The sequence below is a fragment of the Dyadobacter sp. OTU695 genome (assembly GCF_038440355.1).
GTDB lineage: Bacteria > Bacteroidota > Bacteroidia > Cytophagales > Spirosomataceae > Dyadobacter.
In genome coordinates this window covers 346,030-461,372 of record NZ_JASATN010000003.1, presented here as the reverse complement: position 1 = coordinate 461,372, position 115,343 = coordinate 346,030, and the positions used below count along the sequence as shown (strand labels likewise).

Here is a 115,343-nt window from a genome sequence, read left to right as displayed (position 1 = left end):
GTCAGATAACTAGAAATTTCAGTTATGTAAATTTTTGGTAGAAGGTCGTGCGCGGTTACTTCTAAATGTTCGGCAATAGAATAAAGCTGATGGATGGATGGATTTTGCCTGCCTTTCTCAATATTAACTACAGACGCCCTGCTCAAGCCAATCGCGTTAGCCAACTGTTCCTGCGTCAAGTTGGCATCATTACGAGCGTTTCGGATATTCTCCCCCACTCGCTGATATAGAAATTGCTGTTCTTGATCAGTCATAAGTTAGTCATTTTGATGTTAAAAGTAAGCTATTTTCAAAACTTATGACAATAAGAGCTATCTAAATGACCACCATCAAATAAATTTTTTCGAACAATGGCGAAAACGTTTGAAATTTATTACATTTGAATGTCTCATGTGTAAAGTATTTCAAACGTAGTATAAATTTGGAGTCTTGATGTGACCTTCTACTACTAGATTAGGCACATCTTAATGAATTTAAAATTAGAAAGGAGGTGTAAAAATGGCAGTTAATAAACCAACCGGAGATGGGCGCAGAATCGGTGCTGTGCGTCAAAGATCACAATTTGAGCATAATGGCATGTATTTCAAGCGTGACACTGAAACGGGTCGTATAATGGACGGCAAACAGGACGGAACCCCGTTTAAAGGCGTCCGCCGTGAGAAGTGATTTTTGTTAAGAGGCATCGCTTCAAACTAAGCGGTGCCCTTTTTAACAAAATGAGAATGTGGTGTTTGTGAAAAAAATATACGTGAGATTTCAAAATTCCATTCAATAAGATTTTATTTTTTGTTCATATGTCAAGATGTACAGCACCAGTTCATGGTCATCGCAGTGCAAGTGCGGCAGCAGCCTGCCCTGCATGCAGTAGTCGTTACAGTCGATATGGCGGCTACAGTAATTACGAGTCTCGTTCTTACTCTTATTCTTCTTATCCGTCTTCGGAAAGCAGCCGCGGGAACAGCGGTGGGTCGAGCGGCAGCGCGAGGCCACGCTGGTCGCAAGTAGGTTCATCCATTGTGTACACACCTGCAGAAGTGCGCACACTTACGCCGGTTCGCGAAAGCTTCGAGAAGAAAGCATCCCTGCCTGACCTTAGAGACGTCTTTCTTTGTCATGCTTGGGACGACCGGAGAGGGGCCGCCAAAGACCTACATGATTTGCTCGAGTCTCGTGGGGTCTCAGTTTGGTTTAGCGAAAAGGACGTTTTGCTTGGCACATCATTGCTCCGCGAAATCGACAAGGGTTTAGTGAAATCGCGAGTCGGGATAGTACTGGTGACCCCCGCATTTTTGCGCCGCGTCCAAGGAGAGGGCATTGCTGATAAGGAGCTTTCGGCGCTTTTAGCACGTGACCTGCTCGTTCCCATAGTTCACGATACGACTTACGAAGCTCTCCGCGAAGTCAGTCCTCTACTGGGCTCCAGAAGTGGCTTGACTACTAAGGAAGATACTATGGCAAATATAGCAGCCAAGCTCGCAGAACTAGTTACACCCGAAAGCGAATCAGTATGCGTCGCAGCCAAGTTGTAGAGACTGTGACAAAGGCAAGGCCAAGGAATTTACCGTTCTTTTACATGGCCGTATAATCGAAGAGTGGGGTAAAAGTACATATGATGCTTAATTATGCTAATAAAACTTTATCCAACGCGGGAGACAGATAACCGAATAAAGAAAATGAGCATTCTTGCTAAAATCCTTCATGAACGGCATTTTATGTCGCTACTGAAATCTAAACGGAAATTGCTGTTAGGCCAATTAAGTAAAGATAGTAATGTAAATGTCGTGACTCCGTCACGACATTTACATTACTCACCGCAGAGAGCCGGAGCTAACCTTCACATCCCCTTCAACCGCTCCCTCAACCCTTTCATATCCTCACTTATCTTCACATCAAGAATCTTCGCATAAATCATAGTCTGCTTCAAAGACCGATGCCCCAGCATCTTAGAAACCGTCTCAATCGGTACCTTATTACTCAGCGTCACAGTAGTAGCAAACGTATGCCGCGCAATATGAAAAGTCAGCGTCTTGGAAATCCCGCACAGGTTAGCAATCTCCTTCAAATAAGCATTCATCTTCTGATTACTGAGAACTGGCAGCACAACGCCAGCAGCACAGCATTGAGGATGATCCTTATACTTCTCAATAATTTCCAGTGCTGTATCCAGTAGCGGAATGCGTGTAGGCGCATCCGTTTTCTGACGAGTCGTATCAATCCATGGCTCACCGTCCATGCCGACAACAATATCAGTCGTTTTCAATTGCTTTACATCCACATAAGCAAGTCCGGTGTAGCAGCAGAATAGAAAGATGTCCCGCACCTGGCCGATCCTTTCAACCTCGAATACCTTTGCAGTGAGTCTTTTTAGTTCGTCCCTTGATAAAGGATTTTTGACGACCTCTTTCTTCGTTAGCTTGAATCCTTGGAACGGATCCTTTTTTAGCCACTTGTTATTGACACAGATCAGCACAACCTTCTTCAGATTGCTCATGTACTTGATTGCCGAGTTATGGTTGCAGCCTCTCGCACTACGAAGCCAAAAGTTGAATTCAGTAATGAATTCATAGTTCAGATCTTTGATCGCCATGTCATCCTTCTTGTATTTCCATTTGATAAAGGAAGCAGTATGCTCCTTAGCAGTCTTGTAGCGCTTCAAAGTGAGCGGGGCGAACTCCTGGCCGACGAGTGCTTCCATCTGTTCATTATGGCGCTGAAATACTTCGAGAATTGTGCGAGTCTCGTTGCTCTTACCAAGCAAAACATTCTTCAATGCTTCGGCTGACAATTCCTTATCATCCTCAATCAGCATCTTCTTTGCCTGAAAAACTTTTGAGCTCAGCATATCGAGGTAGGCATTGAGCGTGCGGGTGTCTTCTTTTTGGCCGATAGCTCGGCCTGCGTCCACATTCCATCTGGCAGGGCTCCAAAGTTGTTTTGTGGACATTTCAACGGGCTTGCCGTCGACGGTAATTCTGAGGTAAACGTAACGTAAACCGTCCTTCTGATTCTTGGCTTGTTTTAGATAGAAAAACAGGCCGAAAGTTTTTTCCAACATGACGCTAGCATTTAAGTGGTTAAATATCGCGTTACCGGCCTTTCCAAACAAGATGTTTACGGCGTAAACAGGTTGTCAATCAGAAACTTACGGGCATTTTCCAGCGTCTTTTTTCGCAAAACGTCGAACTACACGAATGACGCTGGAAAACATGGGAATTTTTGCATTTTTTGATACTATCTGAAAAACAAAAATGCCCGCAAATCATTGATTTACAGGCATTTTGTTTGACTTTGAACTTATTTCAAGGGAGGGAGACGGGTCTCGAACCCGCGACCTCTAGAACCACAATCTAGCGCTCTAACCGACTGAGCTACAACCTCCGTTTAAGCTTCTCCCCGCAGGGAAACCCCGTTTCGAGAGCACAAAATTAGGAAAAGGTTTGCAGCTTGCAAGCATTTTTATAAAATTTTTACAAACCACAAACCCTTTTGCAAGCCGAAGCCTGATTATTTAGCCGCAGTGTACAGTGCGTCAGCAGCTTTCCAGTCTACAACGTTCCAGTAGGCGTCGATGTAGTCGGGGCGCTTGTTTTGGTATTTCAGGTAGTATGCGTGTTCCCACACGTCGAGGCCTATTACTGGTGTTCCCTTTACTTCGGCGATGTCCATCAATGGGTTGTCCTGGTTTGGTGTAGAAGTGATAGCGATTTCGCCGCCTTCTTTCACGATCAGCCATGCCCAGCCTGATCCGAAACGGCCAGTGGCTGCTTTTTTGAATTCGTCTTTGAATGCTGCGAATGAGCCGAATTTCGCCGTGATCGCTTTGCCTAGTTCGCCGGTTGGTTCGCCGCCGCCGCTAGCCGACAGTGATTTCCAGAAAAATGAGTGGTTCCAGTGACCGCCGCCGTTGTTGCGTACGGGTGCCGGTGCTTTGCTGATGCCAGCCAAAAGTTCTTCTATGGTTTTGCCTTCCAGCTCAGTTCCTGCAACGGCAGCGTTGAGGTTGGTAACATATGCCTGGTGGTGACGGTCGTGATGTATCTCCATGGTCAATGCATCGAAGTGCGGTTCCAGTGCATTGTTTGCGTAAGGTAAGGGATCAAGTGTAAATGCCATTTTCAGTGTAGTTTAATGATTAAAAAATTTGTTTTACCAGTTAGGGTAACAGCAGATTACCGCTTTATGTTCTTAATCCCCTGAAAAATTTGAGTAGTAACTCCTGGGATTCTATCGCCATAATGCCCGTTACAAGCTTGGTTTTGGGGTGTAAAAGCGGTTGTCCGATCTTCGAAAATCCACGCTTTTCGTCCATTGCACCCACGACCACCCGTTTCACCTGCGTCCAGTAGAGCGCGCCCGCGCACATCACGCAAGGTTCGAGTGTCACGTAGAGCGTGCAATCGGTGAGGTATTTGGATCCGAGATGGTCGGCCGCGGCGGTGATGGCGATCATCTCGGCATGGGCGGTTACGTCGTTGAGGCGCTCGGTCTGGTTGTAACCTCTCCCAATAATCCTGTCTTTGGCGACGACAAGCGCGCCAACAGGGATTTCACCTTCCTCGTATGCCTTATGGGCGAGCGCGAGGGCTTCTTCCATAAAGTAATGGTCCATAATGTCTGCCTGTATATCCATGATGCCGGTAAAAGAAACGGGACATTCATTGCATTGCAACAAATGTCCCGTTTTATTTTAGAATGAATGATCAGGGTTTCATGACACGTTGAACAGTACTCAGGTTGCCGTTCTGAATCCTCAATAAGTAAAGTCCGGAAGGATAATTGGCAAAATCCACCTCTGTTTTTTGCTGTTTGATTGCCTGGGTCGACCGTGTACGACCGTTCAGGTCCACCACTTCGATGCTCGCCTGTTTCGGCGAAATGGTACCCGTCACTTCAACTGTGCATTTGCCATTGATGACGGTCGGGTAAACCTTGGCCCAATCTGTCGGAGCCGGTGGCTCAACACCCAGGATAGGGTCTACCTGTACTCTTGCGGTACCCACGCCCGTACCGATTCCACAGCTGTTGGTCACCTTGGTGATAGCATAGGTAGTGGTGGTTTTGGGAGCCAGCTTGAAATTGTAAGGAGTTGAGCTCGCGGTGATCAGCGTGTCTTTTACACCATTGTTCAATGTAAATGTCCAGGGCGATTTTCCCGTGATCTCGGCTTTCAGGTTGGCGGTTTCGCCTACGAGAATCGTTTGCGTTCCTGTCAGTGTCGCAACCGGTAGCGGGCTTGCATTGATCGTGATCGAGCTTACGCTTCCTTTCACCGTGAAATCCGGGTTAGCGCCCGAGCTGACCACGCGCAGATAATAGGTGCCTCCTTTGGTGGTATCAGGGAAGGTGGCGGTAATGGAGTTCGCGGAGGCCGTCGATGAAATGGTATAGAACTTGGCGTCCGCATTTTCGGTCGCTACCTGCAATTTGAAGGTATTACCCGGAGGGAACTCGCCCGATTGCTGGAAAGGAACGGTAAACGGCTTGCTGGCGCAAATTTCCGAAACAGAAGCATTTCCTGTGTTGATGGTGGGAACTTTCACCGTAACCACTGCTTTGCCGTTAATGGTACCTTTACCGCAGACGTTAGACACTTCGGTGAGAAGGTAGCTGGTGGTGGTGCTTGGCTTAACCTGTACCTGATGATCGGCCTGGTCGGTAGTGTCGGTTAATCCGTCCGACAATATGTAAATCCATGGCCCATCGCCGGTAAATTTGATATTGATCGTTGCAGTCTGTCCAAGGTCGATCGTAGGGGTACCTGAGATCGTCGCGGAAGGCAGTGATTTGATATGGATCTTGATCTCTTCTTTCGGGCTTTCGCAGCCGTTAGAGCCGGTTTGTGTTACATAGAACGAGTAATCCTGAACCTTCTCCGTAAAAGGAACAAACGGAACACCCTGGAAATCAGTGTCGTTTGCACCGCGGTACCATTTCAGAACTGTTCCGGTTGCATCGAGTACCGGCGCCGTTGCATTCTGGCAGTATTCGAGGTATGTTTTGGTCACTGGCTTCGGCGTGGTATTTACTTTAACGTCGATCTTGGCACGATCACCGAGGCAACCCGCCAAAGTTTGTGCTACATAGTAGGACGTCGTTCCGCCTTCGGCTGTGGAAGGTGTCGGTGCATTAGGACTTGAAGTCCCGCCGGTCGCCTCGGTACCGAACCAGTTCAACGTTGCATTTGCAACCGGTGTAGCTTCGAGGGGCTTCGCTGCGATAAACTGGCAATATTCTATCAGGGATTGTGAAATGCCTGGGAGGCCTGGGAGCGGTTTGATCGTAACTTTTTGAGCAACGCGGGTAGTACTTTCACAGCCTTTGTTTGACAATTGCGTTACGTAATAAGTTGTTTCCTTCGCCTCTTTCATATTAATCGAAGGGGTGGCTGTGCTGGGGGTTCCGCCGGTTGCGGCTGTGTACCAGTTCAGGGTATTGCCTGCCGATGCTTGCGTCGGGAATGTGTAGTTCTTATCGGTACGTTCCTGGCAGAAAGCTTCCGATAATGTGCTGACGACTCCTGGGGTTGCGTTAACAGTCACATCTAGCTTCGCACGCACACTCTCGCATGTGAGGCTTCCATAGGTGTTGGATTGAGTAACATAGTAGGAAGTTGTACCAACGGTCGTTGCGGTCGGAGTTGGAGGAGTAGTCTTTCCGGTACCACCGGTTGGTCCGTCATACCATTTGTAAGCCGCTCCTGAGGGAGTGAGTGCTAGGGGTTTCGCGCCAACGCAGTAGTCGAGCGGCGTAACTGCCGGAGCAGCAGGCGTATCCTTAATAACCACGTCGATTTTCGCTCTCGGGCCTTCGCATAATCCCGCCGAAGTTTGACTCACATAATAACTTGTGGTGCCCACTGTAGAGGTAGCCGGTACAGGTGCGCCGCTCAAAGCGTTGCCGCCGTTGGCCGAAGTGTACCATTTGAGGCCCGTTCCGGTTGCAGTCAGTGCTGATGCCGAAGAGTTTTGACAAAGGTTTACAGTCGCAGTAACGGTAGGAGCAGTTGAAGGATTTTTAACGATAACAGCAACTTCTTTTCTTTGCTGGCTTTCACATCCGTTTACCGTTTGGGAAACGTAGTACCGGGTTGTGCCGGCGGCATTGGTAGCAGGGGTCGGCGCGGAGGCCAATGCGGTACCGCCAGTGGACGACATGTACCATTTCAAACCGATACCGGTAGCGGTAAGTGGTGACGCGGCTTCATTTAAGCAGTATTCAATCGGTGAAGTAGCGGAAGGAGCCGGGGTTTCGTTGATTGTTACCTTAATTTCCGCTCTCGCACTCTCGCAGGCTCCTACGGTTTGGGATACATAATAACTCGTAACGCCCGCGTTCGCGCTGGAAGGCTTGGGAGCTGTTGGTGAGCTCGAACCGCCGGACGCCTGAGAATACCATTTCAGATTGGTGCCTGTGGCGGTAAGGGAGGACGTTGCTGCGCCGAGGCAATATGAAACGTTGGCTACGCCCGGAGCAGACGGAGGGGTGCATGCATTAACGGTTACGACCAATTCGGCCTTTGGACTTTCACAACCGCCTACTGTTTGCGTTACAAAATAGCTTTTGGTTCCTGGTGCGGCGGTAGAAGGCGTAGGTGCGGATGCTAGTGGCGTTGTGCTGGCTTGTGAGTCGTACCATTTAAGATTTGTACCTCCCGCCGTCAATGGACCTGACGGATCACCGACCGTATAGGACTTATTTGCCACTGTGGGCGCAGCAGGAGGCGTACAGGCGCTCACAGTTACCACCAGTTCCGCTTTCGCACTTTCACAACCGCCTACCGTTTGTGTTACAAAATAGCTTTTGGTTCCCGGTGCGGCGGTAGAAGGCGTAGGTGCGGATGCTAGTGGCGTTGTGCTGGCTTGTGAGTCGTACCATTTAAGATTTGTACCTCCCGCCGTTAATGGGCCCGACGGATCACCGACTGTGTAGGACTTATTCGCTACTGTGGGTGCCGCAGGAGGCGTACAGGCGGTAACAGTTACCACCAGTTCGGCTTTTGGACTTTCACATCCACCTACTGTTTGTGTTACAAAATAGCTTTTGGTTCCCGGTGCGGCGGTAGAAGGTGTTGGCGCAGATGCTAATGGCGTTGTGCTGGCTTGTGAGTCGTACCATTTAAGATTTGTACCTCCCGCCGTTAATGGGCCCGACGGATCACCGACTGTGTAGGACTTATTGGCCACTGTGGGTGCCGCAGGAGGCGTACAGGCGCTCACAGTTACGACCAGCTCGGCTTTTGGACTTTCACATCCACCGACTGTTTGTGTTACGAAATAGCTTTTGGTTCCTGGTGCGGCGGTAGAAGGTGTTGGTGCGGACGCTAGTGGCGTTGTGCTGGCTTGTGAATCGTACCACTTAAGATTTGTACCTCCCGCCGTTAATGGACCTGAGGGATCACCGACCGTATAGGATTTATTGGCTACTGTGGGTGCAGCAGGAGGCGTACAGGCAGCCACAATCACGTCAATTTTGGCCCTTTCGCTTTCGCATCCCGCAGGCTTTTGAGATACATAATAGCTAGTAGTTCCGGCAGCGGCGGTGGATGGTACCGGCGCAGTGGCAGAGCCGACTCCCCCGGTAGGATCTGTATACCAAAGCAAACCCGTCGCAGGAGTGGCTGCCAACGCAGTAGCAACAGCCCCCTGGATATAGTTAACAGGCGTGACAACAGTGGGTGTGGCAGGAAGGGCATTAATCGCCAATGGAACGCTTTCAGAGCCCGTGATCAGGATAACTGCGGCAAGTTTCGAAACCACACGAAGTTTATAGCCAGCCCCCGCAGCGGTACCTGCGGGGATAGTTGCAGCAATGGGTGATGTAGCGGACGTGCCGATTTCGGCAGGCGTCGCACTGAATGCACCAGCGGCATCTGACAGCTGGGCGACGAAAACGACTGCCGGTGCTACGGTCCCTGTGGTTGTGAAAGGGACGGAAACGTCGCCTCCCACACAAGCTGGTGATGGGGTGATCGTCCCCGTGGTAATCGTAGTCTGTCCGAATGAAGCTGCCAGGCAGAATAGCGTGGCGAAAATGGTAAGAAAACTCTCTTTAATAAATGTTCTTTTCATGTATCTGTCTAAATATCTTTCCGCTAACCTTTTGACTGGTAAAGTTAGAGATATTTTTCAAATACGCTGAAGGTGATTTAAGGAAGCTGGCTTTTCCGTTGGATCAATGAACTGTACACTACGTCCTGGATTTTGCGGCGTGTACGCTGGGTGGTAATCGCCGTGTTTTCCGCATCGGGATTGACCCGGTTGGAAAGAAATACAAATACCAGATCCTCCTCAGGGTCCACCCAGACCATTGTCCCCGTGAAACCCGTGTGCCCGAATGAGTTGACAGAAGCCAGCGGCGACACATAGGAACTATTACCATCAGCCGGCGCTTTGTCCCAGCCCAGCCCGCGGTGATGCGACTCGTCGTACATGCGCGAGAAGAGCGGCACCGTGGCCTGTTCGTAGTATCGCTTTCCGGCATAATTACCTTTCCAAAGGTTCATTTGCAGTAAAACGGCCAGGTCGCGTGCCGTGCCAAACAAGCCCGCATGTCCCGAAACGCCTCCAACGATGGCGGCCATCTGATCATGCACAGTCCCTTGCAACAACTGCCCGCGGAAACGGTAATCCTGTTCGGTAGGCGCGATCTGTTTCTCGGGAAAACGGCGCAGCGGGTTGAAACCAAGGTAGGCCAGGCCCAAAGGCTCATAGATATTGGCGGCCACAAAAATGTCCAATGGCTGGCCGGTTATTCTTTCTACAATTTTTTGTAAGGTCAAAAAGCCGAGGTCGCTATACAAATAACCGTAAGTGCCAGCCCGGTCGCGGCGGTTGTTCATCGGAGATTCTACCACCCATTTCCAGACGGAATCTCGCAATGCGCCTTTGGCAAAAAGTTTGGGTGCGACCTGCAAATAATACGCGGTGTCCTGTTTCGAGCTGTAATATTCAGGCAGCAGGCCGCCGGCGCTGGTTTTGGTCCTGTCCCAAAGCGAAGGGTAGAACGAAATCAGGCCCGAGCGGTGCATGAGCAGATCGCGGACGGTAAAGTTCTGTTTGGTTGTTCCCACCAGTTCAGGCAGGTATTTCGATGCCTTTTCGTCCAGACTGATCTGTTTCCGGTCGTAAAGCAGCATTACAGCCTGCAATGTGGCCGAAACCTTAGTGAGCGAAGCAAGGTCGTAGATCGTTTCGGGCGTCACGCGGTCGTTGGTCCGGTAGCTCAGCCCGCCGAATTGTTTTTCGTAAATGATCTTGCCCTGTCTGGCCACGAGCACTTCGCAGCCCGGGAAAACACGGTCATTTACCGCCGCAGTGGCGATTTCATCAATTTTTTTAAGCGAAATACCGTCCATCCCAACGCTTTCCGGCGTGCCGAATGCAATGCGGTTAATGGAAGTCGTGCTCACGCCGGTGCCCGTGTTGTAGGCCAAAACCGAAACCGGCAGACGGCCTTTGGAGCTGAGCGCGCCAAAAATGATCTGCGGCACAATCTCCTGCTGGTCCTTCCCGTCCTGATTTGCGCAAATCAGCGCATCGGTTACAGGAAAATACTGAATGCTGTACGGCGTGCCGAAAATGCAAAGGATCACTTTTTTATGCTGCTGTTTGAGCTGGCCCACAAAATCCGCCATGCCTGTGGTAACGCCGTAATTCCTGCCAGGCTTGGAACTGATGCCGTGAATGTCGACGATGATCGTGTTATAAGGTTCCAGGTAGCCCAGCATTTCGGTGATCTGCTCCTGCGATGAAGGCCCGTCGTAAAACGAATAGCTGCGCATGGGTTTGTAGGTCGAAAGCATTTTCTGGAATGCCAAGCTGCTGCCTTCGCCGATGCTTACCGATGCAATGTCATTGTCCGCTACCGAACCGATGGGAAGCAGGTTATTATCATTTTTTACAACGGTTACGGAAGCCTCACACAGCTCGTGGTAAAGCTCCTTGCTCTTCTCGCTGTTCAGATCGGCGTACAGATTATTAATGTCAACCGGTTGGTATTTGCTCAGTCCGGCCCAGTATTTAGCCTGTAAAATGCGCTTAACCTTATCGTCGATGATCTTCTCGCTGATCAGTTTCTGGTTAATCGCGTCTTTAATGCGGGCTACGGTTTCCGGAATGCTCTCCGGGTAGAGCAGCACGTCGTTACCTGCTACCAGTGCTTTAAGGTTGACGTCGGCCGCCTTGCCGTTTTTGAGCACGCCGCGCATGTTCATCGCGTCGGTAAATACCAGTCCGCGGAAACCGAGGTCCTTCCGGAGCAGGCCGTTCACTACTTTATCCGAAAGCGAGCTGGCCTGGTTGGGCGTATTATCCAATGCAGGAATGTACAAATGGGCATTCAGAACGCCCATCAGGCTGTCCGCAATCATCTCGCGGTAAGGGTACAGGTCGGTATTATTGAGTTGTTCCAATGAATGCGTCAGCACCGGCAATGTGAAATGCGAGTCTGCATCCGTATCGCCATGTCCGGGAAAATGCTTGGCGGTGGCGATAACGCGATTATGTTGGAGGCCCTTCATGTAGGCAATCGACTTCCGGGCCACATTTTCTTTATCCTCGCCGAACGAACGTATACCGATCACCGGGTTCGCCGCATTGCTGTTAACATCCGAAACGGGCGCGAAGTTGATATGAATGCCAAGGCGTTTGCACTGGCGGGCAATGTCGTCGCCCATGCGGTAAATCAGCTGATCATCCTGGATTGACCCGAGTACCATTTGTTTTGGGAAAGAAATGGTACTGTCCAGGCGCATGCCGAGGCCCCATTCGCCGTCGATACCGACAAAAAGCGGAATGTTGGAATGCGACTGGTAGCGGTTGGTAAGCTGCGCTTGCCCCACCGGGCCACCCTGGAAGAATATGAGTCCGCCGATCTGGTAATCGTTGATCAGCTTATCTATGTATTTATAATGGGATTCGTCGCGGTTCGAGTAAGTAGCCACCATGAAAAGCTGGCCGATTTTCTGCTCGATGCTCAGAGATTTGAGGGTACTGTCCACCCACTCGTTTTCGGGGAGGACGAGCACGGGATCGTGGCGTTTTTTAGGGGCCTTGTGTTTGGTTTTAACAACAGCCAACTCGGTTTTGACCGGTACTGTCTTCACCGCCATCATTTTCCAGGCAACAGATGCCATGGAGGTAAGCACCACCAGCGCCACTACAATCACTACAACACGAAACCGGCTGAACCACCAATTTTTCATACCTGAAAACACTGACTTAACGAGGGAATGTTAGGTTTATAACTGACATTGGATTTTATCAAAAGCTACAATAGTAACAAATTTTCAAGGCTTTAAATCCTGAAAAATACTGTTTTAATGCAATTCTAATATTTGCTTAACTGAATATGGTCACCGTAATTACTGTCGGAACATCAAGCCTGCTGCGTGAGCCTCTTGAAAATGTCTTCCAATGACTCGCCCGTTTCACGCAGCTCCTGCAATGAGCTGTCGCTCACCACTTTTCCTTTATTGATGATAATCACCCGGTCGCACAACGCTTCTACTTCCTGCATAATGTGCGTAGAAAAGAGTACTGTTTTGTCTTTCCCGGCCGTACGGATCACGTCGCGGATTTCCTGGATCTGGTTAGGATCGAGGCCGGTCGTCGGTTCATCGAGGATCAGCACATCCGGATTGTGCAAAAATGATTGCGCTAACCCTACGCGCTGCCGGTAACCTTTGGAAAGCTGCCCGATTTTCTTCCGGCGCTCCGGTTCCAGCCCGCACATCGCGATCACTTCATCCACCCGCGTTTTCAGAACGCTACCATTCATCCCGTACAACTTCCCGGAAAATAGCAGGAACTCGGCCACGTACATATCCAGGTAAAGCGGGTTATGCTCGGGCAGGTAACCAATGGCCTTGCGCGCAGGCATAGGCTGCTGTATCACATCGAAATCCGAAACTTTGGCCAAGCCTTCGGTAGGTTTGAGATAACCAGTCAGGATTTTCATCGTCGTCGATTTCCCTGCTCCGTTTGGACCCAGGAAACCTACGATTTCACCCTTTTTGAGGGTAAATGAAATCCCATCGACCGCGCGCTGCGTTCCGTAAACCTTCGTCAGATTGGAGACTTCGATCATGTATTAATTTTGAATGAGTGAATGAATGAATGAATGACCGAATTTTGAACTATATTCTGACCACGTGACTATTCCTGACCACTCCTGACCCAATGACCATTCTTAACCCTTTCTACACTTTCAGGAACAATTTATTCCTGTAAAGTAAATACATAAACGCCCATTGCACCACGATAAATGCAATTACTTCGCCCACTGCTTCTACGCCGTGCGGGAAGTAGCTTAGTAATCCGCCGAACAATGCGCGGGCCGTGTAACCGAAATCGATGAAGCGGCCTACCATATAAATGACGATCGAATTCATGCCTATTACTACAAAAAAGAGCGTCCATTTGCGGTAATTGAGCACATCCACGAGCCAGTAGAACAATGCGAGCAGCAACGTACTGAACCCGCCTGCGCAGAGTACGAACGAGCTGGTCCAGAGGTTTTTATTGATCGGGAAAAAGTAATCCCATACAAGGCAAACGAGCAGACTGACTATCCCAGCAAAAACGAGGTAAACGACTTTGTTTCTTTGGGAAATAATCTCGTGACTGGTTCGCAGCAGCTCGCCGGCGAATATGCCCATCAGTCCGGTTGCTATGGCCGGGATCGTGGAAACCAGTCCCTCAGGGTCATGGATCTTCAAATGCAGACGGCCCGGGATGATCATTTTGTCGATATAGCTGGCAGGATTGCAGTCGATGGTGAGCATACCGGCCCCGCAGCCGGGTACGGGATAGAACATCATAAAAAGGTAGTAGCCAATCAGCAACCCGCCAAACCAAATCCACCGTGCCCGGAAACCGAAGTAGAGGTAAATGATCTGCGCGAACATCCCTGCGAGCCCGATCCGCGCGAGCACGCTCGGGTAGCGCATCTGCGACCATTCCGTTTCGAAAAGTCCGTTATTATAAATGATGCCCAAAATGACGAGGATGATGCCCCGCTGGATCACCTTTCGGATCAGCTGCGAAGGCGGTACTCCTTTTTCGAGGCGGCTGCCCAATGAAAAGGGCGTCGAAACGCCGGCCATGAAAAGGAAAGTGGGAAAAATGAGGTCGTATGCCCGGAAACCGTTCCAATCGGGATGGGTAAACTGGTGGGCCAGGACGATCGCCCACGACCAGCCGGTCACTTTGGCGAGCACATGGAAAATCTCTTCGCCACCCGAAATCCAGAACATATCAAAACCACGCAACGTATCCAGGGACAATAACCTTTGTGAAGGAGCACTATCTTTCATCTGATAAAACAGGGTGTAGGGAAATAAAATTTGGAAAATTGAATGGAGTTTGAAATAAAACCAATAGCAACTACTGTAAAGATTGCAAAAAATACCATTCGAGCTTCTGCGTAAAACTATATTTATTTGAATAAGTCTAAAAGTCACGAGGATAGTGAAAAAGTAAGGCGATATACATGGGTCGGCCGAAACGCCGTTATAAGCTTCGAATTTTTAACCCATTATCACCCCATGAAAAAAATCCTGACGCTATTCTTCGCCCTCGGCCTGCTGCTGGGAGGTCTGGCTACTTCCGATTCATTCGGGCAATCGCGTCGTAGCGACGGCCGCCGTAGCGACGGTCGCCGTGACGAGGTGTACCAAAACGACGATCCTGCGAATAGCAAGCTCAACAACCGGCGGCTCGAAAAGAACATAGACAAGTACGCCGACCAGCTTCAACTCAGTAAGCGGCAGCAGAAACAGCTCAAAAAAATCGACCGGCGTTATGCAAGAATAGAAAGAAAAATGAAGCGCCGCGGCGATAATAAAAGAAGCGACCGCAAACGCCTGGCCGAAGAAAAGCGGCTGGAAGTAATCGAAGTGCTAACACCAGACCAACAACAGACGCTGGAAGCATTGTCGAAGAAGGGGAGGTTTAGCTTTGATCAGTTGTTTGGAAGATAACCTTTCGACATTGCCTGATCATAATTATTCAGGATTTAAATCCAAAATAATCATAATATTTTTGGATTTGAATCCGTGAATGTCATGAATGCCGGTTACTTACTGGACCTTACTTGACAACCCTAACCATTCCTGACAATACCCGTCCCATTACTTCAACCGCTCCAACCAACCCTCAATCGCCGGCCCCGAAAGGTCGAACAGCAGGCCTGGCAGAATACCGATGAGGATGGTGAGAATTACCAGCGGCACGAGCATAAGCTTTTCGCGACGGGTGAGATCTGTAAGAATCTGCGTGGTGGCGTTTTTATACCAGAATGAACTGAAAAACATGCGCTGGTAGGTCCATAGGAGGTAACCTGCGGCCAGGACGATACCGAGCGTGGATATTGCCGGGATCCAGACGGGCAACGCGTCGGACTGAAATGCACCCATAAGCGTGAACAACTCCCCGACGAAACCCGAAAAGCCTGGGAGGCCCAGCGAGGCGAAGAATGCGATGCCTGTGATAATGGTGTATTGCGGCATAACGGTGATCAGGCCGCGGTAATGGTCGATGCGGCGGTCGTGCGTACGGTCGTACAACACGCCGGTGAGCAGGAACAGCATTGCCGATAATATCCCGTGGCTGACCATTTGGTAAATGGCACCATTAAAACCTTCCGGTGTGAATGCGGCGATACCGAGTAGCACGAAGCCCATATGCGAGACTGACGAGTAGGCGATCATTTTTTTCAGATCGCTTTGACCTAATGCATTGAAACCACCGTAGACAATCGAAATCATCCCCAGAATAGCCAATGGAATAGCGCTGTACAATGCTTCGGATGGGAAGAAGCCGTCGACGATCCGGATGAATCCGTACCCCCCGATTTTTAGCAAAATACCTGCCAATACGACTGAAATGGGCGTAGGCGCTTCCACGTGTGCGTCGGGCAGCCACGTATGCAGGGGTACGACAGGAAGTTTGACTGCGAAACCGATGAACACAAACCAGAATGCCAGCAGACGCACCGGTATGTTGCCAATGAAAAATTCGGAAGCAGCACTGAGGATAGAGCCTGGAATGTAATTGCCTGGATCGGTAAGGTAGGTGAAACGGAATGTGTGGATGAGTTGCTCGGGGGCAATTTTACCGTCGAAAAGCCATTGCTGGATCTGCGGGATCATATCGGGATGGATCACATCGTCGGGACCGATAAGGCCGACCATACGGGCAGTTTCCACGGGGTCGATTACAGAAAGGTACAGGCCGATCATCACGATCAGGATCAGCAATGAGCCGAGGAATGTGTAAATAAAGAATTTCAATGCTGCATATTCACGCCTCGGGCCGCCCCACAGGCCGATGAGGAAATACATCGGCAAGAGCATGAATTCGAAGAACAGGTAAAAAAGGAAGAAATCCTGCGCCAGGAAGCATCCCATGACGCTGCTGCTCAGCAGCAGGTACAATGCAAAATAGGCCCTCGATTTATGATTGATATTCCATGAACTCAACACGCCGACAAAAAGGACGACTGCCGCCAACAGCACGAGCGGCAAACTAATGCCATCCACAGCCAAGGCATAATCAACGGAAATGACACCCAGCGAGCCGATGGGCAATGTGATCCAGTCGCGAACCTCGGAAAGTTGCAGCGCAGCGTCCTGGCTGTTGAAGGAAAAGTAAGTGACCGCTGTCACAAGCACTTCCAGCAGCAATGCCACCAGGGCGATGAGACGGAAGTTGTCCAGGCGGTCGACCGGCCAGAATGCGACGGCCGCAGCGCCCAGTAATGGTATGGCAATTAAGAAGGTAAGTATATGATCAATCATCAAAGCATTAATTTAACCTGCCAGGCCACGTCAGATCGCAACCAGCCAGAATATCAATAAAAAGACGCCCATTACCGCCACGATATAGTACGACTGTATCCGGCCGCTCTGCATGTTCCGCGCACCCCGGCCGGCGGAGCGGATCGAGAAAACGGTGAGGTGTACAGCGCCGTCGACAAACATCCTGTCGAACCAGGCAATGAAGTGCCCGAACACGAGGCTGCCTTTTGCAATCAGATCGACGAGGGCATCGACAATATTTTTTTCGAACAGTTTGAGATATTTCGTGATAAAATCGAATGGAATGATGAAGTAATGCTCGGTGGAATAGCCGCGCAGCCAGTTCCATGGGCTTTGAACGGGCTCGCTTGTCGAAATAGGTTCGTTGACGCGGAATGGGTTCATGGCCCCGGTTTCACGGTAAGCCAGGAAAATCGAGATGAATGTGACGGCGCTCGCCGCAAACGGCACCCACGCCAGATGCGCTCCGTGCTCTTTGCCAATCCAATGCAGAAACCAGCCTTCGGCATTGAACGGATTGACCGAGAACCAAAAGAACAGTGACAATCCAGAAAGTAGTACCATCGGCAGCCACATGGCAACCGGCGATTCATGCGCGTGCACGGCGGCCGGGAAGCGTTTTTCTCCAAAAAACACCAACCATACCTGGCGTGTCATATAAAAGGCAGTTAACCCGGCCGACAAAATGACCAGCACAGGGAATAAGTAGCCCAATGCGCCAAATTCCGCAGCCCACAGGAAACCTTCAGTAATGATCGCGTCTTTGGAAAGGAAGCCGGAAAAGAACGGTAACCCTGCCAAAGCGGCCGCGCAGACGGAGAAACAAATGAATGTGATCGGTAGTGCCTTACGTAAACCGCCCATCGTGCGCATATCCTGCGGATCAAAACCGGGTAATTCATTGTCCGGCGTAACCGCGTGGATTACCGAACCTGCCGAAAGAAAAAGACCGGCTTTGAAGAATGCGTGCGTGGCCAGGTGGAATAATGCAGTCTGCCAGCTTCCGAAGCCTACAGCCATTACCATCAGTCCGAGCTGCGACATGGTCGAATACGCCAGCACTTTTTTGATATCCCAGCCTTTTAATGCCTTTACAGCCCCGGTAACCATGGTAATGGCCCCGATCACCAGAATCACCATTCGTGCATCGACCGTGAGTAAAAAGGATATTCTGGCCAAAAGAAAAATGCCCGCAGCCACCATCGTAGCCGCGTGGATCAATGCTGAAACCGGTGTGGGACCTTCCATAGCATCGGGCAACCAACCCGAAAGCGGAAATTGCGCCGATTTGCCGACACATCCGCCGAAAAGGCAAATGCCTATCGCAGTAAGAATGCCTGGGGGAATGGTGTGGATCTGCAGCGAAAGCAATTCTAAGTCCGTAGAGCCGATATAGTAAAAGAGCATCAAAATACCCGTCAGGAAGGCTGCGTCACCGATGCGGTTGAGTACAAATGCCTTCTGTGCTGCCCATACAGGTCTTTTTTTAGTATACCAAAAACCAATCAGCAGATAAGATGACAGCCCGACAAGCTCCCAGAAAACGTACATCACGAGCAGGTTGCCCGCCAGCACGATGCCGAGCATTGAAAAAAGGAAGAGCTGAATGAATGCAAAATAGCGGTTCAGTTTGCGGTCGTCGTGCATGTAGGCGGTAGAGTACAGCTGCACGAGCAACGCCACGAAGTGCACGATGATGAGCATCAGGGCCGCAAGCTTATCGAAGCGGAGCGAAAGATCAATGAAAGTATCCCCGATGTGAACCCATTGAATGGGGATCATCACCCATTTAAAGTCAATAAAATAGGCTGATCCGGGCGTAACGAAGCTTAAACTGCCTAACAAGCCTGCCGCCGTTACAAGCGCCCCGAGCCATCCTGCAAATTTATTTAGACTTTTTCCACCCAGCCACAGCAATAAAAAACACGAAAACGGCAAGCCCAACAGCAGATAAGCAGGTAAGTCGAATGCAGTATCGGGCATAAGGTGGGAATTCGATTAATTTCGGCAAATATCCTGAATTCGCAGTCGAATTCAAACAATGCTAGATGTCTTTCTCAATATCGTCGATCTTCCCCGAACCGTGAACCACTTCCAGCAGTTCGCGGAGGTCGTACGTCGAGCGGTTATACGTATTGCCAAGGACGATGATCACTGCGTCGTCCTCCGGGCAGACCCATAGCATGGTGTTGTAGCCTTTCCACCAGCCGCCGTGGTAGATAAACCGGGGCGTATGGTCCTCCTTGATGTGCATCCGGAAGCCGTAGCCGTAATTGCGGATCCCGTCGCGCTCGAAACTGCGGGGTTTGAATGCCTCGTTGAGCATTTTCTTTTCCAGGATCAGCCCTTTGGTAAGGCCATTGTAGAATCGGTAAATGTCCATTGTGGTCGAATAGAGGCCTTTATCGCCTACCACCTCATCATAATAATCCTTTTCCAGCTTTCGTCCGTATTGGTGGCCGTCGGTCCGGTTTTTGGTGGCTGCGATGGTGGTATCCGTTAGCAGATAGGTGTTCTGCATGCCCAGCGGCGTGAAAATCTGGCTGTTGAGATAGTTGCCGAACGAATCGCCGGTTACCTTTTCGACGATGGCCGCCAGGACGCAGTAATTGGTATTACAATAATTAAATGACCTGCCCGGGCGGTTGTATGGCTGTGGGGTAGGAACGACTTTGGCATACCAGTCGAGGATATCGAGGTTGTCAGGATATTTCCTGCCGTGGCGGACGCTGTCGTTGAACGAGTAAATGTAGTTAGGAAGCCCACTACGGTGACTGAGCAGCATATCTACCTTCACGCCGTGGTACGGAAAATCAGGGAAAAAGCGCTGTACTGAGTCATCTAGCGCTACCCGGCCTTCCTGGATGAGTTTCAAAACTGCAACGGCGGTAAATGGCTTCGACAGTGACGCCAGTTGAAAACGGGAGTCGGCCGTGAGTGTGTCCTTCGCCCGCATATGCGCGAAGCCGAAAGAATTCTGGTAAAGTATTTTGCCTTTCTGGACCACCAGCACATTGCCGTTGAAGCCAGCCCTGCGCTTGCGGTTAAATATCTCTTCGATCCTGGCCATTTTCTCCGCCATTTTGGCATCAGGATTCGTCACCGGGACGGGATCGAGGTTCTTATTCGATTTGCCGGTCACGGCCACATCCGGGGAATCAATCTTGCTTTTTCTAACTAACCCCCAGGAAATCAACAAAATAAGCAGGACAGCAGCTGCCGTCCACCACACTTTCGGCTGCACTTTTTTCAACATAGGCTTTTGGCCTTTAATAATAGGAACGTTGCTATGCTAACGACGCGTCGTTAGCATTTTTTATACTTTACCATTACAAATTAAGCTCAGAATGGCTTATGGAACTAGTACTTTCAGATGTTCTTTTCGAGCATTCTTTACGTATACTACAAAATAAATGCCAGGGGACAGGAGGTGCAAAGGAAATAGTCGGATGTGCCCATCGGGTTCGTCTTCGCGCCGGAACGCGATGGAAGTACCCGACGAATTGTGCAATGCCAGGAGCATATCGCTGGTACCGGCAGCCATTATCGTGATGCTTTGTGGGGACGCAGGATTGGGAGCGATGTGAACTTCGGAGGGCTCGGTATCGTTCAAAACGGCGATCGGCCTGCAGATGGTGAAGCTTTCATCTTGATCGACCATTTTTAGCCTGTAATAATTGATTCCGGCCGGTGGATCATTGTCAATGAAAGAATAGGAGGTCCGGCCGGTAGTTTCTCCCGAAGCTGCAACGGTACCGACGCTCGTAAATGCCATCATATCGCCGCTCCGCTCGATGACGAACTCCCGGGAGTTCTTTTCCCAGCCCGTTTCCCAATGCAGGACAGTCTGCCCGTTTTCGGAATGGCCTTTCAAGTTCACAATATCGACAGGCAGTATAATGGCAAGCACGTCGCCATTCACCGATATTTCATCAAACCATAATGTGCCGTAAATATCCACGGCATTATAACCGTAGATCCTGATCGTGAATGTGTTGCTGGAAAGCGCATTGTAGCTCACAGGAATATTGTAGCTGTTGAACACGCCATTATTACTCACCACAAATGCATTCAGATCGGCCGTGAAACCGTCCATACTGGTTCGTACTTTGATATTGTTCGGGCCGTTGGGCGAACGGCGGAGGCGGAAGGAAATGGAGGTAATGTTGTATTTAAATGAATTGGCTGTAAAAGTGAACTCCATGTAGCGTGAGGCCGAAAAAGCCACCGGCCACGGCCTGATAATGTAGCCCACCACCACGGCGCCGCCGGCCAGAAAGGCGTCGGAAGGCGTGAAATTGGCATGGTCCGAAGCGCCCGCCTGGGTATAATCCATCGTCCATTTGACGTGGAATGGCTCCTGCGCTTGGGCATTAAAAACAAAAAGCAGTACTGCGGCCGTGGCCACAATACTGCCTTGGAAAAATGGACTGTTCCTTTTCATGTGCGTGTTGTTTAAGGTAAAACTTACACTATCTGCTTTACTCTTTACGTAAAGCCATGAAAAAGGTAACAGCTTGTAGAATTAAAATTCTGCGCTTTTTGGGTAACGCGGGAACGGGATCACGTCGCGGATGTTGCCCATGCCGGTAACGAACTGCACGAGGCGCTCGAAGCCGAGCCCGAAGCCTGAATGCGGCGCGGTACCGAACTTACGGGTTTCGAGGTACCACCACAGGTTTTCAGGGTCGATACCGATTTCTTTCACGCGGCCGAGCAGTTTTTCGTAGTTCTCCTCACGCTGGCTGCCGCCGATGATTTCGCCGATACCGGGGAATAACACGTCCATCGCGCGCACCGTTTTGCCGTCCTCGTCGAGTTTCATGTAGAATGACTTGATCTCGCGGGGATAATTGGTCAGGATCACCGGTTTTTTGAAATGCTTTTCTACCAGGTAACGCTCGTGCTCGCTCGACAAATCGATGCCCCAGCCCGTCACCGGGAACTGGAATTTGCCTTCTTTCTGCGGCTTCGATTTCAAAAGAATTTCGATCGCTTCGGTGTATGTCAAACGTTCGAACGGATTATCGACGACAAATGCCAGTTTTTCCAGCAATGGCAGCGAGCGCTCGTTCTGCGGTTTGTTCTTTTCCTCTTCCGTCAGGCGGTTTTGAAGGAAATTAAGGTCGTCCTTGCAGTTGGTCAATGCATAAGTGATCACTTTTTTGACAAAATCCTCTGCCAGGTCCATATTGTCTTTCAGCTCGAAAAACGCCATTTCCGGCTCGATCATCCAGAATTCCGCGAGGTGGCGGGTGGTGTTGGAGTTTTCGGCACGGAACGTCGGCCCGAAAGTATAGATCTTCGAGAGCGCCATCGCGCCAAGCTCGCCTTCCAGCTGGCCCGAAACGGTGAGGTTAGCCTCACGACCGAAAAAATCTTCTTTGAAATTGATCGCACCTTCCTCGGTACGCGGCAGGTTGTTCAGGTCTAACGTCGTGACGCGGAACATTTCGCCTGCACCTTCGGCGTCGGAAGCTGTGATAACCGGCGTGTGCAGGTAGAAAAAGCCATTATCATTGAAATACTGATGCACAGCGAACGCCAATGCGTGGCGGATACGCAGGATCGCGCTGAACGTATTCGTACGTGGGCGCAGGTGAGCGATCTCGCGCAGGAATTCGAGCGAATGCTTTTTCGGTTGCAATGGATATTCCTCAGGATCAGCCGTTCCGTACACTTCGATGTCGGTGATTTTCACCTCTACCGTTTGCCCCGAACCCAGCGACGGGACCAGCAGACCGGTTACTTTAAGGCACGACCCGGTGGTTATTGTCAACAGCAATTCGGCAGAAAACTGACCGGGTTCAGCCACTGCCTGGATATTATGTATGGTAGATCCGTCATTCAACGCAATGAAAATCGCGTTTTTGCTTTCTCTTTTTGTTCTTACCCAGCCCTTTACGACAACCGATTGGTTTTCAGGCGCAGTTTGTAAAATTTCTTTGATTTGCAACGGTCCCATTTTTTCAATTCAATCTTTAAAATGTCAGCCGGGAAATGCCCGGTTTTTTACGAATGAGGCGCAAAATTACAAATTCAGGCTCGAAAACCTATTGTGGGCACGCAACTTACTTTTCTGTGGAACCCAATCATTGTACAGTCTGGTTTTCAGGTTAATTTTGCCCGCATCATCTGATTAAAGACCTGTTGTTTTGAATAATCGAATTGCCATCATATTATCGGTCGTTTTCCACCCGCTGATACTCACGACATACCTGTTTGCATTGCTATTTATGCTCTCGCCCGACCTCGTGGGCGTCAGCGCATTCGAACTGCCCGCGTTGGGAAGCCTGCTGCTGCTGCTTTGGCTGAATACCTTCATCGCGCCGGCGATCATGATGTTCTATTTCAAAAAGATGGGCATGATCACTTCATTGTATGTGGAAAACGCCGCCGAGCGCCGCATTCCCTACCTGGCCTGCGTGATCATTTACGGCCTTGCTACCTATCTTTTCGGCTGGCAGCTGCAACCGATCGGCGAGCTGGCGCCCCAGATCTCCGTCATCCTAGCCAGCGTGACGCTATCGCTCGCGCTGATCGCGATGATCAGTAATTTCTGGAAAATCAGCGCGCATGCGACGGGCATCGGCGGGACGATCGGAATGCTTTCCGGCCTGATGATCCGTTTTGACGAAAGCGCCTTGCTATTGCCGCTCTTGCTGACGATCCTCATCGGCGGCTGGCTCATGAGCGCACGCCTGCAACTGAACGCGCACACGCCCTCGCAAATCCTCGCAGGTGTATTTTGTGGACTTTTCGTCAGTAGTGCCACCGTCTATTTCTTCTTTTGATACAAAACACTTCACGGCATGTATCAAAACCTGATCTTCGAAAACCGCGATGGGGTCGCCCGCATCACGCTCAACCGCCCCGATGTCTTTCACGCATTAAGCCCCGCGCTCATCGCCGAGATCACAAAAGCCATCCAAACGGCGGCAAACGACGATTCTGTTCGCGTCGTGTTGCTCACCGCCACGGGGGAAAAGGCATTCTGTTCCGGCGCCGACCTGAAAGAAGCAACAACTTCGGGCATGAGTGCCGGGGAAATACTCAGGGACTATTACGAACCTATGATTACGGCGATCCGGGACATTCCGAAGCCGGTAATATGCCGCATGAATGGCTTGGCCGTTGGCGCCGGTTGCTCGCTGGCGCTGGCGTGTGACATGGTAATCGCCGCCGAAGACACTTATCTGAGCCTCGCATTTGTCCAGATCGGTCTGATGCCGGACGCCGGTGCAACGTTTTTCCTGCCCCGACTAATCGGTCTTGCCCGCAGTTTCGACCTCGCCACAAACGCTCAGCGCATTTATGCGAGCCACGCTATCGATATCGGGCTGATCAGCCGCTGTGTGGAGAGAGAGGCGTTGGATGCGGTAGTTGAAAGGCAAATTGAACATTACCGCCACGCCCCGACACTGGCCATCGGTGCTATGAAGCATGCATTCAACCAATCGATGCATTCGAACCTACCGCAGATGCTGGAAAACGAGCGGGAAAGTCAGGAAATGCTGTTTGGCACCCGGGATGCGCAGGAAGGGATTTCGGCATTTTCGGAAAAAAGAAAGCCTGATTTTCAGGGGGAATAGCTGTTTTTGGTATTTTTTTGCTAAATTTCTTTGCCAGAATTTGCGACTGCGAAATTCAGTCCCTACATTTGCAGTCCAATTCGGAAACGGTTGCGTAGCTCAATTGGATAGAGCACCTGACTACGGATCAGGAGGTTTGGGGTTCGAATCCCTACGTGACCACAAAAAATGACAAAAAGCCCCATTACTTCTTGTATTGGGGCTTTTTTATGGTCACAATAATGCTTGCAGGTGCCCTCATCCATTTTCTTTGAGCTGGACTGAACGATAAAGATCGAATCAGCGTTATTTTTTGTTCATTTGCAGTAGATTGACTCGCGTGAAATGCTTAATAGACCATGTTGCTTTGGGAGCCAACTTAACTTCTTAAATATCAGCTGATCATGGAAGATAAAGCCCTTAAAATTCTCGCTTTTGAATATCTCATAGACGGATTCGTCAAATGGCACCAGCAGGTGAGACCCAAGGTATCTGTCGAATCAACTTTCACGAAATTGAAGTTGATTAAATTGCTGTTTTTTGTTTCAGCAGTTGACAGCGAGAGGCCTTCAAAAGGGCTTTTGGATATTTTTCATAAATTTTCTGCTTTACCGTTCGGTCACGTAGAAAGTGATGTTTACGATTTTCTCAGACTTTGCAGCAAGTATTCCGTTAGTAAAGAAGGATTAAGCTATAATGTTGTCAACGACAACTATTTCGATGCGATAAATCCCTACAAGGAAAGGCTCAATGAGGCAATTGAAGCGTTAAAGAACAAGAACTTAGAGCTCGTAGCGTATTCTGCGTCCTCACTGGTAGAGCTGAGTCATCAATGGTATTCCTGGAAAAGCACATTTGCATTAGCGCGTAGCATGAATAAATATTCATTGCCCATAAAAACGGACACAATCCGAAACGAGAGCAAGATATTTAGACTTAACGACGCATTGTAAATTATGTACTTAGAGGCTCTTATAAACACGCTTGATACTTCCTTTCAAAGTAGCGAATTTCAAGACCTACAACATGATGAAGCGAATTTAGACGACTCACTGCTCGCTCTTTCCCAGCTTCTTGGTGACTTTTCCAATGGATTTTACCGTAGTTTAAATCTATCTGTGATTTCTGGCGAATATGTAAGCCACCCCTCATTTGTTCAAAATCTCGATTCGTTAACGAGTAAGCTGTCAGAAAGCTATTTGGTAGATCAAGATTCCGTAGAAGATCTAGGTGCCAATCGGCTGAATGACTTAATTATTAGTTGCTTTAGAATATACAAATCATCGATTGACCAGTACCGATATCTTTACGCTCAAGTTCATAGGGAATTTACTGCTTCCGATGGGATTCACTCTTTCGATGCTATTAAGAATGAATCGTTCTCGGGCTTACATCCATCATTACATGCAGTTTTAGGTTTGGCGAGCGACTTCCGATCCACAAATATTGCACTTGCCATTAATGATCACTATCCAGTTGTTGGCCCTGACAAGCTCCGACAGTTAATTCTTATTCGAGAAGAGCTCAGGGATAGATCATACGGGAGTGATCAAGTGTTCCGGATTTTGCTGGACAAGTGTACATTTTTGCTTCGAAAACTTCAGTTTAGATATGACTTAAATAAGATGAAATACCAGTATATGGTCGATTTTGTCGAACGAGAACTGGGGACGGAAGATTTGGTTCAAGATTATTTCGGAGAATTTGATAGGATCACGGAGCTTCACTACGATATTGATTCGCGGAACCGTATTCAAGAATTCTCGCATTATTATCACATCAGTAATGGTAAATATGCGAGGCGTGAGTCGCTTACATACTCAGATTTTCATTGCATTGTAAAATATCAAAAGCATGCAAATCCCAATTGGAATAAGCTTATTGAGATATGTGATAGATTTAAAGAGGAGGCTGCTGAAATTGCTGAATCGGCATTTAATAAACGAGCTAGGGAGATAACATCAAATTATTTTGCTAACAACAAACTTTCAGCAAAAATAGGTATTCCGGGTACGGGTATCGACACAGTTTTAAATGAAATATCTGAAATCGAATTTTTGCAAAAGGAAACAAAGGTTCATAATTACTTTCCTTTTTTGAAAGTTTGTAATTATATCATCAAAGAATTGGATATACTTTTCTCTTCTGGTAAGAAAAGTGAGTACGCAGATAATTTTGAAACTATAAAAAAACTCCTAGATCATTTAAGGGAATATGAATCTTTACTTCGAGAAAAATTCAAGTGGTGTAAAGAGCATCGATTTTTAGCCTTTCAACTTCCATATGAAGAATGCGTACAAGAAATTACAGTAAATGAGGAGCGTATAAAAGTCTTTCTAGCTTCTTCATTTGTTTTACCAATCAATTATCCAATAGTTGAGAAAGAAATTTCTGATATTTCCACGCAATTGAGCGCTTATGAAACAATATCCAAATTTCAAAGCAGCATATCTGACGACTTGAGTCAAATAAAAAACATTAAAGAAACTATTGACAAAACAGATAAAAGGCATATTGAAATACTTAGCGTGTTTGCGGCCATAGTATTATTCGTTTCGTCTAATATTCAAATTTTTACACGGACGGAGACGGTAGCTCAAGCTTTGAGGTTTATGCTAGTGTTCGGGTACGTATTGGTATTGTTCGTTGTGTTAATTTGGCTAATAACCAGAGAAACGGTGTTTTCACTAAGGAAAATTCCTTGGATACATCGGATAATTTTGATACTACTTTTTGCTGCCACTATCGCTTCGTTTCATCTTTCGTCGGATATTTTTACAGACGACAAAAGTAGGAGTGCCATTAAAAAGGATTCTATTAGCAGGGTATACATAGATTCATTGATTCAAGTGCGTGTTAATAAAGCATTAAAGGGGAAAAAGTAGATACTGCTCCCCTCCAATGGTTGGTGCTTTAAGCCGCTTTTGCAAAAATCAGTTATTTTCTCGGACTATATACGCCGCAGCTCCAAAGAGCAAAATCGGCAAAAGCTTCATCCGGGTCAATTCCGCCTGATAACGCTGGCGCATACTTTCTAGCATCTTGACGTCGGCGCCGAGATTAACCGCTTCGTGATAAAGTTCATTCAATCTTTTGTCATCTCTTTTCTTCTTGAAAATGTTGATAACAACGCCTGCAGCTATCAACGCAGCCCCGGCGATCGCAGAATATTTCGAGAAATCCTCGCCGAATCCTCCATTACTCCCGGTGCCTGTCGATCCTTTCGACGCCTCGGAAAGACCGGAAACCCCAAGATTAAGAGCCAAGACGCCTACCTGCTGCATCCACATCGCAGCATCACTCTTCCCATCGAGTTGCGCAGCTTGATTTGAAAGCTCTAAAAGTCCACCTTGATATTTGAAAATCGCGAATTCGATGTTTATGAGCTGTCTTTCTAACCATACCTTCCGATTCATCGTGTCGGGATTGAATTCGCGATCCTGTTTTATGAACAGGGCGGGAGTGTAAGGAGTCGGTGAGATTTTTGCAGTAATGTAGCTCATTTGGTCTTTTGTTTTAATGATGGAAATATATATTAAATTTAATCATAAATAATTGAATATCAAATAGTTAAATAATTTATTTTTGAAATTTTATGTGTATTATGCGTCACACCAAATCGTATTTTGTCGCCTCGTAAAAGTTGTATTACAACGCAAAAAAAATGCCAAGCTAGTGAGGTTGACGTTTGTATATGCGTGCAGATAGGATCTCAGATTTAGACACTGGATCAGTGCAAAAATCGCGGAGAAATCGGTAGTAAAATCACTCTTAAATCGCTCAAATATCACTCCCTAATCGGTCTAAAACTTGGCCTCAATCGCTCAAAATCGGCGATTATCGCTGACATTGCAGAAGGTATTCGTTAAAATCTTTACTATCGGGATATAATTGAGCCGAGTGATTATGCACGGTGAAACCTGATTGCTCTAATTTTTGCGCGGCCCTGACCCCTGTCGAGTCATTATCGAGAAAGCAGTTGACAATAGAGCCGTAAGGTATCAGCGAGATTGCTTTGCTTAGGTTGCTGGTTGTATTGAGCACGATGGTTGTAAGGCTAGGCTCGGATTTCCCATAAAAAGCTAATGCCGACAAAAAGTCAAAAAAACCCTCAAACAAAGCCACGTTTCTCGTACGTTTATGGATGGTGGTTATAGCATTACCTGCCTTCCCTTTGAAATGAGCGTTGCGAAGCTCGTATCCACCGGAGTCATTTGGAAAACCAGCTGCATAATATTTCCTGTCGTTAACTTCGTATCGAACGTCAAATAGATACTTACAGCCCAACTCTAACGCGATTCCCCTGTTTTCTACGTACTTGCAGAGCACAGGATTATTGGCAAGGGGCCTTGATGAAAGGATTTTTATTTTCCCATTCGCTGGCTCTGAAAGGTTTTTGCCGCTAAAAGAAAAGGAGATGTTTGGAACCGTTGACTCTTGGCGGGTTATCAAAATTCTGATGGCCTCTTTGAAGCTGCATTTATCAAGTAACTGAACTAGCCGAATAGCATCTCCTTTAAGATCTCCGCCCCCTCCGAAATCATTAAAAACGTTGCTTCTGGGATTAACAAAGAAGGATGCTGATTTTTCATCTCTGAACGGCGAAAAGTAAACAAGTTGGCCTGATGTCTCGTGATTTGGCTGAAAGCCTCTCTCCTGCAACAAATGCGCAATTGGAATTGCCTTCGCTGTTGCAATTTCCTCTGACGATACCGCGATTGTACTTTTCATATTTTCAATGATTTATTCCTATTCTATGAGAAGAAGTATTGTTTGAAGTGCATGGCTCTACCTTGCTACATGGCTACACAGCGACGAAATCGTGCAGTTGGCCTCATTTTGGCCTCTTTCCTGTCCTTTTTCTTTAGCGGCTCTGAAATGTCAACCCGGCTACAAGTCAAGCAATCCGCCACCATTTCTATTTGTAGCTAAGATGTAGCTATCTTTTAGTTTCAATAGTTATCTACATATAGGGCTTGTGAAATTCCAGTTGTGGAGGGCTATCGATATTTGTAGCTATGTAGCCAACATTACTAAGCAAGGATTCAGAAATTATTGGATCATTGGTCTTAACAAAGAACCGGTGAGTAGGATTTTTCCCATTTAAACGTACTGCAGATTTTTGAAACCCCAAAAATGTGAGTGCCTTCCCTATCTGAACATGATTTAACCTAAATGCGTTGTTAGTCACCTTGTTAAGAGCAAGAGTAACGTCGCTAGCTGTAACGGGGAAGGCCAATTTATCCTTGGTATTAGCAGGTGTGAGGTATCTTTCAATAAGGTCGATTTCTGTCGTTCTCTTTTGGTAAGCAAGATTGTTTTTTTCAACCCGAGCAATTTCCTCTTTAGTTAGTTCACCTGTGTGACCTTGGAGCACTAGTGCATACGCTTGTGACCAAACGTTGTCGATTGGGATGTTTGCTGAATAACCCTTTTCCCTGCCGCCGTCGTGTAAGATTTCTTGTATTTCGAAAACGATCCACCTGACGTTTCCTGTAACGTCGTTGAGAAACTCGGAGTCATTGGTGGTGCCGAAAAAGCTTGCATATCGTTTTTGCAATGTGTCATACTTGCCGTAATGGTGCCTGACCTTGGTATCAGATTGGGAAAACAGAGACTTCACCTTATTCGCATCAACCTTGTTCATGTCATGAAGTTCATCGAGGTTGATTATTAGATTTTGGCTGAGCGCGATCACACTATCCTTATGGTCCAATTGCGGATTTTCCTTGTAGTAATCTATTAGTTGGGGAGGGGTTAGCCAGCGGACGAAAAATGATTTCCCGTCATTTTGCTTCCCCAAAAAAACAAAGCAATGCTTGTTAAATTCAATCTTCCGTAACGCACACGAGACCGTTCTTAACAAGTGATTTCGCAGCATCTGGGCAAACCATCTTCTTTCTTCTGGGTTTGAGTTTTCTTTAACTTTTATGAATGAACATAAATCACTAATCCAGTCTCTATCACCTATTTGCCATTTCGGAAGGCTCCTGAAATAAGCCTCAAATGGGTTAAAAATAGGAACGTGATCTGAATTCAAAATGTCTTCAAAGTATGTTTTGACGCCACTGAGATTTCTCCTACCCATTTCGAGCCTCATGGTTGCTTTTATTCGTTCATCGATCGGCTGGAAGATATTTTCTCCTTTTCGGCAAAATTCTGTTGTATTCGATACAATATTGAATCTCAATTCGCAGAACTCGGAAATGAATTCTTCAATCTGGGAGAGCTTATCGTATGACTTTGATTTGTTAGTTTGCTTATTATCAGTCTCTTTCATATATTTGTATAGGTTATTTTTCTCTGCCATTAAGTGATTTAGATTGACGCTTGCTTATAAAAATCCCCTGCGGACAACAGGGGATTTTTCACTTGTTATTCTATTCTTTATCGACTAATAGACCGGTAAATTCATCGAGACCGTCTGCCTCTTCCGAGTATTTCATAACCCGTTCCGTCAGAGCGTCCTCAATGGCCTCCCTTTTTATTAATTCGAGCATTACATTTCTTTCGGCTTTATAGGCATTGAGCCTTAGGTCATTACGCACTTCTTCATTGCTGCTAAATTGCATGTCAATGAAATCATACAAGCTTTTAAAGCATTTGTCGGTTACTTCTGATATTCTTGCCATGGTCAAATTGTTTAAAGTGTAAGCTTTTGATTAATGTGAGGTTTTGCAAGGCGTGCCTCTGATGTGGCCTTGTCAATTCCGAAATAGTAGATATCTCGATTTTCATGCCGCACTTTGACGTGGGGATTAGCCAGAATTTCCACTGCGGCGTATTGGGAAAGCGTAATTCTTCCGCTAATGGTGGCACTTTGCCAAAAACAATACCATACATTCCGGCGCGGCCAGTGTTCTACTCGAGAGATTGCTATCATAGCTTTAATTGGCTTTTTTCAAGGCAGTTGGTTGTTGAACCGCATTGAGCAACGGAGCAAAGTCACGTACAACCATCTCTGGCTGAATATGAGCATAGTGATCAAGGGTCATTTGCACGTTTGAATGTGCCATCATTGCAGAAACTGAGAGTAAGGGTACGCCAGCTTTTAAATAATGCGTCGCGGCTGTATGACGAGCAATGTGGGTCGTAAGTCGCTTTCTTATGCCGAGAACTAACGCGACTTGCTTTAGGTGCTGGTTATACTTTTGGTTTGTCCTGACTGGAAAACATACCCCGTATTCTCTACACACGGAGTAATCTTTGTACTTGGATAATAGGGCGAGAGCCTCTGGTACCAGCGGAGCAACCTGTAAGACTTTTGTTTTTTGACGTGAGATAAGAATGCAGGGCTTACCATCCACTAGCGAAATATGTCCTGGTGTCAGCTCTAAAAGCTCTCTGTAGCCGAGTCCAGTATAAATTTGAAATAGAAATAAATCGCAAGACAAATGGAGAGCATCACTTGCGAATTTTGCGCTTGCGAGCAAGTCAATTTCTGCCTCAGTTAAATACTCTCTTTTCTTCCGTTCTAGTCTCTTGCGAAAATTCATAAACGGGTTACGGAGAATCCATTCATTCTCAACAGCATAGTTGATGATGCGTTTTAAATGAGCAACTATTCGGCAGGCGACATTGTGCGATAGACAATGCTTTTTCTTCAACCAAAAAAGGAAATGGTTGGCATCGGCCGGAACAATTTCATCAATGCGTGGACTTGTTCCCATCTTGTCAATCAACCATTTTTGGCAATGTCTATTCCATACTTGAAGCTTGTCGTATGAACCTTTCTCTAGCTCACCTGAATCATATAATTCGTTGATGATGTTTTTGTTAAATAGCTGGATGCACTCGATAATGTTCGGGACATTTTCAATATAAGTTTCCAGAATTGCCGCTTTGATTAGGTGTAGATCGATAGCTCGGCCTGTCAATTTCAAATCAGATGAGAATGCTTCGGCCTTGTGTCTAAGAGCGGTTAGCATTGCTGTTGCCTCCACATTTCCCGCGATTACCGTTGTTTTTTGGTCGAAGGCCCTAGGAGATGCCTTGATGCCGGTGCTGAAGGCTATTCGTTTTGATCCATATCTCAGCCACATATAGATGTAGCCCATTTTGTCAAGTGGCATTTTTTCTACTTGCCTTAGGCCAAATGAAATCGACAATGTCTTTCTCATCGGTCTATTAGTAGCATCGATGTGCCGCCGAGCCTTCCCGATGGAAGTACTCAGTGTAGAATTTTGTAACTTTGGCATATAATGTAACTGTTTAATTTTAAGAGAGTTAAGCAATGGCATTTGGCCCGACGCTATTACCAGTAGCGATCGGGCTTTCATTTTTCACTATGTCCGCAAGGGGGACGCCAAAAAAGTCTGATAATCGTTGTGCCTCAAACAGGTAGATGGGCTTCTCCTGTCGCATAAGTTGGCCGAATCGCTTTTGATTGATTCCGACCTTTAAATAAAACCGCCGGTCTGGACGGAATTTTCCACAAATACGTTCCTCATATTTGCGCATTGCTAGCTCAATCGGAGTAATCTGGCTCATAACATCAATGTAATCTTTTAGATTATTTTAACTAGCGCAAATGTAATCCAGTGAATTATATATCCAAAATAATTCAGATAATTATTTATAATTCTATGGATTACGAGGTATATTCATTGGATTATAAATTTTTGTATGAGTGTCGCAAAACGAATTAGAGAAATCCGTGAAGTCCGCGGATTTACGCAGGCTGAGATGGCTAGGTCGCTTGGTATAGCTTTGATCAACTACGGGAAAATTGAGAGGGGAGTGACAGACCTTACAGTTGCCAGACTCAGCGAAATTGCTAGAATACTTGAAGTGAGGGAGATAGACTTTTTCCCCGAGTATGAGTTGGAGTCGGGTGACTTAATAGCACGTCTCGAGCAAGATGTTAAGGCTCTAAATGAGCAACTACTGCGGTCGCTCACCAAGCTAAACGATAACCAGGATGTAGTTGAATCGTGTCTCCATCAATTTGAGAAATGGATGATCGACAAGTATGGAGTTGCCTTTTCGCATTGGACTGGTCTGGAACTCAAGGAATATGAAGAAGAAACCGAGGAATTTCTCCGGGTGCTGAGCGATCCGAATGCAAGACGAATATACTTTGCACTCCTTAGCTTAGGCGCGGGTATGGGCTATTTTGCGCAACACAACGACTTAATTTGGAGACTTGCGCCATTTAACAAGGATGAGAAAGTGTTACTTGCCAAATACTTCAAGTGGGATTTTGATATTTCAATAGACACAATTGAGACTGACGCCGATCCGGAATTGGTTCGATTGATGGTGCAGAGCAAGTTAACGGAATCAAAACTCATGCAAGGTCGGTAGGGAGGCATTTATATTCGTTGATGTGCAGATTTGCGTTAGACATGAACTTGTATGTAACAGTATAATTAGCTGATTATCAGTAATTAACTTTTTTCATGCTCGGTTTCGGAGACAATTTGTGTGCAAACTGGGTATTACATTCAATCATTGTTGCCCGCAACTGCCTGTTTATCAGCCACTTTGTGGTATTCGCGTAAGACCCTACGTGACCACTTAGTTCAACACTAAAAAGCATCAAAAGGCCTGTAAATAAATGATTTACAGGCCTTTTGTTTTGTCAAAATCGCCAAAAAATACAGGTTTTCGCAATGTTTTGTCGAGTATTTGGTGAGCAGGCAGAAGAGGCCAAAAAAGTACTCACCAGAATCGCTGTAAATACCGGCAGTTAATAGCCTCAGCCGGAATATCTCCTTCCGCATTGCCCAACACACATTTGCAACGACGGTTACGCTATCAAATGGAGTTCCAATGGAGAGCGTGTCCAAAATGCTAGGGCATTTTAATATTCGAACGACACAGATTTACGCCAAAATCGTGGATCGGAAGATTAAAGAGGATATTCACAACAAGTATTGGCCCCGGATCAGGGAAGTTTCTACTCCAAAAGCTATCACTTACAATTCCGAAATATCGCTACCTTGTTAAGAGAACGCAAGTGACTGCGGAAGTTGTCCCCAGTAGCGGATTGTTAGCAGCAATAAAATATAGCTACCATGAAAATGTTGGTGCGTATATGTTTAGTAGTGCTATTATCCTCAGGCAGGAATATAGCCCAGCAATACCCCGTTCGCTTTGAACAATTAACTACCAGGCACGGGCTGTCAAACAATTTTATCAGTGCAATTTGCCAGGATCGGGAAGGTTTTTTATGGTTTGGCACCGCTGATGGTCTGAATAAGTTTGATGGCTATCGGTTTACAGCATTCCAATTCGACCCCAACGCCCGCAGCAGCAGTTTACAACATACCATTGTCACCGATGTTCACGAAGACCGAAAGGGACGGATCTGGGTTGCAACAATGGGTGGCGGTTTGCACCAGGTTGAAAAGCGTACCGGAAAAGTAACTGCTTATAATCAGCTTTCAGGGCTCTCTTATTACTGGAATGTTCACTTTAATCTCTTCGAAGACCGGAATGGCTTTTTGTGGCTAGGCACTCCCCTGGGCCTGTTGCGATTTGATACGACTACAAGAAAATTCAGTCAGTTTCCCATGGAGCGTGTAAACCATATTATCGGACAGGACTCGCGAGGAGACTTACTGATCGAGGTAAAATCGCGCGGGCAACTTTTCCGGTTTAATCAGCAAACAGGTCTCTTTTCTCAAATTGTCCTGCAATTGCCTAAACTTATACACAGTCCGGATGTTTGGCGGAGAGCTGCGAGTGGAAGACAGTTCGCGTTACCGTATCAGGCTGACAAACCTGTGAGCCCTTATGCATTCCTTTTGGACAAATCGGGCGAATTGTGGATTGGAACGGAAGGCAACGGGTTATTTCGAACAAAAATTACCAGCGATACGCTGACGCCAATCGCTTATAATCCGAAAGGCCATTTATACCAAACCATTTATGAAAGTGGCATTTTTGAGGACAGCACCGGGTTAATCTGGATTTCCTCACCCAAAGGCCTGCAAAAAATTGATACTAAGACGGGTGCGCTGGTAATATACCAATCTGATCCCGCGAGGCCTGGTAGTCTGAGCAGCAATGACGTCCGTGCTATTTTTCGCGACAGAACGGGCACGGTTTGGATCGGTACAGACAACGGAATTAATCAGCTTAAAGCACATGCCAGGAGATTCCAGACCTACCCGGCAAATTTGCCGCAGGCTCCGATCCGGCTACCGGAATATAATTTTCAGACAGTGCTGGAAGATCATATGGGAACGATCTGGCTGGGGAGCCTTCAAAAGGGACTTTATCGCTGGAGTTCATCTACTTTGAAACTGGAACATATTCCAGCAGATCCAGACAATCCGAAATCATTAACTAGTGAAGGTGTTTCGACCCTTTTTGAAGATCATGCAGGGCAAATGTGGGTCAGCACCAAGGAGGCGTTGCACCGGTTGGACCGGGCGAGCGGCACGTTTACTCGCTATCCAACGAAGGTTCCTACAATGAGCATTGATGAAGATCAGAACGGTAAACTCTGGATTGGCGGGTCGGTCGGCTTGAAAGGGGCAATCGGTCGCTTGGACCCTGTGACTGGCCAATGCCAATATTACACGCGTGATGTTTTACAACCCAAAAGCGAAGCTGCCCTGACGCCAGATCGTACGTTGAGTCATTTTCTAATTCTAGATTTGCTGGTGAGCCGAACGGGAGACATCTGGATTGCCACAGCCCAAGGACTTAACCGGCTGAACCCGGCCACAGGAAAGTTTACTTACTATCAAACGGGTCGCGTTCATTCGCCAGGTAAGCTTACCGACAATTGGGTGCGCGCTCTTTATGAAGACGAAAAAGGCATTCTGTGGGTTGGCACCAATCATGGTGGACTGAATCGCTTCGATCCACGGACAGGTCAGTTTTCTTATTTTACAATGAAGGATGGAATGCCTTCTAACCAGGTGGTCAGCATTGCGCCGGACGGTCTTGGGAACCTTTGGCTGGGAACAGGGCATGGTATCAGCCGGTTCAATCCTGTTTTACACCAGTTCCGGAATTTTGATGTACGTGACGGGCTGCCCGACAATGAGTGTAATCTAGGCAGTGTACATAGCAGGCAAGGTCGATTGCTATTTGGCACGATCAATGGCGCGGTTGGCTTCGAGGCTGCTCAAATCCAGCAAAATACGGTCATACCACCTGTGCATTTGACAGGCCTGACGGTTCAGGAAACAAGGTATCCTGTTCCGTCAGGCGTACTGGAACTACCTTATGATAAAAATTTTCTTTCATTTGAATTCGTGGCCCTCAACTATAATATCTCAGAAAAGAACCAGTATGCTTTCCAGTTAGTCGGGCTAGACAAGAACTGGATCTATTCTGGTGACCGGCGCTTTGCCCGCTATACTGACCTGAGGCCGGGCTCGTACACCTTCCGCGTTAAGGCTTCGAACAATGATGGCGTCTGGAACGAAACCGGCTCTTCGCTTCGTGTGATCATTCATTCCCCATGGTGGAAAATGGGTTGGGCGTATGCATTGTACACTATGTTAATCCTTCTGCTGATCTGGCTGACCCGACGGCATTTGATCAACCGGGAGCGGCTTCGCAATGAATTAAAGTTTGAGCGGCTTACCGCCGAAAAGTTGCAGGAAGTTGATAAACTTAAATCAGACTTCTTTGCTAACCTGTCCCATGAGTTTCGCACGCCGCTTGCGTTGATAAAAGGAACAATTGACAAACTAAAAGCCGAACCAGGAGCCTCGCTGGATGCAGATTATCAGCTAATTGACCGTCAGTCCGGACAGTTGCTTGATATGATCAACCAGCTGCTCGACCTTTCTAAATTGGAAGCGGGCAAATTAACACTAACCTTGCGACCTATCAATCTAAGTGCCTTTTTGAAAGAACTCGTCGGAGCATTCGTAGCTTTATTCGAGTCGCGCCAATTAGTATTTCGCTATACATTGCCGATGCAGCCAGTGTGGGTGAATGCAGATCCGGACAGTTTTGCTCGCATTATTTCAAATCTGCTGACCAACGCAGCCAAGTTTACGCAACCCGGTGGTCAGGTGCAATTTTCAGCTTTAATGGAAGAGCTTCAAAATGACACGCCTTATCTACGGATTGTTGTGCAGGATACGGGCATCGGCATACCCGCTCATCAATTACCATATATTTTTGATCGTTTCTTTCAGGCTGATAGCTCCGTTACCCGCAACTTTGAAGGCGCGGGGATTGGGCTGGCGCTGGTGAAGGAATTGGTGGAACTTCATAAAGGGATAATCAATGTGGAAAGCACCTCAGGCAGCGGCACCGCTTTTACGCTAAAATTGCCATTTTCAATCGTTGAACAACAGCAAGCCATTGGCCTGGCGGCACCTAAGCTTCCAAGGAGCCCGGCCTGGCCGACTGTTCAGAATAATATCCCTGACGGTGCACGACAGAAAGCCCAAATGCTCGTCATTGAAGACAATGTCGATTTGCGAAACTTTTTGGTGGATTGCTTTGCCCCGATTTATCGAACAATGGCAGTTGATAATGGTGATGAAGGCTGGCGTATGGCGTTAGCTCACTTGCCCGATCTGATCATTAGCGACATTATGATGCCGGGAATGAATGGAATTGAATTATGCCGTCGCTTCAAAACGGATGAGCGGACCAGCCATATCCCGGTGGTTTTGCTTACGGCCAAGACCGGCATTGAAAGCAAACTGGCGGGCTTGGAAAACGGTGCTGATGACTATTTGACCAAACCATTTGACCGTCAGGAATTGCTGACGCGGGTCAAGAACTTGATGGAAGGCCGGAGACAGTTGCGGGAGCGGTTTCGCAGGCAACTCGTTGTGCAACCTTCGGAGGTAACTGTTACGTCAACGGACGAAAAATTTTTGCAAAACGTTTTTGCATTACTTGAAAAAAACCTATCCAATACAGATTTCGACGTAAGTGTTTTTTGTCAGGAAATCGGCGTGAGCCAGACCCACCTGCACCGAAAGTTAACGGGCCTGCTTGGACAATCAGCTAATGAATTGATCCGGACATTCCGGTTGAAACGAGCTGCTGGTCTGCTAAGCCAGCAATACGGCAATGTTAGCGAAATTGCATTTATGGTAGGCTTCACCAATCCAAATTACTTCACAAAATGTTTTCGGGACCAGTTCGGTCAGGCTCCGTCCGAATATGCCCGAATTCATGCGTCTAGTTCAGAGATAAAGTAAGCTGCTTTCATGTTACTGCTCAGCAAAATATTCCCATTTTCCTACAAATTTTGACCATGGTCGATTGTTGCTGCCTCGCGGCCGATTTCGTCTAACGGATATCATTGGCATTAGATAGGTTTGAGCATTGAAACATTTTCACATGCAAGCAAATCCCTAACGCTATGTCCGCTCAAATTATCAACCCATTTAATGAACCTGACAACGAAAATAAGCCGGTCAACCGTCGGACTGCATTAACTCAGCTATCCGCATTGGCTGGCGTTGCTGCCTGGCCCAGGCAAACTGTGCTTGCACAAGCTCAACCGAACAGCAATGCGCCAGTATCTACTAAAAAGCGCGTAAGAAAAATTGCAACGGAGGAAGCTTTCATGATACCCGAAGTAGCGACTGCCGTGCGAGACATGGTGCGAAAGGGTGGTTCCAATCTGGATATCAAATTGTTAAAAACGGTTTTTGACAGTCCAGCCGCTGCCATTGTTCAAGACCCATCGAAAGCGCCGCCTCCCGTGTCAAACAGAGATGCCAGTGCACGTTTACTACTTCCCAATCTATTAGATTTGGGTTCTGGCCGAATAGCCAGTATGGATGCCAATGGTGTAGATATGCACCTGCTTTCCCTAAGCTTACCTGGTGTGCAGCTTTTTGAAACAGACCAGGCAGTTGCCCTGGCCCGACTTTCCAATGACCAGTTAAGTGAAGCAATCCGCAGGCATCCGAAGCGTTTCGCCGGACTTGCATGCTTTGCTCCTCAAAACCCGCAGGAGGCCGTAAATGAAATGGAAAGAGCTATTCATACGCTCAAATTGAACGGCTTCCTGGTTAATTCGCATACGGGGAATGGATATTTGGATGAACAAAGGTTCTGGCCGATCCTGGAAGCAGCCGAAGCTCTAGGTGCACCGCTCTACATCCATCCCCGGGCCCCGTCCGATGGTATGGCCGCACCTTTCCAGGATTACCGGCTGGAAGGTGCGATTTGGGGTTATGGCATTGAAGCTGGCACGCATGTACTGCGGTTAATGCTGAGCGGCGTGTTGGACCGCTTTCCGAAATTGAAAATTGTGCTGGGTCATATGGGTGAGGCCTTACCCTTCTGGCTTTGGCGGCTCGACTTCATGGGTGCGCCGGGAGCGCGCGCTGGCCGGGGTAACCAACTCAAACCGAGCGAATATTTCAAACGTAATTTTTCTATAACGACCAGCGGCGTGGAAGATCCCCTGGTGCTGCGTTTCTGCATCGATAAGCTTGGTATTGATTCCATTATGTGGGCAATAGATTATCCGTTTCAACCCACTGCACCAGCCGTTAATTTCATTGACTCCGCACCGCTCACTGATGACGAACGTATGAAAGTGGCCCACAGAAATGCGGAGTGCATTTTCCGCATTTCCACATGAGCGGTAGGCAAAACTTGGCTTAACATTTCTAGCAGTGTATTGAGAATAATTAAACAAATTGTCAATTGAAACGAGAAAATTTTTCCAGAAGACAGTGTATTTCCTGTATCCAAAAACGACCTGAACGGCACCGGCCGCCCGGCCCAAATCTTTTCACTTGATTTATGATGTAATACCTTATCACCAAGCCAATTATATTTATGGTTTACCTAACGATCGCACCAACTCCAAAATCAGGTGAGCAGTCGGTAAGTAGCCCTTTTGAGCTACATTTAGGTATTGAAATTCAATAGGTTATAACGTAGGTTCGAACCCCTACTTTTAACGGAATTTTCCACTCTGAGTATTCGGGTTGTTAACGGTTTTGAGTATTGTGTTATTCAGGCAATAATATTGCCTTTATCTGATTGCCGGTAAATGATTAAATGAAGCTTTCCAGATTCCTATGTCTATAAAGATCCTGACCGTCATATTTCTGCTGGTGCCTACGCTCTCTGTTTTCTCCCAGGAAAAAATGGTGAATGTAAACGGTATTAATTACCATGTTCTCACGAGAAGTTTAGAGCAAAGAAAGCCCGGTCAGCCAGTGTTGGTTTTTGAAAATGGTATGGGGATGGGGCTTGGAAATTGGAATACCGTATCAGATTCGCTTGCCAGAACTACTCCCGTTTTTTTCTATGACAGGCAAGGTGTGGAGAAATCAGATAAGGTTTTCCAACTGCCCACTCCTCAAAAGATAGCGGCGAACCTCAAACTGCTTTTAACGGAACTGAAAATAGAGCCACCATATATCTTGGTTGGTCACTCGATGGGCGGCGTCTATGTGCGGGCCTTCGCAGGATATTATCCCAATGATGTTGCCGGGCTGGTATTTGTCGATCCCGCCGATTTTACAGAGACCAAAGCGGACTGGAATCAGATTTTCAGAGACATCGGGGTTTCCGAAAAGCGAATTGATGAAATGCTCATAAAGCGATTATATACGCCTTCAAAAGTAGATTCGTCTCATTACGCTGCATGGAGCGAAGGTCAGGTTTTGACGGATCTCCGAAAAAACGACTTTGCTGAGCTGAGGAGTCTACCCGTTCCCCAGGTGCCCATCCTGTTTTTTGTTGGAGGAAAGCTCGAAGTTCCAATGGATCGCCGGAGTAAAGACTATGATCACGAGCGATTTTTTGAAGCGAAAAATAGCTCTAATATGCTGAGATGGAGACGTTTTATTCACTCTTCCAGTAAGGGTGGCGCACTGATCTATTTAAGCAACAGCGGACATTTTGTGCATCGAGATGACGCAGCTATGGTGATTGGGAATATAAGAATGATGTTACAGGTAATTTGCTGGACGAAGATGTGACTCCCCGTACTTTTTAATCCATCATATATCCGCCCACAACGCCCTTTTTTTCACGTCTATGAACTCAGACAAAATTGTCGATCAAATAGTTTTGCCAACTACAGACTCTTACATGAAGAGAGCATCGGAAAGCCGATGCTCTCACCCCGCCTTTGAGCGTTATCACAAGCAAACTTATGGCAAGCCTATTTTAGAAGCTAGTTACTCAAAAGCAGGCCGGAAGACCGCCAAAAAAGAATGAATTAAAAAAGGATTTTGGAATATGAGAATGTCAAATATTAATTACACATGAACATAGTTGCCGAAGGAAAAGATGCCATCGATTTTTTTTCAGATGATGAGAGCCTTGTAAGCGGGGAACTAAATAGAATTTCTGTCTACCGCGAAAACGACAGGCTTCTTCTAGATCTTGAGATAACCTTATTGTATTCGAAGAAGTTTAAAAATGTAGTACTAAGATTCACAGATGTTATTGAGTATTCGTTTTATTACAAAAATCATCACGCATTTTACTATATTGAGAACTATAAATTTTTTGCCGACGCAGAGCAGATCTACATTTCTTTGGACCCCGCGGACGGCCCTGAACATGGTATTGATTTTGATGATAATGATTTTGTGATTGCAAAGAACCTGGAAGTCTATGTTTAGCCCCATTTTTACATCAACCACTGATTGACGCGAGTTACAGTCTCCGCACGGAAACAACATCGCAGTTGCCACCGCCAGAAAATACAGGCATTTTCCAAACTTTGAACACCTAAAAACCACACAAAAACTCACCCAAAAACCAGCGAAAATCCACACATAGATCACTCAATTTTCGCCAAAAGAATTATACATAACAAATATACTGTTGTACTATATGTATAAAAAATAGTGAGTCTTTCGTGTGGTTCACCTCAAATAAGGATATAAAACATTGATTACGAGCCGATTAGAGGCAAAGTTCGAGACCCATCTCCCTCCCCTAAAGATCCTGATTTTTTCAGGGCTCTTTTTGTGCTTTAAACGGAAATCAAAACCTGCTTCACCAGATTCGTAACATAATCTCATTCTCAAATCTTTCGATCTTCCACAAAGGAGCGCTACCTTTTATATCGATCACGATGTCACCGCACGTTATATAATCAGTTAATCATAACAAACGTGCTCTCTATGAAAAAATCTACGTTCACTCATTTGCTGATTGTGACCTTCGTTTTGCTTTCTGCTGTGGAGTCACATGCACAGTTCAAGGTAGGTGTTCGCGGGGGCGTCAACGTCGCCAATTTCAAGCCAAATGCCATTTTTGATTACGACAACCGGGTCGGCGTGAATGTCGCATTACTTTTCAATAAAACCCTGAATTCGAAACTGAGCATTCAGTTTGAGCCGGGTCTTTCGCAACGCGGGGCCCAATATGACTATGTCACGGAAGGCCCTGTAGATGGGAAGACCATGAAAACCGAAGAAACGGGGAAGTTTCTGCTGAATTTTATTGAAATGCCGGTGCTGGTGCAATGGAAGCCTCGAATCGGAAAATTTACGGGAATTGTTTCCCTTGGGCCGGAAGTCCGGTATCGCGTCGGGAATGCGAGACAGAAATATACCTCCAAAATAACTTATGACGGCGTGGTGTCGAAGGACGAATCCGGCGTCGTCGATATGCAGGAAGGCTTTGGGAAACGCGCATTCGATTATGGCATTGCGGGCGGTGTCGGCGTGGCCTATCCCATGAAGTCCGTGGCCGTTTTCACCGAAGCACGCTATCACCTCGGGCTCCGGCCTGTGGTCAAAAGCCTGAACATGTACCATCGCGGCCCGTCATTCCACCTGGGCGTACTGGTACCTCTGAAAAAGTAAAGGACCTCCATTGCTAAACCATATCCCATCTTCTCGAAATCCTCCCAAAGCACTTTCACATCAAAAAACACCGATTTCCCACCGTATCAAATGGAATATCCGAATGATAAAGCGTCAGATCATGGACAATTTTAAGCGAATGCGCCAGTTCCTTACAGCCCTGGGATTCAACGACGTACCAAAACTCGGCTTGTGATTGCGTCAGAGGATCGCACCTTCATGCAAACCTGAAAGGCAAAATGCATACACGATAAGTGCAGCGGCCCCGAAAGTAGGGCGTATTTTATAAATTTACACTTATTGGTTCTAAACAATACCCCATGCCCATCCACGTAGCCATCACCCGCAAAGTCCTCCCCGGAAAAGAAGAAGAATTCAAAGATGCTCTTCGCCGTTTTCTGGGCGATTCGTTCCTCCATGGCGGCGTGCACGGCGCGGCCATGATCACGGCGTTGCCGGGTACGGAGAGTCGCGAAGTGGGCATATTAAGAACTTTCGCCGATCAGGCCGAGCGGGATGCCTTTTACAGTTCAAAGCTCTTCAAAGATTGGGAGGCCTATGCGTCGACGCTGACGGAAGAGCCGGTCTACCGCGAATTGACCGGCCTGGAAGCGTGGTTCCGCTCACCGGTTCCCCCGCCGAGATGGAAAATGGCGGTCGCTACGCTCTGCGGGGTGTATCCTACCAGTCTGTTCCTGACCTATGCTATCGGGCCATTCATTCAGGGGTTTCATCCTGCGTTCAGGACTCTGATTGTGGCTGGATGTATGGTTGGGCTGCTTACGTGGGTGGTGATGCCGCGGGTTACGAAGGTGTTGAAGCCTTGGCTTTCCGTAAGTTTGGGCAGCAATCCGAAAGATTCTTAGCCAACCTGCGATTGCGTTGAGAGAAGTATTAGCCGCCATTTTATTCACGGATAGGACACGATCATTTCAAAACCAAGCTGAACGCAAATGGACAAATCTAACGGATACGAAACCCACGCCACAACATTCATCCGCTGTCGCTCGAAGGGCATCGATGGCGTCGGCGCGCCATCAGTCCGGCACTGGGCAAGGGCACTACCGCCAAATGCCACAGTGCTGGATGTAGGCTGTGGTACAGGCCTACCCATTTCGAAAACGTTGATAGATGAAGGCCTCACTGTTTACGGGATTGATGCCTCGCCTTCGATGGTCCAGGGCTTCAAGGAGAACTTCCCGAATATCCCAGTCGCCTGTGAAGCCGCGGAAGATTCCTCCTATTTCAACCGGCAGTTCGATGCCATCATTGCCTGGGGACTGCTGTTCCTTTTGCCGGAAGAAACACAGGAAATTGTGATCCAGAAAATGGCCAATGCGCTGTATGTTGGCGGAAAGCTGTTATTTACTGCCCCTTCTCAGAAAATGAGATGGAAAGATGCCATTACAGAAGTAGAATCGGTGTCACTTGGAGCGGAGAAATACAATGAGTTAATAGCTACATCGGGGCTCTCGCTCGTCGAGGAATTTGAAGACGAGGGAGAAAACCATTACTATCATGCGATCAGGCTTTAAGCCCATGGAGAAAATAATCCAAAACAAGACCCTATCACCATGACAAAAGATCAGGCCATCGAAGAAGCAAAGAAGATAGCTGCTTTGATACCCGTAACGAAAGATAGTCCCACTATTAATGTCACCGTTCCCAACGAGAGTTCTCCCGTCCCGTCGGTCTGGATCGCGACTTTTAGACAGGAAGCTTATTCAGAAATGGATGATCGGGGCTTCTGGATGGACTTGATCAGATGGGAGTTCGAAAGTATTGTTGGGCAGAATTAAATCAAAAGGCAAGGAATAATTCATCCCTCATCGCCCCTCTACAACTTTCACATCCCTGAACATAAAGGCATTATCGCTAAGTCTAATAGGTTTCCCGCTGGCAGTGGTTACTTTGCTTAGTACAACTTCCCTGGTTTTAACATAAGGATACTTTTCCTGATACGAGGTGTCTTTCATCTCCGGGTTGAAGTTGGCGAAGATGGCGGGCCCCTGGTAATTTTCCGGGTGGTTCGCGTCGTCGATGCGGAGGCCCTCAATGGTGATTCGCTCCGGCATATAGCAGGTGTAGCCAAAATCATGCTGGCCTGAATAGGACCCGCTTATGAGAGAAGCACTGACGGGCTTGCCATTTGCCGGGACGAATACACAATTCCGTATGATTAGCTCGCCTTGCCACGTACTGCCGTAATCGGGCCGGAGGTTAACAATGCTCCTGCCGCGAATGGTGCAGTTTTCTACCAGCAGGCGACCGCTGCCGATCGCATTGATACCCATGTGACCGAGGGTCGAGTTGCGGATGGTGGCGTTGGCGACACCCTGGTGCGCGTCAAAACGCGAAAGCGTACAATGGTCGTAAAGGAGGTTTTTGCAGAAATTAGAACCCAGAATGCCCCAATACGTATTGTCGTTGATGTCGTTGGTCTGGTTGCAATTCACGAAGGACACGTTAAGCGCCCGGTTGGCTGTGAGATCGTAACTGCCCATCGAAACCGGCTTACCGGCGGCGCCAATGGTGCTATAAGTCTTGTGGCCCGTCAGGACCGTGTTTTTCACTGTCACATAGGAACAATCGCCGATATTGATAAAGCCTCCGTATGGCGCACCATGTTCGCCCTCTCCCGTAATGCGATGTTCCAGCCCTTCGATCACCACATTGGACCGTCTCACCGCGATGTTCCGGTTGTAATAAGTGTACTTCGATTCTGCCTGATTGGCAATGGTGGTGAAACGTCCCCCGGTGATTTTCAGCGGCTTCTCGTCAATGGGTAATGCAGTAATGTCCGTAATCTGATCGAAGTCCCAGATAATCGGTGCGTTCATGTCCACATTGCCATGCTTGTCTACGACAAAAATATCGGTCTGTGACGATCCATTGTTTTGGTTCAGCCCAAATCGTATGTACTGCTTTACATTTGAATTCGTGACGGTAATGAGACAAGGGCCGGGCAACGATGCCTCGATTTTTTTCTGATTTCTTTTGAGCAAGGTTACCGTTTCGAGCTTGAACGGTTTAAGCCCCGAGCTAACCGTAAAGACCGAAGCATTGCGGTTCTCCACTTCCGTATCATCGATAATGAAAGCGGCCTTGCCAAAATCGGTATCAGTTCGTATCTCCACTGCGCGCTCTTTTCCTCCAATGTAATAGGTGGCCCCGTCGTCGGCCTTCACCGGTAAGCCGTGTAAGTTCGCAAAGGCATGGGCGGCGGCAATCGCATCTGCATCGTCCGTCTTGCCATCACCCTTCGCACCGAAGTGGCTGTAACGAACCACACTGTCTGGTACAGCCTTGTTTTGCCCGTGTGCAAACGGACTTACCAGAAAAAGAAGTGTCAGGAGCGCGTATTTAGCCATAAGGGTTAGTTTAGTAGTCGTTGGTTTCAAAAGGCGTCTTCGAAAAAAAATACTTGGTACCTCCTATACGTAGACCATTCGAAACAAAAGGTAACATGGCGAGTATACAACTGATACACAACACTTTCATAATCAACCAAGACACACTCACCACATAACCTTTCATCATTATGACGTTCAGCAAAATCTTCGCCTCCACCGCCATGTTTTGTCTGGCGATCGCCTTGTCTTGTACCGACCACACGAACCCTGACCCAGGAGGTCAAACCTGCACACGTGTGAACGGCAGCCCAAGGCTTTATCCTTGTGAATTCGAAATAGTTCAGATTGATTTTATGCGGCAGAGCTCCAATGACGCTTCCTTTGCAACACTTGCGCCTTCAAACCACGACGTTGTGCTGCCGAGAAGCCTGGCCTTTTCCTATCAGCCGATGAGCGGACAGTCGGCTGAAATCCTCTATAAAATCAGGCTACATATCAAACGCGTAGCAAACCCTGCATTCCCGGCACCACAAGGTTACTGGATCAGCGACAGTCGTCCATTAGGAGGTACGGCAGACGATGAAAGCCTGCTGGCACCTAACATTTATTATCCGGCGCCGACATTGAACATGGCTGTTGGTCAAACGATTCAGGTATTTTCAAGAATGTGGATTTCCATCGGTCCGTCACTACCCACCCGGGCTTCCCTAATGACGTCGATCCAAAACCCTGCCACTTTCGCAGCACTCAAAGCTGCCCCTAACAATTATACTTTGGTGCGGGATTTGTCGGAGGCTTATTATTTACCTTATAATGTCACATACGAGCCTGAATTGTAGTGTAAGAATACGCTTTTAAGCGCAGCGACGAGTCGTTCTGAACGACGGTTCTGAATATAATTCCAGATGCCCGATTCAAAAAACAATTTACTAAAACGCCCAAAGCCAGCCTTGTAGGAAAACGGCTGGCTTTTGGACGGACGTATAATGTCGCTTGGTCTTTCGAATATATCGTGGCTAATTAATAGTCTAACTCCCGGATCTTTTTAACGACCCGGTTTGCTACCAGTTGATAACCAAAGTCATTCAGGTGAATTTGGTCTGTACTGTTGGCGGCGCGCATTCCACGGGGGAAGTTCCCCTTTTCAATGTCTTCCATGTCCCCGGGGCTCGGCGCGTATCCGATGTCGCTCATCTCCGATTCGGTGGGCGGCGTCATCGCCACGTATGATTTTCCGTATAACAATGCCAGCTCGTCGTTGAACGCCGTAACTCTTGCATAGCCGTCCGTTCCTTTGTTCTCGGTTGCGGCACACAATATGCCCAGCACCAGGTAACGGCGGGGTTCGGCAATGTAATCCACCGAACTTTTGATCGTCGCGAGAATATCCGCGCCCGGTTTTCCTTCGGATATATCGTTCCGCCCATACCACAGGATCTGTGTGGCAGTCCTGAGCCTCACCGCATCGTCCAGCTCGAAAACCGAACCGTCGGGAATTTCAATCTCCACGGGTGGGTCGGCAGGTACTTCGGTATCGCTTTTCGCAAGCGGCTCTACCGTATAGCGCTCCCCTATCTCCGGCAGAAATTTGCGTGTGATGGTGCATTTCACGCCCACGAGCGTACCCGTGCGACTATAAACGTTGGCATTTAGCGGAGTCGACAGAAATTCATTATTGATCTTTGTGACAGCTACTGGTTTTACACCATCGAATTTGCCGCCCGCTACCGATAATGTCAAAGGAACGCCTCCCTGCCGTATCGCGATCGATAATGCTATTTGCCCGTTGATCCCGTCGTTAAATACCGGCCGCTCGGGAAAAACGTTGCCAACCCATTCTCCGAACGGCCTCGTCCCACCGGCCCCGATGGTGAGGCTATCGCCAAAGAATGCGAGTGTTTTGTCTCGTTTGTCCTTTTTGGAAGGAATGATTTTGTCGAGCAGGTTGTCACAGGACGTCAGGAGCATTGTAGACAAGGCCGCCGCCCCAGATTGGCGAAAAAAGCGCCTGCGGCTCATACGGCCACTGATAGCAGGGCCGGGGTCAGTGTGTTGAGATGATTTCATTTCGATCGATGGAACGTTGCTTTCAAGGTGCTTTCGGGTACACACGCTATGTGTGTACGTCGTACTCGCAATAATCGTACCACGAACCATAAAGCCTTCTTTGCCTATGGTGTCATGGAATTTCTACAACGTTTCGTCAAAACAAATTAGGATTATTTCCAATAAAATGGATTAAATCCATTATCTTTGATCATCCAATATTGCTATATATAAATTGGGTTTTAGGGTTGTATAATGATGACATTCCGGAGGTACTGCTTCCGGAATGTTTGTTTTAAGCGAAACAACTCACTCTGACCGCAGGCTTTTCACCGGATTGGTTAAAGCTGCCTTAATGCTCTGAAAACTGATCGTAAGCAACGCCACGCCCACCGAAATGCCCGCGGCCAGCATGAAAACCCAGGCTTCGATATCTATTTTGTAGATATATTCTTTCAAAAACGACTGCATCGCATACCAGGCTATCGGAGCAGCGATCACGAATGCGATCACCATCAGTTTCAGGAAGTCGCGCGAGATCAATTCTACAATGCTGTAAACGGTGGCGCCCAGCACCTTTCTGATGCCAATTTCTTTCGTGCGCTGGGTCACCACGAACGAAACGAGCCCGAACAATCCCAAAGAGCCGATCAGCACGCCCAGCACGGCGAATATCTGAAGGAAATTGGAAAGCTTGCGTTCGCTTTCATAAAAGCTTTTAATATCATCTTCCAGGAATTTGGGATCATAATAATGGTTGGGAAACAGTGCTTTCCAATGCAGCCCGATATGAGCCAGCGCCTCGGCCTTCTTGGAATTATCGATCCGGATACTGGCCAGCTGGAAGTTCCACCCCGCATACACGTAAACGTGCGGCATCAATTTGGTTTTAAGATCTTCGGAATGATAGTCTTTTACCACGCCTACAACCGTCAGTTTCATCCCCCAAAATTCGAGCTGTTCTCCTATCACTTTTTCCAGACTCCTGAAACCCAGGTCACGCGCTGCCTTTTCGTTTATCACGATGTCGGTAAAACGGGCGTCCTTGCGTTCGTGTGTCGTGTCAGCGGGGGTTAACATACGGCCGGCGAGCAGTGGAATACGAAAAAAATGGAAGTAATTCGTGTCGATGTGCTGAAGGCGGAACGTTTCCTCTCCGTCGGGCAGGCCCGGATGTACCACTGTCCCCCACCAATGGTTCCGCTTGCTGGCCGGTGTCGTCAATCCGAACGCCACCTCCCGAATTTCGGGATGCTGTTTCAACTGCTGCCGGAAACGATCGCGCAGCACGGCTCTCCGGTCAGGCATATTGACGGTGACAATGCCGCTTTTGGCAAAACCGAGGTCTTTTTCATAAAAATACCGGATCTGCTTCATCGCCAGCAAAGTGCAGATCACCAGCACCTGCGCGATCACAAATTGTAAAACTACAAGCGACGATCTCAGTGAAATACTGCCATTAGGCAGCACCACACGGTTCTGCAATGCCCTCACCGGCTGAAAGCCCGAGAGAACGAGCGCGGGATACAGCCCCGCAAACAGCGTCACCACGACCACGAGAACTCCCAGAAAAAGGAAAGTACCGGTATTCCACACCGCCGAACCGCCGACGTCCGTATTCAAAAGCTCCGAAGAGTAGGTAACGAGCTTCCCTGCAAGCAATGCGCCCAGGCACGTCGCCAGCAACACGAGCAGGCCCGTTTCTCCAAAAAACTGGAAAATCAGCTGTTTCCTGCCGCTACCCAGTACTTTACGCACCGCCACTTCACGCCCCCGTTGAATGGCCTGGACGGTTGCAAGGTTTACGAAATTGATGCAGGCGATAAATATGAGAAATATACCAATGCTAGTGAGCGTATAAAGCATCCATTTAGGCATCGAGTAATTGAACGGATCTTTACTGGTATCAAAATGCATTTCCGAAAGAGGCTGCAATTCATATTTGAACGTGGTTGTTTCTTCGGACCGGCTCCTGGCAAAGCGGGACAGCCCGGCATTGATCGGTGCTATTGAAGTGCCCGGTTTCAACAATACATAGCCCTGATGCATCGAATCGCCGCCGCCGAGCTTATCCTCCTGACCAAGATCGGGCTGCATTTTTTTCATTGTTTCCCATGAAATGATCATTTCCATGGGGAATTCGGTATTAATGGGCATGTTGCCGATTACGCCGGTAACCGTGAGATCGGTTTGGTTGTCGTACCGCAGGCGCTTGCCGACTGCGTTGCCTTTGAAAAGCTTCCTGGCCGTTTTTTCGTCGAGTACCACCTGGCCCGGCGAATTGAGCGACTGCTTTGGATTACCCGCGATCCAGGTAATGTCCAGCATTTCGAGCATTGCGGGTTCGGTAAAAAAGATATTTTCCTGGTTGAAAAGCTCCGTTCCTATCTGAACGGCCGCCGGGTTCATCCCATAGAAATTGGCCGCCGCTTCCACGCCCGGAAACTGCGTTTTCAATGTTTTAATGATCGTCTGATGCACATGCGACTGCTCCTCCCCAAACTTGTCGGTCGATTTGACCCTGTAAATGCGATCGGCTTTGGCATGAAAGCGGTCGAAGCTGAACTCGAACCCGACAATCCAGAAAAGTGTGATGGCTACCCCGAGGCCGAGCGTCAGGCCCGTGAGATTGATGAAGGTATACAGCCTGTTCTTTTCCAGGCTCCGATAGGCCGTTTTGAAGTAGTTTCCGATCATAATTCCCAGGCAGGTTACATTTGAGATAACACTTTCAGGAAGCTTTCAAAAATAACCTGCCAACGCAAAGAGGCCGTTAAAAGCGGCCTCTCTACGCTGGAATCCAATAAATTTAAAAATCTGGCTGTCCGCAACCGGACAAAATCCGTTCAGCTTTGGACAGCCCCGCAGCGCTATCTCAATACTAAGACCTTTTGTTGAACCACCCGGTCGTGCCCGGCCATCCGGACAATGTAAATACCCGAAGATGTGCTGCCGAGCGGAATGTTCACCGGTCCGCTCCGCCCTCCGATTTTTTCCGTCAATACCACTTGCCCTCCGGCATTCACCATTTCAACCGTTTGAAAAGGCTCTTCCAAGAGCAGGTTTAATTCATTACTCCTGATCAGCGACGGCCGTACAAAAATTTCACTCACCTCCTCATCGCCACGGTTGACGGTAATCATTTTGGAATACCTGAAACTTTCGTCGGTATCCGTCATTTTCAGACGGTAGTAAAGATTACCATCGACGGAAATGCTGTGAGTGAATGAATAGGAATTACCGGCCGCCGCATTCGCACCTGGCACCATGCCGATGCTTTCGAACTGGCGCGCATCGCGGCTATATTGGATATCGAATGATTTGAAGTCCTTCTCCATTGAAGTTTGCCATCCCAGCCTTACTCCTTCGGCGGTCGATTTCCCTGAAAAATCAACCAGGGTAACAGGCAAAGCGTTCTCCGCCTCGATCCGGTATACGGCGGTAGCGGTTACTGCAAAGATTTCTCCCTCTTCATCCTCCCCAATATCCCTCACACCCGTGAAAGTGGAAGTTTGGTATTGCTTTACAGAACCGTCCGAATTAATTACATGAATATCACCCGAACCATAATCTGTCCCAATATAATAGCCCTGCATCACCGGCCAGTCATTTCCGCGGTACACCACCCCGCCAATCACCGAATAGCCTCTTGCAGTACGGGTTCCGTACTTATAAACAGGCTTGGTAAAACTGGCTGAATCGGGACATTCGTCTGTTGGGATGTTCGGCGTGTAGCCGTCACCCTCGAAGCACCGCCATCCGAAATTGGCTCCCGAGGCATTACCGGCGGTTACGTGATTGACTTCCTCCCAGGTGTCCTGTCCAACATCTCCGATCCATAAGTCAAAATTGGCGCGGTCGAAGCTCCAACGGAATGGATTTCTTAAACCCCGGATAAAAATCTCGTTCGAAAACGGGTTGCTGGGAGGTATAACGTAAGGAAGTCCGGAACCCAGCGGCGGGTCAACGTTCAGTCGCAGTATTTTGCCCAGCAGGCTGGTAGTACTCTGCCCGTTGGAGTTGGGATCGTAACCTGAGCCCCCGTCACCGGTAGAGATGTACAAATAGCCGTCTTCATAACCAAAATGCATCTCCCCTCCATTGTGATTGGTATTGACCGGGTGCGGGATTTTCAGGATTTCCACCCTCGTACTGGCTGGTACCACATTTCCCAAAGGATTTGCGGATGTGTACCGGGCCACCACCAGGTCGCCGGCGGTATCGGTGTAATAAGTGTAGAGGAATCCATTGGTAGAAAAATTGGGATGGAAAGCGACACTCAACAGCCCTCCCTCGCCCGTGGTACCGACTACCTGCCCGGCGCTATTCATATTCAGGAATTGGATCGGGGTCGTCAGAGCGCCGGGATTGTACACCGTAATAATGCCGGAGCGCTCTACGATGAAAATCCGGTTAGAATTATCGCCTGCATGTACAAGCTGCATGGCCGAAGTAAGTCCGCTGATGACAGGCGTCGGGTTAATCTTCACATCGGGTATCTGTGCGCAAATGGGTATGGCGGCCAGAAGAAAGCAAAATACCGGGAAATAGCTCCGCAATATTTGATAGTGGTTGATATGTTTCATATTTGACGTGATTAATAAACAACATTACTTCTACTAATTATTACGAAATCTTACTACAATTGTCATGCCTGCATTTGTCTGCAAAAATCCGTGTAAAGAAAAAGCCTCCGGAAGTATAACTCCCGGAGGCTCAATATTTTGGACTGACCAGGATCGGTCAGTAGAGGAATGTGCCGTATTCGCTGCTGATCGTGAGTTTTTTCTCATCGGAAGCTTCTACTCGGCCGATCACCTGCGCTGCGATGCCGAATGATTCCGATATCTCGACCACCCTTGCCGCATACGCTTCCGGCAGGTAAATTTCCAGCCTGTGCCCCATATTGAACACCTTATACATCTCTTGCCAGCTGGTGCCGCTTTCTTCCTGAATCAGCCTGAACAAGGGCGGTACCGGCAGGAGGTTGTCTTTGATAATGTGAAGGTTATCAACAAAATGTAGAATTTTTGTCTGTGCCCCGCCACTGCAGTGTACCATGCCATGGATTTGCGTCCGCATCTCGTCAAGCAGCGCCTTCGCTACGGGTGCGTATGTACGTGTGGGTGAGAGGATTAGTTTCCCCACATTCAAAGGCGCTCCCTCCACTTCGTCGGTCAGTTTCTTACTGCCGCTGTAAATAAGGTCGTCGCTCACTTCGGGGTCGAAGCTTTCGGTATATTTTGAAAGGTATTTACCCAGAATATCATGTCTTGCGGAAGTAAGACCATTACTGCCCATACCGCCATTGTATTCGCTCTCATAGGTAGCCTGACCATAAGAAGCGAGCCCAACGATCACATCGCCCGCCTTTATATTGGCATTATCCACCACCTCAGAGCGTTTCATGCGGGCGATTACCGTGCTGTTGACGGTCACCGTGCGCACCAGGTCACCAACGTCGGCCGTTTCACCACCCGTGCTGTAAATCTCCACGCCATAGCTGCGGAGCATATCCAGCACATCTTCTGCGCCATTAATCACCTCGGCGATCACTTCACCCGGAATGCGGTTCTTATTGCGGTCGATGGTTGATGAATAGAGCATTGGTCCGGTCGCGCCTACACAAAGGAGGTCGTCGGTATTCATCACGATCGCATCCTGGGCGATGCCTTTCCATACAGAAATATCGCCTGTTTCTTTCCAATACAAATACGCCAGGGAAGTTTTGGTACCGGCACCGTCGGCGTGCATGATCGTGCAATAGTCAGGATCGCCTGCGAGCGTATCCGGTACTATTTTGCAAAAAGCCTTTGGGAAAAGTCCTTTGTCGATCTTTTCGATGGCCTTATGCACATCTTCTTTTGAAGCCGATACACCGCGCTGGAGATAACGGTCGGTAGTTTTCATCTGAACGTATTGATTAGTAAGCTATCCTGATTCCGGCACAAAAGTAGGCAAAAAGGGGGCTCAAACCTTTACTTTAATGAAAGTAGTGGTTAATATTGGCCTTTTAAAGCCCTGAACCCACTTTCGATTTCATGCATTTTTTGATTCGTTCAGTAATCGTAATTGCCTTTTTATTCGTCGTCAGCTCGTTCGATAACCGTTCTTTTGCCCAGGCCCCAAAGGCGCAGGAGGCATCCGCAGACACATTGAACCCGATCCAGTCGCTGGTTTCTTTCGCTACCAGGCATTTACATATCCCCTACCGCTCTGGCGGTTCTTCCAAAAGAGGTTTCGACTGCTCCGGTTTTGTCCGGTACTGTTTCAACCAGTGGAACATTGTTCTGCCGCATTCCAGTGCCGCACAAGCCGAACATGGCGAAACGGTGGCGCTTGATGACGCTAAACCCGGCGACCTTATCTTTTTCAAAGGCAATAGTACCAAAAGCAAGCGCGTCGGCCATGTAGGGATTATCACCGAAGTAGCGCCAGGCTACGTCAAATTTATCCATTCGGCCTGGAAGGGCGGCATCAGGTACGATTTGCTGAACGCTGCCTATTACAGCAAGCGGTTTGTGGCGATCAAAAGAATGATTGAATAGCCCGAAACATGACCGATTGATCGTAAATTTGCAGGATCGATATTGATTCAGTCTATTATAATCCTGCATTTTGAAACTCTGGCAAAAGGAAAATACCGTCACTTCTGAAAAAATAGAACGTTTCACCGTCGGGCGGGATCGCGAGATGGATTTGCACCTGGCCGAATTCGACGTTCTGGGCAATATCGCCCACGCCACCATGCTCGAAACCATCGGCCTGCTTACGGCCTACGATCTCGCGGCATTGAAAACCGAACTTAAAGCCATTTACCGGCAAATCGAAAAGGGCGAGTTTGTGATCGAGGAGGGCATTGAGGACGTGCATTCCCAGGTGGAACTACTCCTTACCCGCAAGCTCGGCGACACCGGTAAAAAGATCCATTCAGGCCGCTCCCGCAACGATCAGGTGCTTGTAGACATGAAGCTCTACACCCGCGCACGGCTCTTCGAAGTGGTGCAGGCTACGGAAAAACTTTTCGACGTGCTGGCGCGTAAATCGGAAGAACACAAAAACGACCTCCTCCCCGGCTATACGCATTTACAGATTGCCATGCCGTCGTCGTTCGGGCTGTGGTTTGGCGCCTATGCCGAAGGCCTTATCGACGATATTATTCAGTTGAATGCCGCCTACCGCCTCGCCAACCGCAACCCGCTGGGCTCCGGCGCAGGCTACGGCTCGTCGTTCCCCCTGAACCGTCAGCTGACTACCGAGCTGCTGGGATTCGAAGGAATGCACCATAACGTCGTGTACGCACAGATGAGCCGCGGCCGCACGGAACAGGCCGCATTGAGCGCAATCGCTTCGCTAGCCGCAACAGTTTCCAGGCTGGCCATGGACGTCTGCCTTTATAACAGCCAGAATTTCGGCTTCATTGTATTGCCCGACGACCTCACGACCGGCAGCAGCATTATGCCGCACAAAAAGAACCCGGACGTGGCAGAACTCCTGCGGGCCAAAACCAACCGCATGAAGGCGTTGCCGATGGAGGTGACGATGGTACTGAGCAACCTGCCATCGGGTTACCACCGCGATATGCAGCTGCTGAAGGAAATCCTGATGCCCGCATTCGACGAGATCCTCGATTGCCTGGACATTGCCGCGTTCATGCTCGAACACGTGAAAGTAAAGCAAAACCTGCTCGATGATCCGAAATATGATCTGCTATTCAGCGTCGAGCGTGTAAACGAGCTGGTGATCGCAGGCGTGCCGTTCCGCGATGCCTACAAGCAGGTGGGAGCTGAGATTGGCGACGGTACCTACACCGCCCCCCGCGAGTTGAAACATAGCCATGAGGGAAGTATCGGAAATTTGCAAACGGACGCCATCCGAGCGAGGATGGGACGGGAGATAGAGGCGTTTGAATACGACAAGATCACGGCCGCTTTTGAAGCATTATTAAAATAGATACCATGAAATCCCGGTCCGCCATTATCTGGATATTATGCTGCATTGGGTTCGGTCTGATAGCCGCTACCGGCACAGATCGTCCGGACCTTGCCGGACCGGGAAGTTATAAAGTCATTTTCTTTCTGGACCCCGAGTGCCCTGTCTCGAACGCATACATGCGCGAGATCAAGAGCATCCACTCGGATTATTCTAAAAAAGGCGTAGCATTCGAAGCCGTATTCCCCGTGCCAACCGTCACACGGGAAGATATCAGACAATTTTTGCTCAAATACCAGTCAACCATTCCCGGCTACCGCGACACCGGGCTGCAAAAGGTGAAGCGCTACCAGGCGACCGTTATGCCGGAGGCTGTCCTCGTCAATGCTGCCGGAGAAATCCTCTACCGTGGGGCGATTGATAACTGGTATTATGCTTTGGGTAAAAACAGGGCGAAGGCTACCGAGCTATATTTAAGGAATGCGATTGAAGCTGTACTGAACGGTGAAATGGTTCTCAAAAGCCGTACTGACGCAATCGGATGTGTGATCAACCAGTAAAATAGTACCGCTTTTCAGGAAATGACCGTAAACAAAAATGCAGGCCAACCGGCCTGCATTTTGCTCTTTAACTAAATCTATATTAAAATCAAGGCTTGCTAAGTAGAATCAAGGCTTGTCCCACCATACACGGCCGGTAGCATCCTGAGGGTCCTTTCCAAAACCCGGAATCGCCGCCATACCGTCATACGCAGCCTTTTGGTTGGCGTAATTTTGATCATTCTCATTAAGCAGAGAAAGCGGTGCCCTGCGAGGGATGATCAACACAGCATTGTTGTTTGTCAGAACCGGTAACGCAACTGCGCTGGTTGCATTGGGGTAACCCGTACGTTTCCACAAAGCCCAACCTTCGGAAGGCTGCTTCAGGAAATGCAGATACGCCTGAGAAGCTATCTGGTCCAGCGCTTTGGCTGCATCGAATGCAACCGCCGGTCTGAGCAAATAGGCATCAATTTCAGCTTGGGTAACCGGTGTATAATTGGTGAGCTGAGATTTTGTACCAATCATATCATACCACTGGATAGAGCTTACTACCCCTTTTTCATACCAATCCTTAGCTCCTGCTCCAATTCCGCGGGCAGCTGCTTCGGCACGCATAAAGCAATAATCCGAATAGGTCAGTACCGGAATGTAAACCAATCCTGTTCCAGCCTTACCATTTGCATCCGCTTCTGCCGGACGGAACAACCGTGGCTGCAGATAGCTCAATGTATCGACAACGATGGAATTCTCACCAGACTTCACCGTACGCGTAGTGTAATATCTGGCCCTGATCGCAGGGTTCGTCGCCTGGTCCGGACTGGTGTAGCTACCCAGGTATCTGCGTGCAGGCTCAGTAGTTCCGGCAGGCAATTGCTTATCGGCAATGAGCAGATTGATATTAGTCTGAGTGTAAGTATTAGGTGCAACAAACGCATCCAGACGCGGATCCTTATTGTCCCACATAAAATCCACGATCGGCTTGGTAGCTCTCAAACTGGTAGGGTTCCAGTTTCCTCCCTCGGTGAATGATTTACTTGCAGTATACACCCAGCCGTCTTCGTTGGCACTCATCAGGTCAGCTGCCGGCATTGCCAATATCTCGTTGATCACCGCTGTCGCCTTCGCCTGGTCGCTTTTAATTTGACGCAATGCAATTTTTAGTCGAAGCGCGTTACCGGCCTTAACCCATTTTAGGGCTGCGCCATTGTAATACGAGTCGTAATTGCCAAGGGCGATCTGCGGAGCGCTTTGAGTTTGCTTCAATACAGATACCGCTTCTTTGATTTCCTCGTCAAGTTTAGCAAATAATGCCTGCTGTGTATCGTAGGCAGGTTTTAATGTTCCACCATAACGAGCCTGGAAGGCTTCGCTATAGGGAATGCTGCCATAGATGTCAGATACGTAAAAAGCATAATAAGCTTTCAAGATACGAGCGATGCGTATCATGTGAACAAACCTCGGTTGTTCCGACTCAGCCATTTTCTCAACCAGCTTCTCAATATCGGTAAGCTGTGTGCCAGCGCTATAGAGGGCTCCATAGCGGTTTGAAAAATTAGACACATTGGTTGTGAAAGCTCCCTGGTTACCACGCACATCCGTTGCATACTGCATCCATGGCATAATCCTGGTGTAGAAATCGTAAAAAGCTTCGAAATCTTGTCCCTGAATTGCTCTTGACGCATTAGCAAATTGATTCTCCGGTGGAATCGAGGATAACGCATCCGGATCAATGTTTGTATCAACAAAGTCCTGTTTGTCGCAAGACGACAGTACTCCCGCTAGCAGCAGTATCGTCGTACAAAGAATTTTATTACGTATTTTCATTGTTATTTCGTTCAAATTTTTTCAACAAATCCTGTATATCAAAAGCCGACATTTACAGAAAAACCAAGGTTTCTGGTGAAAGGCGCACCACCATATTCAGCAAACTCCCCGGCATTATTGCTCTTTAATCCTTCCGGATTAACACCATCCTTAGCAGTCATGTAGAGGTAAGTGAGGTTACGGCCAACCAATCCTACTCTTAAAGATTGGATCTTGAATTTATTGATCAGACTGGCAGGAACGTTGTAGCCCACAGAAACTTCACGAAGTGATACCCAGGAATTTTCAAATACTGAGTACTCACGGATACCAGAACCCCACTGCGTCAGGTTCTCATAGTATGCGTATGCAGGGATCGGCTTCAAATAACCTTTTGTAACTGCTTCCGAATAAGGCATTCCTCCCAGATCAATTTCCTTGCCGTCCACGCTAACTTTATAACCATCAGCCAAAACACCCTCAGGAATAATTCCGTCATCGCGCGTTTTACCGGATGCATCTGTGAAGGTTACACCGCCCAAAGCAGCATTTCTTCCCGGCAAGCTATTTTTCAAACTTCCGTTAGATGAACCGTACTGGTGGGTACCGGATGCCATGAGTCCGCCAATTTTAGCATCTACCTGAAGGGTCAGGTTGAAATTGCCATATTGTACGTTGTTCACGTTGCTCAGGAGAAACTTCTCAAGCATGGTGCCCAGGTCCCTCGATCCCTGACCGTATGATCCGCTTCGCAGATAAGTAGGATAGCCATCCGTAGCGTTACTTGAAGCACCAATCACCTTTTGGCCATTCGACGGGCTGCTGATGTTGTTGCCGCTGGCATCTTTCGCCTGATATAGCGCATATGCATACGCCGAAGTAATCGTTCCATAATCACCTCCTACGCGGGCGATCGATCTCACGTCATTTCCAAATGCAAGGCTCAACTCATAGCTATCAACTCCTGGTACCAGTTCAAGTATTTTGTTCCTGTTACGAGAGAAATTGAAAGAGGTATTCCAGTTGAATTTTTCAGTTTTTACCGGAGTGGCAGTCAACAAAATTTCGATACCGCGGTTTCTGATTTTACCTGCATTGATGATACGTCCCGTTAACCCTGATTCCTGAGGAACACCCACAGTGAGGATTTCGTTAGTCGTGATTTTATTATAGAAGGTAAAATCAATTCCCAACCGATTATTGAAGAAACGAATATCGGTACCCAGTTCAAGTTCACGTGCCAGGCGGTTTTTCAAGTTCGCATTAGGCAGAGTTCTGTCCCTGAAACCATAAGACGCAAGCGGATTTCCATCAGGGAGCGTGTAATTATCCCCGGGATTGTAAATACCCGTGCGGTTTGTACTCCAGGCATCCGTATCTCCACCGGTATATCCGAAGCTCGCACGAAGTTTACCAAACGTCAGCCAAGATGGAACGCCTTTCAAAGACTCAGTAGCAATCCACGAAAGACCTACGGAAGGATAATCGTATGACCAGTCGCCGGTTCCATTTTTATAAGTCAAAGTAGAGGTCCAGTCGCGACGATAGCTCGCATTCAGGGTCAGCATACCCTTATAGGTCAAATCACCATAAGCATATACGGCATCTGTTCTCTTCGATGGAACAAGCGCGGCGCTTGCAGAAGCAACATTAATAGAATTGGAAAGTGAGTATACTTCCGGAATCCTTAATCCGCCGCTGGTACCGTTCTTAAATTCTCTTCCTCCGTTAATTTTATTAGTCTCCCCTCCTACGCTAAAATTCAGTTCAAAATCTTCTCCAAACGATTTAGCAGCAGAAAGCAACCCTTGCACACGATACTGGTTATTATTGGTAGCATAAGTGCTGTACTCGTCGTTACCTGAAAAACGAGCACCATCTCCACGCTTTTTATATTCTCCCGTATAAATCTCGTTTTGCAGGTTGCTCCGAAGCAGGGCTGTCAACCAGGGCGTAACTTGGGCTGTCAGGTCGATGTTTCCACGGAATATTTTTTCATTACGTGTTCTTTTACGCTCATTGATTTCCCACATAAAGTCTGTAACGCTATATGGGTCGTTTGCGCCTCTTCTACGTCCACCAACGGTTGGGTCGGTATAGTTATTCATCCAATAGTCGATATCCAGGTTCCTTGGACGGTAGTATACAAACTTGAAAATCGGGTTATAGCTACTTCCCTGGTTGGTTGGATTCAGGAGATTGTTGTTGGTATAATCCGCCGATACATCCAGATTAAAAATCTTTCCGATCTTCTGGGTAGCCCTTACATTGAAGTTGTTTCTCTTCATTTCCGTACCCGACGGCATTACCGAAGTGTTTAACAGATTTGAATAAGACACGCGGAAACTTCCCCTGTCATTACCTCCATCAACGGAAACGTTGTGGTTGATGTATTTTCCGGTATTGAAGAATTTGATCGGGTCGTTCGCTTTCCATTCTACCATTCTGCCGTCGATGTCTCTAACTTGCTGTCCCTTAAACTCAGGTCCATAAGAGTAAAACCAGTTGTTGGCATCCACCTGATCAACCCCGTCCGTTCCTTTTGAAAAAGTTGGGTCCAATCCCGCTCCAAACTGGTTTTGCAGATCGATGATTTTATACGCTTTTTCGAACGACGATGACTGGTTGTAAGAAACACCAAGTCCTTTTGTCTCTCTTCCTTTTTTAGTTTGAATAAGCACAACACCGTTCAACGCCTCTGAACCATAAAGTGAACTGGCGGCTGAGCCTTTTAGCACACTCATGGATTCGATATTATCAGGGTTGATGTTCTTCATGATATTACCAAAATCCTGCTGCCCACCCCATGAATCTGCTCCGGTAGTTCCCGGGCGGATCAAAACACCATCAATTACAAACAATGGCTGCGTGTTAGGGCTTAAAGAGGCATTTCCACGAATACGAATCCTGGAAGAAGACATCGGTCCGCTGGCTCCCTGGTTGATCATCACACCGGCAACCTTACCTTGCAGAGCATTGACAAGGTTAGCATTGTTGGTGCGGGACAGGGAAGCTCCTTCGACCGTCTGAGCCGAATACGATAATCTTCTGGCATCCTTGGCCATACCGAAACCGGTGATGACTACTTCGTTAAGCGTTTTGTTGTCTTCGTCGAGGTTGACGGTCAATTGGGTGGCATTACCCACCGGCACCTCTTTGGTTACAAATCCGATTGATGAAAAAACAAGCACAGCTGAACTGGAAGGCACAGCAACGCTGAACTTTCCGTTGGCGTCTGTTGCGCCACCTGTGTTACTTCCCTTGATGAGGTAGGAAACGCCGGGCAAAGGATTCTGATCCTTGTCGACTACCGTCCCGTTGACGGTCTTTTTGTCTTGGGCAAAACTCCAGGTGCTTCCTGTGAGGAGGAGGAGCAATGTTACCAGACGTGTTAAAGTAGTACACTTTTGTCTCATGGTAAACTTGGTAAATTGAAATTTTAGGTGGTTTAAGTAAAATGGACTTAATACTCTGATCCGAAGACCGGCAATCAACCGATGCTGATTCCCATTTTGCACATCAAAAGCATTGTAATGTCAAAAATAAATATTTTTGTTAATAAAAATATAATATTTATTAAAAAATATTAATAATTAACATACAATTATGATAGACTATTTGCCTATTCGTTCGTTTAACCGTATTTTCTGAATCACCTGTAACCCAACACCTCTGCCCTGTTTTTGCCCGTTTGTAATGGCTGACCGGTAATGGATCCCCCCGTAAAACCTGCTGATAGCCGCCTCTTCGGCGGCTGCCGCAAACGAAGCGAAATGCCTTACCGGTAATCCATAAGGCGTTTCCGTACGATCATCGAATGCAAAACCCGCCCCCAGCTCTGCTTCCAGTACCTCCGCGGCGGCTGTCGATATGACGCTGTGGCCGCTGGTATATTCCGGGAACGGCGGTGTTTGCAACAACGGCCGCCACTTTTCGTCCACGTAGGCGTTAATCACCGTTTCCGGCCTAATAAACTGACTGCGATACTTTTCGTCCCAGCAACTGATAAAGCCATCGAACAATGCAATGGAAGTGAGCAGGTACACCGACGAGGATTCGATCCAGCTCTTTCCTGCACGCTCCATAGCTTGTCCGGCAATCGAAATCCAATGGCCTCCGGGGGACAACTTCTTCGTTGCGAAGTTCAGATGCCCCTGTGTATTAAGATAGAACGGGTTGCAATCCCAGAAGCTGGCAATCAGGATGTCTTCCTTGCCGAGGTTTTGTGTCTTTTCATAAACTTCTCTCACCTCCTTCATAAACGCGCTAGCGGGTTCCGTACTGAATGCGGGCGGCGGAACGGGCTTGAATTGCGCCGCCGAATCGAGCGCAACGGGGCGGATCTGACTCCAATGAGGCTCCACGGCATCGATATAGCCTGGTGGTGTGGGCGTCCATTTGCCTTTTTCCTTACTATATGTATACCGGCGTTTTTTCCGCGTGGCAGCATAATTGTCGCGCGCCGACCATGCCAGAATGCTGTCGCTCACCATTTCACCCAGGCGCAGGGAGTTCTGGTAAACGGCCTCGTCGTGCTCGCCACAGCTCGCCAGAATATGCTCCGCACTGTCTTTGAGCATCGGTTCAGAAAAAACCAACCGCCCGCCAGTCCTGAAAAACGCATATAGTGCGGCCAGTTTATAATTGATTCCTTCCCGTCCGCGCGAAGTTTCGATCCTGGGAAATCCATTTGCCTGTCCGTAAAGACTCCGGTATCCTTCGTGGCCCAGCACAAGCGTTTCATAAGCTGCGGCATTGGCGTACAGGTAAATCCGGCTCGCAACCGGCGGGGAAAATATATCATGCACGATAACCCGCGTCAGATTCTGCTCCGCCCTATGCAGCAGCGCTGTTCTCGGTTGTGCATGCGCAGCTCCCGCGAGCATATATAATGCGTACGCGAACCATCTGAGGGCCCTATTCCCGATCACTTTTTCCATTCCAGCAAGACGGGCTGATCGTCATTAACGGTAAACAATATACGCTTTTTATTTAACAAAACCCCATTGCGAACATCGCCACCAGCCCATAAACCGGTTTCCGACGGAGCCAATGCCTCGAAACGGAAAGGGGCTATCTGCTTCAACACAGTTCCCACCGAGGCATCGCAAGGCCCGAGCTGGACCCGGTAAGGCGAGAAATTGCCTGCAAGAATCAGATCTGTTTTATTATCCCCGGTCAAATCCTGCGCGATAATGCTGCTTGTCCTCGAAAACTGGACTGCTTCCGGAAGCTCGTGTCGTTTGAACCCGAAGTTGCCCAAATTTTCCAGCACCATGCTGCTCAGTTCTTTGCAATACACTTTTCGGCTCTTTTCGACAGCGTCTTTACCAAAAACATCTTCGATCGCAGCATCGGCATAGCTGGCGTAGTTCGTGTATTTTCTTTTGAGGGCCGTCATCTGGTCGAGCATTTCGTCGCGGGAGAACATCGGGTAGCTCTTTCCTCCAATATAATAGGTACAAACAGGGTCGATCACGCCGTTTTTATCGAAATCGTCATAGTAGATCGCCACCGGCTTGTCGGGTGTTGGTTTATATTGGTTATTTAAACCCGCATTACCGAGTATGAAGTCGGGATCGCCGTCGCCGTCGAGGTCGGCAGCTTCCATCGCAGCCCACATGCCATCGGTATCTTTCAACTGTTCAGCGGCCTGCGCTTCAAAGGTGGTACCCGTGTTTTTAAAAGCCATAACGGGCATCCAGTCGCCTGCCAGGAGCAGGTCGGGCTTCGTATCGGCATTTAAATCCGAAAAAATGGCGGAGGTGACCATCCCGGGGTTGAGCAAAACGGGCACACTGGCAGTAATATCCGTAAATTTTACATTAAGCCCCTGAGTGTCATTCCGCAACAGATAACTCCTCGCCGGCATCGGGAACGAGCCGGGCACCGCGCGGCCTCCCACGAAAAGGTCGAGGTCACCGTCGCCATCCACGTCCGCAGCGGCAATGCATTGCTTTGGGTTGCGCATGGACGGCAGCGCCAGTACTTCCTCGCGGAAAACGCCCTGTCCATCATTCAAATACAGGTGATCGCGGTATTCGGGGGCATTTTCTTCGAACTCGTTTCCTCCACTCACCACGTACAAATCCAGGTCGCCGTCGCGGTCCGCATCGAAGAATAGCGCATTCACTTCCTCACAAATCACATTCTGGCGCCACGGCTGGGCAGCCGCGCCTTCAAATGTACCATCCTGTTTCTGAATGTAAAGCACACCAAACTGATGCGAAGCGCCGCCCAGGAAAACATCATCAAGGCCGTCGCCGTTTACATCGCCCTTCGCCAATGCCGGTCCCAGTCTTGAAAGCTGGTAGGGCAGCAACACTTCCACTTTAAAATCCACAAACTCATTCTCCTTATGCACAAAATCGATCCCGGAAGCCAGTGCGTCCACATGATGAAACCACGGCGCGGGTGAAGGGACATTATGTTTTGGACCAATAACACCAGCCTCCTCCTTCACTACCACCAGCCCAACCGGCTGATTGTTCAGGGAAGTAATCTTTCCCGAAGGCCATTCGATCGTTACCGAATCCGCTTTTCCGGCATTTCCCAGGCCGAAGTGCAAGTCTGTCGTCACCGTAGACTGGTAGCCGCGCACCGGGTAGAGTTCCGCATATTGCATCGTTCCGCCCGCATACACGCGCGCCTTCGCTCCGAATGCGTGCGAATTGGTGTTCATACCAATCAGGCGAAGTGTCAGGCCTTTTTTATTCGTTTGATTCTGATAGATCGAAACCGGATCGTTAATGTGCGAGATGATCATGTCCAGGTCGCCGTCGTCGTCAAAGTCGGCATAGGCAGCCGCATTGGAAACCGCCAGCTCGCTCATGCCCCATTTTTCGGAAACATCCTCGAAAGCAAAACTTCCCGATGCTCCATTATTCCTGAAAAGATAGTTCCGTAGCTTGTTGGAAGGCATTTTCTGAACCAGATCGTAGGTTTTGAAATTCAAATTCCCTTTACCTGCTTCCTTCATTTGTTCGTCGGCCACGGTGTATTTCAGGAAATCCATATTGGTAAAATCCCGCAAATAGCCATTGGTAATGAGGAGGTCCTTCCAGCCGTCGTTATCCAGATCGGCCATTAGTCCCGCCCAGCTCCAATCGGTATTGCTAATGCCTGCCAGCTGCCCTATTTCGCTGAAACGTGCATTGCCGGTGCCGTCTACTCCCCGGTTGAGGTGGAGCATATTGCGCATGTTCTGGTGGTAGTAACCGCTATCGAGTAGCAAATGGTACTGGTCGTACACATCCGGACCTTTGAGGAGCTTCTGCCGGTGGTTGTCCTCGGGAAGCATATCGAGCGTCAGCACATCGGGCAGGCCGTCGTTATTGAAATCGGCCACATCGGCACCCATCGAGAACTTAGAGACGTGGGTGAACGATTTGCGCAATGACTCTGTAAATGTGCCGTTCCGGTTGTTGACATAATAACAATCGACTTCGGTATAGTCACTCGTAGTGTAAAGATCCGGCCAGCCGTCCTGGTTGATATCCGCCACGACGACGCTTAGCCCAAAATTCAATGCATTATTGATAATACCTGCTTTCTTCGTCACATCCTGGAATTTGAGCTTTCCTTTTTCACTGATATTCTCAAAAAGCCGGTTGCCGAAATAGGGGTTCGGCGTCGCCCGCATTTCCCTCGTGTTCAGGAATGGGTTTACCGTGTGGTTGGAGTGGTTCAGAAGAAACATATCCAGGTCGCCATCTTTGTCATAATCAAAAAAAGCGGCCTGCGTCGATTGCGACCCAATTGCATTCAAACCTGCTTCCACGGCCACTTCTTTAAATACCGGCACGCCGCCTTTAACGCCCTGATTGATAAACAGCTCATTGTTCTTATCCGACAGCTTCCGGTAGAAACCCGAATGGCAAACGTAAATATCAGACAGGCCATCTCCATTCACATCGGCCACGCTCACGCCCGTCGCCCACTTGCCATTGCCTTCCACTTTGGCTTTACGGCTAATGTCTTCAAATGCGATACCTCCTTCACCTGAACGATTTAGAAACAGCTTATTCGGAACGGTATTTCCGGAAATGAAAAGATCGGGCTTGCCATCGGCATTGAAATCGCCCACACCGATCCCGTTTCCGTTGTAGAGATACTCATACCGGAAAATGTGCAGCGAATCGTTCTCCTCGATCCGGTTTGTGAAGTTCACCCCGGTTTCCTTTGGGGTAAGCTTTTTAAAAACAGGTTGAGAAAAAACGGGTATAGGCAGCAAAAACAACAGATAATAGAGTTTACCCATGCACTTCCGTTTATGAAATTATCAGATCAATTCCACTTGAAAATAAGCTCGTCGTCGCCAGGCTGCCTGTCGACATACATCAGGATGAGCGTCATCATCTCCTGATCGCTCCGCATATTGCCCGTCGACATCACCAGTTGCGGCGGATTGTGCGGGTTTGCCGGGTTACTCGCCGTATTATCGTATGTCGCTTCCACCGTCACCACGGCCCCCTTTGGCAGATGGACCGGTTTCTTATACTTATAAATCTCCTGCCAGCGAAAATCCCAGGCGGGTACATGCACGAGGCGCACGGTATCACCCGTCGCCAATGTCGCATAAGCCTTGAACTCCTTGCCCAGGTAATGCATGTGCGGCCATGCGTAAAGCAGGGAAATATCCGGCTGGTTGTTCGCAATGCGTAATTTAAAACTGTTCACCTCGTTGGCAAAGATCATCAGCGGCGGCGTGATCTCCTTTTCACCGATACCACCCGATCCGAGGCTGATTACCTTCACTTTGCGCTTGATCGGTGTTTTTTTGAAGAAAATATTTAACCCGTCAATACTTTGCGCATCCACCGAACTCGGGCCGAAATGTACGGTCAGCAACACCACGCCGCGTTTAGGCATAACCCAACCCATGTCCTCGGGGTATCCTTCGACAGTCGTTCCAGGGATCCAGCCGCCGTAGTAGGTCATTTCCTTTTTATACTTGACCCATTCATAATATTTATCGCCCTCAGGCCCGCTCAAATCGACGACATCGACCGTGTTATGCAAGTCCACCGAAGCGTCGGGCACGGGATGGATCGCAAAATTGGCGTGGTGGATCAGCTTTTTGTTGTTGGAAGTGAATTCAATGGCCTCCACATTCGCCTCCTGCGCCATTTCAAACGGGATTTTGAACATCACGAAACGCTCTTTCGTATCGCCTTTCAGCGTGAATGCCTCTTTCATGCTCAGTTTGAGGTCGGGCTTGCGCTTATAGGCAGTACCGGCGTCGAGGCGGGCTTGCAGGTCCTGTTCGCCTTTGAGGTTGACCTTGCCCTTGGGTGTGCCGCCCTCGATCCAGCCGACGATGGTTTTGATATCTTTTTCGCTCAGCGAGCGATCATTTGCAAAGGAATTGTAGTGATTATCGGCCTTCCACGGCGGCATATACCGCGAGCTGACGACCTGTTTAATGAATTTGGAACGTTTAGAAACGTCCTCGAAAGTTACGAGGGGAAATGGGGCTGCTTCACCCGCACGATGGCACGGTACGCAGTTAACGTGAATAATCGGTTGTACATCCTTATAGAACTCGGGAGCCTGGCCTGCACACCAATCACACAACAACAAAAAAACCAGAACAAGGCCTTTTCGGAACAACATGGTAATGAGTGGGTTTAACTCATGCAATTTAAGAACTTTAAATTAAATTTTAAGAAAATTTAATAATTGGGCCACAAAAATACATGTCACTTTTAGCCACATCACTGTTAACCGTGAAACTTAGGAATTGGATTCCTAAATTTACAGTGTTACCTCAGCACAATCGCCGTCCCAGCACCGCCTGCAACCGCATTCGCCAATTCATCCGCATGGCAAATGATCACCTGCTTTACCCCCGAATGCAATGCAGCAAATGCATTGTCGAGCTTTGGGATCATACCTTTATTAATAGCGCCGGTAGATTTATACTCTTCATAAGTAGCGGGAACCAGCCTGCTGATCACCGCATCGTCGTCGTCGGGATCGGACAGAACGCCTTTTTTCTCGAAACAATAGATCAGGGTCACTTCAAATGCTCCGGACATGGCCACGGCAGTGGCGGAAGCCATGGTATCGGCATTCGTGTTCAGTAGCAGGCCTTCGGCGCTGTACGTTAATGGGGCGATAATGGGTGTGAGCCCGCTGGACAGGATAGCGTTGATCTGCTCGCCATTCACGGCTTCGATGTCTCCCACAAATCCGTAATCGATCGTTTTGACCGGGCGCTTCACCGAACGTATGATCCCGCCGTCAGCGCCGGTGAGGCCGATTGCATTGCAGCCGCTTGCCTGGAGTTGCGCTACGAGGGTTTTGTTAACCAGTCCGCCATAGACCATCGTTACCACATCCAGCATCGGCTTGTCGGTAATGCGGCGACCGTCCACCATTTGTGTCTCGATCTGCAATTTCGCGGCGATCTGGGTCGCAACTTTGCCTCCGCCGTGCACGAGGATTTTGGGGGCATCGAGCTGCGCGAAAGCTTTCAGGAAACGGGCACATGCTTCCGGATTATCGATCACATTACCGCCGATCTTGACTACGTATAAGGCTTGGGACATGTTAATAACTGTTAACTATTCTGAATTTGAGGCGACAAAGGTAGTAAAGTCGCGAAACGGTGAAAAGGGAATTTTATATCATGAATTTTTTTGTGAAAATTACGTTGGTTAAGAAAGCTCTATCAAAATTATAGATTGATCGGCCGGCCCATTCCGGTTGGCAAAAGCCATTACCCCAAACATCGACATGAAACGCGGTATCATACTCATTCTCAGCATTTGTCTTTTCGTAACCGGCTTCGCGCACGCGCAGGTCCAAAAGGCAAAAGCGCATTGGACTTATAGTTTTTCCAAACCGGAAGTCAAAAAAGGCGAAACGGTCGACTTGGTTTTCACCGCAACCATCGACAAGGACTGGTACATGTATTCCTCCGATTTCGACCCGGACCTTGGCCCGATGCTAACGACATTTACATTCGAAAAGAACAAAACTTTCGAACTGGTCGGCAAGCTGAAACCGCAGAATCCCAAGACCAAATTTGAAGAAGTATGGCAGGGAAATGTGCGCTATTTTGAAGGAAAAGGCGTTTTCAAGCAAACAGTTAAAATCCTGGCCGACAACCCGGTTATCAAAGGGACGTCCGAATACCAGACTTGCAGCCATATTAACGGCCTATGCATTCCGGGAGGAGAGGATTTTGAATTCAAAGGATTAAAAGTCGCTGCCGCCGGTTCCGCAGCAACTGAACAGCCCTCAGTAGGCGCTACGAAACCCGCTACCGAACCAGCCGCAACACCGGCAACAGTAGCAACCGCTCCTGCCGACACTGCCATCACCGTTACAGCCAGCGACAGTCCCGAAAAAGCCGATAGCTCCACGGCCATCAAAGCCACCGCGCCCGAAGCTTCTCAAAAAGGATTTACTGAAACACCCGCCGCGAGTGGTTCGCTGTTGGCCTTCGCACTGGCTGCATTTTTATCGGGACTTGTCGCATTGCTAACTCCCTGCGTCTTCCCGATCATTCCGATGACCGTCAGCTTTTTCACCAACCAGGAGCGGGGCAAATTCAAGGCATTTTTATATGGCATTTCGATTATCCTCATCTATACATTAATAGGTACCGTCGTGTCGCGGCTGAATGGCCCGGCATTTGCCAACTTTCTCAGCACGCACTGGCTGCCTAACCTGCTGTTTTTCGCGATTTTCATCACATTCGGACTCTCGTTTCTTGGCTTGTTCGAAATCGTGTTACCAAGTGGTTTTGTGAATAAAATGGATCAGAAAGCGGATCAGGGCGGTTATGCCGGGGTTTTCTTTATGGCATTTACACTGGTGCTCGTCTCATTTTCCTGCACCGGCCCCATCGTCGGCAGCTTGCTCGTCGCTTCCGCAGGTGGCGAAGTGGTGAAACCGATCGTGGGTATGGCGGCATTCTCGGCTGCTTTTGCAATCCCGTTCACATCTTTTGCATTGTTCCCGCAATGGCTGAAATCCCTACCCAAATCGGGCGGCTGGCTGAATACCGTTAAAGTGGTTTTAGGGTTCCTGGAATTGGCATTGGCATTGAAGTTTTTCAGCATCGCCGACCAGGTTTACCATTGGCATTTGCTCGATCGTGAGATTTACCTCGCATTCTGGATCGTCATTTTCGCGCTTCTGGGCTTCTATTTGCTAGGGAAAATCCGCACGCCGCACGATTCTCCCTTGGAAAAAGTGAGCGTACCACGGTTGCTGCTTTCCATTATCACCTTTACGTTCGTGGTATATATGCTCCCGGGCATGTGGGGCGCGCCCTTGAAAGCATTGGCCGGTTACCTGCCTCCGCAGTCTACATTGGATTTTGATTTAAATAAAAGGACAGCCGCCGCTTCTACTTCCGGCGTTTCAGGCGAGGCACGCAAGTATGCCGACCTGTTTCATTTACCGCACGAACTGGAAGGTTTTTTCGATTACAAAGAAGCATTAGCCTATGCCAAAAAGGTCAACAAACCCGTTTTCATCGACTTCACCGGCCACGGCTGCGTCAACTGCCGCGAAATGGAAGCCCGCGTCTGGGTGGACCCGGCGGTACTGCAGCGCCTGAACAACGACTATGTGATTGTCGCCCTCTACGTCGACGACAAAACCGAGCTGCCCGAATCGCAATGGTATACTTCAAAATATGATAATAAAGTGAAGAAAACCATCGGCGCGCAGAATGCCGACCTGCAAATTGTGAAGTACAACAATAATGCACAGCCGCATTACTGCCTGGTAGATCATGAAGGCAACCTGCTCGTAGCGCCTAAAAACTACGACCTCGATCCGGCGAAATTTGCTTCGTTTCTGGATAGCGGGAAGGCGGCGTTTGGGAAGAAGTAGGCGTCGGTTTGCGCTGTATAGAACTTATCCCCTATCATTACGGGATTTTTCTAAACGCTATTTTTAAAAAACCGACCGAAACTATGCTCAAACGCTGGCTTACCGCGCTGACGCTACTCACCACCTCAACGATTTTTGCCCAAACTATCCGACCACCCGCCACGCCGCTGGTGACCATTGATCCCTACACCAGCGTATGGTCCTTCGGCGATCAGCTTTCGGGCTCCACCACCAAACACTGGACCGGCAAGCCGCATCCGATGGACGGTCTTATCCGTGTCGATGGCAAGACTTACCGCTTCCTGGGCGCAGCGACTGCTGAGGTGAAAACCATCCTGCCAACCGCCAAGCAGGAAGCCTACACCGCCAAATTCACCACCACCAAGCCCGACCCGAAATGGTGGTTCAAAGACGGCTACAACATCAGCACCTGGAAACAGGGACCTGCACCATTCGGTACGCACGACCGCAATGACGCCATGCTCAAAGGCGGGACCGAATTCCCGCAGGAACTCTGGTATCGCCGCGATTTTAATCTTGCAAACGTCGATTTCGAAAAGCCGGTCCTGAATATCTTCCACGACGACGATGTGCAGGTATTCATCAACGGTGTGCCCGCTTACGATTGCGCGCCTTGCTTTACGGGTGATTATGAGTTCAGACCGATTAGTCCGGCTGCGGCGAAAGCATTGAAAAAAGGCAAAAATACGCTGGCCGCTTATGTGAAAAATGGCGCTGGACCGGGATATATTGATATTGGCCTGGCCGACGAAATTGCTCCAAAAGGGGCCGATGCCATTGCATTGGCGAAACAGATCGGTTTTGAAATGAAGGCAACCCAATCCGTCTATCGTTTTGAGGCGGGCGCGGTGCAGCTGACCGTACGATTTGTCGCTCCATTGATCGCAAAGGATCTGGATTTGCTTTCGCGTCCGGTGAATTATGTGATTTATGAAGTAAAATCAGCCGACGGAAAGCAGCATGACGTCAGCATTCTGAACTCCGTTTCCGGGCTTTGGGCTACAAACGACGCGAGTCAGTCGGTTACCGGCAAAGAGGCGAATCAAGACGGCCTAACGACATTATCCCTCGCTAATGCGGTTCAAAACCCGCTGGCCAGAAAAGGCGACGATGTCCGAATCGACTGGGGCCAGGCCTATCTCGCAGCTCCGCAAGGCACTGTGAAGGGTTCAGCAATCAGTTTATCGACTGATTTAATAAAAGAATTTGCTTCCAAAGGCACATTGAGCGTTGACCAGGCTGGTGCCGCTCCTGCGGATACAAAATCAATGGGTTTGATATTGAATGCAGGAAAGGTAGGTGCGGAAAGTAAATCGCTCCATGCATTGCTGGCTTATGACGATGGCTATTCGGTTCAGTATTTTGGCCAAAACCTGCGTCCGTGGTGGAACCGTGACGGCAACAAAACCATTGGCGGAGAATTGAAAAGCGCAGAAACCGATTTTGCGAAAATCCTTCAAAGCTGCGAAGAAACCGACAAGACGATCTACGACGATGCATTCAAAGCCGGAGGAAAACAATATGCCGAACTCTGCGTGCTAGCCTACCGTCAGGCCATTTCCGCGCACAAACTCGTAGCCGATCCAACTGGCACGCCATTGTTTTTCTCGAAAGAAAATTTCAGCAATGGCTCTATTGGAACGGTTGATGTTACTTATCCATCGGCGCCACTCTTCCTGCTTTACAACCCGACGCTGCTCAAAGGCATGCTCGAACCTATTTTCTATTATTCCGAAAGCGGCAAATGGACCAAACCGTTCGCCGCGCACGATGTCGGCACATACCCGCTCGCGAACGGACAGACGTACGGTGAGGACATGCCCGTGGAAGAATCCGGCAATATGCTCATTCTCACCTACGCCATTTGCAAAGCCGAGGGAAGCACCGATTTCGCCAAAAAACACTGGAAAACGCTCAGCATTTGGGCAAATTATTTGAAAAAAGAAGGCTTCGACCCTGCTAACCAGCTCTGCACCGACGATTTTGCAGGCCATTTGGCACGGAACACCAACTTATCGATTAAGGCCATTATGGGTCTGGCCTGCTACGCAAAAATGGCCGAACAACTCGGAGAGTCCAAAGAAGCAACGGAAGTGAATGCATTAACCAAAGACTTCGCCCAAAAATGGATGCAAATGGCCGCCGACGGCGATCATTACGCGTTGACGTTCGACAAAAAGGGTACTTGGAGCCAGAAATACAACCTTGTTTGGGATAAACTTCTCGGCCTGAATGTGTTTCCGAAAACAGTAGCTCAGAAAGAGATCGCCTATTATCTAACCAAACAGCAACCTTTCGGCCTCCCGCTGGACAGCCGCAAGACCTACTCCAAATCTGATTGGATCATCTGGACGGCCACCATGGCCGAAAAGCCCGAGGATTTCCAGGCGTTAATACAGCCCGTTTACAAATTTGCAAATGGTACTTCGGACCGCATTCCGCTGTCGGACTGGCATGAAACGACCAATGGAAAGTCGGTCGGATTTCGGGCAAGATCTGTGGTTGGGGGGTATTGGATGAAAGTGCTTGGGGAGAAGTGGGAGTGATAATAAGTTAGATCGATGTCACCCTGAGCACTTGCAAAAATGTCAGTCTGAGCGAAGTCGAAAATGTCAGTCTGAGCACTTGCAAAAATGTCAGTCTGAGCGAAGTCGAAAATGTCACCCTGAGCACTTGCAAAAATGTCAGTCTGAGCGAAGTCGAAAATGTCACCCTGAGCACTTGCAAAAATGTCAGTCTGAGCGAAGTCGAAGACAGTCCATACGGCACCGTGAACATCGCGCCGGGCCCTTCGACTTCGCTCAGGGTGACATTCCTGATAGACTTAAATCATCTCAAAAATCATAACTAACTCCCTCCGGCAGTGCTTCGACAGCGACTTTCATCCATTTTCCTTTGATTTTGATCACTACGATGTCACGGTCTTTATCGTAGAAGATCGTCCCGTCCCCGCCGTTTTTCAGTTCCTTGTAATTGACATATTTGGCGTCCTTCTCCGCATTCTGTTCGTCATCACCGGCCGGTTTTGTGGTTGAAATATCTTCTTTTCCAATAGCGCCGAGGGTTAATGCATTGGTCAGTTTCAGCGAACCATAGAACAATGCCTTATCCCGCCCGAACATAAAGGAATGCTGCCGAACGTCGGAGCCGATTTTGAACCAGTTATAGGCCGTTTCATCGTGGTTATACACCGTGGAGTAATAGTAAAGCTCCGCCACCGGCCTCTCCGCCTCCACGTGTTTGTTGACGAGCATGGTAATGCGGGATTTATCGTCTTTGGCATACCCTTCAAACACATGGTAACCCCAGCGTTTCCTGTTCCGCTCCTCGGCATTACCCCGGACCTGGATCATATACGGCGTGCTCAGGATACCGTTTACGGTCGTGTACATCGGCGTTTTACCAGGGACAAATCCAAAGCTATATCCCCGCTCTTTCCATCGGAACCAGGTTGTGTCAATGTCGGAACGCAGTTCTACCCGGCGAAAATCTGATTGTTCGCTTCCTTTCACAAGTTGGATATAGCGGCTTCGCAGACCTGCTTCCGGGGCCTGTTGGGCGCGGGCGGCCATGCCTGAAAGCAGCATCAGCACTGAGAGAATGTGGTTTTTCATATTGTGAATGTAGAACATATATTAAAATATCTTCCGCCTTGGGCGGGTATGCATGACGGGTTGGCCTGGCTGGTGACTTTCTGCTTCCTTGTAAATCTAACGCTCAATGTTAAATCTGCAAGGATGATCGCCGGTCATTCATTGATAAAAGCCGCCCACTCATTGGTCTTCCGAAAACAGATTAAATGAGATCATAACAAAGCCTTCTGCTGAAACAAGTCGTGTTTCTGACTTGACAAGTATTAAGTTATAACTTAACTTTATGACAAAGTTCAGCATTCGGTTATCAAGTAAGGTGTCATCGACAAGAATCAAACTTTTCAAGCTGGCCATTAACCAGATTTGCCCAATCGACGAGTTTGAAAAAGTTATGAGGCGCGATGCCGTGTTAAATTTTGAAATTGAAAAGATTTATTCAACCATTGAAGATTCATGCAATCTTGTAACGTTGCCTAAAACGATTTTTCGCCAATTGAAGCTCGGAAAATTGCCCTACCAGCTTTACGAGGCTAAAAGTAAGCACTTACGCTTCTATCTCTTCAAGCTGGAAAAAACAGGAAGGGTAATTTTAATTGGTGGTCGCAAGACTGACCAGAAAGCGGATTTTAAATATCTGGAACGACTATTAAAGGAGATTCATTCACAGGGAATTTAACCACAAGAACTTATGACAGAACGCGAGGAAATTTTGCGAGGTAGCGGATACTGGCTCGCAAAAGTACAGATTCAGGTTTTCAACCTACTCAACACCTACATGGAGGAAAATAACCTGACCCAGAAGCAGGTGGCAGAGAAATTAAATGTCTCGCCTTCCTACGTGTCTCAAATTCTAAATGGCAATTTCAATTTCACCATTTCCAAGTTGATTGAGCTGGCATTGCTCGTTGGGAAGGCGCCTATTATTAAATTTGAGACGATTGAACAAATTTTGAATGCCGAGGCAGCGCAAAGGCAGGTAGAAGGCAAATCCAAAAAGAAGAAAGCTCCTAACTTAAACGGCACAGTTCCAAATATCACCGTTCGTTAGATTTACCGACCGACATGCCTGAATTCCGGCCCTACGAAATCTCCTTCAACCGAAAACCCAATTTCCGGGTCAGATACCGGCTGTATTCCTATGAAGAAGGTGGCCGGTACAGTCCTGCATCGCAGCATTACAGATGTAACTTCCACTACAAGAATGACGGTAAGTTCAAGCATTCGCTCTACATGATCTGGCCGGAGTTCGAAGATGAGAATGGTCGCATACTAGATGAAACAGAATACGCTCCAATGTCTGGCACTGCACGAATGTGGATAGTCAGCAATGAGTTCATCCCCTACCATAAGGAATTTTTGAAAGTTGGAACGATTGGGTATTTTCAAGAAGGTGGTAGGAAGGTTGGAGAATGTGAGGTGATTGAATTATTTGAATTTTAAGTCAAATTGGTCTCACTCCCTTCATTTGGCAAGTCCGAGCTGTCAGCGATTTTGTTTTCTTACAATTATAACCGGCGGATAATCGTATCAACACCTCCTTGCATTTCTCCCAGCACTTCCCCAACTTACGCTTTCCTTAAACATTATCTATCATGAAAAAGCTTCAAGTTTTTGCCCTGCTATGGTGTGGGTGTTTCGAAAGTCCCCCGAACGCTGATAATGGCGTTAGGACACCTAATGCAGGGCATTTCATTCATCCTAACACATTATCATCATGACACCATCAACACACATTCCCGAATCTGAGGATTCGGTTTGCCTAGCCTACGGCAGGCAAGTAAAGGAACTGTTAAACGCAGGCAGCCCTTCCGAAATGCGGGAGCACCTATGGTCGATTTACAGCGATGCAATGGCGTTCCAGCAGGAGGCTGGCTACAACCCGCGTGTTAGTGACATTTTCATGACTTTCAGGGAGCTGGTGTTTTTCATGCAGCGCATTGAGAGTGTGAGAGCTTAAATGACTCGCGCCCCTGTCATCCTGAGCGCAGTCGAAGGATAATTGCACGATGCTCATTGGCATCTCGCAATGCACTTCGACTTCGCTCAGTGTGACACTAGCGGGGCGCATTCATTGATAGAACGAGGCGCTTGTATTGGATTATTTTCTTATCAGCTGCGTCTCGAAACTTCTACGCCTCCAAAACCATCTCCTCCTTAGCCTTCTGTTTCTTCCCCTTCGCAAACCGCTCCTTAATCCTATCCACCACATAGTAAGCGCTAGGCACCAGGAACAGCGTCAGCAGCAACGAGCTTGTCAAACCACCAATAATCACCCACGCCATACCATTCTTCACCTCAGCCCCATCACCTGATGCGAGGGCGATAGGCAACATACCGGCGATCATGGCAATGGTCGTCATCAAAATCGGGCGGAGACGTTCTTTGCCAGCTTCGATGAGGGCTTCTTTTAATGCAAAACCTTCTTCTTTCAGCTGGTTGGCGAAGTCGACGATCAGGATCGCGTTTTTGGCTACCAATCCGAGAAGCATAATCATACCCACGATCGAGAAGATCGTTAAACTTTCCATCGTAAGTGCGAGGGCGGTGAGCGCACCGACCAATGCAACCGGGATCGAGAAGAGCACGACGAACGGGTAAATGGTACTTTCGTAAAGCGCCACCATGATGAGGTAGATCAACACGATACCCAGCACCAATGCGGCTCCGAGGCTGCCGAATGCGTCGGCCTGGTTTTTCAAATCGCCGCGGTACTCGATGCTGATGCCTTCCGGCAGTTTCACTTTCGCCATTTTGGCCTGAATGTCGGCGCCGATGGAACCGGATGGACGGCCTACTACCTGCGAATTAATGGTAATGGATGACAGACGGTCGATACGCTGCAACACGCTTTCGCCCATTCCTTCCCGGATCGTCGCAAATTGCGACAGTTCGAATGTCTGGCCGGAGCTGTTTACAAACGTCAGGTGACGGATGTCGTCGGCTTTGGAGCGGTCGAACTGGTCGAGATTAACCATAATGTCGTATTCCTTGCCTTTCTGTTTGAATTTCGACCGGTCGTCGCCGCGGAATGCAGTTTGCAATGTGGCTCCCACTTCGGCGGCATTGATGCCTAGTTGGGCCATTTTCTCGCGGTCAAGGGTTACACCGACCTCCGGTTTGGGATCATCCACCGAGTAATCAACGTTGGAAGAACCCGGTACGGATGCCACGATGTCTTTCACCTGTGCAGCAACTTTTCGGATCACTGCCATGTCGGTACCTTTTACGGCCACCTGGATTGGTGCCTGGTTGGCATTACCGGTAATGGAAGTCGGTGCGACGGTCACTTTTACGCCCGGGATTTGCAGGATTTCTTTTTGAATACCCTGACCAAATTCTTCGGACGATATGGTGCGCTCTTTTTTATCCACCAATTGAACCGTCAGATCCGCAATGTTACTGTTCGAAGTGGTCCCCAAACCAGTGCTGCTATAACCGACGTTGGTAAATACCCTGGTTACCTCCGGTTTAGCCAAAAGGATTTTCTCAACACGTTGCGCTACCTGATTGGTTTGGTAAACCGACGCTGTCGGCGCCAATTCGATCGACACATTCAACTCACCCCGGTCGCTTTGCTGCATGAATGCCGCTCCCACGAATCCGCCCGGTACCAATGCAATGGACCCGACGATCAATACGATTGAAAGCAGGAAAATGTAGCGTTTGTGGCCGAGTACCCAGGTCAATATCCTTCCGTATTCTTCTTTGATATTATCCAGGAATTTTTCAAAACCAATGTTCAAACGTCCCCAAAGGCTGTTTTTATCCAAGACTTCCAACTTACCAAAACGGGAGGCAAGCAAGGGAGTCAATGTAAAGGACACGAGTAAACTCATCAATGTCGAGAATACGACTACGAGCGAGAATTCGCGGAGGATGTTACCGATAAGGCCCTGCGTCAATGCAAGCGGCACGAATACCACGACGTCCACAAGGGTAATCGCCAAAGCGGTGAAACCGATCTCTGCCCGGCCGTCCAATGCGGCCTGCCAGCGGCTTTTGCCCATTTCAAGGTGGCGGTTAATGTTTTCCAAAACCACAATGGAGTCATCGACGAGGATACCTACCACGAGCGATAGCGCCATGAGCGTCATCAGGTTCAGCGAAAAGCCCATTACGCTCATCAGAATGAACGTCGGGATCATCGACGACGGCAATGCCACAAGGATGAACATCGAGCTCCGGAAGCTGTGCAGAAACAAAAGCATTACTACGGACACGATCAGAACCGCCAGTCCAAGGTCAAACACCACCGCGTCGGCAGAAGCTAATGTGTAAATCGACTGATCGGAAGCAATGTTGAATTTCAAACCCTGCGACGCATATTGTTTTTCCAAACCCGTCAAACGCTCGCGGGTGAGCTTGCTCACATCCACGGCATTGGCGTCAGATTGTTTCTGGATCTGCAATGCCACCGACGGGCGACCATTAATGTGGTTTACAGCCGTTGCATCGGCCGCGCCGTCGTACACTTCCGCAATGTCGCGCAGGAAGATCTGTCCGCCATTCGACGAGCGGCCTACGATTACATTTCTAAGGTTTTCAACCGTCGTCAGTTTCGCGTCGAAACGGATCGAAAGCTGGTCGTCCTGGGTTTTCACCTGGCCGGCGGGATAGGAAGTATTCGCATTGTTAATCGCAGCCGAAACCTGGCTGATCGACAAATGGTAAGCCTTCAATTTATCCTGACTGATATTCACCTGAATCTGGCGCTCTGTGCCACCAATAATAGTCACCTGGCCCACGCCACTCACGTTCGAAAGCTGTGGTTTCAGCTTGTCGTCGATCAAATCGTACAGTTGGGAGGGCGACAAATTCGCGGTAACACCCATTCTCAAAACCGGGATTTCGTCGGTTGAGAATTTGTTGATCACGGGGCGGTCGGCATCGTCCGGAAGCAGTGAAATCACTTGCTCCACTTTCCGCTGCGCTTCCTGTTGCGCCAGATCGACGCTAATGCCTTGTTTCAACTGAATAATCACGGACGATACACCTTCCTGTGAAGTGGAGTTGATCTGGTCCAGCCCTTCAATGGCCGATACCGCGTCCTCGATATGCTTCGTCACGTTCGTTTCGACCTCATCCGCGGAAGCCCCGCGGTAGGTCGTCATCACGCTCACAACATTGGCCTCGAATTTAGGCAGAAGGTTGTAAGACAACTGGTTATAGCTGATCAAACCGAACAGTATCAATACGACGAATACTACGGTGATGAAGAGCGGTCTTTTTACGGCTACTTCAGTAATTGACATAATGCTTTCAGTTTGCTGATGAAACTTATTTTGTAATGGTCACCGCCGCGCCTTCGCTCAGGTTGATCTGTCCGGTAGTAACCACCGTTTCGCCCGATTTCAAGCCAGCCAACACTTCCACATTGTCGCCCACTTCGCGACCTACTTCGATCTTCCGCTGTTTTGCCACGCCGCCTTCCACCACGTACACATACGGGTTACGCACGCTTTCCACGAGCGCGCTGCGCGGGATGAGGAGCGATTGCGCACTGCTCTTTTGCTGGAATTCAACAGTGACGAATGTACCGGCTTTCAGCTCGGTTGAGTTCTTCACCACAATTTCCACCGGATAATTGTGTGATTCGTCGCCTTGTGGCGCAATGTAGGAGATCACGCCGTCGATTTTTTTACCGGGGAAAATGCTGGTGCTCACCTGCACGTGCTGGCCTTCTTTGAGTTTATACACATCATTTTCGTTGATCATCACCTGCACTTTCAGGCGCGATACGTCCAGGATGGTACCGAGCGAAGTACCGACATTCACAAACTCACCCGGCTCGATGTTTTTCTTTACAATGCGGCCGCTGATAGGCGCCTGAATGGACGCGTCGCTGATCTGTTGTTTGATCTGCTCGGCCTGGTTCAATGCATTGTCGTAGTTGTATTTGGTATCGTTCACCTGCACTTCGGTCGCCGCATTACCTGCCAACAGTTTGGAATAACGGTCAGTGTCCTTTTTCAATTTATTGATATTCAACTCGGTAGCTTCAAGCGACAGCTCTTTTAATTTGCTATCCACTTTCACAAGCGTTGCGCCTTGCGACACATGCGTACCAAGCTCATATTTCACAGACAATACCTTTCCAGCAGCAGTGGCCATAATTTCGGCCTGTTTATAAGGAATAAGGCTACCGGTACGAACGAGTTGCTGATCGGCGCTGCCTTCCTTTACCGCAATGGCCGTTACCGGAATGGTTACATTCTTGTTGTCCGGCATTTTCTTCTTTTCGTCGATCTTCGCCTTGTTGGCAACAAGTCGCACGCCGATCAAAACGCCTATAATGACGATGGAACCGATGATGATGAGTTTTCGCTTCATAATTTTGAATGACTGAATGACCGAATGACTGAATGTCGAATGAGTCAATGAGTGAATAAATGTTGGTTTGTTAATGAAGTGCTATGGTAATGATGTGTAAAAATCGTTGAGGCTGCCTGTTGATTGTTCCAAGCCCAGTTTCGCCTGGTAATAGCTCAGCATTGAGTTGATATAGTTGCTTTGCGACTCTTTGTACGAGGTTTCGGCATTGAGCAAATCGGTCAGCGGAACGGTGCCTTCGCGGTATTGAAGTGTTGTTACATCATAGACTTCTTTTGCCAGGGCTACATTATTTTCGTCGCTTGCCAAGCTGGATTTCGCTTTTTGGAGCTGGGTCAATGCGTTGCTGTTCTGCAATTCGTAGTTCTGCACATTGAGCTTCAATTGCTCTTTCTGCGTCATCAGGTTCAGATCGGCCTGCTTGTATTGTGCGTCGCGACGGAAGCTATCGAAAATCGGGATGTTCAGTTTCAGGCCGATGGCTCCATAGCTGAACCAGTTGCCCCAAGACGTACCCAGGTCATTACCGAGCGCCTGCATACCGTAACGGCCGTAAACTGATACTTTGGGTAGATAGCCAGCTTTGATCCGGGCTTTTTCCAGGCCCTGCAATTCCATGTTCAGGTTCTGAATTTTGAAATCGGTGAGGTTGGATGCGTCGAATGCGCCAGGCTCCACGAGTTTGAAAGGCTGATCCAACGGATTGTCAGCCAGTTCGAGCTGCTCGCTCAATCGCATTCCCATCTGGAATTTCAACTGGTTTTGAGAAAGTGTAAGATTGCTCTCAGCCAGGGTCAGCTGCGATTTAATGTTGTTCAAATTCACCTGCGTGCGGTCGTAATCAACCTTTTTGATCACGCCGTTGTCAAGTTGCAGTTTCAATGTGGCCAGGATCTGGCTGGTTTTATCCAAATTGTCTTTCAAAAGCGCGATCTGCTGCTGGGTCACAAACACCTGGTAATAGGCATTTGCTACATTATATATGATCGTTTCTTTGGTCTTCTTCGAGTTCAATACGGCATTTTCCTGGTTCGGCTTATTGGCTTTGATGCCCACCAGCAGCGACTGATCGAAAATCACCTGATCCACCTGTGCCGATGCATTGCTCTGGTATTTGGTACCCAATGCAACACGGCGGTCTTCCCCTCCGAAAAGCGCCCCCGGCAACACGGTCGATTGCAGTTTCAGGTTGTCGTCAAGCGAGGCCGTACCCGCCACCTGCGGTAAGTATCCCGCCAAAGCCTCACGTCCCTGCTGCACCGACGTACTTTCCTTGTACTGCGCTATTTTGACATTCCCGTTGTTCTTGATCCCGTAGGCAATGCAATCTTTCAGCGTCAGGCGCGTCTGCGCCCAACCCGGCGCCACCGAGGCGGCGACTGCGATCATTGCGGCTATCCATTTCACTTTCATTTTGACCTGTTGTTGATTTTGTGGCTAATCTTAGATAGTTGATACCTCTACTGGTGATATATCAACTATCTTTTCAAAAAAATTTATTTGTCTACTATTTTGACGACTCTGTCCAGATATCCCAGGAAAGTCGTCCATTCCTGCTCCGTAAAATGCTCCATAATCTGGTTGTTAAAAGCGATCGCCAGCGACTGAATGCGTTCACAAACAAATTTCCCGCTTGGCGTAAGTGATATCAGGTTCTTTCTTTTGTCCTCAATGTCACTTTCAATTTTCAGGAAACCATCCTTATGTAATGTCTGCACAGAACGCTGGATACCGGCTTTATCTTTTTGCAAGATATTGGCAATGTCCTGCTGCGTCCGCGCTTGCTCCTGGAAATATACAACCATCAGAATCGGCAGCTGCTCGGCCAGAACGGGTATACCTTCATTGACAAGCTCCGCATTCATCTTCTTGAAAACCGTCTTAGTAACGGCCCCCAATTTGAATTGCAACGAGTTCTTCAATTCTTCCCTAAGATTCTGCCAGCTATCTATGTTTGCGCTCATGATGTTACAAAGGTAAATTGTGTTGATATATCAACCAAATTTCAAAGAGAAAAGTTTTCGATCCCTTGACTAATGGTTGAATGACTGTGATGAACGGCTAACAAAAAGAGCGGCGACATTGTTGATGCCGCCGCTCTCCTATTTTTCGAAGTAGTGTTTACTTGCCCAGGGTTTTGAAGAGAGATCCTTTCGCTACCTTGTCTGTCAGCGCCATACCGTTGATGATCGCCAGTTCATCCAGTTTGCTATCCGGCTGGTTATTGTCTTTCAACACATCGCGTAGTGTCGCGTCACGCTGGGCAGTTTTAATGCGGATGCGCTCCGGCTGGCGGTTCAGGATGCCGGGGTCTGAAACGGATTTGAAACCCTGCGCTACCGAGCGGAATTGTCCCGCATTCGCTGCAAAGTTGCCTGCCGCTGCCACACCATGGATGGCATAAATGTTGCCGCCATACTGGATCAGCCACGTGGCAACCTGGATCGTGTTGGCCGTTGCAGCCGCTGCCTGGCCGTTAGCGCCCTGCTCCACTTGCTGCGATACCATCACAACCGCCGGGTTACCATTGATAGTCGCCTTCTCGTTTTCAATCACTTTCAAGCCATAATTTTTCACCACTGCCTGCGCCGCTTCTTCCAATGTCTTGCCCTGCGCCAGGGTGAACAGCATCATTGATTTACCGTCTTTGGCTGCCATCTGGAACTGAGCCGGCGAGTTTTCATATTGCCAGCCGCTCGGTACCGGAAACTGGAATTTGAGCGACGGATGGTAGAAATTGTTGTTTTCAACAAAGCCTTGCTGCGGATCGTTACCATAAATAATCCCGTCGATTTTACGCAGGTACACATCGCGGTTCACATTGTATTTGCCCGGATGAGCGGTCTGGTACTCCGCAGCCAGCTTGCCTACCTTCTGCATACGGTCGCCCGGATCGGGGTGGGTTGATTGGAACGTAGGAATAGTCTGTCCCGCTTTCTCGGAGATTCTTTTCAGAGTACCAAAGAAATCTGCCATTTCCCTGGCGTCGTACCCGATTTTACTGGAATAGTCAACCCCGATTTTATCGGATTCCGTTTCATGGTCGCGGCTGTAACTCAAAAACAACAAGCCCAGCGCCTGCTGCGCCTGCTCGCCCATGGCGCGTACCTGCGGGGAAAGGATCATCCCAGCCGCGAGCCCTACCTGGCCAAAAATCTGCGAAGTCTGCTGACGTGCCGAGTGACGTGCGGTGATATGGCCAATCTCGTGCCCGAGTACCCCGGCGAATTCGGCTTCATTATTGAAATGCGCCATAATTCCCCGTGTAAAATATACGTAACCGCCGGGCACGGCAAATGCATTGACCACCGGAGAGTCTACGATAAAGAATTTGTACGGCAAATCAGGCCGGTGGGAGATCTTCGCCATGGCCATACCTTTTTCGTTGATGAAGGATTGCAGGTTCTTATCGTCGTAAATGCCCATTGTGGCCACAATAGACGGGTGCGATTCGGCTCCGAGAGCGATCTCTTTTTCTTGCGACATAAAGACGATCTCTTTCTTACCGGTCACCGGATTTTTGGAACAACCTGCGAGCATTCCTGCCGCCACAACTGCCGGCAGAATGCGAAATGCGTATTTCATTTTCATAAAATTTGAAAAATGACTTAAATGAAGGAGTTGGTCAAAATTAAAGGTTCTCACCAATTATATGCAAAGAATCATGCCAAATAGTGACTTCGGCTTTCGGCTTTCGGCTTGGCGCCGTCAGCATTTAGGCAACCGGCAAAAAATATTTTACTTTGGCTCCGCATATTATCTAAATTACGTCTTCGTCCGCACATTGGGCGGAGCCTTTGTGGTACCAAAATTTTAAAAGAGAACCCTGACCTTCGTTGCATGATGCCTATGCGTGCTAATCATTTACTGCACTATGAGTTTTAAAAAAATCACATACAGCGCGCTTCCTTCCTGGCTCGCCCGAATGGATTTTCTGGGTCTTTTCGAGAAGGACCCGTTCGGCAACTTTCTGGTTATTAAAAGATTACTAATTTTCATACTCGGCTGGTTCACCTATTATCGTTACACGGCTGTCAATAAGATCCGCATTACCGGCACCGAAAACCTGATGGATCTCCCGGACCAGGGCGTGTTGTTCCTGTCAAACCACCAGACCTATTTCGCCGACGTGATCGCATTCTTCCACATTTTTTGCGCCGTCAAATGGGGCTACAAGGATACCATGTCCCCGCCATTTTACCTGCTCTCCCCGAGGGCAAGAATGTACTATGTAGCCGCAGCCGAAACGATGAAAGGTGGTTTTTTACCCAAAGTGTTCAGCATGGGTGGGGCCATTACCATCGAGCGCTCGTGGCGGGCAAACGGCGAGGACGTAAAACGCCAGCTCGACACTTCCGCCCAGGACCGTATCGGAATGGGTTTGCAGCATGGCTGGGTGGTAAGTTTCCCGCAAGGAACCACCAAACCGTATGCCCCTGTACGTAAAGGCACTGCGCACCTGATCAACGACCATCACCCTATTGTCATCCCGGTCGTCATCAACGGATTCAGAAGAGCTTTTGATAAAAAAGGATTGCGTTTCAAAAAACGGAACACCAGGCTGACCGTGCAGTTCAAACCGCCCATGCATTTCCACCCTGACGAATCGGTAGAAGAAATGGTCGCGCGCGTAACACAAGCGATCGAACAGGAAGCGCCGGGCGACGGTTCGCCGGGCGACGGTTCGCCGGGCGACGCCTCGCCGGGCGACGCCTCGCAACAGCTCGAAATTTAGCGTGGTATGCTTTTTTCAAACCAATTTTTATGGGAAAGAAAGTACTGATCACCGGTGGAACGGGACTTATCGGAAAACGGCTCACGCAAATGCTGCTCGATAAGGGCTACGAAGTCGCATTTCTGAGCCGGAAAAAGACAAGCATACCTTCCGTTCAGGTTTTTGAATGGGATATTAATAAAGCTTATATTGAAGAAGGCGCGGTCGACGACGTGCACTTTCTCGTGCATTTGGCCGGCAGCAACGTTGCAGAAGGCCGCTGGACCGAAGATCGCAAAAAGTCCATTCTCGAAAGCCGCACCGAATCGATCAGACTTATCGCCCGAAAACTCGCCGAAAAGCAGGTAAAACCGGCAGCATTTGTATCAGCCTCCGGCATCAGCTATTACGGTCAGGATACCGGCGACAAGCGAAATACGGAAACCTCACCTGCCGGAAACGATTTCCTCTCGCATGTGAGCGTCGAATGGGAAAAAGCTGCAGATGAAATTGCCGCATTGGGCACAAGGACTACCAAGCTTCGTACGGGAATTGTAATCAGCAAAGATGGCGGTGCAATCCCTAAAATGGCATTACCCGCACGCCTCGGCGTAGGCGCGCCGCTGGGCTCCGGCAAACAATGGATTTCCTGGATACATCTCGACGATATGTGCAGATTGTACATCGAAGCACTGGAAAATGAAAACTGGCAAGGTGCTTATAATGCAGTTGCGGCGCCGCCTGTAACGAACGAAGACCTCACAAACACCATATGCAAGGTCCTGCACCGCCCGCAATGGCTTCCTAATGTCCCCGCATTTGCATTGAAACTCGTCTTCGGAGAGATGGCCGCAGTCGTGCTGGGAGGAAATTATGTGGTAAACGAGCGAATTGAAAACGAAACGGGGTTCAGTTACCGGTACGGCGACCTGGAAGGTGCATTACAAGCAGAACTTGCCTGACCATCGGCCGTTACTCTTCTTCTTCGCCTTCCAATTCCTCCTCTTCGATCGTGAGCACCTGCACGGTTTCAAGCCATTTTTCACGCTGCACCTGCGCCTTGAAATCATCCAGCACGTTCAGTTGCACATTACCATTACTAAAAACCGACATTTGTAATCCCACGAATGCGAGTACCTCGTTCAGGCGGTCTTCGAGCGGGGTGGCGCTGAAAATGCACTCTTCCCAGTACCATTCCAACGATTCGCCTGCCACTTCCTCGACGATGCCTATGTAATCTTCAATTGTATAACCAATAAATGGTTTGCCGAAACGCACCCATAGCAGCCGCATTACATCGTCCAGCGACTGCGCATGATTGGTTTTCTTCCTTAAATACAAATCCAGAATGAGGGCTACCAATGCGCCCTTGTGGTAAACGGATACTTTACGGTTCGGAATGCCTTTTTCATAGCCATCCAGCCAAAGATCAAACGACGACTCCACGAGCGACTGTGCCGCATGGCCGCTGCTTTCGAAATGGCGCTTCATGTAGACCTGTAATTCTTTCACATAGGTTTCCTCACTGAAAACGCCTGCCCGTCTCAGGAAAAGGTCGCCATAATAAGTGGTACATCCCTCGGCCACAAAACAGGTACGGAAGTAATTCTCTTTCGTAAAATCATAGGGTAAAAGCTCCGCAGGACGGATACGGATGATATTCCAGGCATGAAAAAGTTCGTGCGAACTCACGCCCAGGAGGTCGGAATAGAGGCCTTCACCTTCATCGTCGGGCCCCAGCACGATCATCGTGGAATTCTGATGCTCGACGCCGTGGTAGAATGCGTTAGGTAAAATCAGGTTCAGGAAATGGTAATCTTTTTCAGGAAACTCACCCATCATGGCAATCTGCTCACGTGAGAAGCGGCGAAAATCGCGCTCGATGCGCCGCCAGTTGGGTTTAAGGTTGCCATGCATCCATATTTTGAACCGAATGCCGCGAACCTCGTATTCACACTTCTGCAGCGTTTCCGAAGCCAGCATCGGGCTATCAACCAGTTGATAAAAATCCCTGGCCGATAATGCATTCTTCCCTGCCGCAGGCAATCCGCAGGCAATCTGGTAACCTTCGGGCAAATCGAGCTCCACGCGATAGGATTCGTTGATGCGGCCTTCGGTGTACATGCAGAAGTTGATGAAATTGAGATACCACAATTCCTCGTCTACGTAACTACTGCCCGCATTCTGGATAGATGCGTAATAAGTATAATGTATGCGCACCTCGTTTTCACCCGCAGTTCCAACCCGCCATCGGTCTTTGGTTACCTTATGCAAAGGCAGTTTGTTACCGGCGGCTGATATTGCTTCAATAAATTGAATATTTTTGGCGAAGTTTTGGAGCTCGTACCGCCCCGGGCGCCATGCCGGCAGCTGGATTTCGATCTGTTCGCTATTGATTTCGGAAATGGTATAAATAATGTCAAGAAAACGGGATTGTGGGTCTGGTACCGAAATGTGATAATGCATAGACGAAACGCGTGGTGTTAAGAGGGGCCGGAAGCGCAGTTTCAGCAGACAATAAACAGATAGTCCTACGTTACCAGTTACAATATTATAAAATAAACGATTTTAAGATGAAAAGTAAAATTCTCCTGCCAATCCTGTTTCTCCTGGCGGTTTTGATTAGTCCTTCGCTTATGGCCCAGAACGATGAATACTACCGCCCCGATTCGCTTCGAAAGGACCAACCGGAAAGAAAGGAAGTACCTCCCGTTGAAAGAAAGCCCCAGGATCAGAAACCCGTTCTGGCAGAAAAGAAGAAACTGGACGATTTTAAGAACAGAAAGTTTATTGACCGTCTGCGACTGGGTGGAAGTTTCGGGGTAAGCCTTGGAACACTTACCAATATTAATGTGTCGCCTATGGCAGGGTACGAACTGACGGAATCCCTTGTGGCTGGCGTAGGCGTGACAGGAATGTATTTCAAATCCAAATGGGCAGGCGTCGATGCGATTTACTACGGCGGCAGGGCTTTTCTGATGTATGCTATTATCCCGGAACTCAATGTGATCGGGGAAGTCGAAGCTTTGAATGTCGAAGCCGATACCTATAAAAAATACAACGCCCGGAAATGGATTACTTCGCCCATGCTGGGGCTCGGATACAGCCAGCCCGTCGGTGGCCGCTTTATCAAAGCGCTACACCTTCAGGCATTATATAATTTCAACTACGACAACCAACTGGATGACTATGGAAACAATGTCAATCCAAACGGACTTTTCCTCGGGCAGCCCATTGTGATCCGACTGACATTCCTGTAAGCACAGTGCGACTGCCGCAGTTCCATTAGGAATTTCGCCAGGGCAGCCCAACGGCAAGTTTTTGGTCTTCATTTGAACTAACCATTCAGATGAAGGCTTTTTATTCAATATCAATCTCAATTATGGAAAACCCCGTATTAATCTTCGGCGCCGGCGACCTCGGTATGCAGGCCCTCGATATTTTCAGAAGAAATAATGTACTCGTTTACGGTATTCTCGACGACCATCCGGAGTTGCACGGCAAAGAATTTGCGGATGTAAGCGTGCTCGGCAATACCGACGATACCAGCTTTCTCAGCATTCTGGGTACCAAGTGCGAAGCATTCATCGCCATCGGTGAGCGTTCGGTACGGGAACGGCTGGTTGAAACGCTGACGGAGGAATACAAAAATATGCCCGTCAACGCGGTCCACGACACGGCGGTGATCTCGGGTATGGCGGCCATCGGGCATGGCAACCTCATTGCTGCGCACGCTACCATCGGCGCGCGGACAGTGATCGGCCACCATTGCCTGGTGCAAACGGGCGCCATCATCGACACTTCGGCGATCGTAGGCGATTTCGTGACCATAGGCGCGGGTGCGATCATCAACGACCGTGTAAAACTGGCCGACGGCGTATTCATCGGCTCCGGGGCTGTAATTGTGGCTGGAATTGAAGTAGGCAAGAATGCGCGGATCGGTGCCGGATCGGTGGTTGTCGAGAATGTACCTGCGAGAGCTACCTATTTTGGCAATCCGGCACGAAAAATCTGATAGTGAAAGACATTAACGCCCGGAAGGCAACAATTTTCCGGCCCAATGTTTTTTATTAATCTGAAACACATTACCTTTGCACTCCTTTTGACAGAAAAAGTGAAAGAGCTAAGTAAATACAACATAGACATTTACGGTTTGGAAGACAAACAGTATGACTATGATATGGAGTCTGGCGACGCTTTTTTTGAAGAAATGGAGCAGGATCTGATCGAACACGGGCATTTCAAAACGCACGTTGTCCTGAACAAATCGGCGACGATGATCCAGCTTCGTTTTCACACAATAGGAAGCGTAACCCTGACTTGTGACCGCAGCCTGGAAACGTTCGAAGAGCCGGTGGATTCCGATGAACGGATCATATTAAAGTTCGGCGATCACAACGAAGAACTCACAGAAGAGATCGAGATCATCAGCCGTAATACGAACAGGATCAACGTAGCGCGCTACATTTTTGACTTTATCGCGCTTTCATTGCCTGTGAAGAAGCTCCACCCGAGCCTGCGTACCGAAGAAGACGATTTCAGTCTCGAAGACGATGAGGAAGAAGGAACGCTGGTGTATACTTCGGGAGCAGAGGAGGAAGGGGATGAAAGGGAAAATGAGGAGAAGGTTGACCCTCGCTGGGAAGCGCTCAAAAAACTGAAAAAGTAACAACAATAACCAGGGATTTCAGTCCCTGGAACATAAATAGTAAATAACAATAGACCAAAAATATCATGGCACATCCTAAGCGGAGACATTCCAGCACCCGTCGCGATTCACGCAGAGCGCACGATTTCCTTACCGGAAAGCAGTTGGGAACTGATGCTACAACCGGAGAAATCCACCAATTGCACCGTGCACACGTACACGAAGGCAACCTGGTTTACAGAGGTAAAGTTGTAGTTGAGAACTATACTAAAACGGTTTAGTTTCAGTCGATGAGCAATTCAATTTCGCAGCAGCCCTATAAAAGTTGTTGCGAAATTCTTTTTTACTGCGGCACATCTGCTAAATTTACACCTTCGGTTTCTAACTTATTTGTCAAAATAACAGCGTGTAAATGAAAATTGCGGTAGATGCTATGGGGGGAGATTTAGCTCCGCAAGCAATTGTTGAAGGGGTGATCCAAGCCTCTTCTGAGCTACCATCCGAGGCGAGAATCGTTTTAATTGGCCGTGAAAACGTGATCTGGGATATCTTCAACCAGCACAATTTCACCCCTACTAATGTTGACGTCGTTCACGCAGAAGATGTTATCGAGATGGGGGAACATCCTACCAAAGCCCTTTCTCAAAAACCCAATTCCAGCATTGGAGTAGGCTTCAAGCTTCTGAAAGAAAAAGAGGTAGACATATTCTGCAGTGCAGGAAATACAGGCGCCATGCACGTAGGCGCCCTTTTCAGCATTAAAGCCATTGAAGGTATCCTTCGTCCCGCCATCGCAGGACTGGTGCCGCAGGTGGGAGGCGGTTATGCCGTGATGCTCGATATCGGTGCCAATGCCGATTGTAAACCAGAAGTACTTTCGCAGTTTGGTGAAATCGGCTCGATTTTCGCCCAGCATACTTTCCAGATCGACAAGCCGCGGGTTGCATTGATGAATATCGGGGAAGAAGAGCAAAAAGGCTCCCTCACTTCGCAGGCCACCTATCCCCTGCTGAAACAAAACAAGCGCATCAATTTCATCGGAAATATCGAAGGGAAAGATCTCTTCACCAACAAGGCCGACGTGATCGTAACCGACGGCTTTACGGGCAATATTTTGTTTAAACTTGGAGAATCACTCTATGAGATTTCCAAGAAACGAGGTTTCCAGGACGATTTTATCGACCAGACGAACTATGAGTCCATCGGAGGCAGTCCCATTATCGGGGTTAATGGAAATGTGATGATCGCACACGGGGTATCTACGCCGCTGGCTATCAAAAATATGGTTGGCTGGGCTTATAAGCAGGTGAAATCCAAAGCTTATCAGCACATTGCCCAGGCATTGAACTAACGACGGATGCTGACAACCACATGACTATGAAAAAACTGAAACTGTCCCTTTTTACCAAATCTATTCGGATTTTGAATAGTTGATTTATCATGACCCATATTAAAGCCTCTATAACAGGAATACAAGGTTATGTACCTGATTACGTGTTGACTAATGCAGAATTGGAAACAATGGTTGCGACGAACGATGAATGGATCGTTAGCCGCACAGGTATCAAAGAAAGGCGTATTCTTAAAGGCGAAGGTTTAGGAAGTTCACATATGGGTGCAGAGGCAGTAAAGGGATTGCTTGCCAAAACCAATACACGTCCCGAAGAAGTCGATCTGCTCATCTGTGCTACTACCACACCTGACTTTGTTTTTCCCTGCACAGCCAACCTCATTTGCGATATGGCAGGCATCCGTAACGTCGGAAGCTTCGATATCCAGGCGGCTTGCTCAGGTTTCATTTATGCATTGACACTCGGTTCCCAGTTTATCGAAACCGGAAAATATAAAAAGGTCATCGTGGTCGGTTCGGATAAAATGTCCGCGATCGTCGACTATACCGACCGCAAGACCTGTATCCTTTTCGGTGACGGCGCAGGTGCTGTGCTCCTTGAACCGGATACCGAAGGAAACGGTATCCTGGATTCTATCATCAAATCGGATGGAGCGGGCTACCCCTATCTTAACCAGAAAGCCGGAGGAAGCCGCTATCCGCCTACCCATGAAACGGTAGATAACAGGCTGCATTATGTTTATCAGGATGGAGCCCAGGTTTTCAAATTCGCTGTGACAAACATGGCCGATATTGCCGCCGACATCATGGAGCGCAATGGCCTGAATAGCAATAACGTAGCATGGCTGGTCCCTCACCAGGCTAACCGCCGTATCATCGAAGCCACCGCCAACCGCATGGGCGTCGGGATGGACAAGGTGATGATGAATATACACAAATACGGAAATACCACAGCGGCGACGATCCCGCTTTGCCTGTGGGATTATGAATCACAACTTAAAAAGGGTGACAACCTGATACTGGCCGCTTTCGGCGGAGGCTTTACCTGGGGCGCGATGTACCTCAAATGGGGTATCGAAGCGTAGGCATGTGATTTTCATTAAAGCATTATCATACAATTCATTAGCATAAAAATGGCAACTACTGCAGATTTGCGCAACGGTTTGGTAATTCACTTCAACCATGATCTCTTTCAGGTGATTGAATTTCAACACGTGAAACCCGGTAAAGGCAACGCGTTCGTACGTACCAAACTGAAAAGCCTTACTAGCGGCAAAGTACTGGACAATACATTCTCCTCAGGCGCAGGCATTACACCTGTACGTGTAGAGAGACACAAGTTCCAGTTCCTATATAAAGATGAGGTTGGCTTCAACTTCATGAACTCCGAGACATTCGACCAGGTATTGATCGACGAAAAACTGGTGACCAACGCCGACCTGATGAAGGAAGGACAAGAAGTTGAGATCCTGATCAATACTGAAAACGATGCTGCGCTGATTTGCGAATTACCCCCATTTGTTGAACTGACCGTTACCTACTCGGAGCCAGGCCTGAAAGGCGACACCGCCAACTCTCCCAAGAAAGCCATCGAGGTAGAAACCGGCGCCCGGATTATGGTTCCTTTGTTCATCGAAGAAGGCCAGAAAATCAAAGTCGATACGCGCACATACGATTACGTAGAAAGGGTTAAATCTTAATTAAATGGAAACCAAAGAAATCCAAAAACTGATTGACTTCATTGCCCAGTCGGGACTTGATGAAGTGAATATTGAAACGGCAGACCTGAAAATCAAGGTAAAACGCTTTGCAACCGCGCCGGTAGTGTCCTACACTGCGGCTCCCGTTGCGGCACCTGCACCAGCAATTGCTCCTGCGGCGCCCGCAGCAGCTGCACCGGTAGCTTCGGCAGAGCCGGCGGTTTCCAAAGAACCAGCTTCTTCGAACCTCATTACCATTAAATCCCCGATGATCGGTACATTCTACCGTGCATCAAGCCCGGAAACGCCTGCATTTGCCAACATCGGCGATGAGATCAAGCCCGGAAAAGTAGTTTGCGTGATCGAAGCGATGAAACTGTTCAACGAAATCGAATCCGAAGTATCAGGTAAAATCGTGAAGATCCTGGTTGAAAACGCAACGCCGGTAGAATTTGACCAGCCGTTGTTCCTGGTTGAACCTGCATAATGCAGCGAACGAAAACTCACTGAACTACATGTTTAAAAAGATACTCATTGCTAACCGGGGTGAAATCGCCCTGCGTGTAATCAGGACCTGTCGTGAAATGGGCATCAAAACTGTCGCGGTTTACTCGACAGCAGATCGCGACAGCCTTCACGTACGGTTTGCCGACGAGGCCGTTTGTATCGGTCCTCCACCCAGCAGGCAATCGTACCTGAGCATCCAGAATATTATTTCAGCAGCGGAAGTAACCGGAGCGGACGCGATCCACCCGGGTTATGGATTCTTGTCTGAAAACGCCGAATTCTCGCAAATCTGCGCCGACTACGGCATCAAATTCATCGGTGCCACCGCCGCCCAGATCAACGGGATGGGCGACAAGGCTACCGCGAAAGCGACGATGATCAAAGCCGGTGTGCCGGTCGTTCCAGGTTCGGAAGGCTTGCTCGAATCTGTTGAGCAAGGCAAAGAACTCGCGGAAGGCATTGGTTACCCTGTGATTGTGAAAGCGACTGCCGGTGGCGGCGGACGCGGAATGCGGATCATCAACAAGCCCGAGGATTTCGAAAAAGCATGGACAGACGCCCGTACGGAATCTGCCGCAGCATTCGGAAACGACGGTTTGTACCTCGAAAAATTCGTAGAAGAACCCCGTCACATCGAGATCCAGATCATCGGTGACCAGTTCGGCAAAGTATGCCACCTTTCGGAACGCGACTGCTCGATCCAGCGTCGTCACCAGAAGCTGGTGGAAGAAACACCATCTCCGATCATCACGCCTGAATTGCGTGAAAAAATGGGTGCTGCGGCCATCAAAGGTGCCCAGGCAATCGGTTATGAAGGTGCCGGTACCATCGAGTTCCTGGTCGACAAGCACGGTGATTTCTACTTCATGGAAATGAATACCCGTATCCAGGTAGAACACCCGATCACCGAAGAAGTTACTGATTTTGACCTGATTAAAGAGCAAATTAAAGTAGCGGCAGGTGAGCCTATTTCAGGTCAGAACTACACGCCGAAGCTTTATGCTATGGAGTGCCGTATCAATGCGGAGGACCCTGCCAACGGATTCCGTCCTGCGCCTGGTAAGATCACCAACCTGCATTTCCCCGGCGGCCACGGTGTACGTATCGACAGCCACGTTTACAGCGGCTACACGATCCCGCCAAACTACGACTCGATGATCGCGAAACTGATCGTCAGCGGCCAGTCGCGCGAGGAGGTACTCACCCGCATGAAGCGCGCATTGCAGGAATTCGTGATTGAAGGCATCAAAACCACGATTCCATTCCATATCAAACTGATGGATGACCCGGGCTTCAAATCCGGCAATTTCACAACGAAATACCTGGAATCATTTGACTTTTCGACGCTCTAAGGGGCGCGTTGACAGATAAACAAAAAGCGTTCGGCAGGAATCTGCCGAACGCTTTTTGTTTTGGGTATTATAGAATTCGCTACCAGTGTGGTTACTGTGATTACGATTCGTCCTTACGAATGCACGGTTTCATGCGCTACTGTTTCTTCATCTTCCTCCATCATCCTTTCACCCTCCAACCGGTAAGGCTTATTGAATGCCTCCTGCCTCATAGCAAAACGCGTAGCCAGCTTGCGGATGACATCTTTGGACATACCTTTTTTGTAGTTCAGAATCTCGGAAACATATCCTTTGCTGACATTCAGCAGCTCCGCAATATCCTTTGCCTTCATTTTATGATCCGCCATGAGTGATTTCAGCAATTCGACAGGGTCGGCATCAGTATTTAAGGTACTATGTTCCGCGTCATAATGTTCGATCAGGACTGTCAACAGGTCAATTTCTTCTTCATACTGATCAGGGTTTTCTGACTCTAACATCTGTATGAGCTCGTTACAGTAATTATTATACTGCACCAAGTTTCTGATCACCTTGTATTTCAACGTTTCCATGCTAGTATATGTAAATTGAATATTGCTGCCCCCGCTTACACAAATGCGTATATTCGGCGTGCGTTCCGATCCAGCATATTGATAAATGCACACGATTTTGACCGAAAAAATATTTACAAATCATACGAAAATTGTTTCCGCCAATGTCAAATACTACCCGCTCAGAACCTTTTCCAAGAATATCTGCCGAAGGATAGGTTTCCTGTATTCCCTCAGGAGAATGCCAGTTCGCCGTTTTCAAATGTGTCAGCTAATTTTTGAATGATGACTTACTTCTTGCGTGATCAAGGACAAAGTCGTCAATAGTCTGTTCTTTAATGAGATGTATCTTCATATAAAGTGTGTGAATATAAGAAAAGTTCTCATAAAGAGAACTTTTCAATAATTCCAAAATCTCCGTGAACACTACACCACCTGCGGCAGCGCGTACGGCGAACGGTACTTCCTCGTCAGAAGCTTGTTAGCCTCCTCATCCCCTACGAATTTTTCAGTCTTTGGATCAAAAGTCAACGCGCGGCCTGTGCGGTAGGCGATGTTGCCCAAATGCGCCAGGCCGGAGGACAAATGCGCGGTTTCAACAGGGCCGTTTAACAATTTGGGATCTTTGGCCACGACAGCGTCAATAAAGTTTTTATAGTGATCACCACCGGCTTTGCGCGAAGGACCGGCCTTTTTGTCTTTACCCAGGAATGTCTCGTAGTAGTCGTACCCTTTTACCACCATATAGCCTTCGGATCCATAGAAGATATTGCCAATGCCGACGCCACCTTCCTCATTGGTCATCCAAGGCCGCACTTCGAATTCAATGATCTTCTTTTCTTTCGTGTATACGAAGGAAGAGCTCAAAACCTCCGGAGTTTCCTTGGCATCGTTCCAAAGGAATTTACCGCCCGACGACGTGATCTTATCCGGGAAACTCTCCACCCCGAGGCCCCACATGCACATATCGGTTTCGTGGATGCCCTGGTTACCGATGTCGCCGTTGCCGTAGTTCCAATGCCAATGCCAGTCGTAATGCACGTAATTGCGTGAGAATGGCTTCATTTCGGCCGGACCGGTCCAGAGGTCGTAGTTCAGGCCTGCGGGTACGGGCTCGGTGCCGCGGTCGCCGATGTCGGGGCGCCATTTGTAGACAAGGCCACGGGCCATGTACACGTTGCCGATCAGCCCGTCGCGGAGGTGTTTGACGGCTTCCTTCAATGCTTCGGAGCTGCGGAGCTGCACGCCGTGCTGCACCACTCTTTTGTATTTATGAGCAGCCTCCACAAGCTTGCGGCCTTCGTGCAGGTTATGCGAGCCTGGCTTTTCGACATACACGTCTTTCCCAGCCTGACATGCCCAGATCGCAGCCAATGCATGCCAATGGTTGGGCGTGGCAATGCTGACAGCATCAATCGTTTTGTCGTCAAAAACTTTACGGAGATCGTTTTCGGTTTTGACCTTCTTGCCCGTCTTCTGCTCGAATTCCTGCGCACGTTTTTGCAGGATGTTGTTGTCCGGATCGCAGAGCGTCGTCACTTCCACATTGCTGAGGGCATTAAACCCGGAAATGTGGCTCTGCCCGCGTCCGTTGACGCCCAGTACGGCTACGCGCACACGATCGTTCGCGCCGAATGCGCTCGCGGGAATAATGGCCGGAATGGAGAGCGCAACTGCGGCTCCCGTGGAGTTTTTGATAAAATTTCTTCTCGACACTTCGACTGGTTTGTCCATATGAAAGAATTTAGGATTGCGAAAGCACATCCGGCACAAGGATTCTGACCGGCAATCAGTTAGACGAAACCAGGAAACAGCTACCCTGCTCGCCAACTATCAAAAAATACTACTCATTTTAAATTAAGTACTATTCCTCCTGTTACATAATTCGAATAATCCCGTAGCCACTTACCAAAAGGATCGACAGCACGCTAATCCAGAAGAAGACGTCATAGGTTATAGAAGGCTTTAACACGACAGGCAACTCGCGGAAACGGAATACCAGTGAAACATATACGACCAGCAGCAGCAATACCGAAGTGGCTATGCCGCCGAGGATAACCATCATTACAGGAGCCTGGAAAAACAGGAATAGTATGCACCAGACCGCCGGCAGCACCCATGAAAGTATGCCGATGCTCTTTTTCTGCTCCTGCGGCGACCCAAACGGCATCCAGCCGATCTGACCAAATGCATCGGCCCACACACGTGCCCAACTGGCGGCGGCTGTAAACAATGTGGAATAAAGCACGAAGAATGCGCCGATCAGGAAGATATTCTTCGCCCAGGGGCCTAATGTTTCGGTAAAAATGCGGGAGAGCGTTTCGATCATTTGATAACCTTCCGGTACAGTGCCCCCGGAATGTAACACAGCTGCCCCAAGCAGATAAAATGCGGCAGTCACAATGGTATACACGATCATCGACATCACCGCATCGAGGTACATCACTTCGAACCAGCCCTTCGCGCGCTCGGACCATTCTTTCGATCCATCATTCGGCCCGGTATAAGCAGCGTAACCCTTTTCGATGCACCAGTAGTTGTAATACATGATTTCATCGCCGCCTACGCCCGTGATACCAAATGCACCGAATGCCGTTGCGACCAGCGCAGTCGGTAGCGAAAACCGTAAGCCGCTTTCAATCTGCGCCCAGTGGATGGCGTACTGCGTCCATTGGAGAGAAAACAGCGATATCAGAATCACGACCGTGAAAAGGACGATCATCACCAGCGAGCCTTTTTCGACCGGGCCGTAATTGCCTTTATAAACCCAAAAGGACGTGATCAGTACAGAAATAATTGCCCAGAAATTAACCGACACGAGCGGAAAAGCTATATTGAGGACAATACCGACACCGCCTACAATGCCGCCAACCTGTAATAGTTTTAATCCCTGTAATGATAACCACAACCAGATGCTCCAATGTGCCTTTCCGAGCCTGAGCCCGGGAAGGTTGTTGAAATTATGCATGATGAATGTGCCGGTGTAGATGGCATTCTTGCCAAATTCCAGTTGCAATGCAACTTTGGCGAGGCAGCTAAGGATGATCAGCCAAAACATGATGAACCCGGCTTTCGCGCCCAATGCCGTGGTGGCGATGAGCTCGCCGGAGCCTACGATAGCAGCGGAAAGGATAAAACCGGGACCGAGGTAGCGCAGTCTCCCTAAGAAAGTGGTGGGCGGGTTAAGGATTTTGGACATAAGGGGGAATTTATATCCAAAAGCTAAGAAGTGCCTTTGCTTACTTTTGTTGCCACGAAGGCACTAAGAAACACGAATGTCCTTCGTGCTCCTCAGTGCCTTCGTGGCTTTTACAGATTCCCAACAGCCTGGTGAATCTGCTTCACGGTATCGACGTAATTATGTTCGCTAGGCAATCCGAAAAGTGACTTTTCTTTGATCATCTGAGCCACATTCTCCGGCACGAGCTTTTCCCAGCCAGGCTCGCCGCGCTTGATCATTTCAAGCACGAGGTCGGTGGTGATGTGCATATGCTCGATGTTGTAGTTTTTAATATCCTCGATCTTGTCGTTTACGATCAGATACTGGAACAATGGCCGCAAATGATCCGGCACCCGGAAGTTTTCGCAGCTGTATACCGATCCGTCCGGCTGTAATGTCGGGTAAATATAAAGTTTAACCTTCCGGCTGAACAAGGTCGCAAACGATTCGAGAATCCCTCCTTGTAGGAACTGGTAATGTTTTTCTTCAAAAATATCTTGCAAATTCGGGCTTCCCAGGAGCAAACCGGATTTCAACTTGGTAAGCCGCGACAGGTAGGCCACGAGACGATAGTATTCGTGGTGGTTGGAGATCATCACCATATGCCCCAGCGAGCAGAGAATATCCACGCGGTCGAGAAAATCCTTTTCGTCAATATCCCGGTCTCCCGCTTTGAGATTATGCAGCGTCAGCTCCGAAATGAGCACGACTTTGGACTCGTCCACATCCTCTTCTGCCAAAAACTGGCGCTGGCCGTTGCTGATCAGGTCGATATGCACGTTCGTGATCGGGCGCAGGCGACCGCGCATCATGAGGATGTGCTTTTTGTACAACGCCTCGGAAGGTTGCAACACCCCGCCGTCGCTGCCGAACAATGCCGCATCCGTAAATCCGTTTTTTACAAGCCTCAGGCTCATCAGGCGGTTATCGACCTTCGCAAAATCAGGCCCGCTGAAACGGACCATATCGATTTCGATCCGGTCGATCGTCAGATCGTCCATGAGCGACATCAGCAGAATTTCCGGCGATTTATGGTAGTAATAGCAACCATAAATCAGGTTCACACCGATAATGCCCAGCGCCTGTTGCTGCAGGATATTCTCATCGTCGCGCATACGCACGTGGATCACGACGTAGTTTGTCGGGCCCATGGGCGTGAGCTGGAATTGCAGGCCGATCCAGCCGTGAGATTCGTTCGTTTTTTGGAAATTGAGGGCTACTACGGTATTCGCGAAGGCGAAAAATGTGCTGTCTACACCCCGTTTTTCCGAAAGCCGCTTTTCCACGAGGTTATATTCGCGGTTAAGCATTTTCATCAGGCGTGATTCTACCACATACCTTCCGCCTTCCTCTGTTCCATATATCGCGTCGCTGAACGTCATGTCGTAGGCCGACATGGTTTTGGCGATGGTTCCGGATGCACCGCCGGCTTTGAAAAAGTAAGCCGCCGTTTCCTGGCCCGCCCCGATTTCCGCAAACGATCCGTAGATCCGGCGGTCGAGGTTGATCCTTAGTGCTTTCTGTTTTGTACCAAGATTCTTTTCGTACATAACGGTATATTAGTATAATGAAGAAGCTTACATGTAAATATAAGAAAAATACAGTCGTGCATTAAGCCGAATTTCTGATCTTCTGGCAGCAGAATGGAAAAGTTATATAATTTATTTACTTACGGCACTTTGATGCAGGGTTTTGACAACCCCTATGCGAGGAAGCTCCGGTTGTCTTCAAACTATATAGGGAAAGGGCATTTCAACGGAAAACTATTCCGCGTGGAGTGGTATCCCGGGGCACTTTACGAGCCCGATGCGCCTACGATGGTTTACGGGGAGATTTATCATCTGAATGCCCCTGAAATACTTGAAGAGCTCGATGAATATGAAGACGTCCTGGAAAATGAGGAGGCGAGTTTGTATGTCCGGAAAGTTGTGCCTGTCAGGAATAGCCAGGAAATGGTCATTCCTTGTTGGGTGTATTTGTATAATAAACCGGTTTCTGATTTGCCTTTGATCGAGGATGGTTGTTTCAAAACTACGCCCTGAGACTTTCTCCGATAATGCGCAGGCCGTCCAATGTTAATTTTCTGTCAATTTCTGTAAACTCGTCGCGCAGGGTATCGATAATGGACGACAAGCCACCTGTCGCCACGGCAATGCATTCGCCGCCGAGCTCCGCACGGATACGGCCCAACAGCGATTTGACCAATCCTTCATAACCCAGCAAAATACCGGCCTGAATCGCCTCGACCGTATTTTTACCAATGGCCGAGGGTGGAAGCTGTAACGGCACTTCCGGTAGCTGAGCCGTATTGGCAAACAATGCTTTGACGGCCGTTACCAAGCCCGGCAGGATAGCGACCCCTAAGATTTTGCTTTCCTTTGAAACGGTAGTAAATGTCAATGCCGTCCCAAAATCGACGACCACACAATTCTCCTTGTAACGCGTTGAAACTGCCACGGCATTGGCGATCAGGTCCGCCCCGATTTCGTGCGGGTGATCGATTTCGATGGATAATGCAGGATAAATCTCCGGCCCAACGACAATTATATCCTCACCGAACAGCGCGCGAAGCATCCTCAATATCACGGGTGTCAGCGCGGGCACCACGCTGCTCAGCACCACTGTTTCTACATCGCCGAACCACAACCCTGCTTCCAGGAAATGCAGCCGCAGTTTCGATTCGTAATGTGCCTCGTTTTCCTGTACCAGCGAGCGCATCCGCCAGATGTGCTCCCAGTCACCCGAATCGTAAAGCCCGAAAACAGTATCGGTATTGCCAAGGTCGACGGCTAACAACATAAAAGAGAATTTACATGTGGGAGCAAATTAAAGGCATTCTTGAAATAAAACTTCATGATACGCCGCTTTTGCCTCCGTTTCTTTTTGATAATCTCTAATTTTAACCCCCGAAATAAAAACGAGTGCTTTCTGCTCATTCATATGTCTTTTTCTACCCGCCACGGACTTCTGATACTGCTTTTCTTAATACAATTTCTGAACCAGCCCGTTCAGGCCCAGGCTATTCCCGAATGGCAGGATCCGCAGGTCATCAGCATCAATACCGAAAAGCCCCGTGCCGATTTCTTCCCCTATCCAACCGAAAAAACGGCATTGGCGATGGACAAAAAAAGTCCGTTCGTGCAATCGCTGAACGGGACGTGGAAGTTCAAATGGGCGCAGCATCCGTCGAAAGCGCAACTGAATTTTTACGATCCTAAGATCTCCGATGCGAACTGGGACAATATCCCGGTACCGTCCAACTGGCAGGTCGTGGGCGCGCGTGAAGGCCGCAAATATGACCGCCCGATTTTCAGCAACATTAAACACCCATTCAAAGCCACACCGCCGCGCGTTACTGCCGACACCAATGCGGTGGGCATGTACCGTACCACGTTCATGGTTTCGGACGTGAAGGACAAGCAGGTGTTCCTGCATTTCGGTGGCGTACAGTCGGCCTGCTATGTATGGCTGAATGGCGTCGCGATCGGTTACCACGAGGATGGGATGACGCCATTTGAATTCGATGTGACCGAGGATGTAAAGGCAGGTGTCAATAATCTTGCAGTGGAAGTGATTAACTGGTCGGATGGCAGTTACCTGGAAGACCAGGATTACTGGCGGCTTTCAGGCATTTTCCGCGATGTTAATTTGCTGCTTTTACCCAAAGTGATGCTTACCGATTATTCCGTCAGGACGATTCCGGATGCCAATCACGAAAACGCCACCCTGAAACTGAATGCATATGTCAAAAACTACGGCCAGCAACCCATTCATGCGCATCAGGTACTTTTCACATTGTATGATGCTTCCAAATCGGTAGTAGCGACGCCCGTCAGCCAGATGGTCGGCACATTGGAAATGGGTAAAGAAGGCGCCGTGCGTACTGAAATGCCTGTCCCCAATCCCGCTAAATGGAGCGCGGAAACGCCGAATTTGTATACGCTGACAATCCAGCTGATGAACTCCGACGGAAAGGTCCTCGAAGCAACCAGCCAGCGCGTCGGTTTCAGGGACGTGAAGATCAAAGGAGGCCAATTGCTCGTCAACGGCAAGGCGGTAACCATCAAGGGCGTCAACCGACACGAATTCGACCCGGAAACGGGCCGCGTGATCAGTCGGGAGTCGATGATCAGGGACATTACCTTAATGAAGCAGCACAACATCAATGCCGTAAGAACCTCGCATTACCCCAATGCCTCCGAATGGTACGATTTGTGTGACCAATACGGCCTGTACGTGATGGACGAAGCCAATATTGAAAGTCATGAGTTGTGGAGCAAGAACATTATTCTCGCCGACAACCCACAATGGCGCTCAGCGTTTCTCGCCAGAGGCAACGCAATGGTCGAAAGGGATAAAAATCACCCGTCGGTAATCATCTGGTCGCTGGGCAACGAATCCGGAATGGGGCAGAATTTCGTGGATATGGGCGATTTCATCAAGCTTGCCGACCCTACCCGCCCCATTCATTACGAGGGACGCAAGGATTACAAGCCGACTACGCTTAGCAGTTTCGATATTATTTCGGTCATGTACCCATCCACACAGGATATGACCGAGCTTGTTAAAAAAGACAAAAACCGGCCGCTCATCGTCTGCGAGTACGCGCACGGAATGGGCAACAGCATTGGTAACCTGAAAGAATACTGGGACGTAATCGAAAAATACCCGACCATGCAAGGGGGCTTTATCTGGGACTGGGTAGACCAGGGCCTGAAACTGACACGCCCCGACGGCAGCACCTACTGGGATTATTTCAACTACCTGGATGGTGCCAATGCCGGCGACGGCCTCGTTAACCCCGATCGCACGCCCCAGCCTGAATTGAACGAGGTCAAGAAGGTTTATCAATATGTCAAATTCGAAATGCCGGATTCTCTTAAAGCCGGCGAAAAAACGCTTACACTGCATAATGCGTATGATTTCCAATCGCTCAATGCATTTGAACTCGTATGGTCGGTGACCGAAAACGGCAAGGCAATTGGCAAAGGTGGAAGTATTACCAATTTGAATGCGCTACCCCACCAGAAACAGCAGATTACGATTCCTTTTGAACTCCCTGCTTCAGCAAAACCCAATGCAGCCTATTTTCTGAACCTTAGTCTGAGATTGAAAGAAGCGACACTGTGGGCCCCGAAAGGGCACGAGGTTGCCTGGCATCAGGTGGCGGTGGTAAAACCGGCTGCTCCGCGGCCAAATCTCAGCCTGTACAGCGAACGCCCCCTCCGCATTGCGCAGATAACAGCCGCCCGCGTGCAAATTTCAGGTCAGGACTTCACAGTAGTTTTCGACAAAAACGAAGGCCGTATGATTTCCTTTAAAAACAAAAAGGAAGAAATGCTTGAAACCGGCCCTTATGCCAATTTCTGGCGGGTGCCGACCGACAATGACGAAGGCGGCCGTGCAAAAAGCTATGCTGCACAATGGCGCGACTTCGGCCTAGATACCCTGGAACGCGTTTCCTCGGAAATGAAAACACAGCGGCTGACAGCACAGATCTACAAGGTGACGCTCAACCAGACATTGAAGCAACCAAAAGGCGAAATAAATGTGCAATCCGTGTATATGGTTTTTGCTTCGGGCGACATTCATGTACAAAATACATTTACACCCACCGGCGAATGGCCACCGCTTGCCAAAATCGGAATGCAGCTAAGCATGCCTGCGACATTTACCAAAACGCAATGGTACGGAAACGGACCGCACGAGACTTATGCCGATCGAAAAACGAGCGGAAAGGTAGGCATCTACGCGGGAACCGTTGCCGAGCAGCATTTTCCATACATTGCCCCGCAGGAAAACGGGAACAAAACAGGCGTCCGCTGGGCCACTGTTACCAATGCAGCAGGTATCGGCCTGCTCGTCCTGAGCGATACCGCATTCAATTTCAACGTCCACGATTATACGGACAAAGACCTGCTCGCTGCCAAACGCCGCGCTGCGGTATTGAACCGTGGGACTTCCACCGTCGTCAATATCGACCTCGCACAAATGGGCCTGGGTGGCGACGACAGCTGGTCGCCCCGCGTACATGGCGCGTACCTCCTGCCCGCGAAGACGTATGCATACGCATACCGGCTACGCCCGATCGAAAACACGTCGAATATCGAGCAAATAGCCGCCGTGCGCCTGCCTTATGTGGATCAGAAGGAAACAAATGAAACTGTGGCGATTACCGAAACGTCTGCAACAGCCGACGAAGCGACGGCCGATGAAGAGGAAGAGGAAGAAGTAGCCGCTTCGCCCGTCCGCAAAACGACGGTAAGGAAAGCACCTGCGAAGAAAAAGGTTGTCCGTAAAAGAAAGCCTTCACGCCGGCGCCGCAGGAGATAATGAAAAAGACTTGGCAAGTTCAAGAAAGGCTTACCAAGTCTGTAATACCCCACAGTTTAAAAAAAGATCTGCGGTCCTGCGTTCCGGCGTTCCGGCGTTCCGGCAGCTTGCAGAATGTTGCCGGAGCGCAGGAACGCCGGAACGCAGGTCTTTATCATTTTTTATACGGAGCCAATGTATAGAGCGTATTCACTTTGATGACCTGCGCGATTTTCACGAAAACTACACTGGGTACTTCAATCTTGTGATCGACCAGCGCTACCTCGAAGTCGGAACTGATCGTGATCTTACCACCCTCAATCTTCATCCTCCCCTTGATCGTCCGATCCTTGGTAACGCCGTGAACCGTGAATTTCCCGGTGGCCGACACATCGTAATTCCCATCTTTGGTATAATCCGGCGCCTTATCGACCTTGCCCGAAAACGTAGCCGTCGGGTATTTCTCCGATTCGATATAGTTTTCGTTGAAATGCTCCTGCATCAGCTTGTTAGGAAAGGAAAACTCCCGCATGTTCATCCGGATAGCGATCTCGTTGTTAGCCGTGTTCAGGATCACCTGCGACTTTTTATTCTCCGCTTCGATATTTTCCAAAGGAGTCGACGCCGAGAACTTCGTATTGCCGCCGGAAGTGGCGAACATTTGCGCAAAAGCGGTCCCGGAAAGCAAAGCGATACTGAACATGGCCAGGCAGGCCACGCGAAAAAAATGCAGTTTCATAGTTTGGATCAGTTTGGCTGCTTCTTATTCTTCTTGTCAAAGCTGAATGTACGGGAAATATTGAACCCGTAATGGATATCTCCTTTACCCCAGCTGCCGGTGGTTTCGCCGATAAACTGTTTCTCGATCATACCCAAGGAATTGGTAAAGTGCAGTTGGAAAACGTGCCCGCCGGTTTCGATATCGACGCCGAACGACATGGAATCGTGGTAAGGGGCGGTCAAAGTATTCTTCTCGCGGGCGGTATAGAAATACTCTCCATTCAGCGACACCCGCTTCGAGAGCTTGAAACGGCCTCCAATACCTACCGCCAGCACAATTTTCTCATCTCCCGTCACGTCGGGCATCGTGCGGTACAGGTAAGTGGGCGACAATTGGAGTGATAACCGCTCCCCGAATTTCCGCGCGATGAGCACTTGTCCGGTGTAATACAGCTTGTCCTGAAACTCCCGTTCCTTATCCACCGTAGCCACGCCCGTTCCACCGAATAATGTGATTGAAACCGGGATATTCCGTGCGCCGGTGCTTTGTTTCAGCACTTTGTATTTGGCAAAAAAATCATACACTTTCTGCGAGGTGCTGCGGCCAACCCCGATCTCAAGATCGTCCATAAGCCCATATTCGAAACCGAGCCGCATGGTAGCCTGGTCGAGTCCGAAGAACTGGTAAGCGCCCGAATTCAGTTTGCCGAAACGGTGCGAAATGCGGAAATCGAGGTGCTTCTTTTTCATCGTTTCCACCGACTGGCCATTCACCACCCGGGTCGATTTGAAAGTAGCAGTTACGGGAACGGTTTGTGCGCTGTCCTGTTTCGACAGCTCGTTCAGCAAGTCATCCTGTGCATATAAAACTGTCGACGAACATGTCAACATCACGAGTAGGCGGAGTACTTTCATAATCGATTCAGATTAAGCTTTCACGGTTAAAGTGTTGCCGTCAGCGGAAACGGTTACTGTATACGTTTTGAGCGCAGTTGTTGCTGGGCCATTTGTCACTGCTCCACCAATGCTGAATGTGGAACCATGGCTTTGGCAGAAAACATCGTTGGATGACGACCTGTATTGGACCGGGTTCCCCTCATGCGTACAAATTTTGCTCAAAGCAATATAACTGCCGGCGGTCGTTTTGGCTACAAGGACGTCCCCCGTAATGATGTAATTACCGTCGGTTTTTAACTTAGAGTTGTTCGAATTAGCCATATCAACCGTAAAATTGATGCCGGAGCCGGTTGTTGTGCCTGATATTCCCGAACCTGTTCCAGGGTTTGGATTTGGGTTAGGATCTGGATCATCGTCCTTGGATCCGCAGGCCGTCATAGTGGTGCCGAGACAATAGAATGCCATTAACGTTGAGGTACTCAACCCGAGGCTTTTAAGGAATTCACCTCTTTTCATGCTTCCTTTTTCAATTGAGTTCATAGTAATAAAAATTAATTAGTAGATATAATTCAAAAAATAATGTGGGCATAGTGCTCACTTGAAAACAGGGGTGTAGCGCACCGATAGCCAAAGGCCTGTGGTGATGAGGTTCACTTTTCCGTACCCGACGCGTTTGAGCGGCATACGGATCGACGGCTCGGCGAGAAGCGAAAGTTTACGGGAAATTCTGTATTCATAGCCGGCTGAAACGTTGGCATGACTGAACAGGTACCAGCCCGTATTACCTTTCCAGCCCGGCCATTTTTCGGCATTAGGATCATTCGGGTCTTTGTAATAATATTTGTACTTCTCGCTATTCATGTGGTAGGATGAAAACCCGCCCGTCGCAAACCACCGTGAACGCTCGCCCGACGCGATATCATATCGTACATTCAGTGGTATTTCCAGTACTTTGCAGACACCGTCTATCCCGCTCAACTTCAATGGAGGATAGTAGCCGTGCTTCGGCAACTGGTAAGCCTCCGCCGACGCAGAATAATCTTTTCTACTCCAAACGGCGCCACTTTGCAAATACAACCTGGGCAAAACTGAATACTCTACCAGCAGTGAAACCGAGGTTCCCGGCTTGGAAAAATTCTTCAACCCTACTGTACTCAGATCCGGTGAGTACCCAAACCGGACTGCCCAAAGCGGCTGATCCTCCGCCGATAGCGACGATCGCTTAGGCGGCGCTGGGGGTTCTGCAAGCTCATACACGGGTTCGGAAATCCCGGGCAATGCCAATGCATTCCATTTCAACGCCTTGCCGTTTAGTTCAGACGCAAAAATCAATGTGCGGGCCGGCTCATCGGCCTTCGTTAACAATTCACTTGCGGCAGCCTGCTGGTCGGCTCTATGCGGCGGAGAAATCTCCCGGCCCAACGCTTTCGTACCGTTGTCGCCCGCATTCGCATCGCTTTTCAAAGAAAGAGCCCCGTCGCCTCCTTCCACTTTTGAGCGGTTAGGCTCTAAGTACACTCCGCCTGCCTTAGATCGGCTCCGGGGCAATGTTTTACTGCCTTTACCAACGGCAGCATTCAATTCTGATTTTGAGGAAGATTTACCAGCTTCTTTCTCACTGGTTTTCAGTTTGTTCCTATTAATATCTTTTTTGTTGCTAGCGACAACTTTATTCCCATTATCTACAAGCCTATTTCCATTAGCAACACTCGCATTCTCCTTCCTAGTACCCTCAGCCCCCTCCCGGGACCGTTCTGAGTCGGCAACACCTGGCTCTCTGACAATATCTGACCCATCACGCTTCACCCCTCTCTCATTTCCTCCCTCCTCCTTTTCACCGTTATTTGCCTCTTTTCTGGCAACTCCTGACGTTTCGTTCCTCTCTACTCCATTCTCCTCACTCCCGGCAACTCCCAACTTCTCCTTCCTCCCTTCTCCCTTTCCTCGATTCTCCCCTTCAACGGAGTAAAGCAAAATCCCCGCCGGGATCAGCAGCGCCAGTACGCCCAGCGGCCACCATTTCCTCCACCATCCGGCCGGAGTTCTCCCGTCCTGCTGGTCGAGTCGTTTCCGCAGGTCATTCCAGTCATCGGGTTCGTATGTCGGATCAAGCTCTTCTGATGACTTTCTGAAGAGCTTGTCCAGTTCGTCATCTGGCAACTCTATCATAGTCGTCAATATTTATCTTGGATAACATTTCTCTCAACTTTTCCCTTGCACGCGACAAATTGGATTTTGAGGCCCCAACCGAAATACTCAGTTGTTCTGCAATTTCTTCGTGTGTGTAACCGTCAATGACCGATAAACTGAATACCAGCCGGTAAGCCGGTGTCAGGCGCTGGATCAGTCCGACCAACTCGTCGTGGGAAAGCTTGCTGATAACCGTTTCATCGACGGACACCTGTTCCGCCACTTCCACGTCGTCAAAAACATCTCTGCGAACTTCCTGTCTGTAATGATCGAGGGCTGTATTAATCATGATTCTGCTCAACCAGGTTTTAAATGGTCGGTTTGCATCGAAACTGTCCAGTTTCGTAAAGACCTTCAAGAATCCATCGTTGAGTATTTCTTTCGCCTCTTCCCTGCTACGTGTATAGCGTAAACAAATGCTCATAGCATAGCCGTAAAACTGTTTATACAACAGCTCCTGACTGCGGCGGTTTTTCTTTAAACAGCCGTCGAGTAGTTCTTGAAGAACGGCGGAGTTATACTCGGGCATGCTATTTGCTTTTTTGGACTTATACGTAGAATCGAAAAGCAGGGTTGCCTGGGGGTTGAAAGTTTTTTACAACATTTTTTACACCTGCAAAAACGCACATGATCCGTTTATTGAAAATTTATGAATTTTTCGTCACAATCGCACTTAAACTTGGCGGCAATGCCCTGCCTGAGCGGCCCTACCCGGGTGAGCCTGCCCGGGGTGCTTTGAATTATTGCTTACTTTTGCAGGCTAACTATCCATGTTTACCAAATCCGGATTAATTCACTTCCGGTTGTACCTGATCAGCTATAATGGCCAACGATGTAAAATCTCCATTTGCAGTAAAAAAGATCAAGTGGGAGGGCCTGAAAATTACGCTTCACCTGCTGCGCTACCTACGCCCCTACCGCATGACGTTCGCGGCGGGGATGCTGTTCCTTGCATTATCGACGGGCACATCGCTCGCATTTCCGAAACTCGTAGGAAGCATTATCGAGGTAATCGAGGGTAAATCCCGGTTCACGATTAACCAGATCACGCTCCTGCTTTTCCTGGTCCTGCTTGGTCAGGCGATATTTTCCTTTTTCAGGATCTATCTTTTTTCCAAAGTCAGTGAAAAGGCTGTCAACAATATCCGGCTGGATGTTTTCAGCAAGATCATCACATTACCAGTCCCGTTTCTGGAAGAGCGCCGGGTAGGCGAGCTTACGAGCCGCATTACTTCCGATGTTTCGCAACTCGCCGGATTACTGTCGTTTACACTTGCAGAACTCTTCCGGCAATCGGCAACGCTGATCGTCGGCATGTCCATTTTGTTTTATACTTCCTGGAAACTGACGCTTTTCATGCTCGCAACGATCCCCGTACTGGGGGTTGCTTCGGTATTCTTCGGACGACATACGCGCAGGCTCTCGCGCAAGGCGCAGGACCAGCTGGCCGCAGCTAATGTGGTCGTGGAGGAAACCTTGCAGTCGGTTAATGTCGTGAAGGCATTTACCAATGAACCGCTGGAAATCAACCGTTACCGGACAATCCTCGGACGTGTCGTCGATCTCACATTGTATGCCGCCCGGTTCCGCGGTGGTTTCGCCTCTTTTATCATTTTTGCGATGTTCGGGGGGATTGTCGGGGTAATCTGGTACGGAGCGGCGTTGGTACAGGCGGGCGAATTCGGGCTATCCGACCTCTTTACATTTATTCTTTATACCACCTTTATAGGGGCGTCGATCAGCGGAATGGGCGATTTGTATGCGCAGATCAACCGGACGGTGGGTGCTTCTGAACGTATATTCGAGATTTTGGAAGAAACCTCGGAAGTTTCCGTGGACGATGCACAAAATGCGGTAACAAGCAATATCCAGGGCCATGTGACCTACCAGGATGTACATTTCGCTTATCCTTCACGTGCTGACCTTCCGGTGCTCAAAGGGGTGTCGCTGGACGTGCAGGCGGGCGAAAAGATTGCATTGGTAGGATACAGCGGTGCCGGCAAGTCGACCATCGTGCAGCTCCTGATGCGGTTTTATGAGTATCAGTCCGGCGAAATTCTCGTCGACGGCAAGCCTGTGAAGGAATACGGCATTTCAGCATTGAGGAAAAATATCGCGATCGTACCGCAGGAAGTCATGCTTTTTGGCGGGACGATCTACGAAAACATCGCCTACGGAAAGCCCTCGGCATCGCGGGAAGCCATTGTGGATGCAGCAAGGCGTGCCCATGCGCTGGAATTTATCGAATCCTTCCCCGAAGGTTTTGAAACCATCGTCGGCGAAAGGGGCATCAAGCTTTCCGGAGGGCAGAGACAACGTGTTGCTATTGCCCGGGCCATTTTAAAAGACCCCAAAATCCTTATTCTCGATGAAGCAACGAGCTCGCTTGATGCCGAATCTGAAAAACTGGTGCAAATTGCCCTGGACGAATTAATGAAAAACCGCACGACGATCGTCATCGCCCACCGGCTGGCCACTATCCGGAAGGTCGATATGATTTATGTCCTGCGCGAAGGCAGGATCGCCGAGTCAGGCACCCATCAGGCATTAAGCACCATCCCCGACGGTGTGTATGCCAATCTTATCAAACTTCAATTTGAAACCGCAGAAAACCTTTCATGATAAACGCCGAGCCAAACAAACCCGCGTCACGAACATTCTTTCAGACAGAAAAAGAAAAAGCGACTGCTGCGGAACAACAGGAGCATGAGCGGTTTAAAAACATCGCATTCATGCGGTTGGGCACATTCACAGGAATGGTTATACTAGCCTTTCTTTGGAACAAAACCGGAATGGGCTACTGGGGTATCGGCATTCTCACGTTGCTGGTGGCATTCCTGATTTTAATGCGAAAGCAGCAGCAGGCGCGCATTAACCGCAACTTCCAGCGAAACCTCATCGCCATTAACGAAGACGAATTGGCCCGCCTCGATCTGCGGTTCAAAAGACCGGATACCGGCGCAGAATTCCGTGAAAAAGACCATAACTACTCCGACGACCTGGACATTTTCGGAGAATACTCTCTTTTCAAACTCCTCAACCGTACCCACACGGCAGAAGGTAGCCGCCGGCTGGCCAACTGGCTCAAAAACCCGGCAGATGCACCCGAGGTAACCCTCCGGCAAGCAGCCGCCAGCGATTTCAGCCAACATCCCGCGCTCATCCAGGGCTGGGAGGCGACAGCATTGCTGCACGAACATGCCGCCAAACATGTCGGCGAATTCCAGGCATGGGTTGCCGAAACATTCGCTGCGCCGCTGCGGAACACCTTACCTTGGCGCTGGTATCCGCTAATAACCCTGGTTATCGCAGTGCTGTATTTCACAGGCATCGTCCCGGGTATTACCGTGTTGGCAAGCCTTGCTATTCATCTTTTCATATTGAGCCGCTATGCCGAATATGTAAAAGTACTCGCCAACAGTACGACTTCCATGGGACGAACGTTGACGGCCTATGCTGAATTACTGAAAAAAGCGGAATCCGCACCTTATCAAGCCGCCTGGTGGCAATCGCGGAAAAAGCGGATCTCTGGCTCTTCGGCAGCGCTGGCGACGGCTGGTAACCTGTTCGAAAAGCTGGATTACCGCAACAACCCTTATTTTGCCATTTTTGTCGGCATTCCGACCCTTTGGGATTTGCACATTCTGAATGGCCTTGAAAACTGGAAGACCGCGCATCATGACCACCTTACCAACTGGCTCGACGTGCTGGCCGATACCGAGGCAATGAACAGCTTGGCCGGCCATACTTTTGCCAATCCGGATCACACTGTCCCGGAGGTAAGAGACAGCTCCGAAGTCACGATTCTCGCGAACGGCCTCGGGCATCCGCTTATTCCCGCGTCAAAACGGATCAGCAACAATTTCGCCATGCAGGGCACCGGCAAGACAATCCTCGTGACCGGCTCGAATATGTCGGGAAAAAGCACCTTTTTAAGAACAATTGGTCTGAACCTCGTGCTCGCGCAAATGGGTGCGGTCGTGAGCGCAGGAGCGTTCACCTGCACGCCTCTGCGTGTGTTCAGCAGCATGCGTACCCAGGACTCGCTGGAAGAAAGCACTTCATCGTTCTATGCAGAACTCAAAAGGTTACGAAAACTGCTGATGCTGGCCGATGAGCAGCACCAGGCACCGGTTTTCTATCTTCTGGACGAGATATTGAAAGGAACCAATTCAGCAGACCGGCACCGCGGCGCGGAAGCGCTTATCCGCCAGTTGCATACCAAAAAGGCCTCCGGCATGGTTTCCACCCACGACCTCGAACTCGGTGAATGGGGCGCGACGGAAGATTACATCCACAACTTTCATTTCCGATCGGATGTGGAAAACGGACAGCTGCATTTCGACTACCGGCTCCACGAAGGCATCTGCCGGAGTTTCAACGCGTCGGAACTGATGCGGATGATGGGCATTGCTATCGACCCCGACAAATCCCCGCTTGCACACTGATACCGGGCATTTGTACGGTTGTTTGGGGATTTGCGTAACTTTACTGTTTACATTTACGTTTAAAATACTATCCGGTAGCGGAGATCGAACTTTTTTTGATTAACAATTAACCCGTAACGATTACAAAACCTGAATGGAATTACAGAAAGCATTAGAAATATTGATCATGGCAGGGCAGCTTATTCTGGGCCTGTCAATCCTGGTGGGGTTGCATGAGTGGGGGCATATGGCCGCCGCGAAATTGTTCGGTATGAGGGTTGAAAAGTACTTTATTGGCTTTCCTCCAAAAATTTTTAGTTTTCAGAAAGGTGAAACAGAATATGGTATAGGCGCTATCCCGCTTGGTGGATTTGTGAAAATTTCCGGGATGATCGACGAATCGATGGACACGGAAGCCATGAGCAAGGAGCCGCAACCGTGGGAATTCCGCTCGAAGCCGGCCTGGCAACGATTAATCGTGATGCTTGGCGGTATTATCGTGAACGTAATCGTCGGTATTATCATCTTCATCGCCATTGCCTATCATGACGGAAAGGAATTCCTTTCGATCGACGAGGTTAACAAAAATGGTATTGTAGCGGGCGAGCTTGCCCAGGAACTGGGCCTTAAAACAGGCGACAAAGTGATCCGTGTCAACGGCAAGCCATTCAAAGATTATAACGAACTGCTCAGCTCCGACGTTTTCCTCGGCAGCAACAGTTCCTATACGGTAAACCGCAACGGCCAGGAAATCCTGATCGAAATCCCTAACAACTTCATCGAAAGGCTTTCCGATCCGGAAGAGAAACGCAATTTCATTCTGCCCTTGCAGCCGTTCAAGATCGGCGAGCTGATCCCGGGAATGCCGGCAGAAGAAGCAGGCCTGCAACCAGGCGACAAAGTCGTATCGATCAATGGCAAGCCTATTCACTTCTTCCATGAATTACAGGCGCAGCTTGAAACACTTGCCGGCAAGCAAACAGCGCTCGTGGTGCAACGCGGCGCGCAACAGAAAACGCTGAATGTAACAGTAACGGAAGACGGAACGCTGGGCTTCTATCCGGAGATCCTGCTTAATTTCACCTCTGTGAAGTATACTTTCGGCGAAGCGGTAGCCATTGGTACGGAAAATGCCTTCGGAGTCGTGTACAACAATATCAAAGGTTTCGGTAAAAT

General features: G+C 48.8%; 89 protein-coding genes, 2 tRNA genes and 1 pseudogene (2 of these 92 only partly in view). 43 read left to right on the top strand and 49 right to left on the bottom strand.

What is annotated here, in order from left to right:
• A protein-coding gene (locus AAHB90_RS10005) for a helix-turn-helix transcriptional regulator (RefSeq protein WP_342084818.1) crosses the window boundary here: on the bottom strand, positions 1-254 show its 5' portion. Its footprint begins 82 nt before the window's first position; only the first 254 of its 336 coding nucleotides appear in the window; it begins with the start codon at positions 252-254; its stop codon lies beyond the left edge, outside the window.
• A 762-nt stretch (positions 255-1,016) separates the two neighbouring features.
• On the opposite strand from AAHB90_RS10005, the gene AAHB90_RS32765 reads away from it, so the two are divergent.
• On the top strand, positions 1,017-1,529 hold the full coding sequence (locus AAHB90_RS32765; protein WP_446717891.1) for a toll/interleukin-1 receptor domain-containing protein: 513 nt from the start codon (positions 1,017-1,019) through the stop codon (positions 1,527-1,529).
• A 305-nt stretch (positions 1,530-1,834) separates the two neighbouring features.
• On the opposite strand, the gene AAHB90_RS10000 is transcribed toward AAHB90_RS32765, so the two are convergent.
• The 8 genes from AAHB90_RS10000 to AAHB90_RS09965 all read right to left on the bottom strand — a co-directional run bounded on the left by AAHB90_RS10000 (position 1,835) and on the right by AAHB90_RS09965 (position 14,314).
• Complete coding sequence (locus AAHB90_RS10000; protein WP_342084817.1) at positions 1,835-3,055, bottom strand: site-specific integrase; 1,221 nt, start codon at positions 3,053-3,055, stop codon at positions 1,835-1,837.
• A 248-nt stretch (positions 3,056-3,303) separates the two neighbouring features.
• Positions 3,304-3,379 (bottom strand) — tRNA-His (locus AAHB90_RS09995).
• Between the two features lie 125 nt (positions 3,380-3,504).
• The gene (locus AAHB90_RS09990) at positions 3,505-4,113 is read right to left on the bottom strand and encodes a superoxide dismutase (protein WP_342084816.1); all 609 of its coding nucleotides are present in this window, start codon (positions 4,111-4,113) and stop codon (positions 3,505-3,507) included.
• 64 nt (positions 4,114-4,177) lie between these two features.
• Positions 4,178-4,630, bottom strand: coding sequence for a nucleoside deaminase (locus AAHB90_RS09985; protein WP_342084815.1), 453 nt, complete (start codon positions 4,628-4,630; stop codon positions 4,178-4,180).
• Positions 4,631-4,700: 70 nt separating this feature from the next.
• On the bottom strand, positions 4,701-9,068 hold the full coding sequence (locus tag AAHB90_RS09980; RefSeq protein ID WP_342084813.1) for an Ig-like domain-containing protein: 4,368 nt from the start codon (positions 9,066-9,068) through the stop codon (positions 4,701-4,703).
• Positions 9,069-9,145: 77 nt separating this feature from the next.
• Complete coding sequence (locus AAHB90_RS09975; protein ID WP_342084812.1) at positions 9,146-12,202, bottom strand: glycoside hydrolase family 3 N-terminal domain-containing protein; 3,057 nt, start codon at positions 12,200-12,202, stop codon at positions 9,146-9,148.
• 173 nt (positions 12,203-12,375) lie between these two features.
• The gene (locus tag AAHB90_RS09970) at positions 12,376-13,086 is read right to left on the bottom strand and encodes an ATP-binding cassette domain-containing protein (protein WP_342084811.1); all 711 of its coding nucleotides are present in this window, start codon (positions 13,084-13,086) and stop codon (positions 12,376-12,378) included.
• A 112-nt stretch (positions 13,087-13,198) separates the two neighbouring features.
• Positions 13,199-14,314, bottom strand: coding sequence for an acyltransferase family protein (locus AAHB90_RS09965; protein WP_342084810.1), 1,116 nt, complete (start codon positions 14,312-14,314; stop codon positions 13,199-13,201).
• 231 nt (positions 14,315-14,545) lie between these two features.
• Here AAHB90_RS09965 and AAHB90_RS09960 point away from each other — a divergent pair, with 231 nt between their 5' ends.
• Complete coding sequence (locus tag AAHB90_RS09960; protein ID WP_342084809.1) at positions 14,546-14,980, top strand: hypothetical protein; 435 nt, start codon at positions 14,546-14,548, stop codon at positions 14,978-14,980.
• 150 nt (positions 14,981-15,130) lie between these two features.
• On the opposite strand, the gene AAHB90_RS09955 is transcribed toward AAHB90_RS09960, so the two are convergent.
• The 5 genes from AAHB90_RS09955 to asnS all read right to left on the bottom strand — a co-directional run bounded on the left by AAHB90_RS09955 (position 15,131) and on the right by asnS (position 22,784).
• Positions 15,131-16,798: a complex I subunit 4 family protein gene (locus AAHB90_RS09955; RefSeq protein ID WP_342084807.1), complete on the bottom strand. Its 1,668-nt coding sequence runs from the start codon at positions 16,796-16,798 to the stop codon at positions 15,131-15,133.
• A gap of 30 nt (positions 16,799-16,828) precedes the next feature.
• Positions 16,829-18,802 carry an NADH-quinone oxidoreductase subunit L gene (gene nuoL, locus AAHB90_RS09950; RefSeq protein WP_342084806.1) on the bottom strand — a complete coding sequence of 658 codons (1,974 nt, stop codon included), beginning with the start codon at positions 18,800-18,802 and terminating at the stop codon, positions 16,829-16,831.
• A 61-nt stretch (positions 18,803-18,863) separates the two neighbouring features.
• A complete protein-coding gene (locus AAHB90_RS09945; protein WP_342084805.1) occupies positions 18,864-20,075 on the bottom strand; it encodes a serine hydrolase domain-containing protein in 1,212 nt (403 codons plus the stop codon).
• A 96-nt stretch (positions 20,076-20,171) separates the two neighbouring features.
• Positions 20,172-21,263: a hypothetical protein gene (locus AAHB90_RS09940; protein WP_342084804.1), complete on the bottom strand. Its 1,092-nt coding sequence runs from the start codon at positions 21,261-21,263 to the stop codon at positions 20,172-20,174.
• A gap of 81 nt (positions 21,264-21,344) precedes the next feature.
• The gene (gene asnS, locus AAHB90_RS09935; protein WP_342084802.1) at positions 21,345-22,784 is read right to left on the bottom strand and encodes an asparagine--tRNA ligase; all 1,440 of its coding nucleotides are present in this window, start codon (positions 22,782-22,784) and stop codon (positions 21,345-21,347) included.
• A 190-nt stretch (positions 22,785-22,974) separates the two neighbouring features.
• On the opposite strand from asnS, the gene AAHB90_RS09930 reads away from it, so the two are divergent.
• The 5 genes from AAHB90_RS09930 to AAHB90_RS09910 all read left to right on the top strand — a co-directional run bounded on the left by AAHB90_RS09930 (position 22,975) and on the right by AAHB90_RS09910 (position 27,275).
• Entirely contained in the window at positions 22,975-23,613 is a 639-nt protein-coding gene (locus AAHB90_RS09930) for a hypothetical protein (RefSeq protein ID WP_342084800.1), read from the top strand.
• 18 nt (positions 23,614-23,631) lie between these two features.
• Positions 23,632-24,411, top strand: coding sequence for an enoyl-CoA hydratase/isomerase family protein (locus tag AAHB90_RS09925; RefSeq protein ID WP_342084799.1), 780 nt, complete (start codon positions 23,632-23,634; stop codon positions 24,409-24,411).
• Positions 24,412-24,499: 88 nt separating this feature from the next.
• Positions 24,500-24,573 (top strand) — tRNA-Arg (locus AAHB90_RS09920).
• Between the two features lie 221 nt (positions 24,574-24,794).
• A complete protein-coding gene (locus AAHB90_RS09915) occupies positions 24,795-25,343 on the top strand; it encodes a hypothetical protein (RefSeq protein WP_342084798.1) in 549 nt (182 codons plus the stop codon).
• Between the two features lie 3 nt (positions 25,344-25,346).
• On the top strand, positions 25,347-27,275 hold the full coding sequence (locus AAHB90_RS09910; protein ID WP_342084797.1) for a hypothetical protein: 1,929 nt from the start codon (positions 25,347-25,349) through the stop codon (positions 27,273-27,275).
• Positions 27,276-27,323: 48 nt separating this feature from the next.
• Here the strand turns inward: AAHB90_RS09910 and AAHB90_RS09905 are convergent, their stop codons facing one another.
• The 6 genes from AAHB90_RS09905 to AAHB90_RS09880 all read right to left on the bottom strand — a co-directional run bounded on the left by AAHB90_RS09905 (position 27,324) and on the right by AAHB90_RS09880 (position 32,880).
• Positions 27,324-27,893, bottom strand: coding sequence for a hypothetical protein (locus AAHB90_RS09905; protein ID WP_342084796.1), 570 nt, complete (start codon positions 27,891-27,893; stop codon positions 27,324-27,326).
• A 334-nt stretch (positions 27,894-28,227) separates the two neighbouring features.
• Positions 28,228-29,121 carry a toprim domain-containing protein gene (locus AAHB90_RS09900; RefSeq protein WP_342084795.1) on the bottom strand — a complete coding sequence of 298 codons (894 nt, stop codon included), beginning with the start codon at positions 29,119-29,121 and terminating at the stop codon, positions 28,228-28,230.
• 232 nt (positions 29,122-29,353) lie between these two features.
• Positions 29,354-30,700, bottom strand: coding sequence for a VapE domain-containing protein (locus AAHB90_RS09895; RefSeq protein ID WP_342084793.1), 1,347 nt, complete (start codon positions 30,698-30,700; stop codon positions 29,354-29,356).
• A 70-nt stretch (positions 30,701-30,770) separates the two neighbouring features.
• Positions 30,771-31,022: a hypothetical protein gene (locus tag AAHB90_RS09890; protein WP_342084792.1), complete on the bottom strand. Its 252-nt coding sequence runs from the start codon at positions 31,020-31,022 to the stop codon at positions 30,771-30,773.
• A 255-nt stretch (positions 31,023-31,277) separates the two neighbouring features.
• Positions 31,278-32,510 carry a tyrosine-type recombinase/integrase gene (locus AAHB90_RS09885; RefSeq protein ID WP_342084791.1) on the bottom strand — a complete coding sequence of 411 codons (1,233 nt, stop codon included), beginning with the start codon at positions 32,508-32,510 and terminating at the stop codon, positions 31,278-31,280.
• 106 nt (positions 32,511-32,616) lie between these two features.
• Complete coding sequence (locus AAHB90_RS09880) at positions 32,617-32,880, bottom strand: hypothetical protein (protein ID WP_342084790.1); 264 nt, start codon at positions 32,878-32,880, stop codon at positions 32,617-32,619.
• A 135-nt stretch (positions 32,881-33,015) separates the two neighbouring features.
• Between AAHB90_RS09880 and AAHB90_RS09875 the strand changes: the two genes are divergently transcribed.
• The 10 genes and pseudogenes from AAHB90_RS09875 to AAHB90_RS09830 all read left to right on the top strand — a co-directional run bounded on the left by AAHB90_RS09875 (position 33,016) and on the right by AAHB90_RS09830 (position 44,923).
• A complete protein-coding gene (locus AAHB90_RS09875; protein WP_342084788.1) occupies positions 33,016-33,696 on the top strand; it encodes a helix-turn-helix domain-containing protein in 681 nt (226 codons plus the stop codon).
• 393 nt (positions 33,697-34,089) lie between these two features.
• Positions 34,090-34,341 (top strand): annotated as a pseudogene (locus tag AAHB90_RS09870) (hypothetical protein); the annotation flags it as partial.
• Positions 34,342-34,409: 68 nt separating this feature from the next.
• Positions 34,410-38,525 (top strand): hybrid sensor histidine kinase/response regulator transcription factor, encoded by a 4,116-nt coding sequence (locus AAHB90_RS09865; RefSeq protein ID WP_342084785.1) that lies wholly within the window; start codon positions 34,410-34,412, stop codon positions 38,523-38,525.
• Between the two features lie 164 nt (positions 38,526-38,689).
• Entirely contained in the window at positions 38,690-39,925 is a 1,236-nt protein-coding gene (locus tag AAHB90_RS09860; protein ID WP_342084784.1) for an amidohydrolase family protein, read from the top strand.
• A gap of 445 nt (positions 39,926-40,370) precedes the next feature.
• Positions 40,371-41,279, top strand: a complete 909-nt coding sequence (locus AAHB90_RS09855; protein WP_342084782.1) for an alpha/beta fold hydrolase — start codon at positions 40,371-40,373, stop codon at positions 41,277-41,279.
• Between the two features lie 288 nt (positions 41,280-41,567).
• On the top strand, positions 41,568-41,930 hold the full coding sequence (locus AAHB90_RS09850) for a hypothetical protein (RefSeq protein ID WP_342084780.1): 363 nt from the start codon (positions 41,568-41,570) through the stop codon (positions 41,928-41,930).
• 507 nt (positions 41,931-42,437) lie between these two features.
• Entirely contained in the window at positions 42,438-43,124 is a 687-nt protein-coding gene (locus AAHB90_RS09845; protein ID WP_342084779.1) for a porin family protein, read from the top strand.
• Between the two features lie 320 nt (positions 43,125-43,444).
• Positions 43,445-43,990: an antibiotic biosynthesis monooxygenase gene (locus AAHB90_RS09840; protein ID WP_342084778.1), complete on the top strand. Its 546-nt coding sequence runs from the start codon at positions 43,445-43,447 to the stop codon at positions 43,988-43,990.
• An 87-nt stretch (positions 43,991-44,077) separates the two neighbouring features.
• Positions 44,078-44,659, top strand: a complete 582-nt coding sequence (locus tag AAHB90_RS09835; RefSeq protein WP_342084777.1) for a class I SAM-dependent methyltransferase — start codon at positions 44,078-44,080, stop codon at positions 44,657-44,659.
• A 39-nt stretch (positions 44,660-44,698) separates the two neighbouring features.
• Positions 44,699-44,923 carry a hypothetical protein gene (locus tag AAHB90_RS09830; RefSeq protein ID WP_342084776.1) on the top strand — a complete coding sequence of 75 codons (225 nt, stop codon included), beginning with the start codon at positions 44,699-44,701 and terminating at the stop codon, positions 44,921-44,923.
• 27 nt (positions 44,924-44,950) lie between these two features.
• Here AAHB90_RS09830 and AAHB90_RS09825 read toward each other — a convergent pair whose 3' ends face one another.
• Positions 44,951-46,495 (bottom strand): hypothetical protein, encoded by a 1,545-nt coding sequence (locus AAHB90_RS09825; RefSeq protein WP_342084775.1) that lies wholly within the window; start codon positions 46,493-46,495, stop codon positions 44,951-44,953.
• Positions 46,496-46,665: 170 nt separating this feature from the next.
• On the opposite strand from AAHB90_RS09825, the gene AAHB90_RS09820 reads away from it, so the two are divergent.
• Positions 46,666-47,316 (top strand): hypothetical protein, encoded by a 651-nt coding sequence (locus AAHB90_RS09820; protein ID WP_342084773.1) that lies wholly within the window; start codon positions 46,666-46,668, stop codon positions 47,314-47,316.
• 181 nt (positions 47,317-47,497) lie between these two features.
• On the opposite strand, the gene AAHB90_RS09815 is transcribed toward AAHB90_RS09820, so the two are convergent.
• From AAHB90_RS09815 to AAHB90_RS09800, 4 genes are all read right to left on the bottom strand, one after another.
• A complete protein-coding gene (locus AAHB90_RS09815; protein ID WP_342084772.1) occupies positions 47,498-48,544 on the bottom strand; it encodes an SGNH/GDSL hydrolase family protein in 1,047 nt (348 codons plus the stop codon).
• A gap of 288 nt (positions 48,545-48,832) precedes the next feature.
• On the bottom strand, positions 48,833-51,220 hold the full coding sequence (locus AAHB90_RS09810) for an ABC transporter permease (RefSeq protein ID WP_342084771.1): 2,388 nt from the start codon (positions 51,218-51,220) through the stop codon (positions 48,833-48,835).
• A gap of 173 nt (positions 51,221-51,393) precedes the next feature.
• Positions 51,394-53,109: a PQQ-dependent sugar dehydrogenase gene (locus AAHB90_RS09805; protein ID WP_342084770.1), complete on the bottom strand. Its 1,716-nt coding sequence runs from the start codon at positions 53,107-53,109 to the stop codon at positions 51,394-51,396.
• 157 nt (positions 53,110-53,266) lie between these two features.
• Positions 53,267-54,433 carry an AIR synthase related protein gene (locus AAHB90_RS09800; RefSeq protein WP_342084769.1) on the bottom strand — a complete coding sequence of 389 codons (1,167 nt, stop codon included), beginning with the start codon at positions 54,431-54,433 and terminating at the stop codon, positions 53,267-53,269.
• A gap of 131 nt (positions 54,434-54,564) precedes the next feature.
• Here AAHB90_RS09800 and AAHB90_RS09795 point away from each other — a divergent pair, with 131 nt between their 5' ends.
• The 3 genes from AAHB90_RS09795 (at position 54,565) to AAHB90_RS09785 (ending at position 57,015) form a co-directional block, all read left to right on the top strand.
• Positions 54,565-55,071, top strand: coding sequence for a C40 family peptidase (locus AAHB90_RS09795; protein ID WP_342084767.1), 507 nt, complete (start codon positions 54,565-54,567; stop codon positions 55,069-55,071).
• Positions 55,072-55,141: 70 nt separating this feature from the next.
• Positions 55,142-56,476, top strand: coding sequence for an argininosuccinate lyase (argH, locus tag AAHB90_RS09790; protein ID WP_342084766.1), 1,335 nt, complete (start codon positions 55,142-55,144; stop codon positions 56,474-56,476).
• 5 nt (positions 56,477-56,481) lie between these two features.
• The gene (locus tag AAHB90_RS09785) at positions 56,482-57,015 is read left to right on the top strand and encodes a hypothetical protein (RefSeq protein ID WP_342084765.1); all 534 of its coding nucleotides are present in this window, start codon (positions 56,482-56,484) and stop codon (positions 57,013-57,015) included.
• 108 nt (positions 57,016-57,123) lie between these two features.
• Here the strand turns inward: AAHB90_RS09785 and AAHB90_RS09780 are convergent, their stop codons facing one another.
• From AAHB90_RS09780 to argB, 6 genes are all read right to left on the bottom strand, one after another.
• On the bottom strand, positions 57,124-58,821 hold the full coding sequence (locus AAHB90_RS09780) for a SusD/RagB family nutrient-binding outer membrane lipoprotein (RefSeq protein ID WP_342084763.1): 1,698 nt from the start codon (positions 58,819-58,821) through the stop codon (positions 57,124-57,126).
• 38 nt (positions 58,822-58,859) lie between these two features.
• Positions 58,860-62,216 (bottom strand): SusC/RagA family TonB-linked outer membrane protein, encoded by a 3,357-nt coding sequence (locus tag AAHB90_RS09775; protein WP_342084762.1) that lies wholly within the window; start codon positions 62,214-62,216, stop codon positions 58,860-58,862.
• Between the two features lie 198 nt (positions 62,217-62,414).
• Positions 62,415-63,740 carry a vanadium-dependent haloperoxidase gene (locus AAHB90_RS09770; protein WP_342084761.1) on the bottom strand — a complete coding sequence of 442 codons (1,326 nt, stop codon included), beginning with the start codon at positions 63,738-63,740 and terminating at the stop codon, positions 62,415-62,417.
• Positions 63,728-67,060, bottom strand: coding sequence for a VCBS repeat-containing protein (locus AAHB90_RS09765; RefSeq protein WP_342084759.1), 3,333 nt, complete (start codon positions 67,058-67,060; stop codon positions 63,728-63,730). Before AAHB90_RS09765 ends, AAHB90_RS09770 begins: the two co-directional genes overlap by 13 nt.
• A gap of 26 nt (positions 67,061-67,086) precedes the next feature.
• Positions 67,087-68,415, bottom strand: coding sequence for a cytochrome c (locus tag AAHB90_RS09760; protein ID WP_342084758.1), 1,329 nt, complete (start codon positions 68,413-68,415; stop codon positions 67,087-67,089).
• A gap of 149 nt (positions 68,416-68,564) precedes the next feature.
• A complete protein-coding gene (gene argB / locus AAHB90_RS09755) occupies positions 68,565-69,353 on the bottom strand; it encodes an acetylglutamate kinase (protein ID WP_342084757.1) in 789 nt (262 codons plus the stop codon).
• Between the two features lie 187 nt (positions 69,354-69,540).
• On the opposite strand from argB, the gene AAHB90_RS09750 reads away from it, so the two are divergent.
• Positions 69,541-71,655: a protein-disulfide reductase DsbD family protein gene (locus AAHB90_RS09750; protein WP_342084755.1), complete on the top strand. Its 2,115-nt coding sequence runs from the start codon at positions 69,541-69,543 to the stop codon at positions 71,653-71,655.
• An 83-nt stretch (positions 71,656-71,738) separates the two neighbouring features.
• Complete coding sequence (locus tag AAHB90_RS09745) at positions 71,739-74,222, top strand: glutaminase family protein (protein ID WP_342084754.1); 2,484 nt, start codon at positions 71,739-71,741, stop codon at positions 74,220-74,222.
• 288 nt (positions 74,223-74,510) lie between these two features.
• On the opposite strand, the gene AAHB90_RS09740 is transcribed toward AAHB90_RS09745, so the two are convergent.
• A complete protein-coding gene (locus tag AAHB90_RS09740; RefSeq protein WP_342084752.1) occupies positions 74,511-75,290 on the bottom strand; it encodes a hypothetical protein in 780 nt (259 codons plus the stop codon).
• 262 nt (positions 75,291-75,552) lie between these two features.
• Between AAHB90_RS09740 and AAHB90_RS09735 the strand changes: the two genes are divergently transcribed.
• From AAHB90_RS09735 to AAHB90_RS09720, 4 genes are all read left to right on the top strand, one after another.
• Positions 75,553-75,945: a hypothetical protein gene (locus AAHB90_RS09735; RefSeq protein ID WP_342084751.1), complete on the top strand. Its 393-nt coding sequence runs from the start codon at positions 75,553-75,555 to the stop codon at positions 75,943-75,945.
• A gap of 12 nt (positions 75,946-75,957) precedes the next feature.
• Entirely contained in the window at positions 75,958-76,317 is a 360-nt protein-coding gene (locus tag AAHB90_RS09730) for a helix-turn-helix domain-containing protein (RefSeq protein ID WP_342084749.1), read from the top strand.
• 14 nt (positions 76,318-76,331) lie between these two features.
• On the top strand, positions 76,332-76,709 hold the full coding sequence (locus AAHB90_RS09725; protein ID WP_342084748.1) for a hypothetical protein: 378 nt from the start codon (positions 76,332-76,334) through the stop codon (positions 76,707-76,709).
• Positions 76,710-76,983: 274 nt separating this feature from the next.
• A complete protein-coding gene (locus tag AAHB90_RS09720; RefSeq protein ID WP_342084747.1) occupies positions 76,984-77,226 on the top strand; it encodes a hypothetical protein in 243 nt (80 codons plus the stop codon).
• 172 nt (positions 77,227-77,398) lie between these two features.
• Here AAHB90_RS09720 and AAHB90_RS09715 read toward each other — a convergent pair whose 3' ends face one another.
• The 5 genes from AAHB90_RS09715 to AAHB90_RS09695 all read right to left on the bottom strand — a co-directional run bounded on the left by AAHB90_RS09715 (position 77,399) and on the right by AAHB90_RS09695 (position 85,190).
• A complete protein-coding gene (locus AAHB90_RS09715; protein WP_342084746.1) occupies positions 77,399-80,521 on the bottom strand; it encodes an efflux RND transporter permease subunit in 3,123 nt (1,040 codons plus the stop codon).
• Positions 80,522-80,546: 25 nt separating this feature from the next.
• The gene (locus AAHB90_RS09710; RefSeq protein WP_342084745.1) at positions 80,547-81,599 is read right to left on the bottom strand and encodes an efflux RND transporter periplasmic adaptor subunit; all 1,053 of its coding nucleotides are present in this window, start codon (positions 81,597-81,599) and stop codon (positions 80,547-80,549) included.
• Between the two features lie 81 nt (positions 81,600-81,680).
• Positions 81,681-83,012, bottom strand: coding sequence for a TolC family protein (locus AAHB90_RS09705; RefSeq protein ID WP_342084744.1), 1,332 nt, complete (start codon positions 83,010-83,012; stop codon positions 81,681-81,683).
• A gap of 83 nt (positions 83,013-83,095) precedes the next feature.
• Entirely contained in the window at positions 83,096-83,563 is a 468-nt protein-coding gene (locus AAHB90_RS09700) for a MarR family winged helix-turn-helix transcriptional regulator (protein ID WP_342084743.1), read from the bottom strand.
• Positions 83,564-83,720: 157 nt separating this feature from the next.
• Positions 83,721-85,190 carry a M48 family metalloprotease gene (locus AAHB90_RS09695; protein WP_342084742.1) on the bottom strand — a complete coding sequence of 490 codons (1,470 nt, stop codon included), beginning with the start codon at positions 85,188-85,190 and terminating at the stop codon, positions 83,721-83,723.
• Between the two features lie 283 nt (positions 85,191-85,473).
• Here AAHB90_RS09695 and AAHB90_RS09690 point away from each other — a divergent pair, with 283 nt between their 5' ends.
• Together AAHB90_RS09690 and AAHB90_RS09685 are read left to right on the top strand one after the other, a co-directional pair.
• Positions 85,474-86,334: a lysophospholipid acyltransferase family protein gene (locus tag AAHB90_RS09690; RefSeq protein ID WP_342084740.1), complete on the top strand. Its 861-nt coding sequence runs from the start codon at positions 85,474-85,476 to the stop codon at positions 86,332-86,334.
• A 29-nt stretch (positions 86,335-86,363) separates the two neighbouring features.
• Positions 86,364-87,275 (top strand): TIGR01777 family oxidoreductase, encoded by a 912-nt coding sequence (locus AAHB90_RS09685; protein WP_342084739.1) that lies wholly within the window; start codon positions 86,364-86,366, stop codon positions 87,273-87,275.
• Positions 87,276-87,285: 10 nt separating this feature from the next.
• On the opposite strand, the gene AAHB90_RS09680 is transcribed toward AAHB90_RS09685, so the two are convergent.
• The gene (locus AAHB90_RS09680; RefSeq protein ID WP_342084737.1) at positions 87,286-88,779 is read right to left on the bottom strand and encodes a M61 family metallopeptidase; all 1,494 of its coding nucleotides are present in this window, start codon (positions 88,777-88,779) and stop codon (positions 87,286-87,288) included.
• 107 nt (positions 88,780-88,886) lie between these two features.
• Here AAHB90_RS09680 and AAHB90_RS09675 point away from each other — a divergent pair, with 107 nt between their 5' ends.
• The 9 genes from AAHB90_RS09675 (at position 88,887) to accC (ending at position 95,871) form a co-directional block, all read left to right on the top strand.
• Positions 88,887-89,573 carry a hypothetical protein gene (locus AAHB90_RS09675; protein ID WP_342084735.1) on the top strand — a complete coding sequence of 229 codons (687 nt, stop codon included), beginning with the start codon at positions 88,887-88,889 and terminating at the stop codon, positions 89,571-89,573.
• A gap of 122 nt (positions 89,574-89,695) precedes the next feature.
• Positions 89,696-90,328, top strand: coding sequence for an acetyltransferase (locus tag AAHB90_RS09670; protein WP_342084734.1), 633 nt, complete (start codon positions 89,696-89,698; stop codon positions 90,326-90,328).
• 45 nt (positions 90,329-90,373) lie between these two features.
• Positions 90,374-90,982, top strand: a complete 609-nt coding sequence (locus AAHB90_RS09665; RefSeq protein ID WP_342084733.1) for a YceD family protein — start codon at positions 90,374-90,376, stop codon at positions 90,980-90,982.
• Positions 90,983-91,047: 65 nt separating this feature from the next.
• Complete coding sequence (gene rpmF / locus AAHB90_RS09660; RefSeq protein ID WP_015813599.1) at positions 91,048-91,242, top strand: 50S ribosomal protein L32; 195 nt, start codon at positions 91,048-91,050, stop codon at positions 91,240-91,242.
• A gap of 131 nt (positions 91,243-91,373) precedes the next feature.
• Positions 91,374-92,312 (top strand): phosphate acyltransferase PlsX, encoded by a 939-nt coding sequence (gene plsX, locus AAHB90_RS09655; RefSeq protein WP_342084732.1) that lies wholly within the window; start codon positions 91,374-91,376, stop codon positions 92,310-92,312.
• Between the two features lie 89 nt (positions 92,313-92,401).
• A complete protein-coding gene (locus tag AAHB90_RS09650) occupies positions 92,402-93,397 on the top strand; it encodes a beta-ketoacyl-ACP synthase III (protein WP_342084731.1) in 996 nt (331 codons plus the stop codon).
• Between the two features lie 48 nt (positions 93,398-93,445).
• Entirely contained in the window at positions 93,446-94,012 is a 567-nt protein-coding gene (gene efp / locus AAHB90_RS09645; RefSeq protein WP_342084730.1) for an elongation factor P, read from the top strand.
• 4 nt (positions 94,013-94,016) lie between these two features.
• The gene (gene accB, locus AAHB90_RS09640) at positions 94,017-94,499 is read left to right on the top strand and encodes an acetyl-CoA carboxylase biotin carboxyl carrier protein (protein WP_342084729.1); all 483 of its coding nucleotides are present in this window, start codon (positions 94,017-94,019) and stop codon (positions 94,497-94,499) included.
• Between the two features lie 28 nt (positions 94,500-94,527).
• Complete coding sequence (accC, locus tag AAHB90_RS09635) at positions 94,528-95,871, top strand: acetyl-CoA carboxylase biotin carboxylase subunit (RefSeq protein WP_342084728.1); 1,344 nt, start codon at positions 94,528-94,530, stop codon at positions 95,869-95,871.
• Positions 95,872-95,984: 113 nt separating this feature from the next.
• On the opposite strand, the gene AAHB90_RS09630 is transcribed toward accC, so the two are convergent.
• From AAHB90_RS09630 to AAHB90_RS09610, 5 genes are all read right to left on the bottom strand, one after another.
• Positions 95,985-96,350 (bottom strand): helix-turn-helix domain-containing protein, encoded by a 366-nt coding sequence (locus AAHB90_RS09630; RefSeq protein ID WP_342084726.1) that lies wholly within the window; start codon positions 96,348-96,350, stop codon positions 95,985-95,987.
• A gap of 73 nt (positions 96,351-96,423) precedes the next feature.
• Positions 96,424-96,663 (bottom strand): type II toxin-antitoxin system HigB family toxin, encoded by a 240-nt coding sequence (locus AAHB90_RS09625; RefSeq protein ID WP_342084725.1) that lies wholly within the window; start codon positions 96,661-96,663, stop codon positions 96,424-96,426.
• Positions 96,664-96,827: 164 nt separating this feature from the next.
• Positions 96,828-98,135 (bottom strand): Gfo/Idh/MocA family protein, encoded by a 1,308-nt coding sequence (locus AAHB90_RS09620; protein ID WP_342084724.1) that lies wholly within the window; start codon positions 98,133-98,135, stop codon positions 96,828-96,830.
• 142 nt (positions 98,136-98,277) lie between these two features.
• Complete coding sequence (locus tag AAHB90_RS09615) at positions 98,278-99,600, bottom strand: Nramp family divalent metal transporter (RefSeq protein ID WP_342084723.1); 1,323 nt, start codon at positions 99,598-99,600, stop codon at positions 98,278-98,280.
• Between the two features lie 110 nt (positions 99,601-99,710).
• The gene (locus AAHB90_RS09610; protein ID WP_342084722.1) at positions 99,711-101,171 is read right to left on the bottom strand and encodes a TonB-dependent receptor; all 1,461 of its coding nucleotides are present in this window, start codon (positions 101,169-101,171) and stop codon (positions 99,711-99,713) included.
• Positions 101,172-101,264: 93 nt separating this feature from the next.
• Between AAHB90_RS09610 and AAHB90_RS09605 the strand changes: the two genes are divergently transcribed.
• Positions 101,265-101,663, top strand: a complete 399-nt coding sequence (locus tag AAHB90_RS09605; RefSeq protein WP_342084721.1) for a gamma-glutamylcyclotransferase family protein — start codon at positions 101,265-101,267, stop codon at positions 101,661-101,663.
• Here the strand turns inward: AAHB90_RS09605 and AAHB90_RS09600 are convergent.
• Positions 101,653-102,420, bottom strand: coding sequence for a type III pantothenate kinase (locus AAHB90_RS09600; protein WP_342084720.1), 768 nt, complete (start codon positions 102,418-102,420; stop codon positions 101,653-101,655). The genes AAHB90_RS09605 and AAHB90_RS09600 overlap by 11 nt on opposite strands.
• Positions 102,421-102,561: 141 nt before the next feature.
• Between AAHB90_RS09600 and AAHB90_RS09595 the strand changes: the two genes are divergently transcribed.
• A complete protein-coding gene (locus AAHB90_RS09595) occupies positions 102,562-105,954 on the top strand; it encodes a glycoside hydrolase family 2 TIM barrel-domain containing protein (RefSeq protein ID WP_342084719.1) in 3,393 nt (1,130 codons plus the stop codon).
• A 154-nt stretch (positions 105,955-106,108) separates the two neighbouring features.
• Here AAHB90_RS09595 and AAHB90_RS09590 read toward each other — a convergent pair whose 3' ends face one another.
• From AAHB90_RS09590 to AAHB90_RS09570, 5 genes are read right to left on the bottom strand one after another with little or no spacing between them, the layout of a single operon-like run.
• A complete protein-coding gene (locus AAHB90_RS09590) occupies positions 106,109-106,672 on the bottom strand; it encodes a YceI family protein (RefSeq protein WP_342084718.1) in 564 nt (187 codons plus the stop codon).
• 8 nt (positions 106,673-106,680) lie between these two features.
• On the bottom strand, positions 106,681-107,568 hold the full coding sequence (locus AAHB90_RS09585) for a DUF5777 family beta-barrel protein (RefSeq protein ID WP_342084716.1): 888 nt from the start codon (positions 107,566-107,568) through the stop codon (positions 106,681-106,683).
• A 12-nt stretch (positions 107,569-107,580) separates the two neighbouring features.
• Positions 107,581-108,090, bottom strand: a complete 510-nt coding sequence (locus AAHB90_RS09580; protein ID WP_342084715.1) for a QcrA and Rieske domain-containing protein — start codon at positions 108,088-108,090, stop codon at positions 107,581-107,583.
• 54 nt (positions 108,091-108,144) lie between these two features.
• Positions 108,145-109,719, bottom strand: a complete 1,575-nt coding sequence (locus AAHB90_RS09575; protein WP_342084713.1) for a hypothetical protein — start codon at positions 109,717-109,719, stop codon at positions 108,145-108,147.
• A complete protein-coding gene (locus AAHB90_RS09570) occupies positions 109,700-110,269 on the bottom strand; it encodes an RNA polymerase sigma factor (RefSeq protein WP_342084712.1) in 570 nt (189 codons plus the stop codon). The genes AAHB90_RS09575 and AAHB90_RS09570 overlap by 20 nt, the downstream gene beginning before the upstream one ends.
• Positions 110,270-110,562: 293 nt before the next feature.
• On the opposite strand from AAHB90_RS09570, the gene AAHB90_RS09565 reads away from it, so the two are divergent.
• The 3 genes from AAHB90_RS09565 to rseP form a co-directional block, all read left to right on the top strand.
• A complete protein-coding gene (locus AAHB90_RS09565; RefSeq protein WP_342084711.1) occupies positions 110,563-112,362 on the top strand; it encodes an ABC transporter ATP-binding protein in 1,800 nt (599 codons plus the stop codon).
• Positions 112,359-114,188 (top strand): MutS-related protein, encoded by a 1,830-nt coding sequence (locus tag AAHB90_RS09560; protein ID WP_342084710.1) that lies wholly within the window; start codon positions 112,359-112,361, stop codon positions 114,186-114,188. The genes AAHB90_RS09565 and AAHB90_RS09560 overlap by 4 nt, the downstream gene beginning before the upstream one ends.
• 133 nt (positions 114,189-114,321) lie before the next feature.
• Positions 114,322-115,343, top strand: the 5' portion of a protein-coding gene (rseP, locus tag AAHB90_RS09555; RefSeq protein ID WP_342084708.1) for an RIP metalloprotease RseP. The gene runs 313 nt beyond the window's last position; the window shows 1,022 of its 1,335 coding nt (coding positions 1-1,022); its start codon is at positions 114,322-114,324; its stop codon lies beyond the right edge, outside the window.

Excerpts from the sequence above, each read along its gene's own strand:
- AAHB90_RS09695 (WP_342084742.1), bottom strand. The coding sequence starts at position 85,190 with ATGAAAATGAAATACGCATTTCGCATTCTGCCGGCAGTTGTGGCGGCA.
- AAHB90_RS09700 (WP_342084743.1), bottom strand. The coding sequence starts at position 83,563 with ATGAGCGCAAACATAGATAGCTGGCAGAATCTTAGGGAAGAATTGAAG.
- AAHB90_RS10000 (WP_342084817.1), bottom strand. The coding sequence starts at position 3,055 with ATGTTGGAAAAAACTTTCGGCCTGTTTTTCTATCTAAAACAAGCCAAG.
- argB (WP_342084757.1), bottom strand. The coding sequence starts at position 69,353 with ATGTCCCAAGCCTTATACGTAGTCAAGATCGGCGGTAATGTGATCGAT.
- AAHB90_RS09680 (WP_342084737.1), bottom strand. The coding sequence starts at position 88,779 with ATGCATTATCACATTTCGGTACCAGACCCACAATCCCGTTTTCTTGAC.
- AAHB90_RS09630 (WP_342084726.1), bottom strand. The coding sequence starts at position 96,350 with ATGTTAGAGTCAGAAAACCCTGATCAGTATGAAGAAGAAATTGACCTG.
- AAHB90_RS09910 (WP_342084797.1), top strand. The coding sequence starts at position 25,347 with ATGTACTTAGAGGCTCTTATAAACACGCTTGATACTTCCTTTCAAAGT.
- efp (WP_342084730.1), top strand. The coding sequence starts at position 93,446 with ATGGCAACTACTGCAGATTTGCGCAACGGTTTGGTAATTCACTTCAAC.
- AAHB90_RS09775 (WP_342084762.1), bottom strand. The coding sequence starts at position 62,216 with ATGAGACAAAAGTGTACTACTTTAACACGTCTGGTAACATTGCTCCTC.
- AAHB90_RS09615 (WP_342084723.1), bottom strand. The coding sequence starts at position 99,600 with ATGTCCAAAATCCTTAACCCGCCCACCACTTTCTTAGGGAGACTGCGC.
- AAHB90_RS09725 (WP_342084748.1), top strand. The coding sequence starts at position 76,332 with ATGCCTGAATTCCGGCCCTACGAAATCTCCTTCAACCGAAAACCCAAT.
- AAHB90_RS09900 (WP_342084795.1), bottom strand. The coding sequence starts at position 29,121 with ATGAAAAGTACAATCGCGGTATCGTCAGAGGAAATTGCAACAGCGAAG.
- AAHB90_RS09960 (WP_342084809.1), top strand. The coding sequence starts at position 14,546 with ATGAAAAAAATCCTGACGCTATTCTTCGCCCTCGGCCTGCTGCTGGGA.
- AAHB90_RS09890 (WP_342084792.1), bottom strand. The coding sequence starts at position 31,022 with ATGGCAAGAATATCAGAAGTAACCGACAAATGCTTTAAAAGCTTGTAT.
- AAHB90_RS09735 (WP_342084751.1), top strand. The coding sequence starts at position 75,553 with ATGACAAAGTTCAGCATTCGGTTATCAAGTAAGGTGTCATCGACAAGA.
- AAHB90_RS09840 (WP_342084778.1), top strand. The coding sequence starts at position 43,445 with ATGCCCATCCACGTAGCCATCACCCGCAAAGTCCTCCCCGGAAAAGAA.
- AAHB90_RS09770 (WP_342084761.1), bottom strand. The coding sequence starts at position 63,740 with ATGGAAAAAGTGATCGGGAATAGGGCCCTCAGATGGTTCGCGTACGCA.
- AAHB90_RS09795 (WP_342084767.1), top strand. The coding sequence starts at position 54,565 with ATGCATTTTTTGATTCGTTCAGTAATCGTAATTGCCTTTTTATTCGTC.
- accB (WP_342084729.1), top strand. The coding sequence starts at position 94,017 with ATGGAAACCAAAGAAATCCAAAAACTGATTGACTTCATTGCCCAGTCG.
- AAHB90_RS09965 (WP_342084810.1), bottom strand. The coding sequence starts at position 14,314 with ATGAAAGATAGTGCTCCTTCACAAAGGTTATTGTCCCTGGATACGTTG.
- nuoL (WP_342084806.1), bottom strand. The coding sequence starts at position 18,802 with ATGCCCGATACTGCATTCGACTTACCTGCTTATCTGCTGTTGGGCTTG.
- AAHB90_RS09985 (WP_342084815.1), bottom strand. The coding sequence starts at position 4,630 with ATGGATATACAGGCAGACATTATGGACCATTACTTTATGGAAGAAGCC.
- AAHB90_RS09885 (WP_342084791.1), bottom strand. The coding sequence starts at position 32,510 with ATGAGAAAGACATTGTCGATTTCATTTGGCCTAAGGCAAGTAGAAAAA.
- AAHB90_RS09565 (WP_342084711.1), top strand. The coding sequence starts at position 110,563 with ATGGCCAACGATGTAAAATCTCCATTTGCAGTAAAAAAGATCAAGTGG.
- AAHB90_RS09780 (WP_342084763.1), bottom strand. The coding sequence starts at position 58,821 with ATGAAAATACGTAATAAAATTCTTTGTACGACGATACTGCTGCTAGCG.
- AAHB90_RS09670 (WP_342084734.1), top strand. The coding sequence starts at position 89,696 with ATGGAAAACCCCGTATTAATCTTCGGCGCCGGCGACCTCGGTATGCAG.
- AAHB90_RS09825 (WP_342084775.1), bottom strand. The coding sequence starts at position 46,495 with ATGGCTAAATACGCGCTCCTGACACTTCTTTTTCTGGTAAGTCCGTTT.
- AAHB90_RS09830 (WP_342084776.1), top strand. The coding sequence starts at position 44,699 with ATGACAAAAGATCAGGCCATCGAAGAAGCAAAGAAGATAGCTGCTTTG.
- AAHB90_RS09785 (WP_342084765.1), top strand. The coding sequence starts at position 56,482 with ATGAAATCCCGGTCCGCCATTATCTGGATATTATGCTGCATTGGGTTC.
- AAHB90_RS09585 (WP_342084716.1), bottom strand. The coding sequence starts at position 107,568 with ATGAAAGTACTCCGCCTACTCGTGATGTTGACATGTTCGTCGACAGTT.
- AAHB90_RS09945 (WP_342084805.1), bottom strand. The coding sequence starts at position 20,075 with ATGTTGAAAAAAGTGCAGCCGAAAGTGTGGTGGACGGCAGCTGCTGTC.
- AAHB90_RS09665 (WP_342084733.1), top strand. The coding sequence starts at position 90,374 with ATGTTTTTTATTAATCTGAAACACATTACCTTTGCACTCCTTTTGACA.
- AAHB90_RS09815 (WP_342084772.1), bottom strand. The coding sequence starts at position 48,544 with ATGAAATCATCTCAACACACTGACCCCGGCCCTGCTATCAGTGGCCGT.
- plsX (WP_342084732.1), top strand. The coding sequence starts at position 91,374 with ATGAAAATTGCGGTAGATGCTATGGGGGGAGATTTAGCTCCGCAAGCA.
- AAHB90_RS09560 (WP_342084710.1), top strand. The coding sequence starts at position 112,359 with ATGATAAACGCCGAGCCAAACAAACCCGCGTCACGAACATTCTTTCAG.
- AAHB90_RS09760 (WP_342084758.1), bottom strand. The coding sequence starts at position 68,415 with ATGTTGTTCCGAAAAGGCCTTGTTCTGGTTTTTTTGTTGTTGTGTGAT.
- AAHB90_RS09720 (WP_342084747.1), top strand. The coding sequence starts at position 76,984 with ATGACACCATCAACACACATTCCCGAATCTGAGGATTCGGTTTGCCTA.
- AAHB90_RS09805 (WP_342084770.1), bottom strand. The coding sequence starts at position 53,109 with ATGAAACATATCAACCACTATCAAATATTGCGGAGCTATTTCCCGGTA.
- AAHB90_RS09955 (WP_342084807.1), bottom strand. The coding sequence starts at position 16,798 with ATGATTGATCATATACTTACCTTCTTAATTGCCATACCATTACTGGGC.
- AAHB90_RS09940 (WP_342084804.1), bottom strand. The coding sequence starts at position 21,263 with ATGAAAAGGAACAGTCCATTTTTCCAAGGCAGTATTGTGGCCACGGCC.
- AAHB90_RS09580 (WP_342084715.1), bottom strand. The coding sequence starts at position 108,090 with ATGAACTCAATTGAAAAAGGAAGCATGAAAAGAGGTGAATTCCTTAAA.
- AAHB90_RS09975 (WP_342084812.1), bottom strand. The coding sequence starts at position 12,202 with ATGAAAAATTGGTGGTTCAGCCGGTTTCGTGTTGTAGTGATTGTAGTG.
- AAHB90_RS09675 (WP_342084735.1), top strand. The coding sequence starts at position 88,887 with ATGAAAAGTAAAATTCTCCTGCCAATCCTGTTTCTCCTGGCGGTTTTG.
- AAHB90_RS09590 (WP_342084718.1), bottom strand. The coding sequence starts at position 106,672 with ATGAAACTGCATTTTTTTCGCGTGGCCTGCCTGGCCATGTTCAGTATC.
- AAHB90_RS09835 (WP_342084777.1), top strand. The coding sequence starts at position 44,078 with ATGGACAAATCTAACGGATACGAAACCCACGCCACAACATTCATCCGC.
- AAHB90_RS09810 (WP_342084771.1), bottom strand. The coding sequence starts at position 51,220 with ATGATCGGAAACTACTTCAAAACGGCCTATCGGAGCCTGGAAAAGAAC.
- AAHB90_RS09855 (WP_342084782.1), top strand. The coding sequence starts at position 40,371 with ATGTCTATAAAGATCCTGACCGTCATATTTCTGCTGGTGCCTACGCTC.
- AAHB90_RS09740 (WP_342084752.1), bottom strand. The coding sequence starts at position 75,290 with ATGAAAAACCACATTCTCTCAGTGCTGATGCTGCTTTCAGGCATGGCC.
- AAHB90_RS09745 (WP_342084754.1), top strand. The coding sequence starts at position 71,739 with ATGCTCAAACGCTGGCTTACCGCGCTGACGCTACTCACCACCTCAACG.
- AAHB90_RS09570 (WP_342084712.1), bottom strand. The coding sequence starts at position 110,269 with ATGCCCGAGTATAACTCCGCCGTTCTTCAAGAACTACTCGACGGCTGT.
- asnS (WP_342084802.1), bottom strand. The coding sequence starts at position 22,784 with ATGGGACCGTTGCAAATCAAAGAAATTTTACAAACTGCGCCTGAAAAC.
- AAHB90_RS09925 (WP_342084799.1), top strand. The coding sequence starts at position 23,632 with ATGTATCAAAACCTGATCTTCGAAAACCGCGATGGGGTCGCCCGCATC.
- AAHB90_RS09990 (WP_342084816.1), bottom strand. The coding sequence starts at position 4,113 with ATGGCATTTACACTTGATCCCTTACCTTACGCAAACAATGCACTGGAA.
- AAHB90_RS09915 (WP_342084798.1), top strand. The coding sequence starts at position 24,795 with ATGGAAGATAAAGCCCTTAAAATTCTCGCTTTTGAATATCTCATAGAC.
- AAHB90_RS09750 (WP_342084755.1), top strand. The coding sequence starts at position 69,541 with ATGAAACGCGGTATCATACTCATTCTCAGCATTTGTCTTTTCGTAACC.
- AAHB90_RS09690 (WP_342084740.1), top strand. The coding sequence starts at position 85,474 with ATGAGTTTTAAAAAAATCACATACAGCGCGCTTCCTTCCTGGCTCGCC.
- AAHB90_RS09610 (WP_342084722.1), bottom strand. The coding sequence starts at position 101,171 with ATGTACGAAAAGAATCTTGGTACAAAACAGAAAGCACTAAGGATCAAC.
- AAHB90_RS09710 (WP_342084745.1), bottom strand. The coding sequence starts at position 81,599 with ATGAAGCGAAAACTCATCATCATCGGTTCCATCGTCATTATAGGCGTT.
- AAHB90_RS09620 (WP_342084724.1), bottom strand. The coding sequence starts at position 98,135 with ATGGACAAACCAGTCGAAGTGTCGAGAAGAAATTTTATCAAAAACTCC.
- AAHB90_RS09595 (WP_342084719.1), top strand. The coding sequence starts at position 102,562 with ATGTCTTTTTCTACCCGCCACGGACTTCTGATACTGCTTTTCTTAATA.
- AAHB90_RS09600 (WP_342084720.1), bottom strand. The coding sequence starts at position 102,420 with ATGTTGTTAGCCGTCGACCTTGGCAATACCGATACTGTTTTCGGGCTT.
- AAHB90_RS09865 (WP_342084785.1), top strand. The coding sequence starts at position 34,410 with ATGAAAATGTTGGTGCGTATATGTTTAGTAGTGCTATTATCCTCAGGC.
- AAHB90_RS09980 (WP_342084813.1), bottom strand. The coding sequence starts at position 9,068 with ATGAAAAGAACATTTATTAAAGAGAGTTTTCTTACCATTTTCGCCACG.
- rpmF (WP_015813599.1), top strand. The coding sequence starts at position 91,048 with ATGGCACATCCTAAGCGGAGACATTCCAGCACCCGTCGCGATTCACGC.
- AAHB90_RS09860 (WP_342084784.1), top strand. The coding sequence starts at position 38,690 with ATGTCCGCTCAAATTATCAACCCATTTAATGAACCTGACAACGAAAAT.
- AAHB90_RS09705 (WP_342084744.1), bottom strand. The coding sequence starts at position 83,012 with ATGAAAGTGAAATGGATAGCCGCAATGATCGCAGTCGCCGCCTCGGTG.
- AAHB90_RS09575 (WP_342084713.1), bottom strand. The coding sequence starts at position 109,719 with ATGATAGAGTTGCCAGATGACGAACTGGACAAGCTCTTCAGAAAGTCA.
- AAHB90_RS09730 (WP_342084749.1), top strand. The coding sequence starts at position 75,958 with ATGACAGAACGCGAGGAAATTTTGCGAGGTAGCGGATACTGGCTCGCA.
- AAHB90_RS09905 (WP_342084796.1), bottom strand. The coding sequence starts at position 27,893 with ATGAGCTACATTACTGCAAAAATCTCACCGACTCCTTACACTCCCGCC.
- AAHB90_RS09970 (WP_342084811.1), bottom strand. The coding sequence starts at position 13,086 with ATGATCGAAGTCTCCAATCTGACGAAGGTTTACGGAACGCAGCGCGCG.
- AAHB90_RS09880 (WP_342084790.1), bottom strand. The coding sequence starts at position 32,880 with ATGAGCCAGATTACTCCGATTGAGCTAGCAATGCGCAAATATGAGGAA.
- AAHB90_RS09800 (WP_342084769.1), bottom strand. The coding sequence starts at position 54,433 with ATGAAAACTACCGACCGTTATCTCCAGCGCGGTGTATCGGCTTCAAAA.
- AAHB90_RS09850 (WP_342084780.1), top strand. The coding sequence starts at position 41,568 with ATGAACATAGTTGCCGAAGGAAAAGATGCCATCGATTTTTTTTCAGAT.
- AAHB90_RS09685 (WP_342084739.1), top strand. The coding sequence starts at position 86,364 with ATGGGAAAGAAAGTACTGATCACCGGTGGAACGGGACTTATCGGAAAA.
- AAHB90_RS09820 (WP_342084773.1), top strand. The coding sequence starts at position 46,666 with ATGACGTTCAGCAAAATCTTCGCCTCCACCGCCATGTTTTGTCTGGCG.
- AAHB90_RS09650 (WP_342084731.1), top strand. The coding sequence starts at position 92,402 with ATGACCCATATTAAAGCCTCTATAACAGGAATACAAGGTTATGTACCT.
- AAHB90_RS09715 (WP_342084746.1), bottom strand. The coding sequence starts at position 80,521 with ATGTCAATTACTGAAGTAGCCGTAAAAAGACCGCTCTTCATCACCGTA.
- AAHB90_RS09765 (WP_342084759.1), bottom strand. The coding sequence starts at position 67,060 with ATGGGTAAACTCTATTATCTGTTGTTTTTGCTGCCTATACCCGTTTTT.
- AAHB90_RS09875 (WP_342084788.1), top strand. The coding sequence starts at position 33,016 with ATGAGTGTCGCAAAACGAATTAGAGAAATCCGTGAAGTCCGCGGATTT.
- AAHB90_RS09605 (WP_342084721.1), top strand. The coding sequence starts at position 101,265 with ATGGAAAAGTTATATAATTTATTTACTTACGGCACTTTGATGCAGGGT.
- AAHB90_RS09845 (WP_342084779.1), top strand. The coding sequence starts at position 42,438 with ATGAAAAAATCTACGTTCACTCATTTGCTGATTGTGACCTTCGTTTTG.
- AAHB90_RS09895 (WP_342084793.1), bottom strand. The coding sequence starts at position 30,700 with ATGGCAGAGAAAAATAACCTATACAAATATATGAAAGAGACTGATAAT.
- accC (WP_342084728.1), top strand. The coding sequence starts at position 94,528 with ATGTTTAAAAAGATACTCATTGCTAACCGGGGTGAAATCGCCCTGCGT.